Consider the following 107,584-nt stretch of genomic DNA (forward strand, 5'->3'; position numbering starts at 1 on the left):
TCGATCGCGAGTCCGCTCGACCTCCGGCCGCCGCCGCCTCGCCACCCTCGCCGCCACCGTCGTCCTCGCCGGCTCCGTCCAGCTGATGACCGCCGAGTCCTCCTGGGCTTGCGGCGACGGTCCGCAGTCGAAGGCCGCCGCCGAGGCCAAGCCCGTCACCCCCGCCGCCGCGCACAAGGGCAACCTTGAGGCCGGATTCCACATGACGCCGGACGGGCAGACCATCACGGCCGGCGGCGGGAAGGTCGAGATCGGCGTCGGGGTCACCAACTTCACCGGCGCGCCCTACGAGAACGTCGCCCCCATGATCGCGCTGTACAACGAGAAGGGCGCCACGCGGATTCAGGACTTCACGGTCGAGGCGGCCACGCCCGGCGGCTGGAAGAAGCTGACCATGCTGCCCGGCTGCGACCCGGTGATCCACGCGGACACCAGCGGCCTGAAGGCCAAGCGCCTCGACGACGGCCGGGCCGTCAACTTCGGGTTCCGCATCTCGGTTTCCGCGAATGCCGCCGCGGACCTGAACGGGCTCCAGATCTTCATCGGCGGGAAGGCCGACGGCTTCCCCATGTCGAAGGGCGAGTCCCACACCTTCAAGGTGGTCCACCCCACCGCGCCGGCCAAGCCGACCGCGAAGCCCACCACCACCGCGAAGCCCACCACTAAGCCCGCCCCCGCCAAGCCGGCCGCCGACGCGACCCCCACCACGGCCCCGACCACCACCAAGGCCCCGGCCGCCGCGCCGTCCGCCACGCCCTCGGCCCCCGCCACCACCGCCCCGGCCGGCACCCCCGAGCTCGCCCAGACCGGCTCCAGCTCCACCAACGGCTTCCTCGCCGCCTCCGCCGCCGCCTTCGTCGCCCTCGGCGCCGGCGTCCTCATCGCCGTGCGCCGGCTGCGTCCCCAGCGCTGACCGACCCGCACGGAAACCCGAAGGGGCCCTCCTCCGCACGGCGGTGCGGAGAAGGGCCCCTTCACCCATCCTGGGCAGTTGGCGAAGGTGGATTGCTTCGCCCCGCTGGATTCATCCAGCGGGGCATCGTCTCGGCCGGAACCTCCCCGAGCCCCTCGGCTCGCATTGACACACCGCACCCCCGCAACAGCAAACGTCGGCCTCTGAGACCAGCCTCAGAGGCCGACATCACTCACCGCAGTCAATCAGTCACATTCGCCACAGCATCCCCTGACGGGCGGGTGCCTCGCCGCCGTTCCCTCGATGTCGCTACGCAGCCTGTAGGTGCCCGTGAACGACTGGCCGGCGAGCACGTCGAGACGGAGGCAGGACACCGTATGGCCAGTGGCCCATGCCGACCGCTCGCCCGCAACGGCAGAGCGCCAAGTTCGTGCTAGGAGGTGGCCGTCGGGGCGGACGAAGGCGAGCCCGACGGAGGCATCAGGCAGGGGGTGGTGATACCGAGGACCATACGGTCGTCACCAGCGGTACTGGAAACGTCCACCACATACTGGCTGTTGGGGTGGCGGGCCGTGAGAATGGCGGTCGCCTTGGTAGGGGGCGCCTCCTGGTAGTCGGTGATCTTTAGGCCCTCGTTCGTGAGAACCTCCCGGACTTTGCGGACAACCTCGTTGTGTCCAGCGTTAGGAACGTTGCTGTGCACCGCGAAGTCGAGTGTGAATCGGCCATCAGTCGCGGATTCACCGTTCCTACCCACGCAGGAGGTGAAGACCTGCTGAGCCGGTTCGTCGTTGATCTGAATCCCGGCGACCTGGGAGAGGTGCGCGGTGAGCTGCTCCGCCCAGTCGAGCGCTTCCTGGCGGGACTTCACAGGCAGGGGATCGTTCTTCCCGCTTCCGGGACTGGACACGCAGGCTCCAAGGGTTGCGGCCAGCAACGCTGCTGCGCCCAGGCGCAACAGGCGAGTGCCGGCGATTCGCGGATGACTGGACGAGCTGGTCATAGGTTCCATTTCGGGGCAGAGAATCAGTGAGGAATCTGACCCCAGACCGGGTCCTCTTTCCAGGTAGTGCTGGGCGGCTGTCCAGCGATGATTCTGCCCTGATTCTCAAGACTGTCGGACTTGTCGTTCCAATAACCGCCATGGCCGGATGTGTCGATGTGGATGTTGTTGCCTCCGAACCCGGCAATGTGCGGTGACGGCCCCAGGGTCAGGCCGCCGACGACACGAGTGGCATCGTCGGTCGCCTCTCCGATCCAGACATGGTTGGGGTCGATGTTCAACTGCTCAGCGGTGATGACGTCCATCCCGGGACTGCCAAGGGCGACGATGTCGTCGGCTTGCAGCCCGCCTGCGTCTTCGGCGGCGACGCCGACGGCGTAACTGCCATAGCTGTGCGCAATGTAGGTGAGATGTGTCTTCGGATCACCGTGCGCCACCCTGAGGCCTTGGGAGAACCTCCGCATGTCCTCGGCACCGTCGATTCCACGCCTGGGGCTTGCCGCCCCGGCAATGCTCTCCGGAGTGTCGTAACCAAGATAGGAGATCACTGATACGGTCTCGCCCGCCTTGGCATACCTCTCCCCCTTGACCTGGAGCTTGCGGATGAGGTCCATCTGTCCCGGGACGCCCGGGAACTCGGTGTTGGTGCCTGGGACGAAAACGGCGGTGTGCTTGGCCTTGTCCGGGTTGCCGGTGGCGACGATCGCACGCCCGTCTCCCTCGTACGCCTCGGGCTCGATGGCGAGGAGGAACATTTGCTTCGATTCGTCCTTGGCGGTGGCGCTCTCCTCCAGCTTCCTCTTGATTTCCACCAACGCAGCCTTGCGTTTGTCATACGCCTGCTGGTCCAGGCCGAAAATGGACGGTGAGCCGACCATGAGCGCGTCGAGCTTCTGGTCCAGGACGAGACGGTTGGCCTCGTCTCGGACGGTCGCTGGCAGGCCGTCGAGGTTGCCGATCTTCGCGGCATTGAGGGTGAGGTAGGCCTCCCGCTGGTCCAGGGTGAGACCGTTCCACCAAGCGGCATTCTTGGCGGGGTCCTTGCCGTCGGGGATGTACGGGTCAACCAGGCCGAGGTCCCGCATCACGGCCTCAGCAGCGGTCTTGGCCTCGGCCAGGGAGCCGTTCGCGCGAGCAGGGTCCAGGGTGTTTGCGCTGAGCTGGACCAGGGCGTTGTGGCCCTGGTCGCTCGCCGTCTGGGCATCCTTCAGAGCGGTGTTGATGCGGTCCTGGTAGTCCTTCTTCTGAGAGGCGAGCTTGCGGCGCGCGTCCTGCGCCTCCGGGTCGTTGTGGTCACCCCGTTCCTCGGGCGGTAGGCCGACGGTTCCGTCGGCGGACACCATCAACCCGGCATCCACGGCGCGGTTCACGGCGTTGGTCAGGTTGGTCTGCGCCTGGTACATGCGGTCGGCGACGGTGTTCAGCACCAGGGCCGCAGCTTCCGACTCCATCCGGACGACGTCCATCTGCTGTTCGGTCTTCACCATGAACGGAAGCGCGGCCTTGGCATCCTCGCCCTCCCAGCCATGACACAGCGGTCCGTTGACCTGATTGCGATGCCTCTGACTTGTGCCCTCCATAGCGTGGCCCAGGGCTTTCCAGGCCTTCGCGGCGTCGCGCAGCCCGTGCGGGTCGAACTTCACCAAGAGCTCGTAGCTGCTGCTCACTTGGCCGCCTGCTGCGCTGCCCACCCGCCGGCGACGGCCTGATCGTTGTGTGCGTGGGCGTCGGCGTTCGCGTTCAGGTTGCTCGCAGTGTCCGCGAGGCGCTGCCGGAGGGCGCCGAGCGGCTTGGCCCAGCCACTTCCCAACTGCCCGAGCCCACCGGCTATGGACCAGCCGGTGAGCTGGCCGGAGGCGGTGGTGCTGGTGTTCACCGCGTTCTGGACGGGAGCACCGAGCTCCTCTCCCAGGCTCTTCACGATGCCTGCGGAGGCCCGCAGGTCCGCCGGTTGGATGACGACCTTGCCAGCCGAGTCTTTGTCCGACATTGCTTCCCCTCCCCGGAGTCGGATACGTGCACCCGCCCGCAGAAGGCGAACTACAGGCACTGCGCTCCGCATCCGTACAGATACTCAGATGGTATGCCCGCCTGTGACGGGCGGAGTGCGATCCGGGTGGGCATCTGCCTTGAACCACGAACGATGCATCACCGCACGGGCCGGCGCGCGTGGGGATCCGGTGTTCTTCGGCAGCGAGGCGAGCGAGGACTTCACTCCCCGGCCGGGGGTGAGACGGCCGGCGCGGCGGTGAGTTCGTGGCGCGGGAACGACACCGCCGCCAGCAGGCGCAGGCCCGCCTCGGACGGTGAGCCCGGGGCCGCGCTGAAGAGCAGCATCCGGTGTCCGGACGCCTCCGGCAGCGGCAGCGCCTCAAAGTCCAGCGACAGCTCCCCCACCACCGGGTGGTGGAACTCCTTGCGGCCGAACAGGCAGTCGTGCACCGGGTGGCGGGACCACAGCTCCGCGAACTCGGCGCTCTTCATCGACAACTCGCCGATGAGCTCCGCCAACTGCCGGTCCTCCTGGTGGCGCCCGGCGGCCAGCCGCAGGAACGCCACCTGGGCCCGGGCCTCGGTCTCCCACCGGGGGTACAGCGCCCGGGTGCGCGGGTCGAGGAAGAGCAGCCGGGAGAGGTTGGGCCGGTCCGCCGCCCGCTCGGGCGCGGCCGCGTCGAGGTGCCCGGCCAGCAGGGCGTGGCCGAGCGGGTTCCAGGCCAGCACCTCGTTGCGCCGCCCGACCGCCGCCGCCGGGACGTCGGTCATCGCCGCGATCAGCTGCCGCACCGCCGGCCGGGCCCGCTCGAAGCGCTCGGCGGCCCCCCGGCCCTTCGCCGGCCGGCCCGGGCGGGCCAGGTTCCGCAGGTGGGCGTGCTCGTCGGCGTCCAGGCGCAGCGCCCGGGCGACGGCGTCCAGCACCTCGTCGGAGACGTTGCGGCCCTGTCCCTGCTCCAGCCGCGTGTAGTAGGTGATGCTGACGCCCGCCAGCTGGGCCAGTTCCTCGCGTCGCAGGCCGGGCACCCGCCGCCTCGTCCCGTACGCGGTCAGGCCGACGTCCTCGGGTTGCAGCCGGGCGCGGCGGGTGCGCAGGAACTCGCTCAGCTCTGCCGGATTGTCCATGCGTCCAGTGAACACGGCCGGGCCCCGCCGAGCCTGTCCCTGTCAGTGCCACCCTTCGCGGGGGTCTGGGTAGGCCCCGCGGAGCCGCGCAGGCTGCTGCCGTACCCCGGAGGAACCCCCACCGTCGAAAGGCAGCGGAGCCATGACCGCCACCCTGTCCGAAGCACCACCCGCCGTGAGGGCGGCCGGCATGACCGGCCGGCAGCGCCTCGTCCTGGTCGTCCTGCTGGCCGCCCAGTTCATGCTGGCCGTGGACTTCTCGATCCTGAACGTCGCCCTGCCGGTGATCGGCCAGGGCCTCGGCTTCACGCTCGGCGGCCTGCAGTGGATCGCCACCGCCTTCGCCCTCTGCGCCGCCGGCTTCACCCTGCTGTTCGGACGGGTGGCCGACCTGGTCGGGCGGCGCAGGGTCTTCCTGCTCGGCCTGGCCGTGCTCGCCGTCGCCTCGCTGGCTGGCGGCCTGGCCACCAGCCCGGAACTGCTGCTGGCCGCCCGGGTCGCCCAGGGGCTGGCCACCGCCGCCGTCACCCCGGCCGGGCTGGCGCTGCTCACCACGGCCTTCCCCGAGGGCCCGCTGCGCGAGCGGGCGCTGGGCCTGAACGGCGCGCTGATGTCGGCCGGCTTCACCTCGGGGGCCGTCCTCGGCGGGCTGCTCACCGACCTGCTCAGCTGGCGCTGGGCGTTCCTCGTCAACGTGCCCGTCGCGCTGGCCGTGCTGCTGGTCGCGCCCCGGCTGATCGCCGAGAGCCGGCCGGAGGTGCGGACCCGGATGGACGTGCCGGGCGCGGCCACCGTCACCGGCGGCCTGCTCGCCCTGGTCTACGGCCTGACGACGGCCGGCGAGCGCGGCTGGGGCGACCCGTCGGCGCTCGGAGCGCTCGCCCTGGCCGCGCTGCTGCTGACGGCGTTCTGGTTCGTCGAGCGCTCCGCCGCCGCCCCGCTGGTGCCGGTCCGGGTGCTGCGGCGGCGCACCGTGGTCTGGGGCAACACGGCCGGGCTGCTGGCCTTCGCCACCGAGACCTCGCTGGTCTTCCTGCTGACCCTCTACCTCCAGCGGGTGCTCGGCTTCTCCGCGCTGGCCACCGGCCTGGCCTTCGGCGTGCTGGGCGCGGGCACGGTGCTGGGCGGCGTCCTCGCACCCCGGGTGATCGGCGGGCTCGGCAGCCGGGGCGCGCTGCTGGCCGGCTTCCTCGTCCAGGCGGCCGCGACGGCGGCGCTCGTCCTGCTGGGGGCCGACCGGGCCTGGCTCGGCCTGCTGCTGGTGGCGACCTTCGTCGGCGGGGTGGGCAACATGCTGGCGATCGTCGGCTTCATGGTGACCGCCACCTCGGGCCTGCCGGACGAGGAGCAGGGCCTGGCCACCGGCGTCGCCACGATGACCCAGCAGGTCGGCATCACCCTGGGCACTCCGGTGATGAGCGCGGTCGCCACGACGGCGGCCGCGGGGGGCACCGTGCTCACCGGCGTCACCTGGGCCGTCGCCGTCAACGCCGCCCTGGTGCTGCTGGCCGCCCTCGCCTCGGCGCTCTTCCTGCGGCGCGGGTGAGGCGCCCGCAGGGCGACGGAGTGGGAAGTCGGACCGGCCGGCTTCCCACTCCCTCTGCCGTGACCCGCGCTACGGCGCGACCCCGTGCTACGGCGTGACGACCTGCTTCACGAGACCCACCTCGACGATGTTGGTGATCCTGCCGGAACCGTCCAGCACGATCTCGTGGGTGCCGCGGTCGTAGCAGGGCTCGGTGTCGGGGGCCGACGTGTGGTTGAGGCAGAAGTCGGTGTGCGCCGCGAACTGTGCGAGCGGGACGGCGTGCAGCATGTTGTTGAGGTCGCTCAGCTTGGCGGTGGCGCCGGGCGCGAAGGTGTAGGTCTTCTCCTCGCCCGCGTCGATCCAACCGCCCGTCGGCTTGCCGCAGAGGTAGGTGGTGTCCTTGGCGTGGACGGTGGTGGCGGTGGCCGCCTTGGACAGGTTCACCATCCGGTGGTTGGACGGGATGCCGGGCGGCAGGCAGCCGCCGGTCGCACCGCCGCTGGGCTTGCCGGCCGAACTCGCGGCGGCGGGTGAGGTGGGCGCGGCACCGGTGGGCTTGCCGGTCGCGGTGGCGCCGCCGGTCGGCGCGGGCGCGGCGGTGTTGGCCGGGGTGGGCCCGGCGGCGGTGGTGGCCGGCTCCGGGTCACCCGGGCCGCAGGCGGTCAGGGTGACGGCGGCGGCAGCGGCGGCGACGGCCAGGAGGGCTCTGCGAGAGGACACGGTCGATCCTTGGGGCGAGTGGTCGGGGAACGGGGACGGGGCGGACCGGACGGTCACCCGGTGTGGACCTCGGTGATCGCGGTGATCTTGCCGGTGGCGTCCAGGGCGAGGTCGTAGTCGGTCCCCGGGTCGCACGGGGAGGCCGCATCGTTGACGTGGTTCACGCAGTGCGTGGTGTGGTCGGCCAGCTGGGCCAGCGAGACCGGCTTCTGGCCGTCCAGCGTGGTCAGCGCCGCCTTGGCGCCGGGCGCGAAGGAGTAGGTCTTGTCGTCGCCCTTCGGCCACCAGCCGCGGTCGGGCATGTGGCAGGTGAACTCGCCGTCCTTGGCGACCACCGCCGTGGCCGTGGTGGCCTTGGTGAGGACGACCACCTTGTGTCCGGCCGGGACGGGCTTCATCTCCCCGGGCTTGCAGTCGGCTCCGGCCTGGCCGGGCCCCGCCGTCGCACCGCCGGCGGGCTTGCCGGTCGCGGCGGCACTCGTGGCGGGCGCGGCACCGGTGGGCTTGCCGGTCGCGGCGGCGCCGCCGGTCGGCGCGGGCGCGGCGGTGTTGGCCACGGTGGGCCCGGCGGCGGTGGTGGCCGGCTCCGGGTCACCCGGGCCGCAGGCGGTCAGGGTGACGGCGGCGGCAGCGGCGGCGACGGCCAGAAGGACATGACGAGAAGACATGATGATGGTTCCCCCGTTTGGCGGGCGGCCGGACGGCCACCCGGGCTGACGGTCGCACACATTAGCGACTCAACAGCCCCCACCGCCCCTGGAGCATCACCTGATACCGGATCAGGACAGCATCCGGACACGACGGCACCGGGCGGCGCCCTGACGTCACAGGCCGGAACGGGGACGACACGGGAGCGCCAAGGGACGACGAAGGGGCGCACCGTCGAACGGTGCGCCCCTTCGTGAAACCGTCCGGGCCGGGTCAGCCCTCGATCGTCTTGCGGAAGGCCTCGGCCACCGCGAGGAAGATCGAGTTGCCCTCGGCCTCGCCGATCGAGATCCGGACGCCCTCGGGGAACGGGCGGACGATCACGCCGGCCTCGGCGCACGCGGCGGCGAACTCCTGGGAGCGCTCGCCGAGCGCCAGCCAGACGAAGTTGGCCTGCGAGTCCGGGATCTCCCAGCCCTGGGCGCGCAGCCCGGCGACCACCCGGGTCCGCTCCTCGACCAGCGACTCGACCCTGACCATCAGGGCCTCCTCGGCCCGCAGCGAGGCGACGGCGGCGTCCTGGGCGAGCTGGGTGACGCCGAACGGCACCGCGGTCTTGCGCAGCGCGGTGGCCACCGGCTCGTGCGCGATCGCGAAGCCGACCCGCAGGCCCGCCAGGCCGTACGCCTTGGAGAAGGTGCGCAGCACGCACACGTTCGGGCGGTCGCGGTAGAGCTCGATGCCGTTGGGGACCTCGGGGTCGCGGATGAACTCGATGTACGCCTCGTCGACGACCACCAGGACGTCGGCGGGGACGGCGTCGATGAAGCGCTCCAGCTCGGCGCGGTGGATCACGTTGCCGGTGGGGTTGTTGGGGTTGCAGACGAAGATCAGCCGGGTCCGGTCGGTGACGGCCGCCAGCATCGCGTCCAGGTCGTGGTCACCGCCCGCGGTGAGCGGCACCGGGACCGGGGTCGCGCCGGCGACCTGGGTGATGATCGGGTAGGCCTCGAACGAGCGCCAGGCGAAGATCACCTCGTCGCCCGGGCCGGCGGTGGCGAGGATCAGCGACTGGGCGACGCCGACCGAGCCGGTGCCGGTGGCGATGTGCTCGGCCGGGACGCCGAAGCGCTGCGCCAGCTCGGCGGTCAGCCCGGTGACCGCCATGTCCGGGTACCGGTTGAACGAGCCGGCCGCCTTCACCGCCGCGTCGAGCACGCCGGGCAGCGGCTCGTACGGGTTCTCGTTGGAAGACAGCTTGTAGGCGTCGGCGCCGGCCGGCTTGCCGGGCTTGTAGGTGGGGATGCCGTCCAGGGTCGGCCTCAGCCGGGGCCCCTGCGGTGCCGTTCCACTCACGGTCCTGCTCCTTCTCTTCCACTCGGTCGAGCTCGCGGCGTTCTCGCCGCTTCGAGCTGCCTCCGGTGCGTCCACGCCCGGCTCGGACGGGATCGCCGTCGTACCCGGGGACTCGCGACGCACCCGGACCACCCCGGTCGGGTGCCCTGAACGATACCGACCGCCGCTCACCCGTAGGAGTGAGATGCCCGGTCGGGTGACGGGCGCAGATCAGCCATTCTGCCGGGTTCCTTTGGCACATGTCAGAGGTAAGACGGCTGGTTTCGTGCGGGTATCGAAGGGGCGCACACGGGCTCACTCATGGAGAAACGTATCTCCAAGGCCCCCCGATGCGCCGGTCACAGACCCTTGTCAGGAGCCATACGATCGGTCCGCCATGACAGCAGCAGCCAACCAGAGCGGTCGGCGGCCCACCACCTCACGGCGTCTGGAGCGGGCCGGCATCCGGGATGTGGCAGCAGCCGCAGGAGTGTCGATCACCACCGTCTCCGACGCGCTGAACGGTAAGGGCCGCCTGCCCGATGAGACCAGAAGCCGCGTGCGCGAGGTCGCCGAGCGCCTCGGCTACCGCCCCTCGGCCGCCGCCCGCACCCTGCGCACCGGGCGCTCGGGCCTGATCGGACTGACCGTCACCACCTACGGCGAGGAGCCGTTCACCTTCACCGAGTTCGCGTACTTCGCCGAGATGGCCCGCGCCGCCACCAGTGCCGCCCTCGGCCGCGGCTACGCGCTGGTGGTGCTGCCCGCCTCCTCCCGGCACGACGTCTGGGGCAACATCGCCCTCGACGGCACCGTGGTGATCGACCCGCCCGACCAGGACCCGCTGGTCAGCGAGCTGTACCGGTCCGGCGTCCCGGTGGTCAGCGACGGCAAGCCCGGCAACTGCCCGGTCACCGCCTGGGTCGACAACGACCACGAGGCCGCCGTGCTCGGCATCCTCGACCACCTCTCCGAGGCCGGCGCCCGCCGGATCGGCCTGCTCACCGGCACCAGCACCGACACCTACACCCGGCTCTCCACCGAGGCCTACCTCGGCTGGTGCGCCAAGGTCGGCCAGGAGCCGGTCTACGAGGCCTACCCCGCGCACGACCCGGCCGCCGGCGCCGTCGCCGCCGACCGGCTGCTGGCCCGGCCCGACCGGCCCGACGCCGTCTACGGCCTCTTCGACCCCAACGGCACCGACCTGCTCGCGGCCGCCCGCCGGTACGGCCTGCGGGTGCCGGACGACCTGCTGCTGGTCTGCTGCAGCGAGAGCGACGTGTACGCGGCCACCGAGCCACCGATCACCACGCTCTCGCTCAAGCCCCGGCGGATCGGCACCACCGTCGTCAACCTGCTCATCGACGCCATCGAGGGGGTGGACTCCGGAACGGGCGTCGACATCGCCCGGCTCTTCCCGCCGCGGTTCCGCACCGCCGGCAACGGCCCGCCGCCCGGCACCCTGATGCCCACCGAGCTGATCGTCCGCGCCTCCTCCCAGCGCCGGAGCCCGCGCACCACGATCAGCCCGCCGCGCCCGCCGGGCGAGGTGTAGGTGCGCCGCGGGCCCGCATGAGCGTGTACCGGGCCCTCGTGCGTGTGCCCCGGGCCCGCCCCGGGGTGCACGCCGGGGCGCACGCCGGGCGGGCCGCCCGTACCCCACGCCGTGACGGGCCCAACGGGGTCTAGACCATACCCAGCCGGGACAAATCGGACCTGACGGACCGCCCTGCTGACGCTCCGGAGGATTGGATACCCACCAGGTGACGACGCCGGGAGAGTGGTCTTCCTATGATGGGCGAATGACACCCGAGGACCGCTTCCCCGGGCCTGAACACCCGGACTCAGGCCCCCGCCACCAGCCGGACCTCGACGTGCTGCCCTACGGCACCTACTACGAACCGGAGCCGGCCGGGTACGCCGAGGCGGCGTACGAGTCCGAGACGTACAGCGGCTACGGCGGCGCCCGCTACCTCGAACAGCACTGGCCGGCCACCGGACACCCGCACGACGGCCACACCCAGCACGACGGCCACGCCCCACAGGGCGCCCACGCGCAGCAGGACCACCACGTCCAGCACGACCACCACGACCCGCAGGGCGCCCACGGCCCGCAGGCCGCCCACCCCGGGTACGAGCCGACGCTCCCCGACCGGCCCTCGCCCGCGCACCAGATCGACGACCCGCCGACCATCGAGCTCGGCCCCCCGCTCCCCGAGCCCGGCCTGCCGTACAACCCGTACCCCGCGCCCGCCCCGAACGAGCCGCCCGGCCCGCTCTACGTCGTCGGCGACGTGCACGGCTACCTCGACGAGCTGCTCGCCGAGCTGCGCCACCAGGGCCTGATCGACGCCGACGGCCACTGGTCCGCCGGCCGCTCCCGGATCTGGTTCCTCGGCGACTTCACCGACCGCGGCCCCGACGGCATCGGCGTCATCGACCTGGTCATGCAGCTCGCCGCCGAGGCCGCCGCCGCCGGCGGCTACTGCCGGGCCCTGATGGGCAATCACGAACTGCTCTTCCTCGGCGCCGCCCGGTACGGCGACGAGCCCGTCCAGTCCACCGCCGGCACCGCCTCCTTCCTCGCCGCCTGGCGGCTCAACGGCGGGCAGCAGCACGACCTGGACCGGCTGGAGGCGCACCACGTCAGCTGGCTCTCCCGGCTCCCCGCCATCGCGCTGGAGGACGGCCACCTGCTGCTGCACTCCGACACCACCGCGTACCTGGAGTACGGCGAGTCCATCGCCGAGGTCAACGACGCCGTCCACGTCCTGCTCGCCGACGAGGGCGTGGACGAGTGGTGGGACTGCTTCCGCCGGTTCACCAAGCGCTTCGCCTTCCGCGGCGACGCCGGACCGACCGCCGTCCACGAGCTGCTCGACACCTACGGCGGCTCGCGCGTCGTGCACGGTCACAGCCCCATCCCGTACCTCACCGGCGCGGTGCACGCGGACGACGGCGCGCCGCCGCACATCCCCGGCCCGTACATCTACGCGGACGACCTCGCGGTGGCGATGGACGGCGGCGTCACGATGGAGGGACGCCTGCTCGTGGCCCGACTACCCGTCAACTGAACACCCGTTCCCGGCGCCCGCCCCGGACCGCACGCGCGGCCCGGGGCGCGAAATTCCGGAAAGTTACTGTCAGCGCGACCGCACCCGCCCCTACCATCGAGGCACACCACACCCGGCCGCCCGTGTGGCGGACCGTCTCCGTGCCCGCAACAGTGCACCCCGCGGGCCCGAGCGAACCGGGTTCCGCATGAACGGGGTCCCCATGAACAACGCCCCGCACCTGCTCGCCGAGGACCGCCCGGACTTCGAACGCCTCCTCGACGACGCACTGCGTGACGGCACCATCCTGACCGCCCTGCGCACGCCCGGCGCCCTCACCGGCGACCAGCTGCGCACCCAGGCCCTGCGCGCCGCCGACGGCGTCGCTGCCGCGGCCGCCACCGAGTACGAGCACTACCTCCGGCTGCGCGAGAGCCTGCGCAGCACACCCCCGGCCGCCCACGACGGCGAACCCGGCGCACCCGGGCTGCTGGCCCAGCTGCGCTCCGGGAGCGGCGGCGCCGGACTCTTCCCGGTCCTCACCGTCCTCACCCCGATCCTCGCCTGGGCCGCCGCACTCGTCCTGCTGCTCCTCGGGTACGTCCTGCGCGCCGCCGACCCCGAGCCGGCACTGGCCCGCTCGCTGCTGACGGCCGGCTGGGTCGCCCTGGCCGCCGGGGTGGTCGCGATGGTGGTGGGCATCGTCGGGCTGATCCTCACCGCCCTGCGCGACGGGTCCACCGTGCCGGCCCCGGCCGGGGCCGATCCGGACCTCGCGGCCGAGCTGGCCGACGCCCGCCGCGAGTGGCAGCGCGCGCTGCGCGACCGGGCGCTGATGCCGTACCTGCACGCCGCCCTGCGCGCCGACCCGGCGCCGCCGACGGCCGCCGCCGTCCCCGCACAGGCCGGGGACCCGGCCCGGCCCTCGGCCGGGGAGCCCGCCCGGCCCGACGCGCCCCGCCCCGACTACAGCAGCCCGGACTTCAGCAGCCCCGGGTACACCGGGCCGGGGTTCAGCAGCCCCGGCGCCGAGGGCCTCACCGACCCCGAGGGCCGGGAGCCGCGCACCGCCACCTTCACGACCCCGGACTTCACCGGCCCCGGCTACACCGGCCCGGCCTTCACCAGCCCGGACGACGTCTGACCCCGGCCCCGCCCGGCACCGCCGCGGAGGGCCCGCACCCTCCGCGGCCGGGCCGCGGCGCAGCTCACCCCGGCGCAGCTCACCCCGGCGCAGCTCACCCCGGCGCAGCTCAGTCGGCTGCGGTCAGCACCTTCACCTCGGGCGGGCCGTCGAGCAGTTCTGCCGTCCGCTCCAGGGAGCGGGCCAGGTGCGGGCTGGCCAGGTGCGCCTCGAACGCCTCCCTCGACTCCCACTTCCTCCAGCACCACCCAGGCCCGCGGGTCGTCCGGGTCCACGTAGTTCCGGTACGAGAGACAGCCCGGCTCCGCCAGGCTGGGCGCGACCATGGACCGTGCCTGCGCCCGCATCTCCTCCTCGCGCCCCGCCCTGGCCCGCAGCACCGCGACGGCCGTGATCCGCTGAGACATCCCGTCCCCCTTCGTCCCCGTTGTCCCTCGTCGTCGACGCCCCTCGGCCCCGACGCCCCTCGTCCGAACGCGCCGGCCCGCGAGGATCTTCCCCGGCCGGCTCCTCCCCGGGCCGCGCTACCCCGTTCCGGCGGCCTCCGTGGCGGCTGCCTCCGTGGCCGCGCAGACGAACGCGCGGAGCCGCTCGGTGGTGTTGCTCTCCCGCCAGACCAGCCCCCGCACGATCGGCGGCGCGTCGTGGATCGGCACGTAGACGAGGTCGGGCCGGGGGTAGTAGCGCCGCGAGTGCTCGCCGACCGGCAGCACGCCCCGGCCCAGGGCGACGAGGGTGAGCATCTCCGAGAAGGTGTTGCCCACCGGCCCCTTCGGCACCGGCCGGCCTGCCGGCGTGAGGTCGGGAGTCCGGTCCCGCTTGAACCCGGCCGAGGTCACCGCCGGGTACTGCACCACCGCGTGGTCGCCGAGGACCTCGGCCGAGACCTGTTCCTCCCGTGCCAGCGGGTGCCCGGCGGACACCGCCAGGACCCGCCGCTCCGTGAGCAGCACCGGCCCGCAGACCAGGCCGTCGCCGTCGAACGGGTAGGCGGCGATGAGCAGGTCGACCGAGCCGTCCAGCAGGCTCGGGCGGGAGTTGAAGAGCTGCACCTCGCGCACCTCGACCCGGCAGCCCGGGTGACGCTCCCCGAACAGCCGGACGGCCTTGAGCAGCAGCGGCGCGGTCCACTCGCCGAGGAAGGCGACCCGCAGCTCCCCGCTCACCCCGCGGCCCGCCTCCACCGCCCGCCGCACCGACTCCCCGATCCCGGCCACCAACGGCGCCAGGTCGTCCGCCAGCCGCCGCCCGATCGCGGTCGGCCGGACGGAACGGCTGGTACGTTCGAACAGCCGGGCGCCGACCCGGCGCTCCAGCTTCCCGATCACCTGGCTGATCCGCCCGGTGGTGACGCCCAGCCGCTCGGCGGTCCGGCCGAAGTGCAGTTCCTCGGCGAGCGTCAGGAAGGCCTCGATCTCGTGCCGCTCCCACATGCCCCGACATCCGATCGTTGAGTCCGACTCAACGATCGTAGTGCAGAGCGGCGTTGATGAATCCCCCCGAACAGCGGATCGTGGAGGACGTCACCAGGAACCACCACTCCACCACTCCACCACCCGGGAGCCCGGCATGGCCGCCGTCCGCGTCAAGGCCTTCGACCACCTCGTCCTCAACGTCCAGGACGTCGAGCGCTCGCTGGAGTTCTACACCGGCCTGCTCGGCCTGGAGCCGGTCCGGGTCGACGAGTGGCGGGCCGGGAAGGTCTCCTTCCCCTCGGTCCGGGTCAACGCGGAGACCATCATCGACCTGTTCTCCCGCCCCCGCGGCGAGTCCAACGTCGACCACATCTGCCTCACCGTCGAGCCCCTGGACTGGCAGGAGGTCGTCGACTCGGGCGTCTTCACCGTCCTCGACGGCCCCGGCCCCCGCTACGGCGCCCGCGGCACCGGCTCCTCGCTCTACGTCCAGGACCCGGACGGCAACACCGTCGAGCTCCGCTGGTACGCCGAGGACGCGGACGACCGGTAGGGAAGCTCAGCAGGGAAGCAGCACCGAGGTGTCGAGGACGAAGCCCGGCAACGCTGCGCAGCGCCGCACCGGGAAGCCTCCTCCTGCCTCCCGGTGCGGCGCTGCGCGCGTGGTGCCCTCAGTCCGCCAGTGGCAGGCAGCCCCGGTTGCCCTGGGCCGCGAACTCCTCCGACTCGGCCTGCATGTCCGCCGGCGCCTTGACGTCGTAGCCGGGGCCGAGGTGACGGCGGTGGAGCCGTCGCCGTGCTCGTCGCGGATCTGCCGGGAGATCTTCATCGACCGGAACTTCAACAGAGCCGCCATGGGCCGGTCCGCTGGGCCCGCCGACGCCGTCCGCCCCAGGCTCGTGGTGCGGACCTGACCGGACCCGCACGGCCCGTGCTCTCGGCACCTGCCGGGGGACCCGGCCAGAGCGGCCCACCGACCGGCCACGACGGTCAGGTTCGAGCGCGTGTATTCGTACCGTTCAGGCAGAGAGCGATATTACGTACCGCAGCGGTGAGTTCCTCGATCACCCGGGCGGCCTGCTCCGCGTTGTGGAAAGCCGGACGGTCGGCCATGGCGAGGTCGAGGGCTCCCGTGAGCCGAAGTACCGCGTCAACGTCCTCAGGGGAAGCGGAGGGCTGCACGGGGCCGGCGGAAGGCTCCGGATGCGACATGTAGCCGGAGGGCGGCTGGTGGGCGGAAGGGGCCTGAAGCTCCGGCGGTGCGGGGGTGGCGGCAGGCAGGAGATTCACCTGGGGCGCCGAGAACATCGCATTCACCGTAGGGGCAAAACCGCTCACCACCGGAGCGTCCTCGGCCGACTTCGTGTAATCCGACGCGAGTCTCGTCCGTGGCAGCGTGAAGCTCTCTCCCTCCGGGAACAACAGGTCGGGAGCCGAGTGGGGTTTGCGCGCGGTGTACTCGGCCCTCCACCGCATGCGGTAGCAGTCGACCTGGTCGGCGCAGGCGGTGCGAGCGTGGAAGACCGCGCTGTCGTGGCCCAGTTCGGGGTACCAGAGGTTCGGGCCGGGAAAGCGCACCGTCCGCACCCGGGGCTTGATGAACTCCGCACAGCCCATGCAGCAGTCGGGCGGAACGATGAGAGCGACACCTCGGTTGTGCTCGGCCGGCCGGGGACCACCGTCCCAGCGGTACTCCCCGTTGTGGCAGGGCGGCAGTTCACCGCAGGTGCGGCAGACGGCGTAGTGCTCCGGGAGGACCTGCCAGTCATGGCTGGCCGGCGCGCACCAGTGTTTCGGAGTCGACCTGGGGAGGTTCTCGTTACGCAGGACCAGGATCACGGGGCGCTTGTAGAAGCTGGCCCGCTCGGGGGGCAGCGTGGTCGCCTCTCCGCTCGCACCGTGGAGGTTCTCGGCGTGCCTCCACAACTCAACGTGCTCACGCCAGGCTTTCCTGTAGGACTCGGGCCACTCGCGGTCGGGGTACTCGTGGATCTCCAGAAGGTGCCAGGGCTGCCGGTCCAGGACGACGGTCTGACCCACCCGCAGGCGAAGGTACGCTCCTTCGTCGCTGTGCTCGGGCCAGTCGGTACGGCCGATGCGGACAGGCTGATCGGGGAGCCATTCAGGAACACGCATGATCTACGCTCCTCGACATCGGGACAACCAGGCCATCACTTGGATAGTTCCTGACATTCTGAAGCATTTCGGACGGGTGACGACTCTGACACGCACGTGAACTGACCATGGACGCCATACAGCTCAACACCCACCGAAGTCCCCATCGCTGGTGGCTGCTCGTGTGGGACGCACTCGGGCAAACGAACCGGGCCACTCGTGGCTCCTCGGAACCCACAGACCGTGGGTGTGCCGGATTCCCGGACAAGAACCCGATCCGGCAGCCGGACATGACGAAGCGCCGTTCCAGGAAGCCGGAGCCGCCCGGAACGACGCTCGTCCCGCATCAGTCCGTCAGCGGGAGGTAGACCCGGTTGCCCTGGGCGGCGAACTCCTCCGACTTGGCCTGCATCCCGGCCAGCGCCTCGGCGGCGTAGCCGGCGGCGGCCGAGGTGACGGCGGTGGAGCCGTCGCCGTGCTCGTCGCGGATCTGCTGGGAGATCTTTATCGGGCAGAGATTCAGCACGAACCCAGCACGTTTCCCTGGTGCCCGACGTGCCAACGGCCAACGTCCGCCAGATTCCGATACCCACCAGCCCTCCGAGTGTCGCATCTTCCTCGGCGTCACCCTCTGCTCTCGCAGGACCCGCTGATGAAAGTCCATGAAAGAGGAACCCCAGCCGACGCACGGCTGGGGTTCCTCTATGCGGTAGTACCGGTCAACAGGTCGAGTCGGGCCCGTTCCCACGTGCCGGCAGGCCGCACCCGATCGTGATCACCGCGGATCGGACGGGTCAGCGCTGCAGGGTGAGGACGCCGGGCCGGTACGGCAGTTGGTCGTAGGGGCCGCCCGCGGTGGGGGACTTGCCCTGGTAGAGGAACTGCAGGTTGCACGGGTCGATGGTCATGGTCTGGTCGGGGTTGCTGCGGACCAGGTCGCCGTGGCTGATGTCGTTGGTCCAGGTGGCACCGCTGTTGGCCTTGCCCGCGAAGGGGTTGCTCTCGCTGGCGGCCTGCGGGGTCCAGGAACCGTTCAGGCTGGAGGCCGTGAACGAGCGGAAGTAGCGCCCGTTCGCACCCTGCGCCTCGACGATCATGAGGTACTGGTTCTGGTCCTTGACCTTGTAGACCTGCGGCGCCTCGAACAGGTTGTTCGTGGTGTCGCTCATGACCGTCGTGTACGACGAGCCGAAGCTGCCCGGGAAGTTCCCGATCGGCATGCTCGCCCGGTAGATGCTGCCATTGTCACCGGCGAAGAACAGGTACATGTTCTGGCCGTCGGCGATCAGGGTCTGGTCGATCGGGCCGGTGCTGGACTTGGGGATGCTGCCGGTGAACAGCGGCTGCGGCGCGGACCAGCCGTTGGGGTTCGTCGGGTCGCTGGAGGTGCGGTAGATGAACGGCCACTGACCCCACTGGTAGGCGAGCACCCAGATGTTCTTGGGCGCGAAGTAGAACAGTGTGGGCGCCACCGCGGCCTGGCCCATCCCGCTCTGTCCGGCCGACGCCATGTCCGACCAGTTGGTGAACGGGCTGAACATCATGGAGCCGTACGACGACCCCGACACGTTCGAGCCGTAGACCAGGTGCTTGCCGTTGTACACGACGTTCGTGAAGTCCTTCACCGAGGCCCACCCGTTCGCAGGCTGCGCCAACGCACCCGTGGAGGACCACCGGTAGCTCGACGGAAGGGCGCAGGTGCCGCCCGGCGCGGGCGTTGTCGGAGTCGGAGTCGGGGTGGGCGACCCGGACGACCTGAAGGTCCAGTGCTGGTTGGCGGCGCCCCAGGAGTCCCAGATCTGGACGGCGGTGCCGTTGGCGGTCTGGTTGCCGGGGGTCTCCAGGGCCCGGCCGCTGGCGACGTTGGTCAGGGTGTAGGAGCCGTCGCCGTTCTGGGCGGCCTTCCAGTGCTGGTTGGCGCCGCCGTTGTTGTCCCAGACCAGCAGCTTGGTCCCGTTGGCGGTCTGGCCGCCCGGCTCGTCCAGGACCCGGCCGCTGGCGACGTTGGTCAGGGTGTAGGAGCCGTCGCCGTTCTGGGCGGCCTTCCACTGCTGGTTGGTGGCGCCGCTGGCGTCCCACACCTGGAGCGGGGTGCCGTTGCCGTTCTGCCCTGCGGGCTGGTCGAGAACACGTCCGGCGGCGCCCACCGCGGAGAGCGTGTAGACGGTGCCGGAGTTGATGCCGCCGCCCGGCTTACCGCCGCCGGCGTTGCCCAGAGTGGTGAGTACGGTGTTGTAGGCCGGCTTCTTGTTGCCGTTGTTGTCGAACAGCAGCGGGTTCTCGCCGGTGCGCCAGGAGTCGCTGTCGCGGATGCCCCACACCGTGATGCCGGTGCAGCGCGCGACGGCGAGGCAGTCCTTGACGGTGTTGTCGTACGCCCCGGCGGACGCCTGGGCGATGTCGAGCTCGGTGATCTGGACGTCCACGCCGAGCGCGGCGAAGTTGGACAGCGTGGTCTGGAAGCTGGCCGGGGGGCCGCCGGCACCGAAGTGGCTCTGGAAGCCGACGCAGTCGATGGGCACGCCGCGGGACTTGAAGTCCTTGACCATGGTGTAGACGCCCTGGGTCTTGGCGTCGGTCCAGTTCTCAAGGTTGTAGTCGTTGTAGCAGAGCTTCGCCGAGGAGTCGACGTTCCGGGCGGTGCGGAAGGCCTCCTCGATGAAGCCGTTGCCCAGCACGTCCTGGAACACCGAGCTGCGGTGCTGGCCGCTGCCGCCGTCGGCGAACGCCTCGTTGACCACGTCCCAGGCGTAGATCTTGCCCTTGTAGTGGGTCATCTCCTGGGTGATGTGATTGTTCATCACGCTGCGGAGAGTGTTGGCGTCGTTGATGGAGCGGACCCAGTCGGGCAGCTGGGAGTGCCAGACCAGGGTGTGGCCGCGCGTCTTCTGGCCGCGCGCGGCGGCGTGGTTGACGATCGAGTCGGCGGGAGCGAAGTTGAACGACCCGCGGGAGGGTTCGGTGGCGTCCCACTTCATCTCGTTCTCCGGGGTGACCATCTTGAATTCCCGGTCGAGAATGGTGGAGTACGTCGAGTCGCCGAGCCTGCCCGTGGACACTGCGGCGCCGAAGTAGCGGCCGCTGACGGCCGCTGCGTCGGCGAGGGTGGTCGGCGTGCCGGCGTTCGACGTGAACGCGGCCTGGGCGACCAGCGGTACGGCTGCACCCACGGCGGCGAGCGCCACGGCGGCGGCGATCAGGCGGCGGGTCGGCGGCCGGCGGCGATGAGAGCGGTTCTGATCTGGCAACAACTTGTCCCTCTGGCGCAGTGGGCCTTGGTCTTGGCCACGGTTACCTGCCAGTTGCCGCCACGCACACAAAGGTTGCCGTGATCGGGAGAACTTTTTTGTCGAGCCGGAGATCGGCGCGCCGTCAGACGCAGTGGGGCCGCAGGCCGTTTGGCCTGCGGCCCCGCTCAGGGGGTCGGGATCAGGAGGGGTCGCCGTACTGGAGACCGCGACCGTTGGTGCCGATGTACACCCGGCCGTAGGTGTCGGGGTCGCCGGTGACGATGCCCTGGCCGGCGAAGTTGCCCCACTGGTGGGCGTCGTCGTTGATCCGGACCCAGCTGGCGCCCTGGTCGGTGGAGCGGAAGACGCCGGCGACGCCCTTGACGGTGCCGATCAGGTACAGCGCCTGGTACGAGGTGCCCGGTGCGGCCTTGCCGAAGCCGAGGGCGGAGGCGGACTGCACCGAGGAGAGCGTGGTGAAGCTGCGGCCGCCGTCGGTGGAGTGCAGCAGACCCCTGCCGCCGCCGGAGAGCCACAGGTCACCCGCGACACCGGGGACGGCGCTGAGCTTGCCGCTCGGCAGGTCGGAGGCGCGGGCACCGAAGGTCGCACCGCCGTCGGTGCTGGCGTAGAGCGTGCCGTTGCTCAGCGAGTAGAAGGTGTTGGCCGAGGACCGGTCGGCGACGACCACGGCCCCGTTGCCGAGACCGTTGACCTTCGACCAGCTCGCGCCCCGGTCGGTGGAGCGGTACGGGGCTTGGCCGACCTCGGTCCAGACGAAGCTGGAGCCGTCCGCCGCGATCGCGATGTGGCCGCTGTCCGCACTGGGCACCGGCTCGCCCTTGAAGCCGTTCCAGGTGTGGCCGCCGTCGGTGGAGAGGGCACCGTCCTGCTCGCCGCCCCTGCCGACCCGGACCACCAGCGAGGGGTTGGACTGGGCGAAGTCGACGGAAGTGCTGTTGTAGATAGTCGGGTTGACCAGCCGCCCAGTGGGCTCCTTCTTCAGGTCGTCGTACACGAAGCCGCCCTGGTCGCCCATCGAGGTGATGAGGGCGGCGGCGCCGGGCGGGGAGACCGCGTCGTACAGCGCCGTCTCCTCCAGCCCACGGGCTCCGATGGTCCAGTGACTGGTGCCGCCGTTGTCGGTCGCGTTGGCGTCCTTGCTGGCCCAGATGCCGTTGCCGGTGCCGTACATCACGTGCCCGGAGTCGAAGGGGTCGATGCTCAGGGCGGTCATCCAGTGCCCGATGCCGGTGCCGAGGTACGGGGCGAGGGAGGCGTCCCGCACGGACCTGTCGGACTGGGCCTTCCAGGACGCACCGCCGTCGGTGCTGCGGTAGACCTCGTCCTGCGGCCACCAGCGGTCCAGCGTGGTGACCATCACCGTGGACGGCTTCTGCGGGTCGACGGCCAGACCCGCGAACCCGTAGCCGCCCTGGGACGGCGAGATGTTCTTCCACGCCCCGCCGGAGGTGTTGTACTTCCACACCGAACCCGCCGTCACGTCGTTGGGCCCGGGGGCGTTGCTGTACGTCAGGTACAGCGAGCCGTCACCGGAGAGCACACCGTGCTGCGGCACCTGGCCGGTGGGCTGCCCGGAGACCGCGTGCCAGGAGTTGCCGCCGTCGGTGGACCGGTACAGGTTGGTGGACCTGTCGGCGACGCCGACGTAGATCGTGTTGCTGCCGGCCGGGCCGTACGTCACGAAGGAGATGCCGGTGCCGAAGCTCGCGCCGTCCTTGACCGGGAACGAGGGGACCTGGTTCCAGGTCTGGCCGTGGTCGGTACTGCGCCACAGGCCGTTCTTGCGGGTGCCCAGCAGCAGGTTGTCGTGGTTCGCGGGGTCGATCACCAGACGCTCGCCCGCCCCGCGGCCGTCCTCGTTGCCGCCCAGCTTGAACGGCAGATCGGTGCGCTGGAAGGTGCGGCCGCGGTCGGTGGAGCGCAGGATCGAACCGTTACCGGCCCAGTCGTTGGTGTAGGTGCCGGCCGCGAGGTAGAGCCGGTCCGGGTCGACCGGGTCGGTGGCCAGCGACTCGATGCCCAGCAGGTTCCAGTCCTTCTGGCCGACCCAGTCGGTGAGCGGTGTCCACTGCTCGGCGCCGGTGTCCCAGCGGTACGCGCCACCCATGTCGGTGCGCGCGTACAGCAGGCCCTTCTCCTTCTGGTTGAAGACCAGGCCGGTGACGTAACCGCCGCCCGCCACCGGGGCGTTCTGCCACACGTACGGCCCGGACCCGGTCTGCGCGCCCCCGCTCTCAGCCACCTTCACCAGCTTCCACTGCTGGTTGGCACCACCCCACCCGGGCCACTGGATGATCTGCGTGCCCCGGTCCGTGGAGTTGCCCGTGACGTCCAGGACCTGACCGCTCTTGCGGGAGGTGAAGGTGACGGCGTCGGAACCGCTCACATCGTCGATCCGCCACTGCTGGGACGCTGAGGACCTGTCCGTCTGCTGCTCGGCGGCAGCCGCCTGGCTGGTCGAGTCGCCCGCTATGCCCAGCACCTTGCCACTGTTGCGGTTCACCAGCTCGTAGTAGCCGTCCCCGGTGGACTTCACTTTCCACTGCTGGTTGGCGGTGGTCTGGTCGCTCCACTGCTGGATGCGGGTGCCGTCGGCGGTGGAGAAGGCGTTGACGTCCACCACCTGGCCGCTACGGACCGAGACCAGCTTGTAGTAGGCATCGCCGTCGACCGTCGCGGCCTGGGAGTCCTCGTGTACGAACACGAAGTACGACCCGACGGTGAGGGACACACCGAGCGCCAGAGCGGTGGCGCTCACACGACGGCGGTGGCGCCCGCGGCGACCGCCGTTCGAGGGGTTGCTCATGGGTAGACGTTCTCCTTGCGCACTGTGCACGAGAGTGAGGGCGGATCCGGACACCGGAACCGGCCGGATCTGTCTCCTTGTGGTCACAGGCTCCGCAGAGGGTTGCCGCGCACCGGAAACTTTTTCTGGTCACCTCGTGGTGAGGTGGACGTTGATCAGCGTCCAGGGTGACGTCGGCGCCCTCGGCGTCGACGTTCCACACCCGCGTACCCCAGAAGGGTCGGCGTCCTCACAAGCGGCTCAAGAACACGGCTGAGCAGTCATATCGGATGCGGTGGCGCTGAGGAGCACCGCCGCACACGTCGGCTGAACGGCTCCTGCCGACGCGCCACCGGCGCGGACCAGGCCGTCCAGCCATGCCCGGCGGCGGGTGAGCACGGACGGTTGGCGGTTCACTCGTCGTCCGCTTCTTTGCGCAGATACGCCTGATGTCACGCGCGACCGGCGCCGCCCCACCCGAGTGCAGCGCTCCCTTGCCCTGAGACCCGGGCGGAGCTCGAAGAGATTCGCCGGCTCTTCGACGGCCGGCTCGTCCACTGTGATGCCCTCGGCTGTGGCCTGCTCACGCAGACAGACCTCAACGTCGTCCGGCACCTGAATGGACATGCGGACACCGTACCGCGCGCCTGCGCAGGAGGGCCGGAGCTCGGCGGGGACAATCCGGCCGCCCGGTAGGCCTGTACAGCGAAGCGCCGTCCCGGAAAGCGAAAGCCTCTCGGGACGGCGCTCGTCTGTAGGTCAGTCGGCCAGCGGGAGGTACACCCGGTTGCCCTGGGCGGCGAACTCCTCCGACTTGGCCTGCATCCCGGCCAGCGCCTCGGCGTCGTAGCCGGCGGCGGCCGAGGTGACGGCGGTGGAGCCGTCGCCGTGCTCGTCGCGGATCTGCTGGGAGATCTTCATCGAGCAGAACTTCGGTCCGCACATGGAACAGAAGTGGGCGGTCTTGGCGGGTTCGGCGGGGAGGGTCTCGTCGTGGAAGGCGCGGGCCGTCTCCGGGTCGAGGGCCAGGTTGAACTGGTCCTCCCAGCGGAACTCGAAGCGGGCGTCGGAGAGGGCGTCGTCCCACTCGCTCGCGCCGGGGTGGCCCTTGGCGAGGTCGGCCGCGTGGGCGGCGATCTTGTAGGTGATGACGCCGGTCTTCACGTCGTCCCGGTTGGGCAGGCCCAGGTGCTCCTTGGGCGTGACGTAGCAGAGCATCGCGGTGCCCCACCAGGCGATCATCGCCGCGCCGATGCCGGAGGTGATGTGGTCGTAGCCGGGCGCGACGTCGGTGGTGAGCGGGCCCAGGGTGTAGAAGGGGGCCTCGTCGCAGATCTCCTTCTGGAGATCCATATTCTCCTTGATCTTGTTCATCGCGACGTGACCGGGGCCCTCGATCATCACCTGGACGTCGCGGTCGCGGGCGATCCGGCCGAGCTCGCCCAGCGTCTGGAGCTCGGCGAACTGCGCCTCGTCGTTGGCGTCGGCGGTGGAGCCGGGGCGCAGGCCGTCACCGAGCGAGAAGGTGACGTCGTAGCCCGCGAGGATGTCGCAGAGCTCCTCGAAGTTGGTGTAGAGGAAGTTCTCCCGGTGGTGCGCCAGGCACCAGGCGGCCATGATCGAGCCGCCGCGGGAGACGATGCCGGTCTTGCGGCGGGCGGTGAGCGGCACGTAGCGCAGCAGCACGCCGGCGTGGACGGTCATGTAGTCGACGCCCTGCTCGCACTGCTCGATGACGGTGTCGCGGTAGACGTCCCAGCTGAGTTCCTCGGCCTTGCCGTCGACCTTCTCCAGCGCCTGGTAGAGCGGCACGGTGCCGATCGGCACGGGGGAGTTGCGCAGGATCCACTCGCGGGTGGTGTGGATGTTGCGGCCGGTGGAGAGATCCATGACGGTGTCGGCGCCCCAGCGGGTGGCCCAGGTCATCTTCTCCACCTCCTCCTCGATCGAGGAGGTGACCGCGGAGTTGCCGATGTTGGCGTTGATCTTCACCAGGAAGTTGGTGCCGATGACGGCCGGCTCCACCTCGGGGTGGTTCACGTTGACCGGGATGACGGCGCGGCCGCGGGCCACCTCGGCGCGGACGAACTCCGGTGCGAGGCCCTCGCGCAGGGCCACGAACTCCATCTCCGGGGTCACGATGCCGCGCTTGGCGTACGCGAGCTGGGTGACGGCGGCGCCGCCGCGGCCGCGCAGCGGGCGGCGGGGGCGGCCGGGGAAGACGGCGTCGAGGTTGCGCAGGTTCCCGCCGCGCGGCGAGGTGTGCTTGATCCCGTCGTCCTCGGGGCGGGCCTCGCGGCCGTCGTACTCCTCGACATCGCCGCGCTGGCGGATCCAGGAGTCGCGCAGCGCGGGCAGCCCGCGCCGGACGTCGGGTTCGTACGACGGGTCGGTGTACGGGCCGGAGGTGTCGTACAGCGGGACGCTCTTGCCGTTGGTGAGCACGACCTCGCGGTACGGCACGCGCAGGTCGGGGCGGGACCCGTCGCGGTACGCCTTGCGCCAGGCCGGGGTCGGGTAGCCGGTGCCCGCGCTGCTGACGGCGGAGTTCTGGGCAGACTGCGGCTGTGCGTCGAACGTGGTCATCAGACCTCTACTCCCTACGCCGGCATTACCCGGTCAGGTTCCTGCGGTCGACGCAGCGGTCGGCACGTCCAGCGACGTACCGGTCAGCGTCCTCTCAGCCCGGTGCTCCGAGCTCCCGTGTCCGCAGGCGGTGTTGCCTGCGCATGACGTCCAACACCGTAGCGAGCGGATCGCCGCTGGTCCAGAGGGGGTCCACGGCCGGGCGATTCCGGCCGCGGGCCCACCGCGGGGCCCCGGCCGGGCAGACTGGCTGCACGCGGGGGGCGGGGCGACGAGGGAGGGCGTAGTGGTCGGGAGCACGGGCCGGGTGTCCGGGGCGGTCGGGGCGGGACTGGTCGGCGAGGTGATGGTGCACGTTCCGCAGCGCCAGGGGACGGAGGCGTTCCTCGCCTACCTGGCCGTGCCGGGTGACCGGCTGCCGGTCGGGACGCCGGTGGTGGTGATCGAGTACCAGCCGCCCAGGACGGTCTACGTGGCCCCGGTGCTGCCGTGACGAGCCCGTCACGGCCGTGACGAGCTTGTGACAGGCCGTCATGTCATCTCCCTTCTCTTCGGGTTGCGCCGAGCGGACAATCCGAACCGGTGCATCTCATGCGCCGGAAGGGGGAGTTGAACCATGTTGTTCGTCATCATCGGGGCGGCCGCCGCGGTGCTGCTGTTGGGCATCACACTCTTCAAGCTCATGTGGCGGGTGGCCGAGCCCAACGAGGCGCTGATCATCTCGGGCTCCCGGCACAAGACCGAGGGGGTCGGCGACGGGCTGGGCTTCCGGATCGTCACCGGCCGGGGAACCTTCGTGACACCGGGCCTGCAGGGCGTCCGCCGGCTGTCGCTGGACCTCAACGAGGCCGAGCTGGACGTCGAGTGCGTCACCACGCAGGGCATCCCGGTCCGGGTCAAGGGCGTGGTGATCTTCAAGATCGGCGACGACGACGTCTCCATCGCGAACGCCGCCCGGCGCTTCCTCGACCAGCAGAAGCTGATCAGCCAGCGCGTCCACAACGTCTTCGCCGGCCACCTGCGCTCGATCGTCGGCGGGCTCACCGTCGAGGACATGATCCGCGACCGCGAACGGCTCACCGGGGAGACCAGGGCCGCCTCGGGGCTGGAGATGGAGAAGCTCGGGCTGATCATCGACACCCTGCAGATCCAGGAGATCATCGACCCGACGGGCTACATCAAGAACCTCGCCATCCCGCACGCCGCCGCCGTCCAGCGGGACGCGCGGATCGCGCAGGCCGTGGCCGACCGGATGGCCACCGAGGCGGAGCAGGAGGCCGCCGCCCGCAAGGCCGAGGCGACGCGCGACAGCGCGATCCAGCAGTCCGCCTACCAGGCCGAGCGGGACACCGCCAACGCCAGTGCCCAGCAGGCCGGTCCGCTCGCCGAGGCGGCCTCACGGCAGGAGGTGGTGGTCCAGGAGACCAAGGTCGCCGAGCTGGAGGCGCGCCGCAAGGAGCAGCAGCTCCAGATCGACGTCCGCAAGCCGGCCGACGCCAAGGCCTACGAGACCCGGACCCGGGCCGAGGCCGACCGCGACGCCCGGATCTCCGCCGCGCAGGCGCAGGCCCGGGAGACCGAGCTGAAGGCGGCGGCCGAGGCCAGCCAGGTCCGGGTCGCGGCCGAGGCGGAGGCGGACGCCACCAAGCTGCGCGGGCTGGCGTCCGCCGAGGCGACCCTGGCCACCGGTCAGGCCGAGGCCGCGGCCGCCGAGGCCCGCGGTCTGGCCGACGCGACGGCGGCCAGGGCGATCGGGCTCGCCAAGGCCGAGGGGATCAAGGCCAGGGCGCAGGCCCTGACGGAGAACCCGGACTCGGTGGTGGCCCAGGAGCTGGCGGAGAAGTGGCCGGACATCGTGCTGGCCGCCTCGGAGTCGTTCGCCAACGTCGAGCACATGGTGCTGCTCAACGGTGCAGACGGCGTGGGGGAGTTGTTCACCAAGGCGCTCACGATGGGCGGGACCGGCCTCGGCCTGGCCCGGCAGATCATCGGCACCATGAGCGGGCAGGAGGAGCCGGCCCCGGCCGCCCCGGCGGCCGCCGCGGTGCCCGTCCAGCAGATCCCGGTGGAGGACTGAGCACGTCTCCCAGGTGCCCGCCCGCCGCGCCGGCGGGCGGGCACCCGCGCGTCACCGATCTTTATCAGCCAACCCAGTGACTGGAACGATCACCCCTGGCACCATAATGCTCACAACTGCTCCGCAGAGACTCCCCCGGCGCCTCACCGCTACGGGTGGCACTCGCGTCGAGCAGCAATGGACATTCACAAACCGGGGGGAAGCACAAAGTGCGCCTTCGTCATGCCGTCGGCCTCAGCGCCGCCGTGGTCTCAGCAGTGGTCGGACTGCCGCTCCCGGCGGTCGCGGCCGAACCCGCCGCCGTCATCTACGTCGACAACAGCCCGTCCGCCGGCTGCGACGACCACGGCACCGGTACCGCCGCCAAGCCCTACTGCACCGTCCAGGTGGCGGCCGACGCCGCCCTGCCCGGGCAGACCGTCCAGCTCGCGCCCAACAGCGAGCAGCTCGGGGACCTCGTCATCACGCGCTCGGGCGAGATCGGCAAGCCGATCACCTTCCGTGGCAGCCCGTTCACCGGCATCAACGACTACACCCAGCCGTCGATCAGCCCGAAGTCGCGCAACCCGGTCCGGCTCACCAACGTCCACGACGTCGTCGTCACCGGCCTCGGCCTGCCGACGGTGGAGCTCTCCGGCTCCTCCCGGGTGGAGCTGTCGCAGAACTGGTACGAGGAGGTGGGGGAGAGTCTGCGACCCGCTGTCGCCGTCAGCGGCCAGGTCGAGCAGATCACGATCGAGCGGTCGGTCTTCTACCACACCCGCGGCCTCGTCATCGGTGCCGGCGCCCAGCACACCACCATCGCCGCCAACCAGTTCAGCATGTCGGCCGGCGTCGCGATCGACATCACCGATGCCCCCGACACCGTCGTCAACAACAACACGCTCACCGGCGGCCTCACGCAGGGCCTCGCGCTGAAGGGCGCCTCGGCGGGCTCGGCGATCGTCAACAACATCGTGAACGGGTCGAGCGTGTCGGTCTCGGCGGCCGCCGCCACCGGCACCAGGCTCGACTACAACATCGTCCACCCGGTCCAGGGCCTGCCGGCCTACACCTGGGCCGACCGGGGCTACCAGTCACCCGCCGAGCTGAACGGCGCCACCGGCCAGGGCGCCCACGACATCGACCACGCGATCACCTTCGAGAACGCGTTCCTGCCGCTCGCCGTCCCGACGCTGGACAGCAACGCCGCGATCGACTCCGCCGACCCGCTGCCGGTCCGCGGCACCTTCACCGACCTGGTGGGCAACGGCCCCACCGACCACCCGCTGGTCGCCAACGGCGGCCCGAACAGCAGCTTCCGCGACCGCGGCTCCTACGAGGTGCAGGGCCTGCTGTCGGTCGAGCTCAAGGCCGCCGGCACCGTCCACCCGGCGCCCACCGGCCCGGGCCCGCTGACGGTCGACCTCACCGCCGAGGCCTTCAACCAGTGGGGCGGCGCGCTCACCTACACCTTCGACTTCGGGGACGGCAGCGCGCCGCTGACCACCGCGGAGAAGACCGTCCGGCACACGTACCTCAAGACCGGCGGCTTCGTCCCCAAGGTCACCGTCATCGACACCCGCGGCGGCCGCAAGAGCGACGCCGTCGACTTCCCGGTCAACGTCACCTCGGACAGCCAGCTGACCCTGTCGTTGACCGGCCACGCCATGAACCAGCGGGACCCGCTCGGCTTCCAGGTCGACGCCACCGGCACCACCTCGCCCTGGGCGATCACCAGCTACACGTTCGACTTCGGCGACGGCACCACGCCCGTCACCAACAACGTCGGCAGGGCCGAGCACGCCTTCGCCGAGCCCGGCACGCACACCGTCAAGGTGACGGTGACCGACGACTCGGGCCAGACCCGCAGCGGCGACCTCCCGGTCACCGTCAACTACGACGCGGCCGGTTTCAAGGCGCTCTCCCCGACCCGGGTGCTCGACACCCGCTGGCCGGGCGCCCAGAACCACAAGCTCGGCCCCGGCGAGACGTGGAACCTCAACGTCCGCTACCCCAGCGCCACCGGCGGCGCGACCGTGGTGCCGCCCGGCGCCACCGCGGTCGTCCTCAACCTGACGGCGACCGAGGGCACCCAGAACAGCTTCCTGAGCGCCTACCCGACCGGCGGGGCGCGGCCGATCACCTCGAACGTCAACTTCGGCCCCAACCAGGACGTCGCCAACCTGGTGACCGTCCCGGTCGGCCCCGACGGCCAGGTGACCATCCGCAACAACGCCGGCACGGTGCACGTCGTCGGGGACGTCCTCGGCTACTACTCCCCGTACACCGACCAGTGGTACCAGCCGGTCGCCCCGGCCCGGCTGCTGGACACCCGCACCACCGGCACGCCGCTCGGGCAGGACTCCTCCCGCCGGCTGAAGATCGCCGGCCAGGGCGGCGTCCCCGCCGACGCCACCTCGGTGGTCCTCAACATCACCTCCACCGAGTCCAGCGCCAACAGCTTCTTCACCGCCTACCCGGCCGGCAGCGCGCTGCCCGTCTACGGCTCCAACCTCAACACGGTGCCCGGCCGGGACATCCCCAACCAGGTGGTCGTCCCGCTGGGCGCCGACGGGTCCATCGACATCTACAACCACGTCGGCACCGCCCACGCCATCGTGGACGTCTTCGGCTACTACACGCCGAACGGCAAGGGCCGGTTCGTCCCCGTCGTCCCGACCCGGCTGCTGGACTCCCGTGACAACGGCGGCGCCAAGCTCGGCCCCGGCGGCACCCGCACCGTGACCGGCGTGCCGGCCGGCGCGATGGCCGCCGCGGTCAACCTGACGGCGACCGAGACCGAGCAGAAGACCCACCTCATCGCCTGGGCCACCGGCTCGGCCCGCCCCGACACCAGCAACCTGAACGCCAGCCCGAACCTGGACGTGCCCAACCACGCCACCGTCCCGGTGGACGCGCAGGGCCGGTTCGACCTCTTCAACAACGCCGGCAACACCCACGTGGTCGCCGACCTCTTCGGCTACTACCAGGCCTGGTGACACCCGGGCACCCTCCGGGGTGACCCGTCCGTCCGCGTAGTCCGCCCGCGCCCGCCCGAGCATCCGTGCTCGGGCGGGCGCGGTGCACCCGTACCCATCTGTCCGTGCCCACCCCTGGGGAAACACCAGTGCGCCTTCGTCATTCCGTGGTGCTCGGCACCGCCATAGCCTCCGCCGCCGTCGGCCTTCCGTTCTCCGCGGCGGCCGCCGAACCGCCGGCCGTCCTGTACGTCGACAACACACCGTCGAAGCCGTGCGACGACTTCGGCACCGGAAGCCAGGCGGTGCCGTTCTGCACCCCGCAGGCCGCCGTCGACGCCGCCCGGCCGGGTCAGACGGTCCAGTTGGCCGCCCGCACCTGGAAGGGCGAGCTCCGGATCACCCGCTCCGGCGAGCCCGGCCGGCCGATCGTGATCAACGGCTCCCCCCTCGCCCCCGACAGCGGGCCGCGCCAGCCGGTCCTGCGCAACACCGCCGGCCACGCGGTCCGGGTCTCCGGCGCCCACGACGTGGTCGTCCGCGGCCTCGCGGTCCTCGACACCCCCGAGCCGGTGCTGATCGAGAACTCCAGCCGGGTGGTCATGGACCAGCTCTACCTCTTCCAGCGGCCGACCGGCTTCCCGGAGCCCCCGGTCGAACCGGGCGCCGCCACGGTCAGGGTCACCGGCACCAGCGACTCCATCACGATCAGCCGCTCGGTGATCGGCTACGGGCGCGGGGTGGTCCTCGACGCCGGCACCCGGGGGACCACGGTCGTCGGCAACGACCTCAGCTCCAACACCGACGGTGCGATCAAGGCCACCGACGCCGTCGGCACCGTGGTCGTCAACAACACCGTCACCCTGCCGATCGGCCCGGGCGTGCGGCTGGCGGGTGCCTCCACCGGCGCGGTCGTCGAGAACAACGTGATCATCCCGAACGTCGAGAACCCCGGCAACGGCCACGGACTCATCGTCGTCGAGGCCGGCGCCGTCGCCGGGACGAAGGTGGACTACAACGTGGTCCACCCGACCGGCACCGACCCGGCCTACGTCTGGGCGGGTACGGCCCACCGCGGCCCCGCCGAGCTGACCGCCGCCACCGGACAGGGCGCGCACGACCTCGACTCCGACATCGGCTTCCGGGACGGCATGCTCGGGGGCTACCACCGGCCGACCGCCACGGCCGACGCGCTGATCGACTCCGCCGACCCGGACGCGCCCGGGGTGCTCGACACCGACATGTGGGGCCGGGCCGTCGTCGATGCGCCCCACATCGCCAACTCCGGCCCGCACGGAAGCGCCCGCGACCGCGGCGCGACCGAGATCCACGGCCTGACCGGCGTCAATCCCGTGATCACCGGTACCGAGACGCGGTCCCCGCAGGGACCGGTCCCGCTGACGGTCGAGGTATCCGCCCGGCCGTCCAACGGCTGGCCCACCGCGCTCACCTACACGTACGACTTCAAGGACGGCAGCGCCCCCCTGGTGACCGCCGAGGCCACCGTCCGGCACACCTACACCGCGCCCGGCACCTTCAAGCCGACCGTGACGGCCGCCGACGGGACCGGCGACGTGGTCAGCGGGGAGTCGTTCGGATCCGTCGTCATCGCCGCCGCCCCCGGCCCGCTGAGTGCCCGGCTCGCCGTGGCCCCGTCCGCCACGGAGCCGCTCGGCTTCTCCTTCACCGCGAGCGCCACCGGCCCGTACCGGGTCACCGAGTACGGCATCCTGAGCTTCGGCGACGGCGGAGGCGCACAGTGGGGCCCCGGCAACACCTTCTCCCACACCTACTCCCGGCCCGGCGACTACGACGTGACGCTGGTGGCGCGGGACGAGAAGGGCAACTCCACGTCCTGGGTCGAGAGGGTCACCGCCGCGTACGCCCCGTCCGGCTTCACGGCCCTGTCGCCCGTCCGCGTCATGGACACCCGGATCCCCAGCACCCGCTACCAGCATCTGCAGGCGGACAACGCACTCAGCCTCAAGGTCCGCGAGACTCAGGACGGCACCTCCAGCGGCGTTCCGGCCGGGGCCACCGCCGTCGTGCTCAACCTGACGGCGACCGGCGCCTCCGGGCGCGGGTTCCTCAGCACCGCTCCCGGCCAGAGCGGCACCTCCACCACCTCGAACGTCAACTTCGCGCCCGGCCAGGACGTCTCGAACCTGGTGACCGTCCCCGTCGGCCTGGACGGCGAGGTGTCCATCGGCGCACACGGCGCCTCCCTGGACGTCGTCGCCGACGTCCTCGGCTACTACCGGCCCTCCGCCGCCGACAAGTTCACCGCCCTGGCCCCGGCCCGGCTGCTCGACACCCGCGAGACCGGCGGGCCGATCGGCCAGGACGGCACCCGCCGCCTGAAGGTGGCCGGCAACGGCGGCGTGCCCGCCACGGCCCGCTCGGTGATCCTCAACGTGACGGCCACCGAGTCCACCGCCAACAGCTACGTCACCGTCCACCCGGCCGGCACCCCGCGCCCCGCCGCCGGCTCCAACCTCAACACCGTCCCCGGCCGGAACATCACCAACCAGGTGGTCGTCCCCCTCGGCACGGACGGCTCGATCGACATCTACAACCACAGCGGCAGCTCGCACGCGGTCGTGGACGTCGTCGGCTACTTCAGCCCCGAGGGCAGGGGACTGTTCACGCCCGTCCTGCCGAGCCGGTTGCTGGACTCCCGCAGCGGGGCCCCGCTCGGCGCCGGCTCGGTGCGCACCGTCACCGGCGTCCCCGCCGGTGCCACCGCCGCCGCCGTCAACCTGACCGCCACCGAGACCACCGAGGCCACCCACCTCACCGCCTGGGCCACCGGCACCGCCAAGCCCGGCACCAGCAACCTCAACGCCACCCCGGGCCTGGACGTGCCCAGCCACGGCACCATCCCCGTGGACGCCCAGGGCCGCTTCGACATCGCCAACAACGCCGGTTCCACCCACGTGGTCGCCGACCTCTTCGGCTACTACCGCAACCAGTAACCCGGACCCCCCACCGATCGAGTAGCCCGCCCGCGCCCACCTGAGTACCCGTACTCAGGTGGGCGCGGCGCCGTCCGCCGGAGCATGGGGGCATGCACCCAGCAGCCACCGCACGGATCGGCATCACCGCCGTCGGATCCCACCTGCCCGCCCGCCGCCTGACCTCCCAGCAGCTCCAGGACGAGGTCACCGCGGGCGGCCGGCTCCGCCTTCCGGAGCGGATGTTCGAGAAGGCGACCGGCATCGTCACCCGGCACTTCGCCGCCGACGGCGAGTACGCCTCCACCCTGGCGGTCGGCGCCGCCCGGCGCGCCCTCGACGCCCGCGGCCTGGACCCGTCCGACATCGACCTGCTGCTGTACGCCTCCGCCACCCGGGACATCTGCGAGCCGGCCACCGCGCACCTCGTCCAGGCCGAACTCGGCTCGCGGGCCCACGCGTTGGACGTCAGCAACGCCTGCAACAGCTTCCTCAACGGGATCGACCTGGCCCGCGCGATGATCCTGGCCGGCCGGGCCCGGCGCGCCCTGGTGGTCACCGGCGAGACTCCCAGCCGGGCGATGCGCCGCGACCCGGGCGGCCTGGCCGACTTCCGGGACGGCTTCGCCGGCTACACCTTCGGGGACGCCGGCGCGGCCGTGGTCGTCGAGGCCGTCGAGCGCGGCGGCATCCTCGACATCGAGACCGAGACGGCCTCCGAGCACTGGGAGGCCGGCGGCATCCCCGGCGGCGGCTCGCGCCACCCGCGCGGCGACGAGTACAGCTACTTCCGGGGCGGCGGCAAGGAGTTGCGCGGCGTCTTCGAGAAGATCGGCGGCGCCATCCTGACCAGGGTGGCGGCCCGCACCGGCCTCGGCTGGGACGACTACGCCCGGGTGCTGGTGCACCAGGTCACCGTCCCCTACCTGGACCGCTTCGTGGAGCTGACCGGCGTGCCCGCGGAGAAGCTGGTGCTCACCGTACCGGAGCTGGGCAACATCGCCAGCGCCACTATCGGTGTTCAACTCGACCGAATACGGCCCGAGTTGAACCCGGGTGACAAGGTGCTGCTGATCGGCCTCGGCGGCGGGGTCAGCCTGATGACGATGGTCTGGGAGGCGTCGTGAACGCCCCGACGGAGCTCTGGGTGGTCGTCCCCGCCTACCAGGAGGAGGCCCGGATCGAGGGCACGCTGAACGCCCTCGCCGCCCAGCGGGACCGGGAGTTCACCCTGCTGGTGGCCGACAACGGCTCCACCGACAGCACCGTGGCGAAGGTCCGGGCCTTCGCCGAACGGGCGCCGTTCCCGGTCGAGGTCCTGGTCGAGCCGGAGAAGGGGGTCGGCTCGGCGATCGACACCGGGTTCCGGCACGCCATCGCGCACGGCGCCACCCTGCTCGCCCGCACCGACGCCGACTGCCTGCCGGAACCCGGCTGGACGGCCGCCGCCCGGGCCGGGATGACCGAGTCCCGCGGCCTGGTCTGCGGCCGGGTCACCGCCCGCCGGGACGAGCACGGGCCGGCCGGCCGCGCGGTGTTCCTGGTCCTGGTGGCGCTCGGCGCGTTCTTCGGCCGGATCCGGCCCGCCCACCGCCGCCGGCACGGCTACCTCACCCCGTACCGGATGCACGCGGGCAACAACATGGCGATCACCGCCGAGCTGTACGAGGCGGTCGGCGGGATGCCGCGACGCCCCTCGCCCACCGACCGGACGTTCATCAACCGGGTGCGCCGGCACACCACCGCCATCGTCCACCGCCGCGACATGGTGGTGCAGAACTCCACCCGCCGGATCCGCGCGTACGGCGTGGCCGGCACCGCCCGCTGGTACCTGGAGCGGGGCCCCGGCGGCCGCTCCGCCGACGTCCGCTGAGCCTGCCCGCCGACCCACCGACCGCCAACCGCCGACCGACCTCCCGCCGACCGACCTCCCGCCGACCCGCCCGCCGACCCCGCTCCGCTGAGGACACACCGTGCTCGACCGGCTCGCCCACGCCCTGCGCACCGTCCACCCCGACCGGCCCGCCGTGCTGCACCACACCCGCACCGGCGCCACCAGGGTCCGGATCCGCCGCGGCGACCTCGCCGACCTCGCCGACGTCTACGCCGCCGCCCTGCACGCCCGCGGCCTCACCGACGGCGCCACCCTCGGCGTCGCCGTCCGCCCCGGCCCCCGGGCGCTCGCCGTGATGCTCGCCGCGCACCGGCTCGGCCTGCGGACCGCCGTCCTCGACCCGACCGCCGGACCGGACGTGCTCGCCGCCCGCCTCGCCCTGGCCCGGCCCGACCTGGTGCTCGCCGACGCCGCCGCCCAGGCGGTGGCCGGCTGGGCCGGCCCGCTCGCCCGCCGCGCCGACCTCGCACTGCCCCGGCTGGCCGCGCTCGGCCCGGTCGCCACCCTCGGCCGCCGGCTGCCCGGCTGCGCGCCCCGGCTGCGCACCGACGCCACCGCCGCCCCCGCGCCCCGCACCGGCGGCCGCGACACCGACGCCGTGATCGTTTTCACCTCCGGCACTACCGCCCGCCCGCGCGCCGTCGTGCACACCCGGGACGGGCTGGCGGCCGGCCTGCGGACCGTCACCGATCTCGTCGGGCCCCGCCCCGGCACCACCGTGCTCGGCGGCACCTTCTTCGTCCTCGTCCCGGCCCTGGCCGCCGGCGCCACCGTCGCCCTCCCGGCCCGGACGCCCGCCGCACTGGCCCGCCAACTCGCCCGGCTGGCACCGGCCCAGACCTACCTCACCCCGCCCCAGCTGCGCGCCGCCCTGCGCTCCGGGGCCCGCTTCTCCGGCCGGGTCTGGACCGGCTCCGCGCCCGCCGACGCCGCCCTGCTGCGCCGGGTCAAGGAGGCCGGCGCCGAACAGGCCTGGGGCGTGTACGCGCTCACCGAACTGTTCCCGGCCGCCGCCGTCGAGGAGGCCGCGAAGAGCGCCTTCACCGGCCCCGGCGACCTGGTCGGCGCGCCCCTTCCGGGCGTCCGTACCGACCTCGCCCCGGGCGGCGAGCTGCTGCTCACCGGCCCCGGCGCCCGCCACCGCTACCTCGGCGAGGACCCCGACCCGTGGGTCCGCACCGGCGACCGCGCCACCCTCACCCCGGACGGCCGGATCGTGCTCGCCGGACGGCTCAAGGACATGGTGCTGCGCGGCGCCGAGAACATCTACCCCGGCCTGTACGAGCCGTCGCTGCACCTGCCCGGCGTCGAACTCGCCGTCCTGGTCGGTGTCCCGCGTACCGACGCGCCGGGCGACGAACGGCTGGTCGCCCTCGTCCAGCCGCGCCCCGGCACCGACCCGCACCGGCTGCGCACCGCCCTGCAGGACCCCCTCGACCGGATGGGTGCCGCCCGGCCGGACGCGCTGCTGTTCGGCGCCGTCCCGCTGACCGGCCGGTCCCGCAAGCCCGACCGGGCCGCCGCCTCCGCCTACTGCGCACGGGAGTTGACCACGTGACCAGCCCGCCGACCCGAGCCGTCCCCGCCCCGGCCGCCGCCTCCCGGGCCGCCCGCCGCCGCGACCGCCGGGTCTACCTGCGCAGCCACCCCGTCCTGTTCGCGCTGCTCTGCGCCACCCGCCGCCGCCCGGTCGTCCGGCTCGGCCGCACCGTCCTGGTGCACGACACCGACGCCTACCGGGAGGTGCTCACCCGTGTCCCGCTCGACCGCACCGCGCCCGGCACCACCGGCGGGGCCGCCGCCGAACTCACCGACGGCGGGCTGCTGTTCGACCAGGAGGGCAGCGAACACCGGGCCGCCCGCCGCGAGCTGGCCGGCGACCTCGGCGCCGGCGCGCTCGACCGGATCCGGCCGCACTGGCAGGCCGTGCTCGCCGACCGGGTCCCGGCCCTCGCCACCGGGCAGCTCGAACTCGTCGACCTCGCCCTGGAACTGGCCGGAGTGACGACCGCCGCACTGACCGGCTCCGACGCCTGCCCGCGCGCCCTCGCCCGGGCCGCCGCCGAGGCCGCCGCGGCGGCCGCCGCCGACCACCTGCCCGGCCCGCGCCGCCCCGGCCGCCGGGCCGACGCCACCACGGCCGCGGCCGGGCTGACCGCCCTGCTCCCCGACCCGCTCGACGCCATGCTCGCCGTCGCCGCCGTCAACACCACGGTGGCCGCCCTCCCCCGGGCCGCCGCCTGGTGCGCCGACGCCGCCCTCTGGCCGACGGTGGACGCCTCGACCGCGCCCCGGCTCGCCGCCGAACTGCTCCGGCTGACCGCCCCCTCGCCGCTGCTCCCCCGGGTGGCCGCAGCCGACGCCACCGTGGCCGGCCGCCCGGTCCGGGCCGGCGACCGGCTGGTCCTGATCGCCCGGCACGCCGCCCAGGCCCACCGGACCGCCCCCGCCCCCGGCCCGGCCGCCGCCCAGGCCGTCTTCGGCGCGGGCCCGCACGCCTGTCCCGGTGCCGGCCTGGCCCGCGCCCAGCTCGCCGACATCCTGCTCGCCCTGGCCCCGTACCGGCCGGTGGTCACCCGTGCCCGCGTCGACCGCCGCGCCGCCCTGCCCGGCTACGCGGAACTCACCGTCCGGGCGGGAGCCCGCCGATGCGGATAGCCGTCACCGGCGCCGGCGGCTTCTGCGGCTCGCACGTCGCCCTCGCCGCCGACGCACTCGGCCTCGACGTGCACTGCTACGGCCGCTCCCCCGGCCCGGTCGGCCGGCACGTCCGCTGGGACGCCACCGAGGGGGCGCCGGACCTCACCGGCACCGACCTGGTGGTGCACTGCGCGGCGGCCGTCGCCGACCTGCCCCCGGGCTCCCCCGGCGAGGCCGGCCAGTACGCCGTCAACGTCACCGGCACCGAACGCCTGATGCGCGCCGCGGCCGGCCGCCCGGTCGTCTGGGTGAGCAGCGCCAGCGTCTACGACCCCCGGACCGGCCGCGCGTGCGTCACCGAGCGCCACCCCACCGAGGGCGGCCACCTCAACGCGTACGGGCGGACCAAGGCCGCCGGCGAACGGATCGCGCTGGCGGCGGGCGCCGTAGTGCTGCGCCCGCGCGCCGTCTACGGTCCGGGCGACCCGCACCTCGCCCCGCAGCTGCTGGCCCGCGCCCGGCGCGGCCTGCTGCTGCTCCCCGGCGGCGACGTCCGGATCAGCCTCACCGCCGTGCAGAACCTCGCCGACGCGTGCCTGGCCGCGCTGGGCCTGACCGGCCGGGCCGCCTGGGCCCCGGGCGCGTACAACATCGCCGACGGCCGGCCCTACCGGCGGGACGACGCCGTCCGCAGGGTGCTGGCCGCCCACGGCGTCCGGGCGCGGATCGGCCACGTGCCCGTGCCGCTCGCCCGGCTGGCCGCCCGCACCGGGCGGTTCCCCGGCCTGACGCCGTACGCGGTCGACCAGCTCGCCAACAGCGTCACCCTCGACCTCACCCGGGCCCGCGCCCAGCACTGGCAGCCGCGCTGGGACCTCGACACGGTGCCGCTCCACCCGGCGGCCCGGGCCGGCTCCCCGGCGGACGACTGACGCCCGCACCCCCGGCGAGGGGGTACGGGCGTCCGTGGGGCCGGTGGGTCAGCTCTTGGCGGCCTTCTTCACCAGGATCACCACCGCGGCGGCGATGCCGACCACCACCAGCAGCTTGAAGGCCAGGCTCAGCAGCGCGCCCACCACGCCGAAGACGAACCCGACGATGTTCCAGGCCACGATCAGCACCAGCACCGGGACGACGATGTTGCGCACCCACGAGGGCAGCGACTTCCAGAGCTCAGCCATGTCCGTTCCTTCTCTCCCCTCGGGCCGGCTGCCGTCCGGTGCCGCATCCCGCTTGCTTTCGATACTTCGATCGTACGGGGGCGCACGTGCCGGAACGAGAGCCAACGGCCCGGAGAGAACCCGGAGATCGCCCTGACCCGGCCCCCCGGGAAAACCCCCGGGAATTCCTTCGTACCGCCTGCAACCCCGGCCGGGTCCAGACGTCCTGGAGATACCGGAGCATCCGGAACTGCCGGTGCACCAGCATCACTTGGGGGGAACCAAGCATGCGTGTCCGTACTGCCGCCGCCGTCGCCGCCGTCACGGCCCTGACCCTGACCGCACCGCTCCTGGCCATGTCACCGGCCGTCGCCGCACCGGCCGCCGCACCGGCCCTCGCACCGGCGATGATCCCGACCGACACCACCCCGGCCGCCTTCGTGCCCACCGGGCTCAAGCGCGTCCTGGACACCCGCGACGCCCAGCGGACGCCGGACCTCCAGCGGCGTCCGCTCGGCCCCGGCGAGAACTACTCGGTGCCGCTCTCCGCCTGGGCGGACGAGGCCCCGCGCGAGCGCCCGGTCGTCCCCACCGACGCGACCGCCGTGATCGTCAACGTGACCGCCACCAACCCCGGCGCCGACGGCCACCTCACCGTCCGCCGGGACGCCGCCCAGCCGGGCGCGCCGCTGACCTCGACCCTCAACTTCAAGGCCGGCGAGACGGTCTCCAACATGATCAGCGTGGCGGTCGACGAGCGTGCGGTCGGCGCCTCCCCGCAGATCAGCGTGTACAACAGCGCCGGCACCACCGATGTCGTGGTCGACGTGGTGGGCTACTACCGGCAGGGCGCCGCGGACAAGTACGAGCCGGTCAGGCCGACCCGGCTGGCCGACACCCGCACCGCCGGCGGGAAGGTCGGGCAGGGCGGCGTCCTCACGGTCGACGCCGCACGGAAGGACCGCGGCGCCGGGGACGCCAAAGCGGTGCTGCTGAACGTCACCGCCGTCACGCCCGGCACCGACGGCCACATCACCGCGTACCCGTCCGGCTCGGCCCGCCCGGCCGAGGGCTCCAACCTCAACTACACGGCGGGTCGGACGGTCGCCAACCAGGTCGTCGTCCCGGTCGGCCGCGACGGCAAGGTCGACCTCGCCAACATCGGCGGCCCCACCGACGTGGTGGTCGACCTGATCGGCTTCTACAGCCCCTCGGGCCACGGCCTGTACAGCGCGCTCCGCGAGCAGGGCCGGCTGTACGACACCCGGGGCCGCGGGGTCGGCCTGCTGCCGTACTCCGCCACGGCGGTGCCGGTGTCCGGCATCGGCTTCATGCCGCCGACCCCGTGGGTGGTCACCCTCAACGTGACCGCGACCGAGCCGACCGCCGCCGGCCACCTGGAGGCGAACGGGGTCGACTCCACCTCGACCGGCACGTCGAACCTCAACTGGACGCCGGGCCGGACGGTCGCCAACGGCGTCACCACCGGGACCGCCGCGGTCCCGGGTTCCATCGGCGCCGTGTGGTTCCGCAACAACGCGGGCTTCACCCACCTGCTCGTCGACGCCACCGGCTACTTCACCACCGGCTGACCGGTCGCGGCACCGGCCCGGCGGCCCGTCCCCCGTGGGGCGGGCCGCCCGGCATGCCCGGGCAAATGTTTCGACAAAACCCTGCAACCTTTCCCCCGCCGGTCGGTCTACTGATCGCAGAGACCTCCGGCCAGGGCCGGAGGCCGCCGACACGGGGGATCCCACATGAACGCAAGACCCGCCGCCCTCGCCGCAATCACCGCGCTGGTCCTCACCGGGCCCGCCGTCGTCGCGGCCCCGGCCGCCGTGGCCGCACCGGCCGCACCCGCCGCCGCCACGGCCGGCGACCTCACCACCCCGGGCGGCTTCACCGGGATGAGCCCGACCCGGGTCCTGGACACCCGGAACGCCCTGCTCGTCCCGAACGGCGAGCAGCGTCCGCTCAACCCCGACGAGTACTACACGACCCCGCTCGTGACGTTCACCTCGCACATGCCGCCGACCACCCACCCCGTGGTGCCCGCCGACACGACGGCGGTGGTGGTCAACGTGACGGCGACCAGCCCGACCGCCGACGGCTACCTCACGCTCAGCGCGGCCGGCCACCCCGGTACCGTCCCGGCCACCTCCAGCCTCAACTTCAAGGCCGGCAAGACGGTGTCCAACCTGGTCACCGTCGCGGTCCTCCCCGGCACCACCCCGGCGATCACCGTCTACAACCACGCCGGCACCACCGACGTCGTCCTCGACGTGGTCGGCTACTACCGGGCCGGCGCGACCGACAAGTACGCCCCGCTCACGCCCTCACGGCTGGTCGACAGCCGCACCGACGGCGGGCGGCTCGGCGGGGACGGCGTCCGCTCGGTCCAGGTCGCCAGGCCCGAGCTCGGCACGGCCGACGCCCGCGCGGTGATCCTCAACGTCACCGCCACCGAGGCGACGGCGGACAGCTACCTGACGGTCTACCCGACCGGCACGGCGCGGCCGTCGGTGGGCTCGAACGTCAACTTCAGCGCGGGGAAGACCGTTCCGAACCAGGTCGTGGTCCCGGTCGGCGCCGACGGGAAGATCGACGTCTACAACCACGTCGGCTCGGTGGACGTCGTCGTCGACCTCGTCGGCTACTACGGCCCCTCCGGCACCGGGCTGTTCAGCGCGCTCGGCACCCCGGTCCGGGCCTACGACACCCGGAGCTCGACGGCCGTCGAGCCCGGCGGCACCCGCACCGTCCCGGTGGTCCAGGGCCAGTTCATGGGCGCGGCCCTCAACGTGACCGCCACCGAGCCGACCACCGACGGCCACCTCACGGTGTACCCCGCCGCGGCGGCCCGGCCGAACACGTCCAACCTGAACTTCACCGCCGGGCTGACCGTGGCCAACTCCGTCACCACCAGGACCGACGACGGGCGCGTCACGATCTACAACAACGACGGCTACACCCACGTGATCGCCGACCTCACCGGCGTCTTCGTCGCGGGCTGACACACCGGGGCCGTTCCCCCCGTGCGGGCGCACGGGGGGAACGGCCCTCCGGTCAGACCGGCCAGGTCTCGCCGCGCCAGGCGGCGTCCCAGAACATCCACTCGTACCGCGAGGTGGTGGTGAAGTGCTCCACCACCCGGCGGCGTTCGGCCGGGGAGATCTCCTCGCCGAGCCGGTCGGCGAGCGCGAGCACCCGGCGCACCACGGACTGGAAGGCCTCGTCGCCGTAGGTGGCGATCCACTTGGCGTACAGCGGGTCGGGGGAGCCCTTGGCGAGCAGTTCGTCGCCCACCCGGGCGTAGATCCAGTAGCAGGGCAGCACCGCACCGACCGCCTCGGCGAAGGAGCCGCCGTAGACGGTGGCCAGCAGGTAGCTGGTGTACGCGCGGGTGGTGGGCAGCACCGGCTCGGCGGCGGCCTCCTCGGCGCTGCCGCCGAAGGCGGTCATGAAGTCGGCGTGCATGCCCTGCTCGGCCGCCAGCGCGCCGACCGCGTCGTCGGCGAAGGCCCGCACCTCCTCCTCGCCGGGCGCCTTGGCGGCGCAGACGGCGAGCGCGCGGGCGTAGTCGCGCAGGTAGTGCGAGTCCTGGACGACGAAGTGGCGGAACGCCTCGCGCGGCAGGGTGCCGTCGGTGAGGCCGCCGATGAAGGGGTGGTCGAGGATCTTGGCGTAGACCGGCTCGATCGCCGCCCAGAGTTCTTCCGTCAGGCTCAGGCTCATACCCCGACCCTAACCGGGCGGCCGCCGTCGGCCGCGGCGCCGTTCAGTCCTCGGGCGGGGAGAACACCACCAGCACCCGCAGCTCCTCGGTGACGTGGTGGAACCGGTGCGGCACACCCGCCGGGACGTAGACCACCGTCCCGCGGGCCACCGTCGTGGTCTCGTCGCCGACGGTCAACTCGGCCCGTCCGCTGACCACCTGGTAGATCTCGTCCTGGGCGTGCGCGGTCTGCGGGTCGGTGTCGCCGGGGGAGAGCGCGTAGAGGCCGGCGGACATCCGCGGCTCGCGCAGGAAGCGCAGGTAGGCGCCGTCGTTGGCGGCGCGCTCGGCGTCCAGTTCGTCCAGCCGGAACAGCTTCATCGGGGTGCCTTCCTCCTCCGGGTCCGGGTCCTGGGGCATTCAACACCAAACATGCTCGTCAGGAGCTTCCCCCGCCCCGACGGGCCTGCGACGCTGGCCCCATGAAGGGTTTCGTCATCAAGACACTTATCAACGCGGCCGCGATCTGGGTGGCCGCCTGGATCGTCGCCGGCATCACGCTGACCGGCAACGACTGGCAGCACAAGAGCCTGACGGTGATCGCCGTGGCGCTGGTCTTCGGCGTCGTGAACTGGCTGATCAAGCCGGTGGTGAAGCTGTTCTCGCTGCCGCTGTTCATCCTCACCCTGGGGCTGATCACCTTCCTCATCAACGCCCTGATGCTCTGGCTGACCTCCTGGGCCTCGGACAAGCTCAACCTGGACTTCCACGTCGACGGGTTCTGGGCCGCGCTGTTCGGCGCGCTGATCATCAGCCTGGTCTCCTGGGGCCTCAACCTGGCACTCGGCGACGACGACTGAGCCGCCGCGCCCCGCGCCGGCCCCGGCGAACGGCCCCGGCGGAAGAGGCCCGTACCCGGTTCCCCACCGGGTACGGACCTCTTCCGAGCACCCCCCGAACGGACGTACCCGGCCACACCGGCGTTTCGGGCCCGGCCGCCTGCGGGAGACTCCCGCACAACGCTCCGGCCACGGAGGTCGCCATGCGCACCCCGCCCCGCCCCGTCGTCAAACGCACCGCGCGGGCGATCCTGCTGGAACTCGACCCGGACGACCCGCACGGCCCGGCCTCGATCGTGCTGATCAAGCGCACCAGGCCCGGCTCCCCGCACCCGTACTGGATCACCCCGGGCGGCGGCGTCGAGCGCGGCGACCGCACCGTCGTCGACGCCCTGCACCGCGAGGTCGACGAGGAGCTCGGCGGCAAGGTGGTGGACGTCGTCCCCGCCTTCGTCGACACCGTCAGCCACACGCACCACGACGACGGCACCCTGCTCCACCCGCACGGGGTCAAGGTGCAGCACTTCTTCGCCTGCCGGCTCGCCTCGATGGACCTCGCACGGCGGCACGGGCCCGAGGTGGAGGAGCCCAACGGGGAGTACGAGGTGGTCCGGCTGCCCTTCACCCGGGAGGGCGTCACCTCGGTCAACGTCGTCCCGCCCAGCCTGCGCGCCTACCTGGCGGCCAACATCGAGGGCGTCCGGGCGCTCCTGGCCCCGGACCTCGGCTGAGCCCCGCGCGGCCGGGCGGCACGCCCGTCGCCCGGCCCGGCGTTCAGCGCCCGCCGTCCAGCCGACCGTCCAGCCGGCTGTTCAGCCCGCCGCGAGGTCCCCCACCAGGTCGTGCCGGATCCGCTCCGCCGCCACGCCGGCCCGCAGCAGCACGCCGACCCCGCGCCGGACCATCGCGGCCGGCCCGCTGAGGTACGCGTCCCGGCCGGTCCACGGCCCGAACCGGCCGACCACCTCCGGCAGTTCACCGGTCAGTGTCCCGCCGCCCGAGGCCCCGTGGCCGGACAGCACCGGGTGCACCGAGAGCCACGGATGGCGCCCGGCCAGCGCGCGCAGCGCCTCCAGGTCGTACAACTCGGCGGCCTGCCGGGCGCCGTAGAAGACCTCCACCGACCGTCCGGCCGCGCCGTGCTCGGCCACCTCCTCGACCAGCGCGCGGATCGGCGCGATCCCGGTCCCCCCGCCCAGGCAGAGCAGGTCCGCGCCGGACGCGTGGTCGACCGTCATCGCGCCGGAGGCCGGGCCCAGCCGCAGCACGTCCCCGGGCGCGGCCCGGTGGACCAGCGCGTTGCTCACCCAGCCCGCCTGGACGGCCTTCACGTGGAAGGTCAGCAGGCCGTCCGGCCGGGGCGCGGTGGCGAAGGAGAAGTGCCGCCAGACCCGGGGCCACCAGGGCGTCTCCATGCTGGTGTACTGCCCGGCCCGGTAGGGGTACGCCTGGTCGGGCCGGACGGTGATCACCGCGACGTCCCCGGTGCGGCGCTGGTGCCCGACCACCTCGCCCTGCCACCAGGGCGGCGAGGTACGGGCGGCGTCCTCGGCCGCCTCGATCATGATCGAGGAGACCAGCCGGTACACCCGGCGCCAGGCCAGCTCGGTGTCGGCGTCCCAGCGGCCGCCCGCGTACCGCGCCAGCGCCTGCACCAGGCACTCGCCCACCGGGCCGTAGTGGCCGGTCAGCGTGCCGTACCGGCGGTGGCCGCGGCCGAGCGCGCTCAGGTACGTCCGCAGGCCCTCCGGGTCGCCGGCGCTCCGGGCGGCCATCAGCAGCGCACGGAAGAGGCGGTCGCGCTGGACGTCCATGGCGGCCGGGAAGAGCGCGCGGACCTCGGGGTGGTGCAGGAAGATCAGCGCGTAGAAGTGCGCGGTGGCCCGGTCGGCGACCGGCTCCACCACCGCCAGACTGGCCCGGATCAGCTCGATGTCCCGCGCGGTGGGCGGCTGTTCGGCGGCGGTGCGCAGGTCGGGCACGGGCGTGGCGGCCTGCGCCGGACGGGCGCCGCCGAGGGTCTGCAGCGCCCAGGCCCGGCTCCAGTTGTCGCCCGGTCCGGCCCAGTTGAGGCCGGGCGCGTGGGTGAACAGCGGCTCGATCACGGGGGTGGGCGGCCCGGCGGGCGTGGACGGCGCCGGAACGGCGGGCGGCCCGGCCGGTGGGTCGGGGATCGCCACCCGTACCGGGGCGGCGACCGGGGCCGTCGCGACCAGGCCGACGGGGGCGGGGAGCCCGGACGGCGGCGGAAGGTCCGGCGGGTCCAGCGGCATCGGCGGGAGCACCGTCACGGCGCCCGCCCCGGGAGCCGGAGCAGCCGCCGGCGCGGCGCCCCGGGCCGCGAGCGACGCGAGGTCCGCGGCCGGGGCCTGCGGCATGCTGTCCGGCGCGACGTCCGGCAGACCGCCCGGTGCAACGGCCTGCGGGATGTCCTGTGCGGGGTCCTGCGCGATGCCCGGCGTGGTTTCCGGCGCGGGGCCCGGCATCCCGGGGACGGCCGCGACGCCCGCCGAGCCGTGCCCGCTACGGACCAGAAGTGTTCTGCGGGACTTCACCGCAACGTTTCGAGTACCCAAGAGAATCGTTTCGCCTCCGGCCGGCCTGCGCCACCACCTGGCTTGTCTCCACTGACGCCTAGGCAGCGTGGCACGCCCGAAGTACTCATCCGACAAATCGCGTGAAGCCCGGACACCCGCCCTCCGCACGCGCTACTCTCGCTCGATCTGCGGTCGCCTTGCGTGGCATCACGGCCACGCAAGGCGATCATCCGCAGGTCACAGCTGGCGCAACAGCATCCCCGGCTGCTCGACGCAGTCCGCCACGAAGCGCAGGAAGCCGCCCGCCGTGCCGCCGTCGCAGACCCGGTGGTCGAAGGTGAACGACAGCTGGGTCACCTCGCGCACCGCCAACTCGCCCTGGTGGACCCAGGGTTTGCCGACGATCCGACCGACCCCGAGCATCGCCGCCTCGGGGTGGTTGAGGATCGGGGTCGAGCCGTCCACGCCGAACACCCCGTAGTTGTTCAACGTGAACGTCCCGCCGGTGAGTTCGGCCGGCGTCAGCGATCCCACCCGGGCCGCCTCGGTCAACCGGCCCAGCTCCGCACCGAGTTGCTCAGTGGAGAGCAGCTGGGCGTCCCGCACCACCGGGACGACGAGGCCGCGTTCGCCCTGCGCGGCGAAGCCCAGGTGCACCGCGGAGTGCCGCAGGATGCCGGAACCGTCCTCCGTCACACTGGAGTTGAGCTCGGGGAAGCGCGCCAGCGCGACCGTGCAGATCCGCGCGAGCAGCGCCAGCACGCTCACCTTCGGCCCCGGGGTGGCATTCAACTGCCTTCGCAACGCCATCAGTTCGGTGGCATCGGCGTCCACCCAGCAGGTCGCCGCCGGGATCTCCCGGTGGCTGCGGGTGAGCTTCTCGGCCACCGCCCGGCGCAGCCCGCGCAGCGGGACGACGCCCTCCACGGCGGCCGCCGGTGCCGGTGCGGCCGGCGCGGCGGGCACGGCCCGCGCCGCGACCGCCCGTTCGACGTCCGCACGCAGGATCAGCCCGTCCGGGCCGCTGCCGGTGACCGACAGCAGGTCGATCCCCTGCTCCCGGGCCGCCCGCCGCACCAGCGGCGAGATCACCGGCACGACCACCGGAGCCACCGGAGCCGCAGGTGCCACCGGGGCAGCCGGAGCAGCCGGAGCAGCCACGGCAGCGGAAACGGCGGCGGAAACGGCCGGCACCCCCACCCGCCGCCGCCGGCCGCCCCGGTCCGGCTCCGCGACGCCGTACCCGACCAGCGGCCGCTCCACCTCACCGGCGAGCGGCCTCGCGACGAGCGGCTGCTCGCCCTCCCCGGGCGCCACCGCGACGGTCACCAGCGGCGCGCCGACCGCCACCTCCTCGCCCGGCTCGCCGTACCGGGCGGTGACCACCCCGCCGTACGGGCAGGGCACCTCGACCACGGCCTTGGCCGTCTCCACCTCCACCACCGGCTGGTCGACCGCGATCACGTCGCCGACCTCGACCATCCAGCGGACCACCTCCGCCCCGGTGAGGCCCTCACCGAGGTCGGGCAGGGTGAACTCGCGCACGACGGGCATCATCCTCAGTCCTCCCACTGCAGCCGGGCGACCGCGTCCAGGATCCGGTCCACCCCGGGCAGGTGGTGGTGCTCAAGCATGGGCGGCGGGTAGGGGATGTCGAAGCCGGTGACCCGCAGCACCGGGGCGGCCAGGTGGTGGAAGCAGCGCTCGGTGACCCGGGCGGCGATCTCCGCGCCGGTGCCGCCGAAGCCGCTCGCCTCGTGCACCACCACGGCCCGGCCGAGGGAGCGGACCACCCGGCAGACCGTCTCGTCGTCGAACGGCACCAGGGTGCGCAGGTCCAGCACCGCGAGGTCCCAGCCCTCGGCCTTCGCCGCCTCGGCCGCCTCCAGGCAGACCGGCAGCGAGGGCCCGTAGGTGATCAGCACCGCGGACGTCCCGGTGCGCCGCAGCACGGCCTGGCCGATCGGCTCGACCGGCGCCGACGGGTCGAACCCGTCCTTGCCCCAGTAGAGCCGCTTGGGCTCCAGGAAGACCACCGGGTCGTCGGAGGCGATCGAGGCCCGCAGCAGCCCGTACGCGTCGGCCACCGTGGCGGGGGTGACCACGTGCAGGCCGGGGGTGGCGGTGTAGTACGCCTCGGAGGCGTCGCTGTGGTGCTCGACGCCGCCGATCCCGCCGCCGTAGGGGATCCGGACGGTGATCGGCAGCGGGAGCCTGCCGGCCGTGCGGTTGCGCATCTTGGCGACGTGCGAGAAGAGCTGCTCCAGCGCCGGGTAGGCGAAGGCGTCGAACTGCATCTCCACCACCGGGCGCAGCCCGTACATCGCCATGCCGATCGCGGTGCCGAGGATGCCCGCCTCGGCCAGCGGGGTGTCCAGGCAGCGGTCCGGGCCGAACTCGGCGGTCAGCCCGTCGGTGATCCGGAAGACGCCGCCGAGCGCGCCGACGTCCTCGCCGAGCACGTGTACGGCCGGGTCCTCGCGCAGGGAGTCGCGCAGCGCCGCGTTGAGCGCCTGCGCCATGGTGGCGGTGCGCGAGGAGACAGCTGTCTGGTTCATCGGTCGTGCACCTCGGCCTCGGCGGCCAGCTCGGCGGACAACTGGGCGGCCTGCTCGCGCAGTTGCGGGGTGGGCTCGGCGTACACGTGGGCGAACAGGGCCATCGGGTCCAGTTCGGCGTCGGCGTGGAACTCGGCCCGCATCCGGGCCGCCAGCGCCTCCGCCTCCTCGGCCGCCTCCTGCACCAGTGCGTCGTCCAGCACGCCGAGGGCGCGCAGGTCGCGTTCCATCAGCAGGATCGGGTCGTGCTCCCGCCAGGCCGCCACCTCGGCGTCGTCCCGGTAGCGGGTGGCGTCGTCGGCGTTGGTGTGCGCCTCGGCCCGGTAGGTGAGCGCCTCGACGAGGGTCGGGCCGCCGCCGGTCCGGGCCCGCTCGACGGCCTCGGAGAGCACGCCGTGCACGGCGGGCGCGTCGTTGCCGTCCACCAGCCGGCCCGGCATGCCGTAGCCGACGGCCTTGTGGGCCAGGCTGGGCGCGGCCGACTGCGCGGTGAGCGGGACGGAGATCGCGTACCCGTTGTTCTGCACCAGGAAGACGACGGGGGCCCGGAGCACCGCGGCGAAGTTCAGCGCCTCGTGGAAGTCGCCCTCGCTGGTGCCGCCGTCGCCGAGCAGCGCCAGCGCGACGACCGGCTCGCCGGCGAGCTTCGCGGCGTGCGCCAGCCCGACGGCGTGCGGGGCCTGGGTGGCCAGCGGGGTGCAGAGCGGGGCGGTGCGGGTCGCGCGGGGGTCGTACCCGGTGTGGGCGTTGCCGCGCAGCAGGGTGAGCGCCTCCAGCGGGTCGACCCCGCGGGAGACCACCGCGAGGGTGTCGCGGTAGCTGGGGAACAGCCAGTCGCGCTCGCCGAGCGCCAGCGCGGCGGCGACCTGGCAGGCCTCCTGGCCGGTGGAGGCCGGGTAGACGGCGAGCCGGCCCTGCTTGGTCAGGGTGGTGGCCTGCTGGTTGTAGCGGCGGCCGACCACCAGGCGGCGGTACAGCTCGCGCAGCAGCGCGGGGTCGTACTTCTCCAGCTCGGGAGTTCCGAGCACGCGGACCGGCGAGGCGTCCGGGAGCAGCGGTGCCGGATCGGTGCGCGGGGCGGTCGCCCCGGGCAGCCAGCCGGGTACCGCCGTGCGGTGTCTGTGGTCGAGAACGGTCATCTCGGGGCACCTCCAGGGGTGGCGGGGGCTCCCTACCGATTGTTCGGTCGTCTGTTCATCTTGACCAGAAGCGTGACAAGGTGCTGGACAATCGGCCCGGGCGGCGGTCGACTGGTGGCAGTGCGTCCAATCAGTGAGGGTGGGGGGTCATGTCGGCTGAACAGACGTCCAGACTCGACCGTGTCGACCGGGCGATCCTGCGGCTGTTGCAGCAGGACGGTCGCGCCTCGATCCGCTCGGTGGCCGAGCGGGTGCACGTGTCCCGGGCGAATGCGTACGCCCGGATATCCAGGATGGTCGAGGACGGCGTCATCCGCGGCTTCACCGCCCGGGTCGACCACGAGAAGGCAGGTCAGGGCGCGTCCGCGTACGTCACCCTGAAGATCGTCCAGAACTCCTGGCGGACGGTCCGCGAGCAGTTGCTGGCCCTGCCCGGGGTCGCCCACATCGCACTGGTCGGCGGTGACTTCGACGTGCTGCTGCTGGTGCACACCGCCGACAACCACGCCCTGCGGGAGCTGGTCCTGGGCAGCATCCAGTCCATCCCGCAGGTGCTCGGCACCCGCACGATGCTGGTCTTCGAGGAGACCGACCAGGTCCCCCCGGACTGAACGGGGCCTACCGCGCCCGCAGCCCGTCGAACGCCAGGTGGACCACCGCGTCCGCGACGCCGTCGGCCGCCTTGAGGCCCGGCCGGTACCACTCCACGATCGAGTTGATCATGCCGAAGAGCAGCCTGGTGGCCAGCCGGGGCTCGACGTCCGCCCGCAGGGCGCCGTCCGCGACGGCCGCCCGCAGCAGCTCGGCGACCTGGTGGTCGAACTCCCGGCGCCGCTCCAGCGCCCACTGCTCGGTGGCCGTGTTGCCGCGCACCCGCAGCAGCAGGGTGACGTACGGCAGCTCCGCCAGCAGCACCTCGGCGGTCCGCCGCACCACGTGCTCCAGCCTCTCCACGGCCGGCCCCGCCACCGCGGCCGGCTCGGCGAGGATGCCGAACAACCCGTCCAGCGCCCGCCCGACGGCGAGCCGGAGCAGCTCCTCCTTGCCGCGCACGTGGTGGTAGATCGAGGACTTGGAGATGCCCGCCGCCCGCGACAGGTCCTCCATCGAGGTCCCGTCGTATCCGCGCTCGTTGAAGACGTCGACGGTCACCGCGAGCAGCGACTCCACGGTGTAGGCGGTGCGCGTGGTGTGATCGGCCATCCTCCGAGTATCCCCGCCCCCGCCCGGCCGGGTGCGCCCGGGTCGGCCGGTACCGGACGGCGGTGACGCCGCACCGGGTTGGTCCACACCAACCGGACGGCCGCACGCTCTAGAATTCGGCGGACGATCGTCCAAGGCCAGCAGGGTGGGAGCATGAGCGCAATACCGGCAGTCGCCTCCGACGTGCCCGAGCAGCGCAGCGACGAACCGGGAACCGGGGCGGAGGCCGGCTGGCGCGGGCGGGTCCGCGCCCTCGTGCTCCGCTTCGGGCCGGCCGTCTGGTGCTACGCGGTCCTCAAGCTGCTCGGCTTCACCGTCTTCATGAAGCTGCTCTCCTTCTCCGGCGACTACGTCAAGAAGCACCCCCGCTTCGGCGGGGGCGCCAACCCGTGGGACGTGCTGGCCAGCTGGGACGGCTGGTGGTACCAGCAGATCGCCGAGTCCGGCTACCACCCGGCGCTGATCCCGGTCCCCAACGGCCTCCCCGGCTTCACCATCGAGCAGAACTCGGCCGCCTTCTTCCCGCTCTACCCCGGCCTGATGCGGCTGGTCTCGGACACCACCGGGCTCGGCCTGTACGGCGCCGGGATGCTGGTCTCGGTGGTGGCCTCGCTGTTCGCCGCCGCCGGCATCTACGCCGTGGTGGACCGGATGGCGGGGCAGCGGGCCGGCGTGATCGCGGCCGGGCTCTGGGCGATCGCCCCGGGCTCGGGCGCCGAGTGGGCCGTCTACTCCGACTCGCTGTTCGTCGCGCTGGCCGCCTGGGCCTGCTACTGCGTGATGAGCAGGCAGTGGGTCGCGGCAGGCGTGATCGCCCTGGTCGCGGGGCTCAACCGGCCGACCGCGGCGGCCCTGATCGGCGCCGTCGGCCTGGCCGCGCTGGTCGAGCTGTTCCGGCGGGAGAGCGGCGTCGTCCGCCCGCTGGCCGCGATGCTGCTGGCCCCGCTCGGGCTGCTCGGCTACGTCGGCTGGGTCGGCTGGCGGGTGGACGACTGGGGCGGCTACTTCAAGCTCCAGCACGACGCCTGGCTGCACTACTTCGACTTCGGCCAGGGCACCTTCTACGCGATCCGCGGGGTGCTGCTGGGCCGGACGGACTACCCGTTCGCCTGGCCGACGACCGACCTGCTGGCCACCCTGATCGTGCTCACCCTGCCGGTGCTGATCGTGCTGCTGGTCCGGCTCCGCCCGCCGCTGGTGCTGACCGCCTACACCCTGGCCACCATCGTCTCGGTGCTCGGCAGCCTGGGCATCTTCGGCAACACCTCGCGCTACCTGCTGCCGGCGTTCCCGCTGCTCATCGCGCTGGCGGTGGCGATGCGCAAGCTCAGCTGGCCGGTGCTGGCCGCGGTGCTCGGCACCGGTGCGCTGGCCTCCGGCTGGTACGGCGGGTACGTGATCTTCGAGCTGGGCATCCCGTAGGCCGCGGCCGAAGACTCCTACGGGGGCGCGTCCACTCCGGACGCGCCCCCGTCCGTTTCCCCGGCTCCGGCCCCTGCTCCGGAACCCCGTCCGGAACCCGTCCGGAACTCCGGTCGGGCATACCCTCTTGAGCCGACCGATCGTTCGGTTACTCTGTGACGTGTCCCGTCCTCCCCTCTGAGGAGCGCACACCATGTCCGCAGCGGTCACCCACCCCCTCGTCGCCGAGCTGGTCGAACGCCACCAGGCCACCCTGGACGCCGCGCTCGCCGCCGCCGCGAAGCGCGACTACTGGTCGCCCTACCCCGAGTTCCCGAAGGCCTACGGCGAGAGCGGCGCCGCGGACGGCAAGGCCGCCTTCGAGGCCCTGCTGAACAAGCCGTTCGCCCTCGAAGGCCACCCCGCCGACGGCGACCTGGTCGGCGGCGAGGCCTCCCCGTACGGCGTCGAGCTGGGCATCGGCTACCCGCACGCCGAGCCGGACGCGCTGATCGCCGCGCTGACCGCCGCCCGGCCCGGCTGGGCCGCCGCCACCCCGCTCGACCGCGCCGCCGTCTGCCTGGAGATCCTGGCCCGGATCAACGCCCGCTCGCACGAGTTCGCGCACGCGGTCATGCACACCACCGGCCAGGCGTACGGCATGGCCTTCCAGGCCGGCGGCCCGCACGCCCAGGACCGCGGCCTGGAGGCCGTCGCCTACGCGTACGCCGAGCAGACCCGGCTGCCGCGGCAGGCCGGCTGGACCAAGCCCCAGGGCAAGCGCGACCCGCTGGTGATGACCAAGGACTTCACCGTCGTCCCGCGCGGCCTCGCGCTGCTGATCGGCTGCAACACCTTCCCCACCTGGAACGGCTTCCCGGGCCTGTTCGCCTCGCTGGCCACCGGCAACCCGGTGCTGGTCAAGCCGCACCCGCGCGCCATGCTGCCGCTCGCCCTCACCGTCGCGATCGCCCGCGAGGTGCTCGCCGAGGCCGGCTTCGACCCCAACCTGGTCTGCCTGGCCGCCGAGCACGAGGGCGGCACCGTCGCCCAGACGCTCGCCGTGCGCCCCGAGATCAAGCTGATCGACTACACCGGCTCCACCGCCTTCGGCGACTGGCTGGAGGAGCACGCCCGGCAGGCCGAGGTCTACACCGAGAAGGCCGGCGTCAACACCGTCGTCATCGACTCCACCGACGACTACAAGGGCATGCTGGGCAACCTGGCCTTCTCGCTCTCGCTGTACAGCGGCCAGATGTGCACCACCCCGCAGAACCTGCTGATCCCGCGCACCGGCGTCGACACCGACCAGGGCACCAAGTCCTACGACGAGGTGGTGACCGACCTCGCCACCGCGATCGAGGGCCTGCTCTCCGACGACGCCCGCGCCGCCGCCCTGCTCGGCGCCGTGGTCAACCCCGGCGTGCTCCAGCGCACGGTGGCCGCGGCCGGCGGCGAGTACGGCGAACTCGCGCTCGCCCCGCGCGTGGTGACCTCGCCCGAGTTTCCCGCCGCGACCGTCCGCACCCCCGCGCTGGTCAAGCTGGACGCCGACAAGCCGGACGACCGGGCGGTCTTCCGCACCGAGTGCTTCGGCCCGGTCTCCTTCGCCGTCGCGGTCGAATCCACCGCCGCCGCGGTCGAGTTGCTCCGCGACACGGTCCGCACCCAGGGCGCGATGACCGCCTCCGGCTACACCACGTCGACCGAGGTCGAGACCGCCCTGGTCGAGGCCGCCCTCGACTCCGGCGTCTCGCTCTCGCTCAACCTCACCGGCGGCGTGTTCGCGAACCAGACCGCCGCCTTCTCCGACCTGCACGGCACCGGCGCCAACCCGGCCGCCAACTCCGCGTACTGCGACGGCGCGTTCGTCGCCAACCGGTTCCGCACCGTCGAGGTCCGCCGCCACGCCTGAGGCACCGGGCCCACGGGCCCGGCTCCGGGCCCCGGCGGCACGACGCCGGGGCCCGGAGATTCACAGCCCCGCCCCTGGGCGGCGATGATGGAGGCCGGGAGAACGCCGAGATCGGCGTCCAACCTCCGTCCGACCACCGGGAGCTGACACATGACCGCCAAGCAGACCGTCACCGACGTCCTGATCGTCGGCGCCGGACCGACCGGGCTGCTGCTGGCCGGAGACCTGGCCGCCGCCGGGGTCCGGGTCACCGTCCTGGAGAAGCGCGGCGCCGAGTCCAACCTCACCCGGGCCTTCGCCGTGCACGCCCGCACCCTCGAAATGCTGGACGCCCGCGGCCTGGCCGACGAGCTCATCGCCACCGGCGTCCCGCTCGGCTCGCTGCGGCTCTTCAACAAGCTCCGGATCGACCTCGGCAGCCTGCCGACCCGGTTCCCGTTCGTCCTGATCACCCCGCAGTCGAACACCGAACGCCTGCTCCAGGAGCGCGCGGTCAAGGCCGGCGCGACCGTCCTGCGCGGCGCCGAGGTCACCGGGCTGCGCCAGGACGCCGAGGGCGTCACGATCGAGACCGTGGAGGACGGCGCCACCGTCACCCACCGGGCCCGCTACGCGGTCGGCACCGACGGCGTCCACTCCACCGTCCGCGACCTGCTCGGCATCCCCTTCCCCGGCGAGTCCGTGGTCAACTCCGTGGTGCTGGCCGACGTCCGGCTGGAGCGCGCCCCCGACGAGGTGGTCACCGTCGGCGCCACCGACGACGGCTTCGCCTTCCTCGCGCCGTTCGGCGACGGCTGGTACCGGGTGATCGCCTGGGACCGGCACGACCGGCACCCCGACGGCACCCCGCCGCCGCTCGACCGGATCGCCGAGATCACCCGCAACACCATCGGCGAGGACTACGGCCTGCACGACGCCCGGTGGAGCTCCACCTTCCACAGCGACGAGCGGCAGGTCCCCAACTACCGCTCCGGCCGGGTCTTCCTGGCCGGCGACGCCGCGCACTGCCACTCCCCGGCCGGCGGCCAGGGCATGAACACCGGCCTCCAGGACGCCGCAAACCTCTCCTGGAAGCTCGCCGCCGCCCTCCGGGGCCGGGCCACCGACGCCCTGCTCGACACCTACCAGACCGAGCGGCACCCGGTCGGGAAGACGGTGCTGCGCAGCTCGGGCGCGCTGGTCCGGCTCGCCCTCGCCCACTCGGCGCCCACCCGGGCCCTGCGCGGCGCCCTCACCACCGTCGCCGAGCACCTCGACGTGGTCACCGAGCGCGGCGCAAAGATCATCTCCGGCATCGGCATCCGGTACAGCGCCCCCAAGGACGCCCACCCGCTGGTCGGCCGACGCGTCCCGGACCTTCGGCTCACCGGCCTGGAGCAGCCGCGCGAGGACGGGCCGGCCGCACCCGAGCGGCTCTACGAGGCGCTGCGCGCGGGGAAGTTCGTGCTGGTCAGCAATGACGAGCTGTCCGCCGCCGACCCGTGGGCGGACCGCGTGGTCACCGCCGCCCCGGCCGATCCGCACGGCAAGCTGCGCGACACCGTCCTGCTGATCCGCCCCGACGGCTACGCCGCCTGGGCCGCCGTCGACCCGGGCCGCGGCGAACTGCGCGCCGCCCTCGCCGAGTGGCTCGGCGCCCCCACCGACGCCTGACGTGCGGCCGGCGGGCGCAGGGCCCGGCCCCTCAGGGGGCGGCCCTGCGCCCGCACCGGCTCAGGCCTTCGCCTTCTCGTAGTGCCGCGCCGCCTTGGCCCGGTTCCCGCACACCGCCATCGAGCACCACCGCCGCCGCCCGTTCTGCGACGTGTCGAAGAAGTGCAGGATGCAGGCCTCGTGCGCGCACTTCTTGATCCGGTGCTCCCCCTGGCCGAGCAGGCCGAGCAGGTCGTCCGCCGCCAGCCAGGCCGCCAGCCACTCCGGGCGGTCCACCTCGACCTGCTCGGCCGGCCCCTGCGGACCGAGCTCCCGCCGCAGCCGCCCGTGCCGCAGCACCTCGTTCAGCCCGGCCACCGCCACCGCCCCCGGCGCACCGTGCTCGTCGAGGTCGCGGACGACCGCCGCCAGCGCGTCCCGCGCCTCCAGCAGGGGGCCGAGCCCGGAGTCGTCGGCCCGGCAGCGCCCGGCCAGCCCGGCGGAGGCGAGCCAGATCCCGTAGCCGTCGGGTCCGGCCAGCAGGTCGTTGACCGGTGTGCCCCTCCACCGGGTGTTCAGCAGGTCCAGTGAGAGCGGTTCGCCGATCAGCGGGCGCGGGTCCCGCGGGTCTGCTGTCCGGTCCGTCATCGGTTCTCCCTCGGTCGCGCCCGGTACCCGATTCTACGTCCGGCCCGGCCTGCCCCGAATTCTCTACGTCCGGCCCGGCCTGCCCCGAATTCGTCCGGAAGGGGCCGGCCCGCCCCGGCCCGAGTTCCGGCCGGGCATCGGGCCAGGTACGCCGCCGGGTACGCGGTCAGGTATGCCGTCAGGTTTTCCGTCAGGTTTGCGGCCGGAATTCCGGCCTTTAACTGTATGGAGCAGCCTCCATTCGGTTCTCCACAGTTGACTGTTTTTTAGCAACGGATTGCTTGACCATGAGCCAATTGCCGGACTCCTTCTGACATGTTCTAGCCAGCGTCTCACCCCAGCGACGCCCTGGCCCCTGCCGGCCCCCACATGCCGGCCAGAGGAGGATTCCGTGCGCCCCCGCTCCCTTGCCCTTGCCGCGGCCCTTGCCGTCCTGCCGCTGACCGCCGTCTCGCTCGGCGTCACCGCCGCCCAGGCGGCCCCGAACCCCAACGCCGCCGCGCCCCGCGTCTCGCTGCCGAACACCGTGACCCCCGCGGTGGCCCACTCGGAGAAGAAGGGCGACGTCCCCGCCGACCAGCAGCTCTCCGTCGCGGTCAGCCTCAAGCTGCGCAACACGGCCGAGCTGGACCGCTTCCTCACCGCGGTCGCCACCCCCGGCACCCCGGAGTACGGCCGGTACCTGACGCCGCAGCAGTTCACCGAGCGCTTCGGCCCGACCCAGGCGGGCGTCGAGCAGGTCAAGGCGTACCTCGCCGCCCAGGGCCTGACCGTCGGGAGCGTCAGCGCCAACCGCCAGGTCGTCAACGCGCACGGCACCGCCGAGCAGATCACCAAGGCGTTCGGCACCCACGAGAGCGCCTACCTCGACACGCAGCAGCAGCGCACCTTCTTCGCCAACGACGCGGCCGCGTCCGTCCCGGCGGACCTCGCCGACGTGGTGCAGGGCATATCCGGCCTGAACAACCACACCGTCCGGACCACCCGGAACGTGAAGCCCTCCGCCGCGCCGAACGCGACCACCGCCGCCCCGAGCGGCTTCGGCCCGGGCCAGTACAACGGCGCCTACAACCTCGACAAGACCGGCGCCGACGGCACCGGGGTCAACGTCGCCCTCTGGGAGTTCGACGGCTACAGCTCCACCAACCTGAAGACGTACGACTCGCAGTACGGCCTGACCGGCCCGGCCGTCTCCACCGTCTCGGTCGACGGCGCCAACTACGACGCCAAGCCGGGCGAGGGCCAGGGCGAGGTCGAGCTGGACAGCGAGATCGTCCGCGGTGTCGCCCCCAAGGCGACCCAGCTGGTCTACGAGGCCCCCAACAGCGACCAGGGCGAGATCGACATGGCCGCCCAGATCGTCGCCGACAACCGGGTCTCGGTGATCTCCATCTCGTGGGGCTCCTGCGAGCCCGACACCACCGCCTCATCGATGACGGCGGTCGACAACTCCTTCAAGCAGGCCGCCGCCCAGGGCATCTCGATCTTCTCGGCCTCCGGCGACGACGGCTCCCGCGACTGCACCCGCTCCACCAGCGGCTCCACCGTCAAGGCGGTCGACTTCCCGGCGTCCAGCCCGCACCAGACCGGCGTCGGCGGCACCAACCTCAAGGTCTCCGGCAGCGCCTACTCCTCGGAGAGCGCCTGGAGCACGGCCGGCGGCGGCGTCTCCACCGTCTTCGCCAAGCCGAGCTGGCAGACCGGCACCGGTGTGAGCGGCACCATGCGCACCGTCCCGGACGTCTCCTCCAACGCCGACCCGGCCAGCGGCTTCGCGATCTACACCGCCGGCGGCTGGCAGGTCTACGGCGGCACCAGCGCCGCCGCACCGCTCTGGTCCGGCTACGCCGCCCAGTTCAACCAGAAGGCCAAGGCCGCCGGGCAGCCGGTCCTCGGCGAGGCGAGCCCGAAGCTGTACGCGGTCGCCAACAGCAGCAGCTACGGCACGACGTTCCACGACGTCACCACCGGCAAGAACCAGGACTTCTCCACCAAGGCCGGGTACGACCAGGTCACCGGCTGGGGCAGCCCGATCGCGGACGCCCTGAACACCGCGCTGCTCGGCGGCACCACCCCGCCGCCGTCCGGCGGCTGCACCCCGGCCCAGCTGATCGGCAACGGCGGCTTCGAGACCGGCACCGCCGCGCCGTGGACGGCGTCCAGCGGCGTGGTCGACAACAGCACCGGTGAGGCCGCGCACGCCGGCTCCTGGAAGGCCTGGATGGACGGCTACGGCAGCGCCCACACCGACACCCTGTCGCAGACCGTCTCGATCCCGGCCGGCTGCAAGGCCACCCTCTCGTTCTGGGTGCACGTCGACACCGCCGAGACCGGCAGCACCGCGTACGACAAGCTGACCGTCCAGGCCGGCTCGACCACGCTGACCACCCTGTCGAACGCCAACGCGGCCACCGGCTTCGTCCAGAAGTCCTTCGACCTCTCGGCCTTCGCCGGCCAGACGGTGACGGTCAAGTTCACCGGCACCGAGGACTCCTCGCTGAAGACCAGCTTCGTGATCGACGACGCCGCGCTCAACGTCTCCTGATCACCCCACCCCCACCCCGCCGGGGCGGTCCCGCAGAGGGACTGCCCCGGCGGCGTGTTTCCGCAGTGTTTCGGGTTCGATAACCCTGCGTTCGAACACTCGTGAGTACTGTCATACGCACGACTGATGACGTAGCCTCTCGACCGTGCATAGGGTTCCCCACAGCTCGGTGAAGCCGCTGACGGCGCGCCTCGGCGCCGGACCGGCTGCGCCGAACCCACCTGCTGGGGAAGGTAACCGAATGGGCTCGCAAAACCCCCAGGACGCCCGGCTGCGGCTGGTCGGCCCGCGCCCCGGTGCGCCCGCACCCGCCGCCGCGCCGGTCCCGCCCGCCGTTCCGGCACCCGCCGCAGCACCCGCCGCCGGCCGCCCCGCGCCGGCCGGGGGCTTCGCCGACGCCCTGAACCTGGCGATCGAGGCCAGCGGCCTGAGCCTGGACCGGATCCGCGCCGCCCTCGCCCAACGCGGTGTCAGGGTCAGCGTCACCACCCTGAGTTACTGGCGCCGCGGCCGCAGCCAGCCCGAGCGGGCCAGCTCACTGCGCGCCGTCCACCTGCTGGAGGAGCTGCTCGGCCTGCCGCACTCCACCCTGTCCGCGCTGCTCGGCCCGCCCCGCCCGCGCGGCCGCTGGGCCGCCGCCGCCACCACCGCACACCTGCGGCTGGAGGACATCTGGCCGGGCGAGCAGAAGATCGCGGACGTCTTCGCCGAGCTGGACGCCCCGCCGGCCGGAGAGCTGGAGCGGCTCTCCATCCACGACTCGTACTACGTGGACGCCGAGCGGCGCGGCAACCTGCTGCGGATGCGCCAGGTCGTCCGCGCCACCGTCGGCGGGGTGGCCCGCTGCCTGGTCGTGCACATGGCCGACGAGGAGGCCTCCGGCTGCCCGGAGATCACCGCCGTCCGGCACGGCCGGCTGGGCCGGGTCCGCCGCCGCCCGGAGGCCGGGCTGGTGGTCGGCGAGATCATGCTGGACCGCCCGCTCGCGCTCGGTGACAGCACGGTCTTCGAGTACGAGGTGGAGATCCCGTCGGGCGGTGCCCCGACCATGGAGTACAGCCGCCGCTTCGCGGTCCCGGTCCGCGAGTACGTGCTCCAGGTGCACTTCGACCCGGCGGCCGTGCCCGCCCACTGCGAGCGCTACGACCGCGCCCCGGGCGCGGAGGTCGACCGCCGCCGGGAGCAGCTCTGGATCGGCGCCTCGGCCAGTGCCCACGTGCTCGCCCCCGACCAGCAGCCCGGCCTCGTCGGCATCCGCTGGGAGTGGGAGTAGGTCCCACCGCGCCCCGGCGCCCGTGCGTCGCCGGGCTCGCGGGCATTCTTGTCATGCTACCGACAGCATATCCCTAACCCCTTCATGGCCGCATATCGGTTGACGCTCTCATCGCCTAACTACTAACCTCAATAGCAACGGTTAGACCCTGGCGTCCGCGGACGTCCCAGCCACGGGAGTGATCAGGTATGTCCAGCACCATCACCAGCACCCTGCAGACCGGCCACGTGGGCCTGAACGTGACCGACCTGGACCGCTCGGTGGCCTTCTACCGGCGCGCCCTCGGCCTGGAGCTGGTCAACGAGGGCACCGACCCGGACCGCCGCTTCGCCTTCCTGGGCCGCGACGGCCGGCTGCTGATCACGCTCTGGCAGCAGAGCACCGGCACCTTCGCCGGCGCCGCGCCCGGCCTGCACCACCTCTCCTTCCAGGTCGACTCGCTGGACGAGGTCCGCGCCGCCGAGCAGGTGCTGCGCGAGCTGGGCGCCGAGTTCGCGTACGAGGGCGTCGTCCCGCACGGCGAGGGCTCGGCCTCCGGCGGGATCTTCTTCACCGACCCGGACGGCATCCGGCTGGAGGTCTACACCCCCAAGGGCGTGGACGAGACCGACGCCGCCGCCCCCACCAAGTCCGCCCCGACCTGCGGTTTCTTCTAGAGCCCGGCTCGACCGAGGCCGCTCACCCCGCCAGCACAGGAGGCACGCCATGACCGGCAGCACGCCGTACCACCCGGGCGAGCGCGCGGTGCAGGCCCGGGCCGGCCGCAGCGACCGGGCCGACCACTCGGGCCGCGCGATCGGCGGCACCATCCCGGCCGTCGCCGCCCGGTTCCTGGCCGAGCGGCGGATCCTGGTGGTGGGCGCCGCCGACGCCGACGGCAGGCTCTGGGCCACCCAGCTCACCGGCGAGCCCGGCTTCCTCCAAGCCTCCGACGAGCGGACCCTCGCGGTGGCGGCCCGCCCGGCCGGGGACGACCCGCTGGCCGCCGTCCTGGCCGGGCCGGCCGAGGTCGGCACCATCGCGCTGGACCCGGCCGGCCGACGCCGGATGCGGCTCAACGGCCGCTCCGCACCGGACGGCCGGGGCGGCCTGGTGGTCGCCGCCGACCAGGTGTACGCCAACTGCCCGAAGTACATCCAGCGCCGCAGCCCGCTGCTGCGGCCGGCCGCGGGCACCCCGCACGCGGTGGCCTCCGGGCCGGTCCTCTCCACCGCCCAGCAGCTGGCAGTGGCCACCGCCGACACCTTCTTCGTCGCCACGGCCGGCCCGGACGGAAGGGTCGACGCCTCGCACCGGGGCGGCAACCCCGGCTTCCTCCGGGTGCTCGGACCGGACCGGCTGAGCTGGCCCGAGTACGCCGGCAACAGCATGTTCATGACCCTCGGCAACCTGGAGCTCGACCCGCGCGCCGGGCTGCTGCTGCCGGACTACGAGACCGGAGGGGCGCTGCTGATCACCGGCGAGGCCCGGACCGACTGGTCCGAGCAGGCCGCAGCCGGCCTGCCGGGCGCCGAGCGGGTGGTCGACCTCACCGTCACCGGCGTCCTCGAACTGGCCGACGCCACTGCGCTGACCTGGACCGACCCCGAGTACTCGCCCGCCAACCCGCCCGCCGCCGCCTGACCCGGCGTCCGGCCCGGCGGCCTCGTGGACGCCTGACCACCCGCCAGGTCCGCACGCCACGACCATCTCCGCCGGGCCCGCGCCGCACCCGGGACGCCGAACGGCCGTCACCCCCCGGCCCGACCCGCCGCGCCGAACACGCGTCCGGTCCGGGACTCCGGCCCCGGCAACACGCGCTACCGGCCCGGGAAGTGGCTCCTCTCCTGACCCGCCCGCCCGCCGCGGCGGCGGCAGGTCACCGCGGCGGGCGTCCCGACATCCAGTGGAAGAGCCCCATCGCGACACTGGTCGCCAGGTTGAAGCTGGAGACCCCGGGCTGCATCGGCACCGCGACCAGCCGGTCGGCGCGCGCCTTCAGCTCGTCCGAGACCCCGTGGCGCTCGGTGCCGAAGGCGAGCAGCGCGTCGTCCGGGAAGGCCACCGTCCGCACGTCCGCCCCCTCCGGATCCAGGACGTAGAGCGGGCCGTCCGGCAGCTCCGGCAACGCCAGCCGCTCGACGGCGGTGGCGAAGTGCAGGCCGGCGCTGCCCCGGACCACGGTCGGGTGCCAGGGGTCCAGGTCGCCGGTGGTCACCACGCCGGTGGCCCCGAAGCCGGCCGCCAGCCGGATCACCGCGCCGACGTTGCCCAGGTTGCGCGGGTTCTCCAGCAGCACGACCGGCGCCGTCCGGGGCTGCCGGGCGAGCGCGGCCAGATTGGAGCCGGTGGTGGGCCGGGCGGCCAGCGCGATCACGCCGGTCGGGTGCAGCCGCGGCACCAGCGCCCGCAGCTCCGCCTCCGGCAGCTCGGCCGCCAGGCCGTCCAGGGCGGGCACCACGTCCGCGGCCAGCTCGGCGGCGAGCGCCAGCAACGCCGCCCGGTCGGCGGTCAGCACCTGCCGGACGTCCCCGCCGAAGCGCAACGCGTGCTTCAGCGCGTGGAAGCCGTCCAGCACCACCGTCCCGGGCGCCCCGGCGCCCTCCCGCCAGGCCCGCACCAGCTCGTCGTTCATGCCGCTCACTCTGCCACCCCGCCCCGGGGGCGGCCGCACGCCCCCGCCCGGACCGCCGCCTAACGCGCTGTCGGCTCCTGCTCGCGCTGCGCCGGCGTGGCGGTTCCGCCCCCGCGCAGCGCCCGTTCCAGGTCCTTCAGCGCCTGGAGCAGCAGCCAGGCGCTGGACCGCACGACGTCCCGCTGCACACTCGCCGGCGCCGCCGCGAGCCGCTCCTCCAGCCGGACGTGCGCCTCCCGTACCGCGTCGAACTCCACCGGCCGGTCGGTGAGCAGCGCGGCCGCCGCCAGCGCGGTGGCCAGCCGCAGCTCCTCCGCGAACTCGGCCGTCCCGGGCACCGGTTCGGCGTCGGCGGTCGGCAGGTGGGCCTCCAGCAGCACGGCGACCCGCCCGAGGTGGCCGACCGCGGCGCGGGCCCGGTCGAGCTGGCGGCGGCTCACCCCGGGCAGCCCGGAGGCGTGCCGGCCGGGTTCGGCGTCGGCCCGCTGCATCGCCTGGAGCAGCTCGGAGCGGGCCTCCCGGGAGTCCAGCAGTGCCGCACGGACCTCCCGGCCGCGCGGCGCCGCCGGGTGCTCGTAGACGGCGAGCACGGCGGCCGCGTAGCGCCCGGCGGCGGCCAGCCACTCGGCCAGCCGCTCGCCGAGCCGGGCGGTCTGCCAGGTCGGGAAGAGCGCGTAGACGAGCAGCGCGACCGACCCGCCGAGCAGCGTCAGCCCGACCCGCTCCACGGCGGTGACCAGCGGGTTCCCGGCCTGCAACCCGAGCAGGAAGACCACGTACGAGGAGACGCAGACCGTCATCAGCGCATAGCCGGTACGCAGCGTCAGGTAGGCGACGCCGATGCAGAGCACCGCGAGCACGGCCAGCACCCACTCCCCGGGGTGGGCGAGCTGCACCACCAGGGTGGAGACGGCGACGCCGACCATCGTCCCGGCCAGCCGGGCCACGCCCCGGCTGTAGGTCTGCGCGAAGTCGGGCCGCATCACCATGGCGGCGGTCATCGGCGCCCAGTAGCCGTGCTCGAAGCCGGCCAGCCGGGCCAGCAGGTAGGCGAGGGTGACCACCGCGGTGAGCCGGACGGCGTGCTGGAAGACGGCCGAGCGCGGCTGGAGCTGGCGGCTCAGCGCGCGGACGGCGACCGGCAGCATCCGGAAGAGCGGCGGCTTGCGCAGCGCCCCGCCGGTCCCGACCACGGGGGTGCTGATGGTGTCCTCGTCGCCGCGTTCCAGGGTGTCGGCGGCCTTGCGGAGCAGACCGGCCAGCCGTCGGGCGGCCCGGCGGGCGGCGCCCCGCAGCTCCGGGCCCTCGACCGGGACGGCCAGCGTGAGCGCGGGCGCCGAGCGCGGGAGTTGCAGCGGATCGCCGGTGCGGACCGCCTTGGCCAGGGCGTCCATCGCCTCGGCCGCGGCGGCCAGGACGGCCCGCGCCCGGTCGCGTTCGGGGCCCTCCCCGGGGGCGCCCACCTTGGGGTCGGCGAGCGCGGCGAGGGTGGGGCGGATCCGTTCGGCGACGCCGCGCAGGCCGCGCATCTCGGGCGGCCGGTGGCGGTCCTGCCAGGGGGTCAGCGCGGCCGCGTGCCGGGCCGTCATGAACGGCGCCGGGTCGACGTGCGCGGTCGGGTCCTGGCGCAGCCGGCGGGCGTAGTCGGCGAGTTCGGCGTAGGTGTCGGCGAGCGCCTCGCGCTGGACGGTCCAGCTGCCGATCGGCCAGAGCGTGATGACGGCCGCCTGGACGAGGCCGCCGAGCGCGCAGACCAGCCCGTGGCCGAACGCGGCGAGCGCGCTGACCGGCAGCTGGACCACGACCAGCATCACCGCCAGGGTGTTGGCCGCGACCACCCCGGCGGTCGGCCCGACCGCCCAGGCCAGGCCGGCGCCGAAGGCCCAGACGGCGAGCAGCGCGGGGAACGCCCCGGGCACCCCGGCGGCCAGGTAGCCGAGGAAGGTGCTGGTGCCGAGCCCGATCCCGGCCGCGACGGCGAGTGAGGCCCGGGGCCGGAAGCTGCGCTGGAAGGTGGCCGTCCCGGCGATGAAGGCGCCCATCGCGGCCGAGGTGGCGAGCCGCGGCCCGCCCAGCGCCAGGGTCGGGAAGAGCACCACGGCGACGGCGACGGCGCCGCGGGCCGCCCGTTTGGGGTCGGTGAGCGCCCGGTCGAGCGTCAGTCCGGTCCGCGCGGTGTCTCGGAGTGCGGCGAACCAGGACATAACGGTCAGCTTAGGGGAGGGGCTCCCGCGGGGACCGCAAGCCCCCGATCCGCGCGGCCACGCCCCCGGCCCGCGCCCCCGCGCCCGCTACCCGCGCGGCCACCCAGACCAGCGCCGCCGTCGGCAGGAAGACCGCGTCCGCCGCGACCATGGCCAGCGAGAACACCGGCAGCCCGAGCAGCACCGCGATCCCCAGGTGCTCGGCCATCATCACCACCAGCAGGATGTTCTTGACCCTCCGGCTGACCAGCGTGAACGGGAACGCGACCTGGAGGATCACCGTCCCGTACGAGATCAGGAAGACCGGCAGCAGGGCCGAGGCGACCAGCCCGGAGAGCCACGGCCAGGGCGTGAAGTAGTCCAGGTGCAGCGGGTAGTAGAGCGCGGTGCCGTCCTGCCAGCGCGAGCCCTGCACCTTGTACCAGCCGGCGGTGGCGTAGATCAGCACCACCTCGGCGGCGATCACCAGCATCGCGCAGTTGTGCACCATGGTCGCCAACGCGTCCAGCACCGCCCGCGGCTCGCCGTCCGGCCGCAGCCGGCCGAGCGCCCACCAGAGCCCGGCCAGCGCCCAGAGGCCCCAGAACACCGGCGACCAGCCGACGTACGGGAAGGTGTCGGCCGTCCAGGTCAGGCCGGCCCCGGCGAAGCCGCCGAGCTGGCAGACCAGCAGGACCGCGCCGAGCAGCGCCCAGAGCACCACCCCGGTCCGGCCGGGCGCACGGCGCCGGGCGTCCAGCGACCAGACCTCGGCGCAGCGGGTGAAGACCAGGTAGACCGCCATCAGGTGGACCACGTTGTCGCCGCCGTCGCCGAGGAAGACGTTGCGGTTCTGCAGCGACAGCACGGTGACCATGAACAGCACGCCGCTCGCCCTGGTCCGCCAGCCGAGCACCACCGCGACGGCGGCCAGCACCGCCAGGTGGTAGACCAGCTCGAACCAGAGCCTCCCGCCGAACCAGGGCAGCACCGTCAGCGCGCCGTTGTCGGCGAGCAGCCGCTCGGCCAGGTCGAGCGACCAGGGCGAGGTGTCGCCGTACAGCAGCCGGCGGTTGGGCCACTCGCGGAGCAGGTGGGCCAGCCAGACCAGGCCGAAGCCGATCCGCACCGCCGACGCCTGGTGGCGCCCGAGCACCCGGCCGGTGAACGCGCCGAAGGCACGCGCGCACAGCTCCCCCGCACCGGGGCCGGGCGCCCGCGCGGGCGCCGCCGGGGCGGGCGCGGGCTGCGGGGGGACCCCGGCCGGCAGCAGTTCGTCCGGCGCCGTCCCGTTCACCCGAGCCCCCGGTAGTCCTCGTCGTTGACCGGCCACCACGGCAGCTCCCGGACCTTCGGCGGGGGCGGCGCGGCCTCCCCGCTCCAGCCCGGCGGCGGCACGGTCGCGGCCGTCACCCGGAACTCGATCTCCATGATCCGCTCGCCGTCAAAGCCGCGGCCGAACCGCTGCAACGCGATCCGCTTGAGGTACTGCTCGGCGAGCTTGCCGCGCGGGTTGGTCAGGGAGTCGTCCTGTGCGCTGTGCGAGCCCTCGTAGAAGTCCCAGGCCCGGCGCAGCAGGTTCTGGTCGGCGTGGCTGGGCGCCGGGTTGCCGCGGATCGCGGCGATGTCCCGGGCGGTCAGCCCGACCCAGTCGTGGGTCCGGGTGGCGCCGCCGTCCACGACGGTACGGACCCTGGCGTCCAGGCTGACGTTCTGCTGGAGCGGGTTGGGCGCGAACAGCTTCCAGTTCTGCTCGAACTCCGGGTACACCACGCCGTCGACCTGCTCCCGGTACTCGCGGGAGACCGAGTTGGCCGGGGCGACGTGCAGGAAGACCGCCGCGAGGAAGAGCCCGGTGCCCGTGACCAGCACCGCGGCGGCCGTGACGAGCACGGCCAGCGCCGGCGTCGACCAGGCCCCGCCACCGGACGGGGCCTGCGCACCCTCGGCCATGCACCCTCCCCAGCCGTCGGCCGGGAGGTGTCCCCACCCGGACGGGCGCCGCCGGTCCCGTCCCGGGTCGGTCGCGCGCCCATCCTGCCCTACCCCGGGCGGGGGAGCCGCCGGGGACTACAGAACGTACGCGTCCTGGCCGCCGCCGCTCACCATCGGCCGGCCGGCGCCCTCCCAGGCGTACATGCCGCCGTCCACGTTGACCGCGTCCCGGCCGTTCTGCACCAGGTACTGGACGACCTGCGCGGAGCGCCCGCCGACCCGGCAGAGCACGTACAGCTTCTCGTCCGGCAGCTCGCCGATCCGCGCGACCAGCTGGCCCATCGGGATGTGCAGCGCGCCGTCCACGTGCCCGGCGTCCCATTCGTCCTGCTCGCGGACGTCCAGCAGAGCGGCGTCGGCGGGCACGGAGGCGGCGTCGGTGGTGGGGATCTGGGCGAACATCGTCTGGCTCTCCTGGGGCTCGGTCTCGGCACCGCCATTGTCCCCCACCGGCGGCCGCGCCCCGGCCGCGCCGAGCAGCCGCTCCAGCTCGGCCTGCTGGGCGGCGGCCTTGGCGAGCAGCTGCTCGGCCAGCTCCTCCAGCAGTCCGTCCGGGTCCTGCGGGGCGAGGGCGAGCAGCTGGCCCATCGCGGTGTTCTCCAGCCGCACCTGTTCGGTGGCGGTCGCGGTGATCTTGGCGTTGAGCCACTCCAGCCGCCGGCGCAGCCAGCCGAGCCGGTCCGGGGAGTCCGGCGCGGGCGCCGCCTCCGGGGCGGTGGACCACTCGGCGGCGAGGCCCTCCAGCGCGGCGCTGTCGCCGTACGCGTAGGCCTCGTTGACCCTGGCGAGGAACACGGCCCGGCGCTCCTGCTCGGCCGGGTCGGTGGTCAGGTCGGGGTGCGCGCGGCGGACGAGGTCGCGGTAGATCCGCTGGGCCTCCCGGCCGGGCCGCACCCGGGCCGGCGCGGCCGGCGGCGCCACCTCCTGCTCCTGCACGCTGTCGAACAGGGCGTCCAGGTCGGGGAGTTCGTCCACCCTCCGACGCGCTTCGGCAGCCTGCCGGAGGTCCTCCGGGTGCCCGGTCCGGGCGGCCACCGTCTCGGCGATCAGCGCGTCCAGCTCGTCCAGCCGGGCGTAGAGCGGGCCGAGCAGCTGGTGGTGGATCAGGGCGAAGTTGTCGATCTCGACCCGCAGCGTCTGCACGTCGACGTCCATGGTGAGCCAGGCGAGCTCGGAGGCGGCGACCCGCTCCTCCAGCTCCTGCTGCTCCGGGTCGGTCCAGCGGACGGGGATCTGCGCGGTCACTTCTCGCCTCTGTCTCGTCCTGGTCGTGCCGGTGGTCCGGCCCGTACGGGGCGTCCGGCCCGTACGGGCCGGCCCGCCCGCGGGCGACCGTCCCGGTACGGCGCACCCGCGCCCCGGGCGGCCCGGCCGCCCACCCTACCCCCGCGCGCGCTGCTCCGACCGGGTGGACGGGGAGTGCGGACCGGTGTCCGTGCGCCAGATCGTCGGCCCGTCGCGCCCGCTCGCGCCGTGCCGCGCAACTGATACTGATGAATCTCCCCGTTTCGCTATCGAGCCCGACCCTGTCCGTGCTTCGCTGGTATCCGCAACAGCGTGCCTTCCTCCAGAGAGACGGCCGCCTCCAGGCGTGGCGGCCAGGCGGGAGCAGACCGAATCCATGGTGGACGAGCCCAACTCCACACCGCTTCCGGCGGCCGCCGCCGAGCCCGCGGCCGCCCAGGGTGACCAGCCGTCAGGCGTGGTCACCCTGGTGCGGCTCGCCCTCGTGCTGGTCGACCGGTCCGGCCGGATCGCACAGTGGAGCCGCGCCGCCGAGGAGCTCTTCGGGCACCGCGCCGAGGCCGTCCGCGACCGCCCCGCCACCGGCCTGCTGCCCGCCGTCGAACCGCGCAGCCTCCCCGTCCCGGCCGCCACCGCCGCCCGCCGTCGCTGCGACGCGCTGGACACCCTGGCCGCGCTGACCGCCGACGGCCGTCCCTGGGCCGGGCAGATGCCGGTCGTCGACCGCGAGGAGCACCTGCGCGACGTGCTCTGGTGGGCCTACCCGCAGGCCGGTCCCGGCGGCGGCCTGCTGGCCCTGGCCGCCGACGCCCGCCCGCTGCGTACGGCCGGCCCGCGACTGGCCCTCGGCGAGCGCCTGCTGCCGTTCGCCGCCGCCCCCGCCGCCCGGGGCGGCTTCCACCGGCTCTCCGCCGCCCTCACCCCGCCCGGCCGCCCGCTGCCGGAACCGCTCGCCCGGCTGCTGCCGGCCGGCCCCGCCGGCCACCGGGAGCAGCTGCTCGACGGGCTGGTCCGGGCCGGACTGCCCGCCCTGCGGCTGGACCCGGCCACCGTGCTGCCCGTCCTGCCCGCCGACCCGCCGACCGGCACCGCACACGCGGCCGCAGGGATCGACCGCCGCTACCCGACCGCCCAGCAGCGCGCCGCCCGGCTGGGACCGCCGCCGCAGCCCGAGCAGACCGCGCCCGGCCGGCGCCCGCCCGGCCCGCTGCCGGCCCAGCGCGAGACCGCCGACCGGCCCGCCGGGCCCGCCGGCGCCGTGAGCGGCACGCCCGCGGCAGCCCCGTCCGTCCCGGCCCCGCCCAGAGGAGGCGCCACCATCGAGCAGGCCGCCGTCGAGTCGTCCGCCAACGGCCACCAGGCCCGTCGGGGCGACCAGGCCCCACCCCCGACCGTCCCCTCCCCCGCCGGAGCGGACGGCGGTGCCCCGCCCGCCGGGCGGCTCGGCCCGTTCCTCACCAACGGCCAGGCCGGCGAGCAGCTGGCGCTGCTGAACGAGGTCGGCGGCAAGGTCGGCACCACGCTGGACCTCGGCTTCACCGCACGCGAGCTCTGCCAGGTGCTCGTCCCCCGGGTCGCCGACTTCGCCTGCGTCGACCTGGTGGACGGCCTGATCTCCGACTCCGAGCTGCCCGAGGCCCGGCCGGACGACGACACGATGCTGCGCCGGGTCGCCCTGGTCTTCAACGAGTCCGCCGGCCAGTGGGACCACGTCCTCGCCGAGGGCTCCCTGGTCGCCATGCCGCGCCGCACCCCGCCCGGCATGGCCCTCCAACTGAACCAGCCCGTCCTGGTCCCGGTGGTCAGCCAGGACGTCGCGGTGGACTACGCCGCCGCCCTGGGCGGCCCGCGGCTCGCCTCGGTGGTCACCGGGCGCTCGATGCTGGTGGTGCCGCTCTCCGCCCGGGGCACCGTGCTCGGCATCCTCAAGCTGCTCCGGCTGCCCGACCGGGCCCCCTTCGACGAGGGCGACGCCGCCACCCTCAAGGAGCTGGCCGCCCGCGCCGCGCTGTCGCTGGACAACGCCAGGCTGCACCGCGCCGAGTCCAAGGTCGCCACCACCCTGCAGCGCTCGATGATCCCGACCCGGCCGCCGCAGATCCCCGGCGTGCAGATCGCCCACCGCTACCTGCCGGGCGACTCCAAGGCCGAGGTCGGCGGCGACTGGTTCGACGCGATCCAGCTGCCCGGCAGCCGGGTCGCCCTGGTGGTCGGCGACGTGATGGGCCACGGCCTGCACTCGGCCGCGGCGATGGGCCGCTTCCGCACCGCGATGCAGACCCTGGCCGCCCTCGACCTGCCGCCCGGCCAGCTGCTGCGGCACCTGGACAACCTGGCCCACAAGCTCGGCGACGACCACCTCGCCACCTGCCTGTACGCGGTCTACGACCCGATCAACCGGACGTGCGAGCTGGCCAGCGCCGGCCACGTGCCCCCGGTCCTGGTGCACCCGGACGGCAGCGGCGAGCTGCTGGAGATCCCGGCCGGCGCGCCGATCGGCGTCGGCGGGGTGCCGTTCGTCGCCAAGACCATCGAGGTCACGGACGGCTCGATGCTGGTGCTCTGCACCGACGGCCTGGTCGAGGTCCGGGGCGGCGACATAGGAGCAGGGCTGGCCGCGCTCTGCGGCAACCTGATCGACCCCCGGCAGAGCCCCGAGCAGGCCTGCGACGTGGTGCTGGAGCGGCTGCACTCGGACGACCGCAAGGACGACGTCGCCCTGCTGGTGGCCCGCTTCGACGGCGTCGCGCCGACCGAGGTGGCCACCTGGGACCTCACCGTCGACCACCGCGAGGTCCGCCGGGCCCGCGCGCTGGTCCGCGAGCAGCTGGCCGGCTGGCACCTGGACGCCCTCGCCGACACCACCGAGCTGCTGGTCAGCGAGCTGGTGACGAACGCCGTCCGGGTGGCCAGGGACCGCGTCCAGCTCCAGCTGATCCGGGTGGACAAGCTGCTGGTCGAGGTCAGCGACGACAACCACAACCTGCCGTCCCTGGAGCCGGCCGAGCAGCTGGGCGAGACCGGCCGCGGCCTGACCCTGGTCACCAAGCTCGCCGAGCGCTGGGGCACCGCCCGCAAGGCGGTCGGCAAGGTGGTCTGGTTCGAGCTGCCGCTGCCGCCCGCCTGAACCCGGCCCGGCGGTCCGGGCGGGCGCGTCACGGAATGGCCGCGCCCGCCGGCGTCCGGCGCCGGGCCTCCGCCGCCACCTCGATCGAGGCCGCCGTGGCCACCGAGGTCGCCGCCCCCACCCCGGCCAGCACCCGCGGCCAGAAGTCCCCGAAGACCTCCACCGAGACGGCGATCAGCAGCGCGGTGATCACCGCGACGACGTGCTCCAGACCCGCGAGGTTCGGCAGCAGGACCGCCTCGCCGATCATCAGCGCCACCACCAGCCCGGCCGTGAACCAGGCCCGGCAGCGGAACGCGATGCAGATCGCCAGCGCCACCACGGCCGCCGAGGGGCCGGTGTCGCGGACGTAGGCCACCCACTTCGGGAAGCCGAACAGGTGGTGCGGCCCGATCGCCACCCCCACCCGGGCGAACAGCGTCCCGGCCAGGGTGCAGGTGTAGGCCACCACCAGGGTCAGCCGCCGCCCGAGCACGATCTCGGCGATGCCGAACACCACGAGGACCTGGGCCAGCGCCCCCCAGACCGGCAGGTCCAGCGCAGGAACGTACAGCGACAGCGGCGTGCGCAGCAGCGAGACCTCCAGCGGCAGGGCCGCCTTCACCACGCCGATGTGGGTGACGAACCGCTCGCCGCCCGGCAGGTGCTGCACGATACTGAACAGCAGGATCAGGGCGGTCGCCGTGACGGCGAGCGGAACGGCGGCGAGTTTCCTCGCCCGCAACCGCTCGCGCACCATCCCGAACAACGTTCCCCACTCGGCGACAGCGGCCGCACCGGCAATAGCCAGCGGCCCCTTTCGCACGCCCCCCGCGTGGGTCCTGTGAATCACGACCGTCTCTCCAAATCCCCGAAGCCATCCCCGAAGCCGGAACGCCTTCCCCGACTACTCCAACATTAGAAGCCGGTTAATGAATCCACATCGGCATAAATGTTGATCGCCGTCATCCTCTGGGGGGAGACAAAGCCCTGAAACACCCCCATCCGGACGACCAGCCCCCTCCGCCCCCCGGCGGAGGGACTACCCCTTCCCGTCCCGCGCCGCCACCGGCACCCGGGGAGCGGCGACCGCGGCTCCGGAGTGTCGACGACGGAACAGGGCGGGCAGGCTCGGCGCGGTGATGAAGCCCTCCGCGCGCGCGCTGGCGATGCCGATCCGCGGAATCTCGCTGCTCTTCTCGAAGAGCAGGTAGCGCGGCTCCCAGATCGGCCGGTACTTGGCGTTGGCCCGGTACAGCGATTCGATCTGCCACCAGCGGGAGAAGAAGCCCAGCACCGAGCGCCAGAGCCGGAGCACCGGCCCCGCGCCGAGTTTCGAACCACGCTCGAAAACGGAGCGGAACATCGCGAAGTTCAGCGACACCCGGGCCAGGCCGACCTCCTCCGCCCGCTGGAGGAGTTCGATCACCATGAACTCCATCAGCCCGTTCTCGGTGTCCCGGGCCCGGCGCATGAGGTCCAGCGAGAGCCCGTCCGCGCCCCACGGCACGAAGCTGAGCAGCGCCTTCAGCTCGCCGTCCCCGTCGTGGCACTCCAGCATCACGCAGCGCCCGTCGCCCGGGTCGCCGAGCCGGCCCAGCGCCATCGAGAAGCCGCGCTCGGTCGCCCCGTCGCGCCACTGGTCGGCCTTGGCCACCAGCTCGGCCATCTCCGACTCCGGGATGGCCTCGTGCCGGCGGATCCGCACGGTGTACCCGGCCCGCTTGACCCGGTTGTACGCCTGGCGGACCACCCGCATCGCCCGGCCGTCCAGCGAGAACTCGTCCAGCTCGACGATCGCCTCGTCGCCCAGCTCCAGCGCGTCCATCCCGTGCCGGGCGTAGATCACCCCGGCCTCCTCGGAGGCGCCCATCACGGCCGGCGCCCAGGCGTGCTCGCGGGCCTCGGAGAGCCAGGCGTCGATCGCGCCCGGCCAGGCCTCCGGGTCCCCGATCGGGTCACCCGAGGCCAGCGAGACACCGCCGACCACCCGGTAGGTCACCGCCGCCTTGCCGCTGGGGGAGAAGACCACGGCCTTGTCCCGGCGCAGCGCGAAGTAGCCGAGCGAGTCCCGCTCGCCCTGCTTGTCGAGCAGCCCGCGCAGCCTCTCCTCGTCCTCGGCGGTCAGCAGCTCCTTGTCCTTCGGGCTGCGGAACGCCACGTAGAGCACCAGCAGGAAGAGCACCGCGCCCATCGTGTTGATGACGGCGTTCACCCAGGTCGGCGCGTCGATCACCGAGCGCAGATGCTGGGACGGCGTGATGGTGATCATCCGGCCGACCGAGTAGCGGAAGTAGTCCCAGAACCGGGCGCCGGTGAGGTCGTTGTTCAGCCAGACCAGCAGCGAGCCGACCAGGCCGCCGAAGGCCAGGCCGCCGACGAAGGTGGCGGCCGCGGTCTTCGGGTTGGAGCTGTCGCCCTTGGAGGTGAACTCCTTCCGCCCGATCAGCAGTGCCAGCACGAACAGGCAGGTCAGCACGGTGGAGACGTAGTTCAGCACGTGGTGGTTGAACCGCTCGCCGGGCAGCACCATGGCGATCAGGTAGAGCACCGCGAAGAGCCCGGCCAGCGCCATGTTGAAGATCCACGCGGCCCGCTTGCGCCGCCGCATCGCGATCGCCAGGAACACCGACAGCACCGCGCTGCTCAGGCCGGCGGTCAGCAGGTACGGGGTGAAGTAATCGCCCTCGTTGTGTTCGGTCACCTGGTTCCGGAACGGCGCCAGCAACACCGTCACCAGGTTCAGCAGGGCGAGCAGCCGCAGGTACCAGACGGTGGCCGCGGCGGCCCGCGGCCGCCAGCGCTCGCTCAGCGCGGCGGATCCGGGCTCGGCGGACGGCTCCGGCTTCACAGTGGACGACACAGCTCAATTCCAAACGATCAGGTGGTGGGGCGCATCCGCACACGGCCCGGCGCCGGGCGCCCGCACAGGCCCGGCGGACTGGGCAGCGGCCCGACACCGCGGCCGAAGAACCGCAAAGGGGCAGCCAACTCCATGGTTCCCCACCCAGAGTGAGAATTGCGTGAACCAGGTAGCCGATTCCGACCCCCGCCGAACGGCGGGGGTCCCGGCCGTGCGCGTTTCGGCACCCCGGGCCGTCACGCCCTAGTCTCGAAACAGCTCAGCGAGACTGCATCGAGCGGACCGGCCCGCCCGGCCGCCCGAACCGAGGAGGGACCATCACCACCACCCGCGTGCTGATCGTGGACGACGAGATCCTGGTCCGCTCCGGCCTCGGCCTCATCGTCGGTTCCGCCCCCGACCTGGACGTGGTCGGCGACTGCTCCGGCGGCCAGGCCGAGCAGTGCGTCCAGCGCCTGCGCCCGCACGTGGTGCTGCTCGACATCCGGATGCCCGACCTGGACGGCATCTCCGTGCTGCGCCGGCTGCGCGCCCTTCCCGACCCGCCGGCGGTGGCGATGCTCACCACCTTCGACACCGACGAGTACATCGGCACCGCGCTGCGCGCCGGCGCGTCCGGCTTCCTGCTCAAGGACACCGCCCCGGAGCAGCTGGTGCACGCCGTCCGGGTGCTCGCGGCCGGCGGCAACATCCTCTCCCCGACCGTCACCCGCACCGTGATCGGCGGTTACGTGGACGGCGGCGGCCCGGACGCCGAGGCCGCCACGCTGGCCCGCACCCTCACCGGCCGCGAACTCGACGTGCTGGCGCTGCTCGGCGAGGGCCTGTCCAACGCCGAGATCGCCGACCGCCTCTTCCTCGGCACCGGCACCGTCAAGGACCACATCAGCGCGATCCTCGGCAAGCTCGGCGCCGCCAACCGGGTGCAGGCCGCCGTCATCGCCCACCGGGCCGGTCTGGTCCGGCCGAAGCCCGGCGACAGGGCATGAGCACCGAACCACTCCCCGCCAGACGCTGGCCGGCCTGGCTCACCGCACCGTGGCTGATGCTGCTCCTGCCGGCCCTCTACTCCCTGGTGGACGCCGCGCTGGTGGCCCGGGACGCACCCTGGTGGCAGGTGCTGCTCTCGGTGCTCGCCGCCGTCGTCCTGCTCTGGCGCCGCCGCTTCCCGGTCACCGTGCTGCTGCTGACCATGCCCGGCAGCTACGTCGACGACATCTGGCTCGCCCCGATAACCGCCGTCTACACCGTGGCCGCCGAGCGCCCCGCCCCGCGCGTGGTGGTGCCCTGCGCGACCCTCTTCGCCCTGGTCGAGTTCTTCCACTGGCCGCTCTCCGAGCAGAACTTCACGCTCGGCCGGGAGACCGCGCTGTACGCCATCCAGTCCGTGATGCTGGCGGCCGGCCCGGCCGCCACCGGACTGCTCTCCCGGACCAGGCGGGAGCTGGCGGCCCGGCTGGACGAACTGACCCGTGGCCAGGAGCGGGAGAGCCGGCTGCTCGCCGAGCGGGTGCTGGTCAGCGAGCGCGGCCGGCTCGCCCGGGAGATGCACGACGTGGTCTCGCACCAGGTCAGCCTGATCAGCATCCAGGCCGGTGCGCTCCAGGTCAGCACCACCGACCCGGCCGCCGTGGCCACCGCCCGGACGATCCGGGAACTCTCCGTGCGTACCCTCGACGAGCTGCGGCAGATGGTCGGGGTGCTGCGGACCGCCTCCCCGCGCCCGGACGCCCCGCTGGCCCCGCAGCCCCGGCTGGCCGACCTGCCCCGGCTGATCGAGGAGAGCGGCCTGGCCGCCGAGGCCGAGCTGTCCCCCGGTGACCGGCCGTGGCCGGAGGCGGTCGAACGGGCCGCCTACCGCACCGTCCAGGAGGCACTCACCAACATCACCAAGTACGCCCCGGAAGCCGCCGTGCACGTGAAGGTCCGGTCCCGGGGCCGCCGGCTGCGGGTCGAGGTCCGCAACGACGCCCCGCCGGGCCGGCCCGCCGAGATCCTGCCGGGCGGCGGCCACGGCCTGGTCGGCCTGCGCGAGCGCGCCCAGCTGCTCGGCGGCACCCTGACGGCCGGGCCGACCACCGACGGCGGCTTCGAGGTCCGCGCCGATCTCCCCGCCAGCCGGGGCTGAGGCTCCCGGCGCAGACCGCCGGCCCCGGGAACCCCCGGGGCCGGCGCACGAGCCCCGGATCCCCGCGGGCCCGGCCGGAGAACGAGAAAGCCCCGCAGATCCGAAGATCTGCGGGGCTTCACTGTGCGCGAGGGGGGAGTTGAACCCCCACGCCCTTTCGGGCACTGGAACCTGAATCCAGCGCGTCTGCCTATTCCGCCACCCGCGCATGGGTGTTTGTCGTGGTTGCCAGCCGATCAGCCGACCCGCTCGGTACCATGTGGCCTTCGCGGTTCTTCGATCCGGCTCCCTTGCGGGCGCCCCTTCCGACGTGGAAAACAGTAGCACGACCTGCGGGTCACCTCCGAATCCGTTTCCGGGGGAGGCCGAGCGCATCCGAACGGATGCCCGGCGAACAGGCGAGCGAGGGATGCCAGCCCCCTCCGGCGGGTAGCCCTGGCATGTTGTCGCCGGGATGCGTCACCCTGTGTGTCCGAGCCCACCCCCGGTCACCACACGGTCGGGGAACCGTACGGATGGCCCCGGCGTGGATACGATCAGTACGGAAGTACCGCAAGTAGGCGCGACCGGGCTCTCCCCGGATTCCGGTCGGCAGGCAGGCGAACGAACCCTGGAAGGGGGTGCCCCATGGGAGTGCTGAAGAAGTTCGAGCAGCGACTTGAGGGTCTCGTCAACGGCACCTTCGCCAAGGTGTTCAAGTCCGAGGTCCAGCCCGTGGAGATCGCCGGTGCGCTGCAGCGCGAGTGCGACAACAACGCGAGCATCTGGAACCGCGACCGCACCGTCGTGCCCAACGACTTCATCGTCGAGCTGAGCCCGCACGACTTCGAGCGCCTGAGCCCCTACTCCGGCCAGCTGGGCAGCGAGCTCGCCGGCATGGTCCGCGAGTACGCGGAGGCCCAGCGGTACACCTTCATGGGCACGCTCCAGGTGAACCTGGAGAAGGCCGACGACCTGGACACCGGCCTGTACCGGGTGCGCAGCCGCACCCTGGCCGCCGAGGAGCCGCAGCAGCAGGCCCCGGCGCAGCCGACCCAGGGCGGCGGCTACGGCCGCCCGCCGGCCGCCCCGGCCCCCGGCGCGCCCTGGCAGCAGCAGGGCGCCGCCCCCTACGCCGCGCCCCCGCCCCCGGCCGCGCCCCCCGCCATGCCCCCGGGCCCGCCCGCCCCCGCCGGCGGCAACGTCCGCCCGTTCCCGGGCGCCGGCCACGGCACCTCGGTCCGCCGCTGGATCGAGGTGAACGGCACCCGCCACCAGATCACCGGGAACGCCTGCGTGCTCGGCCGCTCCACCGAGGCCGACGTGCGGATCGACGACCCGGGGGTCTCCCGCAAGCACGCCGAGATCCGGCCCGGAACGCCCTCGATGGTGCTAGACCTGGGGTCCACGAACGGCATCGTGGTGGACGGACAGCACACCCAGCGCGCTACGCTCCGCGACGGCTCTCGAATCGTCGTGGGCTCCACCACCATCGTCTACCGACAGGTCGAAGGGTAGTGTCCGATTTGTTCGCGCGCTTCGCTCACTCACGGGCGGGCCGGCCATGTCAGAACTGACCCTCACGGTCATGCGGCTGGGCTTCCTCGCCGTACTGTGGCTGTTCGTCATCGTCGCGGTCCAGGTGATCCGCAGTGACCTGTTCGGGACCAGGGTGAACCCCCGGTCCTCCCGCCGCGGCGGTGCCGCCACGGCGGCCGCTGCGCCGGCCCCCGCACCCGGGCGCGCCCCGCAGGGCCCGTCCGGTGCCCCCGCGGCGCAGCAGACCCAGGGCGGCGGGCGCCGCCGTGGCGCCCCGACCCAGCTGGTCGTGGTGGCGGGATCGCTGGCCGGAACCACCGTCGCGCTGCAGGGCCAGACCATCACTCTGGGCCGCGCGCACGACTCCACCATCGTGCTGGACGACGACTACGCGTCCTCCCGGCATGCCAGGATCTATCCGGATCAGACTGGGCAGTGGACGGTCGAGGATCTAGGCTCCACCAACGGCACCTATCTGGACCGGCAGCGCCTCACGGCGCCGACGCCGCTCCAGCCTGGCATGCCGATCCGTATCGGCAGGACCGTCATCGAACTGCGGAAGTAGTAGCGCATGAGGGACAGCATCCCGTCCATGACCCAGAGGGGGGCTCAGGTCGCATGACCCTGGTGCTGCGCTTCGCCGCCGGCTCCCACAAGGGGCTGATCCGGGAGGGGAACGAGGATTCCGGCTATGCCGGGCCGCGGCTGCTGGCCGTGGCCGACGGCATGGGCGGCGCCGCGGCCGGCGAGGTCGCTTCCTCCGAGGTGCTCGGCTCGATCGTCCGCCTGGACGAGGACGTGCCCGGCGCCGACCTGCTGACCCTGCTCGGCGACGCCGTCCAGGGCGCCAACGACCGCCTCCGGCAGATGGTCGAGGAGGACCCGCAGCTGGAGGGCATGGGCTGCACCCTCACCGCGATGCTCTGGACCGGGCAGCGGATGGGCCTGGTGCACGTCGGCGACTCCCGCGCCTACCTGCTGCGGGACGGTTCGCTGGTGCAGATCACCCAGGACCACACCTGGGTGCAGCGGCTGGTCGACGAGGGGCGGATCACGCCCGAGGAGGCCGAGACGCACCCGCAGCGCTCGCTGCTGATGCGCGCGCTGGACGGCCGCGGCCAGGTCGAGCCCGACCTGTCGATCCGCGAGGTCCGGGCCGGCGACCGCTACCTGATCTGCTCCGACGGCCTCTCCGGCCCGGTGAGCCACCAGACCCTCCAGGACACCCTCGGGAGCTTCTACTCCCCCGAGCAGACCGTGCAAGAGCTGATCCAGCTCGCGCTGCGCGGCGGTGGCCCGGACAACATCACCTGCATCGTGGCGGACGTCATCGACGTCGGCGTCACGGACACCCTGAGCGGCCAGTTCAACGACGTCCCCGTGGTGGTCGGCGCGGTCGCCGAGACCCCGCCGTCCTCGGCCGCCGCCGACCGGTCGATCCGGGACACCCCGGCCGGCCGGGCGGCCGGCCTCGGGCGCTCCCCGCAGGGTGCCTTCGGCCCCGCCGAGGGCTACGACGGCTACGGCGCGGCCCCGGCCGGCTTCGGCCCGGCCGAGGGCTACGGCGCGGGCGAGCCCCCGGTCTACGGCACCGAGGAGTTCGACGACGAGGAGCGGCCGAAGCGCAAGGGCAAGGCGCTCAAGCTCTCGGTGGTCGCCCTGGTCACCCTGGGCCTGCTCGGCGGCGCCGGGTTCTTCGGCTACCAGTGGACCCAGGACCAGTACTACGTCGGTGTGGACGGCGACCACGTCGCGGTCTACCAGGGCCTCAACCAGAGCCTGGCCGGCCTCAGCCTGTCCTCGGTGCACACGTCGTACAAGGACGTCGAACTCAAGTACCTGCCGCAGGACCAGCGCACCCACGTCACCAACACCATCTCGGCCAGCAGCCTCGGCGACGCCGACGACAAGGCGAAGAAGCTCGGCGAGCAGGCCGCGTTCTGCCACAAGGTCGCCGACATCCGGGCCGGCACGGCCAACCAGGCCCCCGGCGCCACGACCACCGGGCAGCCGGGCGCCACGCCCGCCGCGGCGGTGTCGCACGTCGGGTTCGTGACCGCCACCTCACCCAGCCCGTCCGCCACCGTCCGGGGACCGGCGGCCGCGCCCAGCGCGACCTCCACCCCCACCCCGACACCGACCCCGAGCACGGCTGCCCCCAGCCAGAGCGCCGCCGCTCCGGCCACCGGGCCGCAGAGCGACCTGCCCGGTCTCAGCGACGAGGAGCGGCAGAGGGCCGACTCCTGCCCGAAGCCGTGACGGCCGCGACCCGACATAGGCCCGCCCGGAGCGGGCCTGCCGGCCGTCAGGGAGCGGCCACCAAGTGAGCAAGCGAAGCGAGCGAATCAACGATGGGCGCGTGCGGTCACAGACCCCTGCCGAGCGAATCGGGGTGGGCGCATGAGCACCTCCGACGTGAGCAGCGGCTCGGACAACCGCTCCGGTGACCGCCGGGCCGGGAACGTTCCGGCCGACCGCGCGTCCTCCCGGCGCCGGGGCAACACCACCATCTCCCCCCAGGGCACGCCCAACCGGCGCAACACCGAGCTGGCGATGCTGGCCTTCGCGGTGGTGCTGCCGGTCCTGGCGTACGCCAACGTGGGCCTGGCGATGGACGACTCGCTGCCCGCCGGCATGCTCGGCTACGGCCTCGGCATGGGCGCGCTGGCACTGATCGCCCACCTGCTGATGCGCCGCTTCGCGCCGTACGCGGACCCGCTGATGCTGCCCATCGCCACCCTGCTCAACGGGCTCGGCGTGGTGATGATCTGGCGGCTCGACAAGGCCGGGAAGCTGCTGCACAACAACTACCCCGCGGCCGCCAACCAGCTGATGTGGTCGGGCCTCGGGGTGGCGTTCTTCATCTTCGTGATGATCTTCCTGAAGGACCACCGGGTCCTCCAGCGCTACACCTACATCTCGATGGCGGCGGCCCTGGTGCTGCTCGCGGCGCCGGCCTTCTTCCCGGCCCGCAAGGAGGACTTCGGCGCCAAGATCTGGATCCGGATGGGCGCCTTCTCCATCCAGCCCGGTGAGTTCGCCAAGATCATCCTGACCGTCTTCTTCGCCGGCTACCTGATGGTGAAGCGCGACGCCCTGGCCCTGGCCAGCCGCCGCTTCATGGGCCTCTACCTGCCGCGCGGCCGCGACCTCGGGCCGATCATCGTGATCTGGCTGCTCAGCCTGCTGATCCTGATCTTCGAGAACGACCTCGGCTCGTCCTTCCTGTACTTCGGTCTCTTCGTGGTGATGCTCTACGTCGCCACCGAGCGGACCAGCTGGATCATCTTCGGCCTGCTGATGTCCGTCGGCGGCGCCACCCTGGTCGCCTCCACGGCCAGCCACGTGAAGACCCGCATCGACGCCTGGCTCGACCCGATGGCCGCCTTCTCGCCCAAACCGCCACCGGGCTCGACCGAACAGATCGGCCAGTCGCTGATGGCGCTGGGCTCCGGCGGGGTAACCGGCTCCGGCCTCGGCCAGGGCCGCTCCTGGCTGATCGACTTCGCCGCCAAGAGCGACTTCATCCTCGGCTCCTTCGGCGAGGAGCTGGGGCTCACCGGCCTGATGGCGATCTTCATGCTCTACGGCCTGCTGGTCCAGCGCGGCCTGCGCACCGCGGTCGCCGCCCGCGACCCGTTCGGGAAGCTGTTCGCCGTCGGCCTCTCCTCGGCCATGGCGCTCCAGGTCTTCGTGGTGGCGGGCGGTGTCACCGGCCTGATCCCGCTGACCGGTATGACCATGCCGTTCCTCGCCCAGGGCGGGTCCTCGGTGGTCGCCAACTGGGCCCTCGTCGCGATCCTGCTGAAGATCAGCGACAGCGCCCGCCGACCCGGGGTGGAACCCGCCCCCACGCCCGAGCTCCAGGGGGGACCCGTCTCGTGAACAAGCCGATCCGCCGGGTCTCGATCTTCTGCCTCGTCCTGATCCTGGCCCTCATGGTGCGCACCAACTGGGTGCAGGGCGTCCAGGCCGACGCCTGGGCCACCAACAAGAACAACAAGCGCCAGGTCTACGACCGGTACGCCCACCCGCGGGGCAACATCATCGTCGGCGGGCAGCCGGTCACCCAGTCCGACTTCGTCAACGGCCTGCGCTACAAGTACAAGCGCTCCTGGGTCGACGGCCCGATGTACGCGCCGGTGACCGGCTACTCCTCGCAGTCCTTCGGCTCCAGCCAGCTGGAGCAGCTGTCGGACGGCATCCTCTCCGGCACCGACGACCGGCTGTTCTTCCGCAACACCCTGGACATGCTGACCGGGGAGCAGAAGAAGGGCGGCGACGTCGTCACGACGATCAACGCCAAGGCCCAGAAGGCGGCCTTCGACGGCCTCGGCAACAAGAAGGGCGCGGTGGTCGCCCTCGACCCGCGCACCGGGGCGATCCTGGCGCTGGTCTCGACCCCGTCCTACGACCCCGGGGTCTTCGCCGGCAGCGAGTCGGCCGACTCCAAGGCCTGGACGGACCTCAACGCCGACCCGAACAAGCCGATGCTCAACCGCGCGCTGCGCGAGACGTACCCGCCCGGCTCGACGTTCAAGCTGGTCACCGCGGCGGCGGCGTTCGAGAACAGCGTGTTCCAGAACATCGACGACCAGACGCAGACCCCGAAGTCGTACCTCCTGCCGGGCACCAAGACCGAGCTGAAGAACGAGAGCGACAACGAGCCCTGCGAGAACGCCACGGTCAAGGTCGCCATGGACTGGTCGTGCAACACCGTGTACGGCAAGATCGGCGCCGAGCTCGGCAAGGAGAAGATGCGGGCGCAGGCCGAGAAGTTCGGCTTCAACAGCACGGTGGACACCCCGGTCCGCTCCGAGAAGAGCGTCTTCCCGACCAACTCCACCCCGGACGGTGTCGCGCTGGACTCGATCGGCCAGCACGACACCCGGGCCACCCCGCTGCAGATGGCCATGGTCTCCGCCGCCATCGCCAACAACGGCTCGCTGATGCAGCCGTACCTGGTCGACCAGGAGCGCTCGGCCTCGCTGACCACCATCTCGAAGCACACCGAGAAGCAGTTCTCGCAGGCGATCAGCCCGGCGACCGCACAGAAGCTCCAGGACATGATGGTCTCGGTCGTGGAGAACGGCACCGGCAAGAACGCCAGGATCCCGGGCCTGACCGTCGGCGGCAAGACCGGGACCGCGCAGCACGGCGAGGACAACTCCGGACTGCCGTTCGCCTGGTTCACCTCGTACGCCAAGACCGCCGACGGCCAGTCCGTCGCGGTGGCGGTCGTGGTCGAGGACGGCTCCAACAACCGTGACGGCATCAGCGGCGGCCGGCTGGCCGCACCGGTCGCCAAGGCGGTGATGCAGGCCGCACTCGGCAAGTAGGGAGCGGCCGCGACTGAGTGGAATGTCACGATCGGCACCCCCGTCCGGATACCGGTCTGGTATCGGCCGACGGCCGACTCCGGTCCGGCGCGGTCCGGGCGGTAGCGTATCCGCAAGCAGCGGGTGTGCCCGTTGCCGCCCGCGAGGCGTCACAGGGTCCTGATCGCAGAACCACCCGGGGCCGGGCCGGCGTCACTCGGAGCGTGCGGGGACACCTACGTCACAACCTCACCGGCGGGTGAGGGAGAGGGTCGGAACTATGGAAGAGCCTCGCCGCCTAGGCGGCAGGTACGAGCTCGGCGGCGTCCTCGGACGCGGCGGCATGGCCGAGGTGTACCTCGCCCATGACTCCCGGCTCGGCCGTTCCGTCGCAGTGAAGACGCTCCGGGCCGACATGGCCCGCGATCCGTCCTTCCAGGCCCGCTTCCGTCGTGAGGCACAGTCGGCGGCGTCGCTGAACCACCCCGCGATCGTCGCCGTGTACGACACCGGCGAGGACTACATCGACGGCATCTCCATCCCGTACATCGTGATGGAGTACGTCGAGGGGTCGACCCTGCGCGAGCTGCTGCACTCCGGCCGCCGGCTGCTGCCGGAGCGCGCGCTGGAGATGACCATCGGCATCCTCCAGGCCCTGGAGTACTCGCACCGGGCCGGCATCGTGCACCGCGACATCAAGCCGGCCAACGTCATGCTGACCCGGCAGGGCAACGTCAAGGTCATGGACTTCGGCATCGCGCGGGCGATGGGCGACGCCGGTATGACCATGACGCAGACCTCCGCCGTCATCGGCACCGCCCAGTACCTCTCCCCCGAGCAGGCCAAGGGCGAGCAGGTCGACGCCCGCTCGGACCTCTACTCCACCGGCTGCCTGCTGTACGAGCTGCTGACCGTGCGCCCGCCGTTCGTCGGCGACTCGCCGGTCGCGGTGGCGTACCAGCACGTCCGGGAGGAGGCGCAGCCGCCGTCCGCCTTCGACCCCGAGGTCCGCCCCGAGATCGACGCGATCGTGCTGAAGGCGCTCGCCAAGGACCGCGACTACCGGTACCAGAGCGCCGACGAGATGCGCGACGACATCGAGCGCTTCCTCGACGGCCTGCCGGTGGCCGCCGCCCAGCAGGCCGCCGCGTACGGCATGGGCGCCGCTGCCGGGTACGGCTACGACCAGAACGGCTACCCGCAGCAGCACGATCCGTACGGCCAGACCAACGTGCTGCCGCAGCAGCAGCCCGGCGGCCCCACCACGATGCTGCCGCAGGCCGGCGGCCAGCCCGGCTACGGCCAGCAGCCCGGCTACCCGGACGACGGCTACGGCCAGACCTACGCCGGCGGGCAGGGCGGTGGCGGCAACGACGGCTACGACGACGGCTACGGCCGCGGCGGCCGGCGCGGCGAGGAGCCCCCGAAGAAGAGCAACACCTCCTGGATCGTGCTGGCGGTCGCCGCCGTGCTGGTCCTGGTCGGCACCTTCTTCGTCGCCCAGGCGATGTTCAGCGACACGAAGAAGGACGACAAGAAGGACGCGCCCAAGGTCACGGCGCCGAACCTGGTCGGCAAGAGCCTGGCGGACGCCAAGACCGCGGCCCAGCAGGCCGGTCCCAAGCTGGTGGTGACCGAGGGCGAGAAGATCGCCTGCCCGGACGCCGCCGTCAAGAAGGACCAGGTCTGCACCCAGAACCCGACGGCCGGCAACCAGGTCGCCGAGAGCGCCGCGATCACGGTGCAGCTCTCCTCCGGCCCGGCCAAGGCGAACGTGCCGAACGTGGTCGGCAAGACCAAGGACCAGGCCACCAAGGCGCTCGCCGACGCCGGCTTCACCAACGTCACCACCGAGTACAAGGACGACGACACCGCTCCCCAGGAGACGGTCACCGCCCAGGACCCGGCGGCCAGCGCGCCCGGTGACCCGACCGCTCCGGTCAAGCTCACCGTGTCGCAGGGCAAGACCAAGGTCACCGTGCCCAACGTGGTCGGCCAGCAGAAGGAGGCCGCGCAGGCCGCGCTGGAGAGCGCCGGCTTCCAGGTCGACGCCTCGAAGACCGCGACGACCAACGACCCGACCAAGGTCAACACCGTCGTCTCGCAGTCGATCCCGGCCAACAGCAAGGCCCCGGCCAACGCGAAGATCATCCTGACCGTCCTCAAGGCACCGGAGAAGGCCACCGTCCCGCCGCTGCAGAACCAGAAGCTCCAGGAAGCGATCGACAAGCTGGGGAAGGCCGGCCTCGGCTACAGCGTGGTCGGCCCGCAGGACCCGAACTCGGTGGTCCTGGGCAGCAACCCGCCGGCGGGCACCCAGCTGGACCCGAACACGCAGGTGATCCTGATGACCAAGCCGGCGGAGCCCGCCAAAGGGGACACCCCCACCCCATCCGCCACCTTCCCCAAAGGGGGAAACCCCTAAGCCCTGGTTCCCCTGGTTCTGAGGCAACGCCCGAGGGCCCGTCGCAGTCGCTGCGACGGGCCCTCGGGCGTTCCGGCGGGTGCCCGGCAGAGCGGCGGGTGCTCGGGAGAGCGGCGCGGCTCCGGCGGGCGCTCAGGAGTGGCGCAGCTCCGGCGGGGGCGTCCGCTTGGCGTCCATCTCGTCGACCCGCACCAGGCTGCCCCAGACGGCCATCCGGTAGCGCGAGGTGTAGACCGGCGTGCAGGTGGTCAGCGTGATGTACCGGCCCGGGCCCTGGTAGCCCGAGCCCTTGGGGACGGGCGCGACGATGCCGGTGTCGTACTTGGACGTCTCCGGCAGGGTGTTGTCGACCTTGTAGACGTACCACTTGTCCTTGGTCTCGACCACGATCGCGTCGCCCTTGTGGACGGCGTCCAGGTCGTGGAACTTCGCCCCGTGGCCGTCCCGGTGCGCGGCCAGGGCGAAGTTGCCGGTCTCGTCCCACGGCATCGCCGCGCGGTACGGCTGCTCGTACACCCCGGCGACGCCCTCGGCCAGGGTGTCGGTGTCGGTGCCCATCCGGATCAGCACCTGGTAGTCCCTGCCCATCGCCGGGACGTGCAGGAACCCGACGCCCTCACCCGCGCCGTAGGCCGGGCCCGGCGTTCCCGAGGCGCTGGGGCTGGGGGACGCCGTCGCCCCCGGGGAGGCCGGGGCGGGCGTGGCGGGAGCGGTGGGAGCGGCGGTCGGGCCGGCCGCCCAGGAGCTGCGCAGCCGGTCGGAGGCCCGGTCCGCGGAGGCGTCGGCCTGCACGTTGGTCCACCAGAGCGAGTACGCGACGAACAGGCCCAGCACCAGGCCGACGGTGATCAGCAGCTCGCCGAAGACCCCCAGCGCGGCCAGCGCGCGGCCGCGGGCCCGGCCGGGGGGAGGCGGTGGCGGGAGGGCCTCCTCGGCCACCGGTTGCGCCGTCGCGTCCTGGGTCACTGTGCTCCCCCTCGTCCCTGTCGACCGGTGCGGCGGCCGTCCGCCGCCGCACCGCGCTGCCGCGGCCGCTAGCCGGCCGTGAGCCCGGCCGGCTTGCCCTGGCTCCGCGGCCGTTCCTCGATCATCTTGCCAAAGACGATCAGCCGGGCCTTGGAACTGAACTCCGGGGTGCAGGTGGTCAGCGTGATGTACCGGCCGGGCTGGCCGTAGCCGGAGCCGTTGGGCACCGGCTTGATCACGCTCACGTTGGACGGCGGAGTCTCCGGGATGCCGCCGGTGACCTCGTACGTGTAGTACGCGGTCGCGGTCTCCACCACGACCTTGTCGCCCTTGGTGAGCTGGTTGATGTGCCGGAACGGCTCGCCGTGGGTGTTGCGGTGCGCGGCGAGCGCGAAGTTGCCGGTCTTGTCGGCCGGCATCCCGGTACCGGTGTAGTGGCCCACCAGGCCCTTGTCGAGCACCGCCGACTTGGAGGTGCCCTCGGCGATCGGGAACTTCAGGCCCAGCTTCGGCAGGTAGACGATCGCGAAGCCCTTGCCGGGCTCGAAGGTCTCGGGCTTGGCGGGGTCCGGCGCCGGCTGCCCGGACGCGCCGGGCGCCGGCTGGGGGGAGCCGAACTGCTGCTCCAGCTGGTTGCGGGCGCCGTCGGCGGCCGCGTCGGCCTGCACGTTGGTCCACCAGAGCTGGTAGGAGACGAACAGCAGCATCACCAGGCCGAGCGTGATGCAGAGCTCGCCGACGAACCGGGCGGCCACCACGGCCACCGGCTCCTTGGGGCGTGCCGCTCCCCCGGCGCCGGCCCGGCCGCCCGCCCGGCGGCGACCGCCGCCCGAACGCACCGCCATCCGGCCCTGTGCGGCCCGCCGACGCTCCGCCCGGCCGCCGGGCGGCGGCCCGGCCGCACCGGCGGTGGCCGGCAGGAGGCGCAGCTGGAGGGTCTGGTCGGCCAGCCAGGGGTACTCGGGCTGACCGGGGCCGTCGGGCCCCCCGGCCGCGTCAGGGGCTCCTGAGCCGTCCTGACGGGGCTCCAGGGGCTCCTGGGGCTGCCCGGGCGGCCCGGGCGGCCCGGGCGGCCCGGCCTGCTCGTAGACGCCCCAGCCGTCCTCGGCCGCGCCCTGGGCGGGCTGCTGCGCCTGGTACGGGTCGTACTGCTCGTACTGGCCGTCCTGCCGGTACTGGCCGCTCTGCTGGGCCCCCTGCTGGCCCCCCTGCTGGAACTGGCCGTCCTGCTGGTGCTGCCGGTCGGCTCCGGGCCCGCCGTACTGCGGGTTCTCCGGCCCGTACGGGCCGCCGTGGCCCTGGGAGTAGCCGTACCGGCCGCCCTCGTGCGGGCCCGCCCCCGACTGGTAACGCCCCTCCGGACGCACCGCGGTCACGCCGCTCAGCCCCGGCCGATCACCGGGGCGAGCCCGGCCGAACGGCCGACGGCCTGCGGATCGCCGCACTCGGCCAGCCAGTTGGCGAGCATCCGGTGGCCGCCCTCGGTGAGCACCGACTCGGGGTGGAACTGCACCCCCTCAACCGGCAGTTCACGGTGCCGCAGGCCCATGATCACGCCGCTCCCGGTCCGGGCGGTGACCACCAGCTCGTCCGGCACGGTGGCCGGCTCGACCGCCAGCGAGTGGTACCGGGTCGCGGTGAGCGGCGAGGGCAGGCCCTCGAAGACCCCGCCGTCCTCGTGGTCCACCAGGGAGGTCTTGCCGTGCAGCAGCTCGGGCGCCCGGCCGACCACCGCGCCGTACGCGACGGCGATCGACTGCAGGCCCAGGCAGACGCCGAAGACCGGCAGCCCGATGCCCGCGCAGTGGTGCACCATCTCGATGCAGACCCCGGCCTCCTCCGGCGCACCGGGCCCGGGGGAGAGCAGCACCCCGTCGAAGCCCGTCCCGCCGTCGCGGCGCACCGCGTGTTCGACCGTCACCTCGTCGTTGCGCACCACCTCGCAGGTGGCGCCGAGCTGGTAGAGGTACTGGACCAGGTTGAAGACGAAGCTGTCGTAGTTGTCGACGACCAGGATGCGGGGCTGGCTCGGCTGGGTGGTCATTCGCGCGCTATCTCCGTGGGATGCGGGGGCTGGGAGGAGGAGCAGTGCCGCCGGGTCAGCCCGCGGCGCCGTCGCCGCCGTCCACTGTGACGTCGCCGAAGGGGAGCAGCGGTTCCGCCCACGGGAAGACGTACGTGAAGAGGAGGTAGACCAGCCCCAGGACGAGGAGCAGCGAGATGAAGGCCCGGACCAGGGTGTTCCCCGGAAGGTGACGCCAGATCCAGCCGTACATGGTGCTCCCTCGACGTAACAGACTGGGCTCAAGAGTAGACCCGTGATCCGGGGCCGCGGGGCGGGCTTCCCGCACTGGCACCCGAGCGCGGGCGTGCGCTACTGGCCGCCCGCCGAGCGCAGGTCGGCGGTGCCGGAGTAGCCGGGCACGGTGAGGTCGCCGCTCTCCTGGACCTTCCAGCCCAGCCCGTACGCCTGCACGTACTGCAGGTAGTTGCGGATCGTCGGGTCCGCCTCCACCGCCGTCCGCAGCGCGTCCGTCCTCCCGACGGCCTTCACCACGTAGGGCGGCGAGTAGACGCGGCCCTGGAGCAGCAGGGTGTTGCCGACGCAGCGGACGGCACTGGTGGAGATCAGCCGCTGGTCCATCACCTGCACGCCCTCCGCGCCGCCCCGCCAGAGCGCGTTGACGACCGCCTGGATGTCCTGCTGGTGGATGACCAGGTCGTTGACGCCGGGCTCGGGCACCCCGGGGATGCGCGCGGTGGCGTTCGGCGGGGCGTCGTTGAGGGTCACGGTGAGGCCGGGCCCCTGGAGCGGCTCCAGCGCGGCGCCCTGCCGGAGCGCGTCCTGCCGGGAGACGTCCGCGGGGTTGCCGCCCTGCTGCTCGGTGAGCTCCTGCGAGCGGGCCTGGAGGTCGGCGAGCTGCGCCTGGGACTGCTGGTTCTGCGCGCTGCGCTGGCGTATCACGTCGCTGAGACTGAGCAACGAGTTGTCGGTGCGCAGGTCGGTCCCGCGGGCGGTCTGCGCGCTGATGTAGAAGAGCAGCCCGGCGAGCGCAAAAACGGCGCAGGTCAGGGCACGGCCGACAATTCGGGTGCCGGAGGAGCGACTACTGGCAGGCCGAGGGGGAATCGACAAATTAGTCACCGTACCCTTATCTCCTTCGGACCCGCCGAGCCACTACGCTAACGGACGCCGGTGGCATGTGCGGGGGCGGTCCCCCTAGCGTTCTCCACAACCGCCATGCCGGCCGCCCGACCCCCGCTGAACCCCTGCGCGGTCTCACAGCGCATCGACAGGAGAGCTCCTCGTGCCGAAGTCTCGACTCCGCAAGAAGTCCGATTACACCCCGCCGACCACGGCCGTCGCGGTGAAGATCAGCACGGGCCGCAGCTGGGTAGCCCCCCTGATGCTGGCCCTGTTCCTGGTCGGACTGGTGTGGATCGTCACCTACTACGTGACCAGTGGCAGCTGGCCGGTCGAGAGCTGGCACAACTGGAACATCCTGGTGGGCTTCGGCTTCATCGCGGCGGGGTTCGGCGTCTCCACCCAGTGGAAGTGACGGGGCTCCAGCCCTGAGCGCGCAAGCGCCGCCCCGGAAGGACTTCCGCCCGGGGCGGCGCTGCGGTGCGCCCGGACGCGGCCGTGCGCCCGGACTTCCACCATCCGGTTATCCCGCTTATCGCGCTTATCCACATGGTTATCCACATTGGGGAAAAGTCCTCCCGGCCTGTGGATAACCTGCGCCGCGCGCCCTTTCCACACCCCCGCACGCCATCCCCCGAATGCCGAATAGGCACAGCAGGACACGCGTAGAACAGCAGTCCACAGGGCACTCGCCCAACTGGCTGTGCACGACTTCCCACACGCTGTGGACAAACGTCCGGGCGCGTCACCCGCCGTAGCGGGCCATCCCGACCAGGACCATCGCCAGCACCAGGCCCGCCATCGCGGCCACCGTCAGCGCCTGGACGGGCAGCCGGCGGTCCTGCGGGGCGTACATCAGGCCGATCGCGGTGAGCGTCCCGGCGATCAGCCCACCGAGGTGCGCGCGCCAGTCGATGCCGGTCACCGAGAAGGTGACGATCAGGTTGAAGACCAGCAGCGCGACCACCGGGCCGAGCGGCATCCTGGTCCGCTTGTACATCACCACGGTGGCGCCGAGCAGGCCGAAGATGGCGCCGGAGGCACCCAGCGAGTTCATGAACCCGCCGGCCAGCAGGAAGGCGAAGGCGCTGCCGGCCAGGCCCGAGACCAGGTAGACCGCCAGGAAGCGGATCCGGCCGAGGGCCGCCTCCAGCGCCGGCCCGATCACCCAGAGCATCACCATGTTGGTGGCGATGTGCCAGAGCTCGACGTGCAGGAAGGTCGCGGTCAGCAGCCGGTACCACTGGTCCGGCCCGGCCGCGACGCCGTACGGGAACCCGGTGATCTGCGGGCCCACGCTGAACAGCGAGAGATCCTCGGACAGCCACGGCCTGAGCACGTAGGCGGCGAGGACGAAGACCACCAGGTTGACCCCGATCAGGGCCTTGGTGACGAGCGCACCGTCCGCGGCCAGCTGCCCGCCGAACCGGGTGGTGGCCTGCCGGACCTCGCGGTTGGCGCCCTGGACGCACTCCGGGCAGTGGAAGCCCACCGAGGCGCTCACCATGCACTGCGGGCAGATCGGCCGGCCGCAGCGGGAACAGCCGATGCCCGTCTCCTGCCCGGGGTGCCGGTAACAGTGCGCCAGGCCGCCCCCGGGTTCCGGGGTCCGGTCCGTCGGCGGCCTGGGCTCGTCCGGGAGCATCAGCGGTTTCCCCTTCTCGCACGCCTGCTACGCAATCCCGGCGGCGCCCCGCCGAACGGGGTACACCGGCATCGCCAGCGTACTGCGACGGGATCGGCCCCGGGCGGCCCCGGCCTCACCCCTCCCCGTCCCGGTCTCCGCCGGCGCCGCCCCGGTCTCCCTCCTCCCGCACCGCCCCGCGTACGGCCCATCCCGGAGTGCTGCGGGACAAATCACCATGCATGATCAGCATTCAGGTGGATATGTGCATATAGGACGCCACCGAGGAGGAGAGACTCGTGACCCGTTTGGACTCAGCTCGTGAGACGGCCGGAAAGACCCGGGACACCCTCGCGCCCTACGCCGTGACCGCCAAGGTGACCGCGGTGCACCTCGCGGACGGCGCGAAGCAGCGGCTGGGCCCCGCCATGGACGCGATCGGGCCGAAGGCCGCCCACGCCGCCCACAGCGCCCGCGTCCAGTACGACAGGCACGTAGCCCCGCAGCTCGGTCACGCCTTCGCCAGCCTGCCACCCGAGGCCCAGCAGAACGCCCTCAAGGCCCTGCACCGCGCCCAGGAGGCCGCCCTGGCCGCCCGGCTCTCCGCGGCGCGCGCCACCGACCAGGCCCGGACCACGATCGGCCCCAAGGTCGTCCACGCGGTCGAGGAGGCCCGCGCCGCCGTCGTCCCCGTGGCGGTGGAGGCCCAGACCCGCGGCGCCGCCGCGCTGACCGCCCTGCACGGCAACGTCACCTCCGCCGAGATCAGCGAGCTCGCCGCCCGGAACGTCAGGAAGGAGCACCGCAGCGGCTGGGCCACCGGCCTGGCGGTCGCCGGCGCCCTCGCGATCGGCAGCGGCATCGTGGCCTGGCAGTGGTGGCGCCACCACAGCAACCCCGAGTGGCTGGTCGAGCCCCCGGCCGCCGAGCGGACCGCGGCCACCGACTCCACGGCCACGACGTCCCGTAACTCCGGCGCCCACGCCTCGGGCAGCGCCGGCCCGGCCGACGCCCAGGTGAACGGCTCGGCCGCCGGGTCCGACGCCGCCGGCCCCCACGCGGAGGCGGGCACCGCCGCCCCCCAGCCCGGCCCGCCGCCCGGCAAGCCCGCCCCCGACGACGACCGCCCCAAGCCGCACGACCCGCGCAAGCCGCACTGACCGGCCCGCCCCGGGCGCCCCGCACGCCCCAAAACGCCGATCGGCCGCTGACCCGGATTCAGGTCGGCGGCCGATCGGCTGTTCCACTGTGGAGCTTAGGAGACTCGAACTCCTGACATCTGCCTTGCAAAGGCAGCGCTCTACCAACTGAGCTAAAGCCCCTCGACGGCACTGTGCGCACCGTCGGGCACTAGCGTACCGGGTTCCGGCGGGAATCCCACGCCCTCCCCGGAACCTCACGCCCCGACGGTGCCGGGAACACCGGCCGGCCCGGTCACACGACCGGGCCGGCCGGCCCGGGAGACGCCGTGCGGCGCCTCCGAAGATCGTCGATCGTCAGATCGTCCGGGTCCTCAGCGACCGGCCGGGACCGGGTCGGTGGCCTCGGTCCACAGGTCCTGCTCGGCGCGGTCCGCCTGGACCTGACGGTAGACAAAGAAGCCGCCGAGGGCGACCAGGGCGACCAGGAGAAGCTTCTTCACCGCGGGACCTCGTCCTTCTTGCGTAGCGGACTCAACAGCCGTGCTCCGACCGGATGGCCGGGCCGACGAGTCCATGATGTGTTACGAGCACGAACGGGCTGCCGGGTGCCAGACTGCCCTTGCGGCCGATGATACACACCAGTGTCCCAATCGTGACCAGCCGCCGCTGCCTCCAACCGACCGGTCCGGCCGGAGGATTGACGCCGCACCTTCTGTCGTACGGTCGGCCCGGCCCGAGCCCGGCCCGACGGCGCCCCCGGCCCGGCCCGCACGGGTCGTCCACCGGCCCCGCACCGGCCGGCCCCCGGCGGCTGGCCCCGCGTCGGCGGCACCACCACGGCGGTACCGGCCGCCAGGTCCACCCTGGTCCTCGGCGGCGCCCCCTCGCCCTCCTCGTCGCGCAGCATCAGGGTGCTGCGCCGCTCGTCGAGCCCGTGCTGCTTGCCCGCCGCGAACTGCGCGTGCAGCTGCTCGAACCCGGTCGCCGAGACCTGCCCCTCCCGGCCCGTCCCCCGCCACGGGATCCAGCGCGACTTCCGCGCCCACAGTGCCGTCTGGTCGACGAAGGCCAGCACGACCAGCGCGCAGACCAGCCCGGGAATGCTCATCGCCCAGAACAACGCCATACCGTCACCGCCCGCCGTGCCCGTCCGCCCCCACCACCCGGAGAACTCCCGGGCCCGGCGTGCAGTTCCTCCGGCCCCCGGGAACGCCGAAGGGCCCGGAGCGTGATCGCTCCGGACCCTTCGCGGTGGTGGGCCTAACAGGACTTGAACCTGTGGCCTCTTCCTTATCAGGGAAGCGCTCTAACCGTCTGAGCTATAGGCCCTTGCCGCACTGAAAGATTAGCGGACCGACGGCCGATCTCCAAAATCCGGTCCGGCGGGGCTCGCGGCAGGGGTCTGCTGGTGAGGGGTGGTGGCGGGGCGGAGCAGCCACTCCTCGCGGGTGGCGGGGAGACGGGCGGCGCCCTCGGGGCCGGTGCGGACGGCGAGGATCTGGTTCACGCCGATCCGGTTCTCCTCGAAGGCGAGCGCGGAGGCCGCCATGTAGAGCCGCCAGACCCGGGCCCGGCCGCGGCCGACCAGCCGGACGGCCTCCGTCCAGCGCACCTCCAGGTTGGCCACCCACTCGCGCAGGGTCAGCCCGTAGTGCTCGCGCAGGGACTCGACGTCGCGCACCTCGAAGCCGGCCTCCTCCAGCCGGGCCACCGTGGAACCGACGGGGGAGAGCTCGCCGTCAGGGAAGACGTAACGGTCGATGAACGGGCTGGGGCGGTACGGCTCACCCGGGTGGTTGGGACGGCGGGCGATCTGGTGGTTGAGCAGGCGGCCCCCGGGCACCAGCAGCCGGTACAGGCCCGCGGCGTAGACCCGGTACTGCTCGGTGCCGACGTGCTCGGCCATGCCGACGCTGGAGATCGCGTCGAACGGGCCGTCCGGGACCTCCCGGTAGTCCTGGAGGCGGATCTCCACCCGGTCGGCCAGACCGGCCTCCTCGACCCGCCGGCGGGCCAGCGCCACCTGCTCCTCGGAGATGGAGACACCGACCGCCGTGACGCCGTAGTGCCCGGCCGCGTGCAGCACCAGCGAGCCCCAGCCGCAGCCGACGTCCAGCAGCCGCATCCCCGGCCGCAGGCCGAGCTTGCGGCAGATGAGGTCGAGCTTGGCCTCCTGGGCCGCCTCCAGGCTCTTCGCGGCGGGCTCCCAGTACGCGCAGGAGTACACCATCGACGGGCCCAGGACGAGGCCGTAGAAGTCGTTCCCGACGTCGTAGTGGTGGCTGATGGCCGCGCGGTCCCGGCTGCGGCTGTGCAGCCGCCCCTGGACCGCCCCGGCCTCCTCCGGCGGCGGGATGGGCTGCGGGCCCAGCGCACCGGCCCGTAGCAGGGCCCGCAGCCCCGCACGGCCCTTGGGGCCGAGCACGTCGCCCGGGCCCAGCCGGAGCAGGCGGATCTCGGGCCGTTCGGAGAAGTGCGCGACCGCCGTCAGCACCTCGTAGAGGTCGGTCCCGGGCGCGACCTCCAGGTCACCCGCGACGTAGGCCCGGGCCAGGCCCAGCTCGCCCGGCTGCCAGAGCAGGCGGCGCAGCGCGCGCCGGTTGCGCAGCACGACGGTGGGCGCCCCCGGCGGCCCGGCCGTGCTGCCGTCCCAGACCTGCACCCGCAGTGGCACCGGGACCCCCAGGAGCCCCTCCAGGGCCTCGACCAGTTGCCTTGCGAGCTGAGCCATCGCGCGCCTCCGTCCAGCCGTACCTGCACAGCCGTGCCCTCCCCGGCCGTTCGGACCGGGGGGCGGCCTGCGGCACTCGGAAACTCGACACGAGCGCACCCAGCAAATCCCACCGTGGCGGACGCCGATCCGGGCGGCACGCCGCGGGGGTCGGCTGTCACCCGAACGCCGACGGGCCCCGCAGGCTGGAACAGCCTGCGGGGCCCGCTCATTCCGTACACCCGGGAATTCCTGACCGTGGGTCAGCCACCGGCCACGGTGGCCGGAAACGGCTCCTCCCGGCCGGAGGTCAGTCCTCCTCGGCCAGGGTCAGCTCGATGCCGCCGGTGAAGCCGGCCGCGGCGTTGTAGATGAACGCCGAGAGCGTGGAGAGCGCCGTCAGCAGCACCACGTCGACCACGGCGATCAGCGAGGTGAAGGTCATCACCTTGCCGAACCCGACGTAGTCCATCAGGTTGATGCCGCTGTTGGGGGCCTCGCCGGCGGTGACCTCCTTGAGGGTCTTGGTCAGCGAGTCGAAGACGCCGAGCGAGTCCAGCGTCATCCACAGCACGGCGGCCGCCACGATGATGATGATCCCGACCGCCACCGACAGCAGGAAGCTGACCTTCATGACCGACCACGGGTCGGCCTTGGTGATCCGCAGCCGGGCCTTGCGGGTCCGGCCCAGGCCCGGCCCGGCCGCGGCCGGCGCGGCGGCCGGACGGCGCGCGGCACCGCCGGGAACCGGCGTGCCGCCGGGCGGGGTGTTACCGCTCACCCGGGTACCCCGCGGCGGCGTCGGCTGCCCCTTGGCGTACGTGGTCGGCTGCGAGAACCCGCCCGCGCCCGACGGCGGGGGCGTGGCCGGCTGGCCGCCGTACGTCGCCCCGCCCTGACCCGCCGGACCGACCGGTGGCATCAGCGAGGTGGACGAAGCCGGGTGCTCGGCCGGCGGCTGCGGCACCCCGTAGCCCCCGCCGCCCTGTGCTGCGCCCGGACGGCCGCCGGTGGCTCCTCCCGCAGCACCCGTGGCTCCACTCACTGGTCCTCCCGCACTTCCCACCAGGACGGCAACACCGTCCTGCGTCGTCACTCGTCATCCAGCGCCCGGCGGGATTGCCCGGAACTGGTCGGCGGCCGGTGCCGCCGCGCCCATTCTTCTCGACGCTGCGACACCGGCCCACGGTTCGGATCAGGCCTGGGCGTCCTCGCCGCCGGCCGCCGTCTCCGTACCCTCGGCCACCTCGGGGGACTCGGCGCCTGCGACCTCGTCCTCCAGCGACTCCTCGTCCTCGGCCTCCGCGTTGCGGGCCATGCCCACGACCGCATCGCGCTTTCCGAGGTTGATCAGTTGGACGCCCATGGTGTCACGTCCGGTTTCACGAACCTCGGAAACCCTCGTGCGGATCACCCCACCCGACAGGGTGATCGCCATGATCTCGTCGGTGTCGTCGACCACCAGCGCGCCGACCAGCGAGCCCCGGCCCTCGACGATCTTCGCCGCCTTGGTGCCGTAGCCGCCGCGTCCCTGGACACGGTACTCGTCCACCCCGGTGCGCTTGGCGTAGCCGCCGTCGGTGGCGGTGAAGACGAACGTGCCCGGACGGACGACGTTCATCGAGAGCAGCTCGTCGTCCTCGCGGAAGGACATGCCCTTGACGCCGGAGGTGGCGCGGCCGGTGGGCCGCAGCGCGTCGTCGGTCGCGGTGAACCGGATCGACTGGGCCTTCCGGGAGACCAGCAGCAGGTCGTCCTCGGCGGAGACCAGCTCGGCGCCGATCAGCTCGTCGTCCCGGCCGTGCTCGTCCTGGCGCAGGTTGATCGCGATCAGGCCGCCGGAGCGCGGGGAGTCGTAGTCCTTCAGGGCGGACTTCTTCACCAGGCCGGCCCGGGTGGCGAGAACGAGGTACGGCTTGTCCTCGTAGGTGCGCACCGCCATCACCTGGGTGATGTGCTCCTCCGGCTGGAAGGCCAGCAGGTTGGCCACGTGCTGGCCGCGGGCGTCGCGACCGGCGTCCGGCAGCTCGTAGCCCTTGGCGCGGTAGACCCGGCCCTTGTTGGTGAAGAACAGGATCCAGTTGTGCGTCGTCGTCACGAAGAAGTGGTCGACGATGTCGTCCTGCTTCAGCTGGGCGCCGCGCACGCCCTTGCCGCCGCGCTTCTGCGAGCGGTAGAGGTCGGAGCGGGTCCGCTTGACGTAGCCGCCACGGGTGATGGTGACGACGATGTCCTCCTCGGCGATGAGGTCCTCGGAGGTCGCCGTCGGAGGGGATCAGGGTGGAACGCCGCTCGTCGCCGTACTTCTCGACGATCGCGGTGAGCTCCTCGGAGATGATCTCCCGCTGGCGGACCGGGGAGGCGAGGATCGCGTTGTACTCGTCGATCTTGCGCTGCAGCTCGTCGTGCTCGTCCATGATCCGCTGGCGCTCCAGGGCGGCCAGCCGGCGCAGCTGCATCTCCAGGATCGCGTTGGCCTGGATCTCGTCGATGGTGAGCAGGTTCATCAGGCCGCTGCGGGCCGCGTCGGCCGACTCGGAGGCCCGGATCAGCGCGATGACCTCGTCGATCATGTCCAGCGCCTTGAGCAGGGCGCGCAGGATGTGCGCGCGCTCCTCGGCCTTGCGCAGCCGGAACCGGGTGCGCCGGACGATGACCTCGACCTGGTGGTTGACCCAGTGCCGGATGAAGGCGTCCAGCGAGAGCGTGCGCGGCACGCCGTCGACCAGGGCCAGCATGTTGGCGCCGAAGTTGGTCTGCAGGTCGGTGTGCTTGTAGAGGTTGTTCAGCACGACCTTGGCGACGGCGTCGCGCTTGAGCACGATGACCAGGCGCTGGCCGGTGCGCGAGGAGGACTCGTCGCGGACGTCGGCGATGCCGGCGATCTTGCCGTCCTTGACCAGGTCGGCGATCTTCAGGGCGAGGTTGTCCGGGTTGACCTGGTAGGGCAGCTCGGTGATCACCAGGCACTGGCGGCCCTGGATCTCCTCGACCTCGACCACCGCGCGCATGGTGATCGAGCCGCGCCCGGTCCGGTACGCCTCGTCGATCCCGCGCCGGCCGACGATCAGGGCGCCGGTCGGGAAGTCCGGGCCCTTGATCCGCTCGATCAGGGCCTCCAGCAGCTCCTCGTTGGAGACGTCCGGGTGCTCCAGCGCCCAGAGCGCACCGGAGGCGACCTCGCGGAGGTTGTGCGGCGGGATGTTGGTGGCCATGCCGACCGCGATGCCGGTGGCACCGTTGATCAGCAGGTTGGGGATGCGCGCGGGCAGGACGGTGGGCTCCTGCGAGCGGCCGTCGTAGTTGGCGGCGAAGTCGACGGTCTCCTCGTCGATGTCGCGCATCATCTCCATGGCCAGCGGCATCATCTTGCACTCGGTGTAGCGCATGGCCGCCGCCGGGTCGTTGCCCGGGGAGCCGAAGTTGCCGTTGCCGTCCACCAGCGGCATCCGCAGCGACCACGGCTGGGCCAGGCGGACCACGGTGTCGTAGATCGAGGTGTCACCGTGCGGGTGGTAGTTGCCCATGACGTCGCCGACGACGCGGGCGCACTTGTAGTAGCCCTTCTCGGGGCGGTACCCGCCGTCGTACATCGCGTAGAGCACGCGCCGGTGCACCGGCTTGAGGCCGTCGCGGACCTCGGGCAGCGCGCGGCTCACGATCACGCTCATCGCGTAGTCGAGGTAGGAACGCTGCATCTCGGTTTCGAGCTCGATCGGCTCGACCCGGGAGACGAAGGTGTCCGTGGTGGTGGCGGCGTCCGGCTGCTCGCCGTCGGGACGGTTGTCGTCGACCACTGGTGGTCAGTTTCCTTTCACGCGTGACTGGACTGTGCTGACGGGGGCGGCCCCCGTCACACGTCCAGGAAGCGGACGTCCTTGGCGTTGCGCTGGATGAAGGACCGGCGGGCCTCGACGTCCTCGCCCATCAGGACGGAGAAGAGGTCGTCGGCGCGGGCCGCGTCCTCCAGGGTGACCTGCAGGAGCAGACGGTGGGCCTGGTCCATGGTGGTGACGCGCAGCTCCTCGGCGTTCATCTCGCCGAGACCCTTGAAGCGCTGGATCGCGTCGTCCTTCGGCAGCCGGCGCCCGGCCGCCACGCCCGCCGCGATGGTGGCGTCGCGCTCGCGGTCGGAGTAGACGTAGTCGAAGTCGTCCTTGCCCCACTTGATCTTGTACAGCGGCGGCATCGCCAGGTACACGTACCCGGCCTCGACCAGCGGCCGCATGAAGCGGAACAGCAGGGTGAGCAGCAGGGTGCGGATGTGCTGCCCGTCGACGTCGGCGTCCGCCATCAGGACGATCTTGTGATAGCGGAGCTTGGACTCGTCGTAGTCCTCCTGGATGCCGCAGCCGAACGCCGAGATCAGCGCCTGGACCTCGGTGTTCTGCAGGACCTTGTCGATCCGGGCCTTCTCGACGTTCAGGATCTTGCCGCGGATCGGCAGGATGGCCTGGATCCGCGGGTCGCGGCCCTGCTTGGCGGAGCCGCCGGCGGAGTCACCCTCGACGATGAAGATCTCGCACTCGGCCGGGTCCTTGGACTGGCAGTCGCTCAGCTTGCCCGGCAGCGAGGCGGATTCCAGCAGGCCCTTGCGGCGCGTCAGGTCGCGCGCCTTGCGGGCGGCGACGCGCGCGGTGGCGGCCTGGATGGACTTGCGGATGATGTCCGAGGCCTCGTTGGGGTTGCGGTCCAGCCAGTCGTTCAGCTGCTCGTGGACGACCCGCTGGACGAAGGTCTTCGCCTCGGTGTTGCCCAGCTTGTCCTTGGTCTGGCCCTCGAACTGCGGCTCGCCGAGCTTGACCGAGATGATCGCGGTCAGACCCTCGCGGATGTCCTCGCCGGAGAGGTTGTCGTCCTTCTCCCGGAGCAGCTTCTTGTCCCGCGCGTAGCGGTTGACCAGACCGGTCAGCGCGGCGCGGAAGCCCTCCTCGTGGGTACCGCCGCCGTGCGTGTGGATGGTGTTGGCGAAGCTGTAGACACCCTCGGTGTAGGAGGAGTTCCACTGCATCGCGACCTCGACCGAGATCGCCTTCTCCTTGTCCTCCGCCTCGAAGTCGATCACCGAGGGGTGGATCACCTCGCCCTTGCGGGAGTTGAGGTGGGTAACGAAGTCCGCGATGCCGCCGTCGTACTTGTACGTGACCGAGAGCGGCTTGCCGTCCTCGTCCGCGTGCTCGGGGCGCTCGTCGGTCAGCGAGATGCTCAGACCCTTGTTGAGGAACGCCATCTCCTGGAAGCGCCGGGAGAGCGTCTCGAAGGAGTAGACCGTGGTCTCGAAGATGTCCGGGTCGGCCCAGAAGGTGACGCTGGTGCCGTTGCGGTCGGTGGCCTCGCCCTTGACCAGGGCGGCGGTCGGCGCGCCCATCTTGTAGTCCTGGGTCCAGCGGTGGCCCTCGGTGTGGATCTCCACCGCGAGCCGGGTGGAGAGCGCGTTCACCACCGAGACGCCGACGCCGTGCAGACCGCCGGAGACCGCGTACCCGCCGCCGCCGAACTTGCCGCCCGCGTGCAGCACGGTGAGCACGACCTCGACGGCCGGCTTCTCCTGCCCGGGGACGATGCCGACCGGGATGCCGCGGCCGTTGTCGACCACCCGCACGCCGCCGTCCGGCAGGATCGTGACGTCGATGGTGTCCGCGTGCCCGGCCATGGCCTCGTCGACGGAGTTGTCCACGACCTCCTGCACCAGGTGGTGCAGCCCACGCTCACCGGTCGAGCCGATGTACATGCCGGGACGCTTGCGGACGGCGTCAAGGCCCTCCAGCACCTGGATGTTGCTGGCGTTGTAGGACTTCTCGCCCTGGTCGGTCTGGTCTGGGGTCTGGCTGGGGTTGCCGGAATCGGCCACGAAGCGCCCTCTCTGGCACAGCACGGGCCGCATCCCCACCCCGTGTGGGCGGGCGTGCGACCACGGCGTTTCGACTCGGTTGCCACTAGCAACAGTGTTTGGCTCTCAGTCTACCGGTACGACTGACAGAGATGGGCGTTTGGCAGCCTCTGAGGGCAGATACGCCGCCCTGAATCCCCTCTGCACATGTCCCGATACTCGCCCGGGGGGCTCAGAGCGCCTGGAAGGGCCGTCAGGGGTTCCGGAAGATCCCGGTCCGCTCGGCACCGGGCGGGCCCCGGTCAGCCCCAGGTGTCGCCCGGCCCCTTGCTGCCCGGCGCCCGCAGCCGGCCGTAGCCGCGGACCGGCGCGGCCGGCCCGAGCACCTTGATGGTCTTGACCGTGCCGTGCCCCAGCTCGTGGTTCAGGCGTGCCACCAATTGCCTTGCCAGCCAGCGGAGTTGGGTGGCCCAGGCGGTGGAGTCGCACTGCACGACGAGCACCGCGGCCGCGTCGTCGTAGGAGGTGGGGGCGCAGTGCGCGGCGATGTCCGGGCCGACGATCTGCGGCCAGCGGCCCATCACCCCGCCGACCGCGGCCGAGGACTCCCACCCGCGCTCGGTCAGCAGCCGGTTGAGCGCCGCACCGAGCGGCACCGGGTCGCGGCCGTCCGAACGCGCACCGCTGCGCAGACCGTGCCGCTTCGCCTCGCGCTTCTCCCTGACCTGTTCGCCGCGCTGCTTGGCCTGCGCCCGGGCCGCCCGCAGCGCCGAGCGGGCCAGGTCGGCGCCGGTCGGTCCGGCGGCGTCCGGACCGGCGCCGGCCGGCCGCGGGAGGTTCTCGGCCGGCTCGCTCACGGCGATCTCCTATCCCCAGGCTGTGGACAACGGTCAGCCGTCCAGCGTACGGGAGCGGAGGGCTGCGGGCCGCCGGTGCACCGGTCGGGCACGGGCGGAAAGTGTGAGGGTGTGAAGGGGACCGCTCCTGCGCGGGTCGGGGGAGGCCCGGAGGCGGGGGCGCTGCCGGGCCCGGACACCGGCGCGGGCTTCGGGTGCAGGCGGTCGGGTACGGGCGGTCGGCCCGGGATGCCCGGGATGTCAGGCGTCGACCCGGCGCACCGCGCCGTCGGCCACCGCGTACCGGGCCCCGGCCAGCGCCTTCGGCACGTCCTCCGCGACGGCCGCGGTGACCAGCACCTGCTCGCCCCCGGCGACCAGCTCGGCCAGCCGGTCCCGCCGGGTGGCGTCCAGCTCGGCGAAGACGTCGTCCAGGATCAGCACCGGCTCCCCGCCGTCGGCGCGCAGCAGCTCGTACGAGGCCAGCCGCAGGGCGAGCGCGAACGACCAGGACTCACCGTGGCTGGCGTAGCCCTTGGCGGGCAGCGGGCCGAGCCGGAGCACCAGCTCGTCGCGGTGCGGGCCGACCAACGTCAGCCCGCGCTCGACCTCCTGCTTGCGGACCGCCTGGAGGGCCTGGAGCAGCTGCTCCTCCGCCTGCTCGCGGCTGGACGGCAGCTCGCCCTCGAAGGAGCTGCGGTACTCCAGCACGGTCTCCCCGCCCGCGGGCGCGAGCTGCCCGTACGCGGCCGACACCAGCGGCTGGAGAGCGGCCACCAGCTGGATCCTGAAGGCGGTCAGCTCGGCTCCGGCGCGCGCCAGATGGCCGTCCCAGACCTCCAGGGTGGAGAGGTCCGCGCCCTTGCCGCCACCGGCCCGGCGGGCCATCGCGGCGGTCTTCAGCAGGGCGTTGCGCTGCTTGAGCACCCGTTCGTAGTCCTGCCGCACCCCTGCCAGCCGGGGGGCGCGGGCGGTCAGCAGCTCGTCGAGGAAGCGCCGGCGCTCTCCCGGGTCGCCCTTGACCAGGGCGAGGTCCTCGGGGGCGAACAGCACGGTTCGCAGCAGGCCCAACACGTCGCGCGGCCGGACGTTGTCCGAGCGGTTGATCCGGGCCCGGTTGGCCTTGCCCGGGGTGATCTCCAGCTCCAGCAGCGTGGTGCGGGAGCCGGCCACCACCGAGGCCCGGACCACCGCCCGCTCGGCGCCCAGCCGGATCAGCGGCGCGTCGGTGGCGACCCGGTGGCTGCCCAGGGTGGCGACGTAGCCGATCGCCTCGACCAGGTTGGTCTTTCCCTGGCCGTTCGGTCCGACGAAGGCGGTCACGCCCGGGTCGAGGGGTACCTCGGCCCGGGCGTACGACCGGAAGTCGGCGAGCGACAGATGCGCGACGTGCATGGCTGTGGACTGCGCCCGCCTTCTGTGACTGTGCTTGCCCGGGGGCCGGCCCCGGGCGGTGACGGAACTACTTCGACTCGACCGCGTGGCCGCCGAACTGGTTGCGCAGCGCGGCGATCATCTTCATCTGCGGCGAGTCCTCCTGGCGGGAGGCGAAGCGGGCGAAGAGCGAGGCGGTGATCGCCGGCAGCGGCACAGCGTGGTCGATCGCGGCCTCGACGGTCCAGCGGCCCTCGCCGGAGTCGGCGGCCCAGCCCTTGAGCTTGGCCAGGTGCTCGTCGTCGTCCAGGGCGCGGACGGCCAGGTCGAGCAGCCACGAGCGGATGACGGTGCCCTCCTGCCAGCTGCGGAAGACCTCGCGCACGTCGGTGACCTCGGGGGCGGCCTCCAGCAGCTCCCAGCCCTCGGCGAAGGCCTGCATCATCGCGTACTCGATGCCGTTGTGGACCATCTTGGCGAAGTGGCCGGCGCCGACCGCGCCCGCGTGCACGGAGCCGAAGTCGCCCTCCGGCTTCAGCGCGTCGAAGACCGGCTTGGCCTTGGCCACGTGCTCGGCCGCGCCGCCGTACATCAGGGCGTAGCCGTTCTCCAGGCCCCAGACGCCGCCGGAGACGCCGCAGTCGACGAAGCCGATGCCCTTGGCGGCCAGCGCCTCGGCGTGCTTGACGTCGTCGGTCCAGCGGGAGTTGCCGCCGTCGACGACCACGTCACCGGGGGAGAGCAGCTCGGCGAGCTCGTCCACGGTCGCCTGGGTGGCGGCGCCGGCCGGGACCATGACCCAGACCACGCGCGGGCCCTGGAGCTTGGTGACGAGCTCCTGGAGGCTCTCGACGTCGGAGATGTCCGGGTTGCGGTCGTAGCCGATGACGGTGTGGCCGGCGCGGCGGATCCGCTCGCGCATGTTGCCGCCCATCTTGCCGAGACCGATGAGGCCGAGCTCCATGACCAAGTCCTTACCTGTGGTGACATGCCTGCCGGCGGCGCCGTTGCCGCGCTCTCTGAGCCTACGCGCTGAAGCGCAAGGGCCTCCCCGCGGTCGGGCCGACCGGGGGAGGCCTTCCACAGGCTGTGCACAGCCTGTGGGTAACGCGTCGGGACGCCGGGGCGTACCGGATCAGCCGGAGAGACGGACCGGCATGATCAGGTACTGGTAGGCCTCGTCCGCCTCGGTGTCGACCGAGGCCTTGCCGCTGAGCAGGGCCGGCTTGGTCGGCGTGGTGAAGCTCAGCTGGGCGTAGGCGGAGTCGATGGCCTTGAGGCCCTCCTCCAGGTAGCCCGGGTTGAAGGCGATCGAGATGGCGTCGCCCTCCAGGGAGGCGTCGATCCGCTCGGTGGCCTGGGCATCGTCGCCCGAGCCGGCCTCCAGCGTCAGCACGCCCTCCTCGAAGTTCAGCCGGACCGGGGTGTTGCGCTCGGCGACCAGCGAGACGCGCTTGAGCGCCTCCAGGAAGGGCTGCGTCTGGATCGCGGCGATCGCGTTGAACTCGGTCGGGAAGAGGCTGCGGAACTTGGGGAACTCGCCCTCCAGCAGCCGGGTGGTCGTCCGGCGGCCGGCACCCTCGAAACCGATCAGGCCCTCGCCCGCGCCGCCCGAGGACAGGGCGATCGAGACGTTGTCGCCGCTGCCCAGGGACTTGGCGATGTCCTGGAGGGTCTTGGCGGGCACCAGGGCGACCGCGGAGATGTCCGGCTGCTCGGGCTTCCAGAGCAGCTCGCGGACGGCAAAGCGGTAGCGGTCGGTGGCGGCCAGGGTGATCCGGTCGCCCTCGATCTCGACCCGGACACCGGTGAGCACCGGGAGGGTGTCGTCGCGGCCCGCGGCCACCGCGGCCTGGCTGACAGCCGAGGCGAAGACGTCACCGGGGACGGTGCCGGTGGCGGTCGGCATCTGGGGCAGGGCCGGGTACTCGTCCACCGGGAGGGTGGGGAGGGTGAACCGGGAACTGCCGCAGACCACGCTGACCCGCTGGCCGTCGGTGGAGATCTCCACAGGCCTGTTGGGAAGGTTGCGCGAGATGTCGTTCAGCAGCCGGCCGGAGACCAGCACGGTGCCGGGCTCCTCGATGTCGGCCTCCAGCTCGACCCGGGCCGAGACCTCGTAGTCGAAGCCGGACAGCGCCAGGCTGCCGTCCTGTGCCGTCAGCAGCAGGCCGGCCAGCACCGGCACCGGCGGCCGTGCCGGGAGGCTGCGGGCAGCCCAGGCCACCGCCTCCGCGAGGACGTCACGCTCCACCCGGAACTTCACCGGTAACCGCCTCCTGGATCGAGCGCTCCCGCTCGCACGTCTGGTTCTTCTGATCTTGGTCTTCGGTGCGGCTGACCGCCGAGCTCTGCCACTCCGCTTCCAGTCGCCGAGGACAGTCTGACGTACTCCACCGACAGACGGGGCAGACGGGCGGAAGCAAGCCGAACAGATGTCGGGGTCCGGTTGTCCACAGATTTCGGGCCCACCCGCTTTTGAACGAGTCGACTGGTCTATAGGTGTAGCAGTAGTAGTAGGGCCTGTGGAAACCGTGGATAACCCCGTTTCGGCAGGTCAGGCCCGGTTTTTTGTCCACAGGAGGTGTGGACGGCGGCTGTGGACGGACACGGCCCGCTGTGGACAGCGGAGCGTTACCCACAGGCGACGCTGGGTATCCACAGGTTATCCCCAGCGCTGTCCCCAGATCCGGGCCAGGTTATCCACGGGGCCCGGTCAACATCACGTGACGCCTTTCACACCAGGGCATGAACGCCAGCACAAGGTTGTCGAACTGTGGACGCGGCTGTGGACAACCTGGGGATAACCCGGGCGACCCTGGGGACAACCGGTGGATAACCCGGCGGGCCCTCTGGCGGCCCGGCAATTGTCCACACCCTGTGGATAACCGTTGTGCACAAGTCCACAGGCACCTGACCTGCGCGGAAGAGCGTAGCGGCGGCGGGCCTGTGGAGGAATTCTGGATAACTCGGGGCTCACCGGCCTGTGGACGGCGGAGAGGCGGCTCCGGCTGTGGACAACGGCCGTTCGCGCCCGGCGGGTTCGAATCCCTGGTCAGATGTTCGACGCCGCCTGCGCAGTGGCGCGGCGTCCGCCACCCGCAACCCTGCCCAGCGAATCGGCCGTGCACACCTGTGGATATGCCGAAAGGGCGTCAGGATGGCTCCTGACGCCCTTCAACGGCTGTGGACGGACTAGCTCTTGATGCGGTTGGTCAGCTCGGTCACCTGGTTGTAGATCGAGCGGCGCTCGGCCATCAGGGACCGGATCTTGCGGTCGGCGTGCATCACCGTGGTGTGGTCGCGGCCGCCGAACTGGGCGCCGATCTTCGGCAGCGAGAGGTCGGTCAGCTCCCGGCAGAGGTACATGGCGATCTGCCGGGCCGTCACCAGCACGCGGCTGCGCGAGGAGCCGCAGAGGTCGTCCACGCCCAGCCCGAAGTACGCGGCGGTCTGCTGCATGATGACCTGCGCGGTGATCTCCGGCCCGGCGTCCTCGTCCCCGCCCGGGATCAGGTCCTTGAGGACGATGCCGGCCAACTCCAGGTCCACCGGCGCCCGGTTGAGGTTGGCGAAGGCGGTGACCCGGATCAGGGCGCCCTCCAACTCCCGGATGTTGCGGGTGATCCGGGAGGCGATGAACTCCAACACGTCCGCGGGGGCGTTCAGTTGTTCCTGGATCGCCTTCTTGCGCAGGATCGCGATCCGGGTCTCCAGCTCCGGCGGGGTGACGTCGGTGATCAGCCCCCACTCGAAGCGGTTGCGGAGCCGGTCCTCCAGCGTGATCAGCTGCTTGGGCGGCCGGTCGGACGAGAGGACGATCTGCTTGTTGGCGTTGTGCAGGGTGTTGAAGGTG

84 protein-coding genes, 3 tRNA genes, 1 pseudogene and 1 riboswitch are annotated in these 107,584 nt (G+C 72.7%); of the genes and pseudogenes, 38 read left to right on the plus strand and 50 right to left on the minus strand.

Translation table 11 applies throughout. From position 1 onward, the window contains the following. A partial coding sequence (locus C2142_RS18935) for an LAETG motif-containing sortase-dependent surface protein (RefSeq protein WP_162002504.1) occupies nucleotides 1–913 on the plus strand: 913 nt, incomplete at its 5' end. 433 nt (nucleotides 914–1,346) lie between these two features. Here the strand turns inward: C2142_RS18935 and C2142_RS18940 are convergent. The 4 genes from C2142_RS18940 to C2142_RS18955 all read right to left on the minus strand — a co-directional run bounded on the left by C2142_RS18940 (nucleotide 1,347) and on the right by C2142_RS18955 (nucleotide 5,033). Then, entirely contained in the window at nucleotides 1,347–1,916 is a 570-nt protein-coding gene (locus tag C2142_RS18940; RefSeq protein WP_148643756.1) for a hypothetical protein, read from the minus strand. Nucleotides 1,917–1,939: 23 nt separating this feature from the next. Then, nucleotides 1,940–3,583, minus strand: a complete 1,644-nt coding sequence (locus tag C2142_RS18945; RefSeq protein WP_148643757.1) for an alpha/beta hydrolase — start codon at nucleotides 3,581–3,583, stop codon at nucleotides 1,940–1,942. Further along, on the minus strand, nucleotides 3,580–3,906 hold the full coding sequence (locus C2142_RS18950; RefSeq protein WP_148643758.1) for a hypothetical protein: 327 nt from the start codon (nucleotides 3,904–3,906) through the stop codon (nucleotides 3,580–3,582). Before C2142_RS18950 ends, C2142_RS18945 begins: the two co-directional genes overlap by 4 nt. Before the next feature lie 221 nt (nucleotides 3,907–4,127). Continuing rightward, complete coding sequence (locus C2142_RS18955) at nucleotides 4,128–5,033, minus strand: helix-turn-helix transcriptional regulator (RefSeq protein WP_148643759.1); 906 nt, start codon at nucleotides 5,031–5,033, stop codon at nucleotides 4,128–4,130. A 142-nt stretch (nucleotides 5,034–5,175) separates the two neighbouring features. Between C2142_RS18955 and C2142_RS18960 the strand changes: the two genes are divergently transcribed. Then, nucleotides 5,176–6,579, plus strand: a complete 1,404-nt coding sequence (locus C2142_RS18960) for an MFS transporter (RefSeq protein ID WP_148643760.1) — start codon at nucleotides 5,176–5,178, stop codon at nucleotides 6,577–6,579. An 87-nt stretch (nucleotides 6,580–6,666) separates the two neighbouring features. Here C2142_RS18960 and C2142_RS18965 read toward each other — a convergent pair whose 3' ends face one another. The 3 genes from C2142_RS18965 to hisC form a co-directional block, all read right to left on the minus strand. Continuing rightward, the gene (locus tag C2142_RS18965) at nucleotides 6,667–7,281 is read right to left on the minus strand and encodes a hypothetical protein (protein WP_153882796.1); all 615 of its coding nucleotides are present in this window, start codon (nucleotides 7,279–7,281) and stop codon (nucleotides 6,667–6,669) included. 53 nt (nucleotides 7,282–7,334) lie between these two features. Beyond that, the gene (locus tag C2142_RS18970) at nucleotides 7,335–7,949 is read right to left on the minus strand and encodes a hypothetical protein (protein WP_153882797.1); all 615 of its coding nucleotides are present in this window, start codon (nucleotides 7,947–7,949) and stop codon (nucleotides 7,335–7,337) included. 253 nt (nucleotides 7,950–8,202) lie between these two features. Beyond that, on the minus strand, nucleotides 8,203–9,285 hold the full coding sequence (hisC, locus tag C2142_RS18975) for a histidinol-phosphate transaminase (protein WP_148643764.1): 1,083 nt from the start codon (nucleotides 9,283–9,285) through the stop codon (nucleotides 8,203–8,205). Between the two features lie 376 nt (nucleotides 9,286–9,661). Between hisC and C2142_RS18980 the strand changes: the two genes are divergently transcribed. From C2142_RS18980 to C2142_RS18990, 3 genes are all read left to right on the plus strand, one after another. Continuing rightward, on the plus strand, nucleotides 9,662–10,819 hold the full coding sequence (locus C2142_RS18980; protein ID WP_148643765.1) for a LacI family DNA-binding transcriptional regulator: 1,158 nt from the start codon (nucleotides 9,662–9,664) through the stop codon (nucleotides 10,817–10,819). Between the two features lie 247 nt (nucleotides 10,820–11,066). Beyond that, on the plus strand, nucleotides 11,067–12,338 hold the full coding sequence (locus C2142_RS39975; protein WP_241002658.1) for a metallophosphoesterase: 1,272 nt from the start codon (nucleotides 11,067–11,069) through the stop codon (nucleotides 12,336–12,338). Nucleotides 12,339–12,525: 187 nt separating this feature from the next. Beyond that, nucleotides 12,526–13,461 (plus strand): hypothetical protein, encoded by a 936-nt coding sequence (locus C2142_RS18990; RefSeq protein ID WP_194235790.1) that lies wholly within the window; start codon nucleotides 12,526–12,528, stop codon nucleotides 13,459–13,461. Here the strand turns inward: C2142_RS18990 and C2142_RS39980 are convergent. Together C2142_RS39980 and C2142_RS19000 are read right to left on the minus strand one after the other, a co-directional pair. Further along, entirely contained in the window at nucleotides 13,422–13,868 is a 447-nt protein-coding gene (locus C2142_RS39980; RefSeq protein WP_346766382.1) for an antibiotic biosynthesis monooxygenase, read from the minus strand. The genes C2142_RS18990 and C2142_RS39980 overlap by 40 nt on opposite strands. 117 nt (nucleotides 13,869–13,985) lie before the next feature. Further along, the gene (locus C2142_RS19000; RefSeq protein WP_148643766.1) at nucleotides 13,986–14,894 is read right to left on the minus strand and encodes a LysR family transcriptional regulator; all 909 of its coding nucleotides are present in this window, start codon (nucleotides 14,892–14,894) and stop codon (nucleotides 13,986–13,988) included. 136 nt (nucleotides 14,895–15,030) lie between these two features. Here C2142_RS19000 and C2142_RS19005 point away from each other — a divergent pair, with 136 nt between their 5' ends. After that, nucleotides 15,031–15,429: a VOC family protein gene (locus C2142_RS19005; protein WP_148643767.1), complete on the plus strand. Its 399-nt coding sequence runs from the start codon at nucleotides 15,031–15,033 to the stop codon at nucleotides 15,427–15,429. A gap of 437 nt (nucleotides 15,430–15,866) precedes the next feature. Here C2142_RS19005 and C2142_RS19010 read toward each other — a convergent pair whose 3' ends face one another. The 5 genes from C2142_RS19010 to thiC form a co-directional block, all read right to left on the minus strand. Further along, nucleotides 15,867–17,012, minus strand: coding sequence for a hypothetical protein (locus C2142_RS19010; RefSeq protein ID WP_148643768.1), 1,146 nt, complete (start codon nucleotides 17,010–17,012; stop codon nucleotides 15,867–15,869). Between the two features lie 325 nt (nucleotides 17,013–17,337). Then, nucleotides 17,338–17,517: a thiamine biosynthesis protein ThiC gene (locus C2142_RS19015; protein WP_194235791.1), complete on the minus strand. Its 180-nt coding sequence runs from the start codon at nucleotides 17,515–17,517 to the stop codon at nucleotides 17,338–17,340. A 268-nt stretch (nucleotides 17,518–17,785) separates the two neighbouring features. Then, nucleotides 17,786–20,191, minus strand: coding sequence for a non-reducing end alpha-L-arabinofuranosidase family hydrolase (locus C2142_RS19020; RefSeq protein ID WP_148644875.1), 2,406 nt, complete (start codon nucleotides 20,189–20,191; stop codon nucleotides 17,786–17,788). Between the two features lie 229 nt (nucleotides 20,192–20,420). Continuing rightward, nucleotides 20,421–23,051 (minus strand): RICIN domain-containing protein, encoded by a 2,631-nt coding sequence (locus C2142_RS19025; RefSeq protein WP_148643769.1) that lies wholly within the window; start codon nucleotides 23,049–23,051, stop codon nucleotides 20,421–20,423. Nucleotides 23,052–23,789: 738 nt separating this feature from the next. Beyond that, entirely contained in the window at nucleotides 23,790–25,616 is a 1,827-nt protein-coding gene (thiC, locus tag C2142_RS19030) for a phosphomethylpyrimidine synthase ThiC (protein ID WP_148643770.1), read from the minus strand. Beyond that, nucleotides 25,611–25,745: riboswitch (TPP riboswitch) on the minus strand. Its footprint overlaps the gene before it by 6 nt. A 157-nt stretch (nucleotides 25,746–25,902) precedes the next feature. Between thiC and C2142_RS19035 the strand changes: the two genes are divergently transcribed. The 9 genes from C2142_RS19035 to C2142_RS19075 all read left to right on the plus strand — a co-directional run bounded on the left by C2142_RS19035 (nucleotide 25,903) and on the right by C2142_RS19075 (nucleotide 39,073). Next, nucleotides 25,903–26,109 (plus strand): hypothetical protein, encoded by a 207-nt coding sequence (locus C2142_RS19035; protein WP_174315662.1) that lies wholly within the window; start codon nucleotides 25,903–25,905, stop codon nucleotides 26,107–26,109. A 123-nt stretch (nucleotides 26,110–26,232) separates the two neighbouring features. Beyond that, nucleotides 26,233–27,693 carry a flotillin family protein gene (locus C2142_RS19040; RefSeq protein ID WP_148643771.1) on the plus strand — a complete coding sequence of 487 codons (1,461 nt, stop codon included), beginning with the start codon at nucleotides 26,233–26,235 and terminating at the stop codon, nucleotides 27,691–27,693. Between the two features lie 209 nt (nucleotides 27,694–27,902). Further along, complete coding sequence (locus tag C2142_RS19045) at nucleotides 27,903–30,674, plus strand: PKD domain-containing protein (protein ID WP_148643772.1); 2,772 nt, start codon at nucleotides 27,903–27,905, stop codon at nucleotides 30,672–30,674. A gap of 128 nt (nucleotides 30,675–30,802) precedes the next feature. Then, nucleotides 30,803–33,628: a PKD domain-containing protein gene (locus tag C2142_RS41615; RefSeq protein WP_162002505.1), complete on the plus strand. Its 2,826-nt coding sequence runs from the start codon at nucleotides 30,803–30,805 to the stop codon at nucleotides 33,626–33,628. Between the two features lie 92 nt (nucleotides 33,629–33,720). Further along, nucleotides 33,721–34,734, plus strand: coding sequence for a ketoacyl-ACP synthase III (locus C2142_RS19055; protein WP_148643774.1), 1,014 nt, complete (start codon nucleotides 33,721–33,723; stop codon nucleotides 34,732–34,734). After that, complete coding sequence (locus C2142_RS19060) at nucleotides 34,731–35,480, plus strand: glycosyltransferase family 2 protein (RefSeq protein ID WP_241002659.1); 750 nt, start codon at nucleotides 34,731–34,733, stop codon at nucleotides 35,478–35,480. Before C2142_RS19055 ends, C2142_RS19060 begins: the two co-directional genes overlap by 4 nt. 100 nt (nucleotides 35,481–35,580) lie before the next feature. Beyond that, nucleotides 35,581–37,059, plus strand: a complete 1,479-nt coding sequence (locus tag C2142_RS19065) for a class I adenylate-forming enzyme family protein (RefSeq protein WP_148643776.1) — start codon at nucleotides 35,581–35,583, stop codon at nucleotides 37,057–37,059. Continuing rightward, nucleotides 37,056–38,159 (plus strand): cytochrome P450, encoded by a 1,104-nt coding sequence (locus C2142_RS41620; RefSeq protein WP_148643777.1) that lies wholly within the window; start codon nucleotides 37,056–37,058, stop codon nucleotides 38,157–38,159. Before C2142_RS19065 ends, C2142_RS41620 begins: the two co-directional genes overlap by 4 nt. Next, a complete protein-coding gene (locus C2142_RS19075) occupies nucleotides 38,150–39,073 on the plus strand; it encodes an NAD(P)-dependent oxidoreductase (RefSeq protein ID WP_148643778.1) in 924 nt (307 codons plus the stop codon). Before C2142_RS41620 ends, C2142_RS19075 begins: the two co-directional genes overlap by 10 nt. 48 nt (nucleotides 39,074–39,121) lie before the next feature. Here the strand turns inward: C2142_RS19075 and C2142_RS19080 are convergent, their stop codons facing one another. Then, on the minus strand, nucleotides 39,122–39,322 hold the full coding sequence (locus C2142_RS19080; RefSeq protein WP_148643779.1) for a DUF5326 family protein: 201 nt from the start codon (nucleotides 39,320–39,322) through the stop codon (nucleotides 39,122–39,124). A gap of 266 nt (nucleotides 39,323–39,588) precedes the next feature. Here C2142_RS19080 and C2142_RS19085 point away from each other — a divergent pair, with 266 nt between their 5' ends. Continuing rightward, nucleotides 39,589–40,893 (plus strand): hypothetical protein, encoded by a 1,305-nt coding sequence (locus C2142_RS19085; protein WP_148643780.1) that lies wholly within the window; start codon nucleotides 39,589–39,591, stop codon nucleotides 40,891–40,893. Nucleotides 40,894–41,058: 165 nt separating this feature from the next. Continuing rightward, nucleotides 41,059–42,315, plus strand: a complete 1,257-nt coding sequence (locus C2142_RS19090; protein WP_148643781.1) for a hypothetical protein — start codon at nucleotides 41,059–41,061, stop codon at nucleotides 42,313–42,315. Nucleotides 42,316–42,367: 52 nt separating this feature from the next. On the opposite strand, the gene tenA is transcribed toward C2142_RS19090, so the two are convergent. Then, entirely contained in the window at nucleotides 42,368–43,036 is a 669-nt protein-coding gene (tenA, locus tag C2142_RS19095; protein ID WP_148643782.1) for a thiaminase II, read from the minus strand. 43 nt (nucleotides 43,037–43,079) lie between these two features. Continuing rightward, nucleotides 43,080–43,397, minus strand: coding sequence for a cupin domain-containing protein (locus C2142_RS19100; protein WP_148644877.1), 318 nt, complete (start codon nucleotides 43,395–43,397; stop codon nucleotides 43,080–43,082). Nucleotides 43,398–43,498: 101 nt separating this feature from the next. Between C2142_RS19100 and C2142_RS19105 the strand changes: the two genes are divergently transcribed. Together C2142_RS19105 and C2142_RS19110 are read left to right on the plus strand one after the other, a co-directional pair. Next, complete coding sequence (locus C2142_RS19105) at nucleotides 43,499–43,876, plus strand: phage holin family protein (RefSeq protein ID WP_148643783.1); 378 nt, start codon at nucleotides 43,499–43,501, stop codon at nucleotides 43,874–43,876. Between the two features lie 182 nt (nucleotides 43,877–44,058). Continuing rightward, nucleotides 44,059–44,586: an NUDIX domain-containing protein gene (locus C2142_RS19110; protein ID WP_148643784.1), complete on the plus strand. Its 528-nt coding sequence runs from the start codon at nucleotides 44,059–44,061 to the stop codon at nucleotides 44,584–44,586. Nucleotides 44,587–44,667: 81 nt separating this feature from the next. Here C2142_RS19110 and C2142_RS19115 read toward each other — a convergent pair whose 3' ends face one another. The 4 genes from C2142_RS19115 to pdhA form a co-directional block, all read right to left on the minus strand. Next, complete coding sequence (locus C2142_RS19115) at nucleotides 44,668–46,410, minus strand: globin domain-containing protein (RefSeq protein WP_241002660.1); 1,743 nt, start codon at nucleotides 46,408–46,410, stop codon at nucleotides 44,668–44,670. 219 nt (nucleotides 46,411–46,629) lie between these two features. Then, nucleotides 46,630–47,946 carry a dihydrolipoamide acetyltransferase family protein gene (locus tag C2142_RS19120; protein WP_148644879.1) on the minus strand — a complete coding sequence of 439 codons (1,317 nt, stop codon included), beginning with the start codon at nucleotides 47,944–47,946 and terminating at the stop codon, nucleotides 46,630–46,632. A gap of 5 nt (nucleotides 47,947–47,951) precedes the next feature. Then, a complete protein-coding gene (locus tag C2142_RS19125; RefSeq protein WP_148643785.1) occupies nucleotides 47,952–48,950 on the minus strand; it encodes an alpha-ketoacid dehydrogenase subunit beta in 999 nt (332 codons plus the stop codon). Then, a complete protein-coding gene (gene pdhA, locus C2142_RS19130) occupies nucleotides 48,947–50,089 on the minus strand; it encodes a pyruvate dehydrogenase (acetyl-transferring) E1 component subunit alpha (protein ID WP_148643786.1) in 1,143 nt (380 codons plus the stop codon). The genes C2142_RS19125 and pdhA overlap by 4 nt, the downstream gene beginning before the upstream one ends. Nucleotides 50,090–50,238: 149 nt before the next feature. Between pdhA and C2142_RS19135 the strand changes: the two genes are divergently transcribed. Further along, nucleotides 50,239–50,700: an Lrp/AsnC family transcriptional regulator gene (locus C2142_RS19135; RefSeq protein ID WP_148643787.1), complete on the plus strand. Its 462-nt coding sequence runs from the start codon at nucleotides 50,239–50,241 to the stop codon at nucleotides 50,698–50,700. Between the two features lie 7 nt (nucleotides 50,701–50,707). Here the strand turns inward: C2142_RS19135 and C2142_RS19140 are convergent, their stop codons facing one another. Further along, nucleotides 50,708–51,292, minus strand: a complete 585-nt coding sequence (locus tag C2142_RS19140; protein WP_148643788.1) for a TetR/AcrR family transcriptional regulator — start codon at nucleotides 51,290–51,292, stop codon at nucleotides 50,708–50,710. 153 nt (nucleotides 51,293–51,445) lie between these two features. Here C2142_RS19140 and C2142_RS19145 point away from each other — a divergent pair, with 153 nt between their 5' ends. From C2142_RS19145 to C2142_RS19155, 3 genes are all read left to right on the plus strand, one after another. Beyond that, complete coding sequence (locus C2142_RS19145; protein ID WP_148643789.1) at nucleotides 51,446–52,714, plus strand: glycosyltransferase family 39 protein; 1,269 nt, start codon at nucleotides 51,446–51,448, stop codon at nucleotides 52,712–52,714. Nucleotides 52,715–52,907: 193 nt separating this feature from the next. Next, nucleotides 52,908–54,608 (plus strand): phenylacetic acid degradation protein PaaN, encoded by a 1,701-nt coding sequence (gene paaN / locus C2142_RS19150; RefSeq protein WP_148643790.1) that lies wholly within the window; start codon nucleotides 52,908–52,910, stop codon nucleotides 54,606–54,608. Nucleotides 54,609–54,758: 150 nt separating this feature from the next. Continuing rightward, nucleotides 54,759–56,261 (plus strand): FAD-dependent monooxygenase, encoded by a 1,503-nt coding sequence (locus C2142_RS19155; protein WP_148643791.1) that lies wholly within the window; start codon nucleotides 54,759–54,761, stop codon nucleotides 56,259–56,261. 60 nt (nucleotides 56,262–56,321) lie between these two features. On the opposite strand, the gene C2142_RS19160 is transcribed toward C2142_RS19155, so the two are convergent. After that, nucleotides 56,322–56,888 (minus strand): CGNR zinc finger domain-containing protein, encoded by a 567-nt coding sequence (locus C2142_RS19160; RefSeq protein WP_148643792.1) that lies wholly within the window; start codon nucleotides 56,886–56,888, stop codon nucleotides 56,322–56,324. Between the two features lie 391 nt (nucleotides 56,889–57,279). Here C2142_RS19160 and C2142_RS19165 point away from each other — a divergent pair, with 391 nt between their 5' ends. The 4 genes from C2142_RS19165 (at nucleotide 57,280) to C2142_RS19180 (ending at nucleotide 62,329) form a co-directional block, all read left to right on the plus strand. Continuing rightward, nucleotides 57,280–59,433, plus strand: coding sequence for a protease pro-enzyme activation domain-containing protein (locus C2142_RS19165; protein ID WP_206670989.1), 2,154 nt, complete (start codon nucleotides 57,280–57,282; stop codon nucleotides 59,431–59,433). Nucleotides 59,434–59,674: 241 nt separating this feature from the next. Continuing rightward, entirely contained in the window at nucleotides 59,675–60,706 is a 1,032-nt protein-coding gene (locus C2142_RS19170) for a hypothetical protein (RefSeq protein ID WP_194235792.1), read from the plus strand. A 188-nt stretch (nucleotides 60,707–60,894) separates the two neighbouring features. Further along, nucleotides 60,895–61,362: a VOC family protein gene (locus C2142_RS19175; protein ID WP_148643795.1), complete on the plus strand. Its 468-nt coding sequence runs from the start codon at nucleotides 60,895–60,897 to the stop codon at nucleotides 61,360–61,362. A 49-nt stretch (nucleotides 61,363–61,411) separates the two neighbouring features. Next, nucleotides 61,412–62,329, plus strand: a complete 918-nt coding sequence (locus C2142_RS19180) for a pyridoxamine 5'-phosphate oxidase family protein (protein ID WP_148643796.1) — start codon at nucleotides 61,412–61,414, stop codon at nucleotides 62,327–62,329. Between the two features lie 235 nt (nucleotides 62,330–62,564). Here the strand turns inward: C2142_RS19180 and C2142_RS19185 are convergent, their stop codons facing one another. The 5 genes from C2142_RS19185 to C2142_RS19205 form a co-directional block, all read right to left on the minus strand. Then, a complete protein-coding gene (locus C2142_RS19185) occupies nucleotides 62,565–63,320 on the minus strand; it encodes an RNA methyltransferase (RefSeq protein ID WP_148643797.1) in 756 nt (251 codons plus the stop codon). 59 nt (nucleotides 63,321–63,379) lie between these two features. Further along, nucleotides 63,380–65,524 carry an FUSC family protein gene (locus C2142_RS19190; protein ID WP_148643798.1) on the minus strand — a complete coding sequence of 715 codons (2,145 nt, stop codon included), beginning with the start codon at nucleotides 65,522–65,524 and terminating at the stop codon, nucleotides 63,380–63,382. 10 nt (nucleotides 65,525–65,534) lie between these two features. Further along, on the minus strand, nucleotides 65,535–66,695 hold the full coding sequence (locus C2142_RS19195) for an HTTM domain-containing protein (RefSeq protein ID WP_241003221.1): 1,161 nt from the start codon (nucleotides 66,693–66,695) through the stop codon (nucleotides 65,535–65,537). 101 nt (nucleotides 66,696–66,796) lie between these two features. Then, nucleotides 66,797–67,456, minus strand: coding sequence for a DUF5819 family protein (locus C2142_RS19200; RefSeq protein ID WP_148643800.1), 660 nt, complete (start codon nucleotides 67,454–67,456; stop codon nucleotides 66,797–66,799). Between the two features lie 117 nt (nucleotides 67,457–67,573). Further along, nucleotides 67,574–68,743 (minus strand): rhodanese-like domain-containing protein, encoded by a 1,170-nt coding sequence (locus C2142_RS19205; RefSeq protein ID WP_148643801.1) that lies wholly within the window; start codon nucleotides 68,741–68,743, stop codon nucleotides 67,574–67,576. A 376-nt stretch (nucleotides 68,744–69,119) separates the two neighbouring features. Between C2142_RS19205 and C2142_RS41625 the strand changes: the two genes are divergently transcribed. Continuing rightward, on the plus strand, nucleotides 69,120–71,870 hold the full coding sequence (locus C2142_RS41625; protein ID WP_148643802.1) for a SpoIIE family protein phosphatase: 2,751 nt from the start codon (nucleotides 69,120–69,122) through the stop codon (nucleotides 71,868–71,870). 28 nt (nucleotides 71,871–71,898) lie between these two features. Here the strand turns inward: C2142_RS41625 and C2142_RS19215 are convergent, their stop codons facing one another. Together C2142_RS19215 and C2142_RS19220 are read right to left on the minus strand one after the other, a co-directional pair. Next, a complete protein-coding gene (locus C2142_RS19215; RefSeq protein ID WP_153882798.1) occupies nucleotides 71,899–72,609 on the minus strand; it encodes a hypothetical protein in 711 nt (236 codons plus the stop codon). Nucleotides 72,610–72,891: 282 nt separating this feature from the next. After that, nucleotides 72,892–74,661: a phosphatidylglycerol lysyltransferase domain-containing protein gene (locus C2142_RS19220; protein WP_241003223.1), complete on the minus strand. Its 1,770-nt coding sequence runs from the start codon at nucleotides 74,659–74,661 to the stop codon at nucleotides 72,892–72,894. Between the two features lie 389 nt (nucleotides 74,662–75,050). On the opposite strand from C2142_RS19220, the gene C2142_RS19225 reads away from it, so the two are divergent. After that, a complete protein-coding gene (locus C2142_RS19225) occupies nucleotides 75,051–75,701 on the plus strand; it encodes a response regulator transcription factor (protein ID WP_241003224.1) in 651 nt (216 codons plus the stop codon). Beyond that, nucleotides 75,698–76,840 carry a histidine kinase gene (locus C2142_RS19230; RefSeq protein WP_241002661.1) on the plus strand — a complete coding sequence of 381 codons (1,143 nt, stop codon included), beginning with the start codon at nucleotides 75,698–75,700 and terminating at the stop codon, nucleotides 76,838–76,840. The genes C2142_RS19225 and C2142_RS19230 overlap by 4 nt, the downstream gene beginning before the upstream one ends. 124 nt (nucleotides 76,841–76,964) lie before the next feature. On the opposite strand, the gene C2142_RS19235 is transcribed toward C2142_RS19230, so the two are convergent. Then, nucleotides 76,965–77,048, minus strand: a tRNA-Leu gene (locus C2142_RS19235). A gap of 419 nt (nucleotides 77,049–77,467) precedes the next feature. Between C2142_RS19235 and C2142_RS19240 the strand changes: the two genes are divergently transcribed. The 6 genes from C2142_RS19240 (at nucleotide 77,468) to pknB (ending at nucleotide 86,101) form a co-directional block, all read left to right on the plus strand. Then, nucleotides 77,468–78,337 (plus strand): DUF3662 and FHA domain-containing protein, encoded by an 870-nt coding sequence (locus C2142_RS19240; RefSeq protein WP_148643804.1) that lies wholly within the window; start codon nucleotides 77,468–77,470, stop codon nucleotides 78,335–78,337. A 46-nt stretch (nucleotides 78,338–78,383) separates the two neighbouring features. After that, entirely contained in the window at nucleotides 78,384–78,923 is a 540-nt protein-coding gene (locus C2142_RS19245) for an FHA domain-containing protein (RefSeq protein WP_148643805.1), read from the plus strand. A 53-nt stretch (nucleotides 78,924–78,976) separates the two neighbouring features. Then, nucleotides 78,977–80,617 carry a protein phosphatase 2C domain-containing protein gene (locus C2142_RS19250; RefSeq protein ID WP_148643806.1) on the plus strand — a complete coding sequence of 547 codons (1,641 nt, stop codon included), beginning with the start codon at nucleotides 78,977–78,979 and terminating at the stop codon, nucleotides 80,615–80,617. Between the two features lie 141 nt (nucleotides 80,618–80,758). Beyond that, nucleotides 80,759–82,243: an FtsW/RodA/SpoVE family cell cycle protein gene (locus tag C2142_RS19255; protein WP_148643807.1), complete on the plus strand. Its 1,485-nt coding sequence runs from the start codon at nucleotides 80,759–80,761 to the stop codon at nucleotides 82,241–82,243. Next, nucleotides 82,240–83,697 (plus strand): penicillin-binding protein 2, encoded by a 1,458-nt coding sequence (locus C2142_RS19260; RefSeq protein ID WP_148643808.1) that lies wholly within the window; start codon nucleotides 82,240–82,242, stop codon nucleotides 83,695–83,697. The genes C2142_RS19255 and C2142_RS19260 overlap by 4 nt, the downstream gene beginning before the upstream one ends. Nucleotides 83,698–83,956: 259 nt before the next feature. After that, the gene (pknB, locus tag C2142_RS19265) at nucleotides 83,957–86,101 is read left to right on the plus strand and encodes a Stk1 family PASTA domain-containing Ser/Thr kinase (RefSeq protein WP_148643809.1); all 2,145 of its coding nucleotides are present in this window, start codon (nucleotides 83,957–83,959) and stop codon (nucleotides 86,099–86,101) included. A gap of 132 nt (nucleotides 86,102–86,233) precedes the next feature. Here the strand turns inward: pknB and C2142_RS19270 are convergent, their stop codons facing one another. From C2142_RS19270 to C2142_RS19290, 5 genes are all read right to left on the minus strand, one after another. Further along, complete coding sequence (locus C2142_RS19270; protein WP_241003225.1) at nucleotides 86,234–86,983, minus strand: class E sortase; 750 nt, start codon at nucleotides 86,981–86,983, stop codon at nucleotides 86,234–86,236. A gap of 152 nt (nucleotides 86,984–87,135) precedes the next feature. Then, nucleotides 87,136–88,443 carry a class E sortase gene (locus C2142_RS40005; RefSeq protein WP_241002662.1) on the minus strand — a complete coding sequence of 436 codons (1,308 nt, stop codon included), beginning with the start codon at nucleotides 88,441–88,443 and terminating at the stop codon, nucleotides 87,136–87,138. Between the two features lie 5 nt (nucleotides 88,444–88,448). Next, nucleotides 88,449–89,111, minus strand: coding sequence for an aminodeoxychorismate/anthranilate synthase component II (locus C2142_RS19280; protein ID WP_148643810.1), 663 nt, complete (start codon nucleotides 89,109–89,111; stop codon nucleotides 88,449–88,451). Between the two features lie 55 nt (nucleotides 89,112–89,166). Beyond that, nucleotides 89,167–89,343, minus strand: a complete 177-nt coding sequence (locus C2142_RS19285) for a hypothetical protein (protein WP_174315663.1) — start codon at nucleotides 89,341–89,343, stop codon at nucleotides 89,167–89,169. A gap of 98 nt (nucleotides 89,344–89,441) precedes the next feature. Beyond that, nucleotides 89,442–90,197: a DUF881 domain-containing protein gene (locus C2142_RS19290; RefSeq protein ID WP_241003226.1), complete on the minus strand. Its 756-nt coding sequence runs from the start codon at nucleotides 90,195–90,197 to the stop codon at nucleotides 89,442–89,444. Between the two features lie 178 nt (nucleotides 90,198–90,375). Between C2142_RS19290 and crgA the strand changes: the two genes are divergently transcribed. After that, complete coding sequence (crgA, locus tag C2142_RS19295; RefSeq protein WP_148643812.1) at nucleotides 90,376–90,627, plus strand: cell division protein CrgA; 252 nt, start codon at nucleotides 90,376–90,378, stop codon at nucleotides 90,625–90,627. Between the two features lie 330 nt (nucleotides 90,628–90,957). Here the strand turns inward: crgA and C2142_RS19300 are convergent, their stop codons facing one another. Continuing rightward, nucleotides 90,958–91,857: a rhomboid family intramembrane serine protease gene (locus C2142_RS19300; protein ID WP_148643813.1), complete on the minus strand. Its 900-nt coding sequence runs from the start codon at nucleotides 91,855–91,857 to the stop codon at nucleotides 90,958–90,960. Between the two features lie 278 nt (nucleotides 91,858–92,135). Here C2142_RS19300 and C2142_RS19305 point away from each other — a divergent pair, with 278 nt between their 5' ends. Further along, nucleotides 92,136–92,996 carry a DUF5324 family protein gene (locus C2142_RS19305; protein WP_148643814.1) on the plus strand — a complete coding sequence of 287 codons (861 nt, stop codon included), beginning with the start codon at nucleotides 92,136–92,138 and terminating at the stop codon, nucleotides 92,994–92,996. Between the two features lie 89 nt (nucleotides 92,997–93,085). Here C2142_RS19305 and C2142_RS19310 read toward each other — a convergent pair. The 13 genes and pseudogenes from C2142_RS19310 to C2142_RS40015 all read right to left on the minus strand — a co-directional run. Next, nucleotides 93,086–93,158, minus strand: a tRNA-Ala gene (locus tag C2142_RS19310). Between the two features lie 191 nt (nucleotides 93,159–93,349). Continuing rightward, nucleotides 93,350–93,478 (minus strand): DLW-39 family protein, encoded by a 129-nt coding sequence (locus C2142_RS40010; protein ID WP_014137031.1) that lies wholly within the window; start codon nucleotides 93,476–93,478, stop codon nucleotides 93,350–93,352. Further along, a complete protein-coding gene (locus tag C2142_RS41985; RefSeq protein ID WP_346766383.1) occupies nucleotides 93,475–94,104 on the minus strand; it encodes a DUF6191 domain-containing protein in 630 nt (209 codons plus the stop codon). Before C2142_RS41985 ends, C2142_RS40010 begins: the two co-directional genes overlap by 4 nt. A gap of 126 nt (nucleotides 94,105–94,230) precedes the next feature. After that, a tRNA-Ile gene (locus C2142_RS19325) sits at nucleotides 94,231–94,307 on the minus strand. Nucleotides 94,308–94,323: 16 nt separating this feature from the next. After that, entirely contained in the window at nucleotides 94,324–95,709 is a 1,386-nt protein-coding gene (locus tag C2142_RS19330; protein ID WP_148643816.1) for a cyclopropane-fatty-acyl-phospholipid synthase family protein, read from the minus strand. A gap of 289 nt (nucleotides 95,710–95,998) precedes the next feature. Next, nucleotides 95,999–96,733 (minus strand): DUF3566 domain-containing protein, encoded by a 735-nt coding sequence (locus C2142_RS19335; RefSeq protein WP_148643817.1) that lies wholly within the window; start codon nucleotides 96,731–96,733, stop codon nucleotides 95,999–96,001. A 150-nt stretch (nucleotides 96,734–96,883) separates the two neighbouring features. Then, nucleotides 96,884–99,404, minus strand: a pseudogene (gene gyrA, locus C2142_RS19340) (DNA gyrase subunit A). 137 nt (nucleotides 99,405–99,541) lie between these two features. Continuing rightward, nucleotides 99,542–101,563, minus strand: coding sequence for a DNA topoisomerase (ATP-hydrolyzing) subunit B (gyrB, locus tag C2142_RS19345; RefSeq protein ID WP_148643818.1), 2,022 nt, complete (start codon nucleotides 101,561–101,563; stop codon nucleotides 99,542–99,544). 257 nt (nucleotides 101,564–101,820) lie between these two features. After that, nucleotides 101,821–102,300, minus strand: coding sequence for a DciA family protein (locus C2142_RS19350; RefSeq protein ID WP_241003227.1), 480 nt, complete (start codon nucleotides 102,298–102,300; stop codon nucleotides 101,821–101,823). A gap of 315 nt (nucleotides 102,301–102,615) precedes the next feature. Beyond that, nucleotides 102,616–103,749: a DNA replication/repair protein RecF gene (gene recF / locus C2142_RS19355; RefSeq protein WP_148643820.1), complete on the minus strand. Its 1,134-nt coding sequence runs from the start codon at nucleotides 103,747–103,749 to the stop codon at nucleotides 102,616–102,618. Between the two features lie 67 nt (nucleotides 103,750–103,816). Next, complete coding sequence (gnd, locus tag C2142_RS19360) at nucleotides 103,817–104,692, minus strand: phosphogluconate dehydrogenase (NAD(+)-dependent, decarboxylating) (protein WP_148643821.1); 876 nt, start codon at nucleotides 104,690–104,692, stop codon at nucleotides 103,817–103,819. 171 nt (nucleotides 104,693–104,863) lie between these two features. Continuing rightward, entirely contained in the window at nucleotides 104,864–105,994 is a 1,131-nt protein-coding gene (gene dnaN / locus C2142_RS19365; RefSeq protein WP_148643822.1) for a DNA polymerase III subunit beta, read from the minus strand. A gap of 929 nt (nucleotides 105,995–106,923) precedes the next feature. Next, nucleotides 106,924–107,584, minus strand: a 661-nt coding sequence (locus tag C2142_RS40015) for a DnaA/Hda family protein (protein ID WP_241002663.1), incomplete at its 5' end; no start/stop codon positions are given.

Origin of the sequence: Streptomyces sp. CB01881, assembly GCF_002953255.1 — a bacterium.
Lineage (GTDB): Bacteria > Actinomycetota > Actinomycetes > Streptomycetales > Streptomycetaceae > Kitasatospora.

Bases quoted from the DNA above. Each gene is read 5' to 3' on its own strand.
- C2142_RS19145 (WP_148643789.1), top strand. From the start codon at position 51,446: ATGAGCGCAATACCGGCAGTCGCCTCCGACGTGCCCGAGCAGCGCAGC.
- C2142_RS19175 (WP_148643795.1), top strand. From the start codon at position 60,895: ATGTCCAGCACCATCACCAGCACCCTGCAGACCGGCCACGTGGGCCTG.
- gnd (WP_148643821.1), bottom strand. From the start codon at position 104,692: ATGGAGCTCGGCCTCATCGGTCTCGGCAAGATGGGCGGCAACATGCGC.
- C2142_RS19170 (WP_194235792.1), top strand. From the start codon at position 59,675: ATGGGCTCGCAAAACCCCCAGGACGCCCGGCTGCGGCTGGTCGGCCCG.
- C2142_RS18960 (WP_148643760.1), top strand. From the start codon at position 5,176: ATGACCGCCACCCTGTCCGAAGCACCACCCGCCGTGAGGGCGGCCGGC.
- C2142_RS19300 (WP_148643813.1), bottom strand. From the start codon at position 91,857: ATGCTCCCGGACGAGCCCAGGCCGCCGACGGACCGGACCCCGGAACCC.
- C2142_RS19080 (WP_148643779.1), bottom strand. From the start codon at position 39,322: ATGGCTGAGCTCTGGAAGTCGCTGCCCTCGTGGGTGCGCAACATCGTC.
- C2142_RS19240 (WP_148643804.1), top strand. From the start codon at position 77,468: ATGGGAGTGCTGAAGAAGTTCGAGCAGCGACTTGAGGGTCTCGTCAAC.
- C2142_RS19000 (WP_148643766.1), bottom strand. From the start codon at position 14,894: ATGTGGGAGCGGCACGAGATCGAGGCCTTCCTGACGCTCGCCGAGGAA.
- C2142_RS19255 (WP_148643807.1), top strand. From the start codon at position 80,759: ATGAGCACCTCCGACGTGAGCAGCGGCTCGGACAACCGCTCCGGTGAC.
- thiC (WP_148643770.1), bottom strand. From the start codon at position 25,616: ATGACCACGTTCGACGCACAGCCGCAGTCTGCCCAGAACTCCGCCGTC.
- C2142_RS19125 (WP_148643785.1), bottom strand. From the start codon at position 48,950: ATGAACCAGACAGCTGTCTCCTCGCGCACCGCCACCATGGCGCAGGCG.
- C2142_RS19040 (WP_148643771.1), top strand. From the start codon at position 26,233: ATGTTGTTCGTCATCATCGGGGCGGCCGCCGCGGTGCTGCTGTTGGGC.
- C2142_RS19190 (WP_148643798.1), bottom strand. From the start codon at position 65,524: ATGTCCTGGTTCGCCGCACTCCGAGACACCGCGCGGACCGGACTGACG.
- C2142_RS19330 (WP_148643816.1), bottom strand. From the start codon at position 95,709: ATGGCTCAGCTCGCAAGGCAACTGGTCGAGGCCCTGGAGGGGCTCCTG.
- C2142_RS19140 (WP_148643788.1), bottom strand. From the start codon at position 51,292: ATGGCCGATCACACCACGCGCACCGCCTACACCGTGGAGTCGCTGCTC.
- C2142_RS19055 (WP_148643774.1), top strand. From the start codon at position 33,721: ATGCACCCAGCAGCCACCGCACGGATCGGCATCACCGCCGTCGGATCC.
- C2142_RS19155 (WP_148643791.1), top strand. From the start codon at position 54,759: ATGACCGCCAAGCAGACCGTCACCGACGTCCTGATCGTCGGCGCCGGA.
- C2142_RS19100 (WP_148644877.1), bottom strand. From the start codon at position 43,397: ATGAAGCTGTTCCGGCTGGACGAACTGGACGCCGAGCGCGCCGCCAAC.
- C2142_RS19010 (WP_148643768.1), bottom strand. From the start codon at position 17,012: ATGCGTGTTCCTGAATGGCTCCCCGATCAGCCTGTCCGCATCGGCCGT.
- C2142_RS19120 (WP_148644879.1), bottom strand. From the start codon at position 47,946: ATGCCCGTCGTGCGCGAGTTCACCCTGCCCGACCTCGGTGAGGGCCTC.
- tenA (WP_148643782.1), bottom strand. From the start codon at position 43,036: ATGAGCCTGAGCCTGACGGAAGAACTCTGGGCGGCGATCGAGCCGGTC.
- C2142_RS19200 (WP_148643800.1), bottom strand. From the start codon at position 67,456: ATGGCCGAGGGTGCGCAGGCCCCGTCCGGTGGCGGGGCCTGGTCGACG.
- pknB (WP_148643809.1), top strand. From the start codon at position 83,957: ATGGAAGAGCCTCGCCGCCTAGGCGGCAGGTACGAGCTCGGCGGCGTC.
- C2142_RS19075 (WP_148643778.1), top strand. From the start codon at position 38,150: ATGCGGATAGCCGTCACCGGCGCCGGCGGCTTCTGCGGCTCGCACGTC.
- C2142_RS19285 (WP_174315663.1), bottom strand. From the start codon at position 89,343: ATGTACGGCTGGATCTGGCGTCACCTTCCGGGGAACACCCTGGTCCGG.
- C2142_RS39975 (WP_241002658.1), top strand. From the start codon at position 11,067: ATGACACCCGAGGACCGCTTCCCCGGGCCTGAACACCCGGACTCAGGC.
- C2142_RS19250 (WP_148643806.1), top strand. From the start codon at position 78,977: ATGACCCTGGTGCTGCGCTTCGCCGCCGGCTCCCACAAGGGGCTGATC.
- C2142_RS18970 (WP_153882797.1), bottom strand. From the start codon at position 7,949: ATGTCTTCTCGTCATGTCCTTCTGGCCGTCGCCGCCGCTGCCGCCGCC.
- C2142_RS19135 (WP_148643787.1), top strand. From the start codon at position 50,239: ATGTCGGCTGAACAGACGTCCAGACTCGACCGTGTCGACCGGGCGATC.
- C2142_RS19005 (WP_148643767.1), top strand. From the start codon at position 15,031: ATGGCCGCCGTCCGCGTCAAGGCCTTCGACCACCTCGTCCTCAACGTC.
- C2142_RS19245 (WP_148643805.1), top strand. From the start codon at position 78,384: ATGTCAGAACTGACCCTCACGGTCATGCGGCTGGGCTTCCTCGCCGTA.
- pdhA (WP_148643786.1), bottom strand. From the start codon at position 50,089: ATGACCGTTCTCGACCACAGACACCGCACGGCGGTACCCGGCTGGCTG.
- C2142_RS19025 (WP_148643769.1), bottom strand. From the start codon at position 23,051: ATGAGCAACCCCTCGAACGGCGGTCGCCGCGGGCGCCACCGCCGTCGT.
- paaN (WP_148643790.1), top strand. From the start codon at position 52,908: ATGTCCGCAGCGGTCACCCACCCCCTCGTCGCCGAGCTGGTCGAACGC.
- C2142_RS41625 (WP_148643802.1), top strand. From the start codon at position 69,120: ATGGTGGACGAGCCCAACTCCACACCGCTTCCGGCGGCCGCCGCCGAG.
- C2142_RS19230 (WP_241002661.1), top strand. From the start codon at position 75,698: ATGAGCACCGAACCACTCCCCGCCAGACGCTGGCCGGCCTGGCTCACC.
- C2142_RS19110 (WP_148643784.1), top strand. From the start codon at position 44,059: ATGCGCACCCCGCCCCGCCCCGTCGTCAAACGCACCGCGCGGGCGATC.
- C2142_RS18940 (WP_148643756.1), bottom strand. From the start codon at position 1,916: ATGACCAGCTCGTCCAGTCATCCGCGAATCGCCGGCACTCGCCTGTTG.
- C2142_RS18950 (WP_148643758.1), bottom strand. From the start codon at position 3,906: ATGTCGGACAAAGACTCGGCTGGCAAGGTCGTCATCCAACCGGCGGAC.
- C2142_RS18955 (WP_148643759.1), bottom strand. From the start codon at position 5,033: ATGGACAATCCGGCAGAGCTGAGCGAGTTCCTGCGCACCCGCCGCGCC.
- C2142_RS18980 (WP_148643765.1), top strand. From the start codon at position 9,662: ATGACAGCAGCAGCCAACCAGAGCGGTCGGCGGCCCACCACCTCACGG.
- C2142_RS18990 (WP_194235790.1), top strand. From the start codon at position 12,526: ATGAACGGGGTCCCCATGAACAACGCCCCGCACCTGCTCGCCGAGGAC.
- C2142_RS19215 (WP_153882798.1), bottom strand. From the start codon at position 72,609: ATGGTGCGCGAGCGGTTGCGGGCGAGGAAACTCGCCGCCGTTCCGCTC.
- C2142_RS19160 (WP_148643792.1), bottom strand. From the start codon at position 56,888: ATGACGGACCGGACAGCAGACCCGCGGGACCCGCGCCCGCTGATCGGC.
- C2142_RS19105 (WP_148643783.1), top strand. From the start codon at position 43,499: ATGAAGGGTTTCGTCATCAAGACACTTATCAACGCGGCCGCGATCTGG.
- C2142_RS19185 (WP_148643797.1), bottom strand. From the start codon at position 63,320: ATGAACGACGAGCTGGTGCGGGCCTGGCGGGAGGGCGCCGGGGCGCCC.
- C2142_RS39980 (WP_346766382.1), bottom strand. From the start codon at position 13,868: ATGTCTCAGCGGATCACGGCCGTCGCGGTGCTGCGGGCCAGGGCGGGG.
- C2142_RS19180 (WP_148643796.1), top strand. From the start codon at position 61,412: ATGACCGGCAGCACGCCGTACCACCCGGGCGAGCGCGCGGTGCAGGCC.
- C2142_RS19085 (WP_148643780.1), top strand. From the start codon at position 39,589: ATGCGTGTCCGTACTGCCGCCGCCGTCGCCGCCGTCACGGCCCTGACC.
- C2142_RS19090 (WP_148643781.1), top strand. From the start codon at position 41,059: ATGAACGCAAGACCCGCCGCCCTCGCCGCAATCACCGCGCTGGTCCTC.
- C2142_RS41985 (WP_346766383.1), bottom strand. From the start codon at position 94,104: ATGGCGTTGTTCTGGGCGATGAGCATTCCCGGGCTGGTCTGCGCGCTG.
- C2142_RS19280 (WP_148643810.1), bottom strand. From the start codon at position 89,111: ATGACCACCCAGCCGAGCCAGCCCCGCATCCTGGTCGTCGACAACTAC.
- recF (WP_148643820.1), bottom strand. From the start codon at position 103,749: ATGCACGTCGCGCATCTGTCGCTCGCCGACTTCCGGTCGTACGCCCGG.